79 protein-coding genes, 2 tRNA genes and 2 pseudogenes (1 of these 83 running past the window's edge) are annotated in these 98,236 nt (G+C 65.8%); 47 read left to right on the forward strand and 36 right to left on the reverse strand.

Annotated features, from left to right (window positions below; all coding sequences use genetic code 11):
- From AB4Z32_RS06180 to uvsE, 3 genes are all read right to left on the reverse strand, one after another.
- On the reverse strand, positions 1-485 hold the 5' end (the start) of the coding sequence (locus tag AB4Z32_RS06180) for an acetyl-CoA hydrolase/transferase family protein (protein ID WP_441935043.1). 1,021 nt of this gene lie to the left of the window's left edge; 485 of the gene's 1,506 nt are visible here — the first part of the coding sequence; the start codon lies at positions 483-485; its stop codon lies beyond the left edge, outside the window.
- 4 nt (positions 486-489) lie between these two features.
- Complete coding sequence (locus AB4Z32_RS06185; protein WP_441935044.1) at positions 490-1,416, reverse strand: bestrophin family protein; 927 nt, start codon at positions 1,414-1,416, stop codon at positions 490-492.
- Between the two features lie 227 nt (positions 1,417-1,643).
- A complete protein-coding gene (uvsE, locus tag AB4Z32_RS06190) occupies positions 1,644-2,543 on the reverse strand; it encodes a UV DNA damage repair endonuclease UvsE (protein WP_441935045.1) in 900 nt (299 codons plus the stop codon).
- A 417-nt stretch (positions 2,544-2,960) separates the two neighbouring features.
- Here uvsE and AB4Z32_RS06195 point away from each other — a divergent pair, with 417 nt between their 5' ends.
- The 7 genes from AB4Z32_RS06195 to AB4Z32_RS06225 all read left to right on the forward strand — a co-directional run bounded on the left by AB4Z32_RS06195 (position 2,961) and on the right by AB4Z32_RS06225 (position 12,091).
- Positions 2,961-3,161: a DUF2905 domain-containing protein gene (locus AB4Z32_RS06195; RefSeq protein ID WP_441935046.1), complete on the forward strand. Its 201-nt coding sequence runs from the start codon at positions 2,961-2,963 to the stop codon at positions 3,159-3,161.
- 212 nt (positions 3,162-3,373) lie between these two features.
- A complete protein-coding gene (locus AB4Z32_RS06200; RefSeq protein WP_441935047.1) occupies positions 3,374-6,028 on the forward strand; it encodes a TonB-dependent receptor in 2,655 nt (884 codons plus the stop codon).
- A 4-nt stretch (positions 6,029-6,032) separates the two neighbouring features.
- Positions 6,033-8,537, forward strand: coding sequence for a family 20 glycosylhydrolase (locus AB4Z32_RS06205; protein ID WP_441935048.1), 2,505 nt, complete (start codon positions 6,033-6,035; stop codon positions 8,535-8,537).
- A 15-nt stretch (positions 8,538-8,552) separates the two neighbouring features.
- The gene (locus AB4Z32_RS06210; RefSeq protein ID WP_441935049.1) at positions 8,553-9,851 is read left to right on the forward strand and encodes an MFS transporter; all 1,299 of its coding nucleotides are present in this window, start codon (positions 8,553-8,555) and stop codon (positions 9,849-9,851) included.
- A 56-nt stretch (positions 9,852-9,907) separates the two neighbouring features.
- A complete protein-coding gene (locus AB4Z32_RS06215; RefSeq protein ID WP_441935050.1) occupies positions 9,908-10,324 on the forward strand; it encodes a CopG family transcriptional regulator in 417 nt (138 codons plus the stop codon).
- Positions 10,325-10,333: 9 nt separating this feature from the next.
- Complete coding sequence (locus AB4Z32_RS06220; protein ID WP_441935051.1) at positions 10,334-11,506, forward strand: extracellular catalytic domain type 1 short-chain-length polyhydroxyalkanoate depolymerase; 1,173 nt, start codon at positions 10,334-10,336, stop codon at positions 11,504-11,506.
- 45 nt (positions 11,507-11,551) lie between these two features.
- A complete protein-coding gene (locus AB4Z32_RS06225; protein ID WP_441935052.1) occupies positions 11,552-12,091 on the forward strand; it encodes a DUF2058 domain-containing protein in 540 nt (179 codons plus the stop codon).
- A gap of 15 nt (positions 12,092-12,106) precedes the next feature.
- On the opposite strand, the gene AB4Z32_RS06230 is transcribed toward AB4Z32_RS06225, so the two are convergent.
- The 7 genes from AB4Z32_RS06230 to AB4Z32_RS06260 all read right to left on the reverse strand — a co-directional run bounded on the left by AB4Z32_RS06230 (position 12,107) and on the right by AB4Z32_RS06260 (position 23,123).
- Positions 12,107-12,994, reverse strand: coding sequence for a helix-turn-helix domain-containing protein (locus AB4Z32_RS06230; RefSeq protein ID WP_441935053.1), 888 nt, complete (start codon positions 12,992-12,994; stop codon positions 12,107-12,109).
- Between the two features lie 102 nt (positions 12,995-13,096).
- Positions 13,097-13,669 (reverse strand): lipocalin family protein, encoded by a 573-nt coding sequence (locus AB4Z32_RS06235; RefSeq protein WP_441935054.1) that lies wholly within the window; start codon positions 13,667-13,669, stop codon positions 13,097-13,099.
- A gap of 77 nt (positions 13,670-13,746) precedes the next feature.
- Positions 13,747-14,343 (reverse strand): hypothetical protein, encoded by a 597-nt coding sequence (locus AB4Z32_RS06240; protein WP_441935055.1) that lies wholly within the window; start codon positions 14,341-14,343, stop codon positions 13,747-13,749.
- Complete coding sequence (locus AB4Z32_RS06245) at positions 14,340-18,188, reverse strand: AMP-binding protein (protein ID WP_441935056.1); 3,849 nt, start codon at positions 18,186-18,188, stop codon at positions 14,340-14,342. Before AB4Z32_RS06245 ends, AB4Z32_RS06240 begins: the two co-directional genes overlap by 4 nt.
- Positions 18,189-18,209: 21 nt before the next feature.
- Positions 18,210-19,610, reverse strand: coding sequence for an aminotransferase class I/II-fold pyridoxal phosphate-dependent enzyme (locus AB4Z32_RS06250; protein WP_441935057.1), 1,401 nt, complete (start codon positions 19,608-19,610; stop codon positions 18,210-18,212).
- Positions 19,611-19,622: 12 nt separating this feature from the next.
- Positions 19,623-22,151 carry a diguanylate cyclase gene (locus AB4Z32_RS06255; protein ID WP_441935058.1) on the reverse strand — a complete coding sequence of 843 codons (2,529 nt, stop codon included), beginning with the start codon at positions 22,149-22,151 and terminating at the stop codon, positions 19,623-19,625.
- Between the two features lie 450 nt (positions 22,152-22,601).
- Positions 22,602-23,123, reverse strand: a complete 522-nt coding sequence (locus AB4Z32_RS06260; RefSeq protein ID WP_441935059.1) for a host attachment protein — start codon at positions 23,121-23,123, stop codon at positions 22,602-22,604.
- 195 nt (positions 23,124-23,318) lie between these two features.
- Here AB4Z32_RS06260 and AB4Z32_RS06265 point away from each other — a divergent pair, with 195 nt between their 5' ends.
- From AB4Z32_RS06265 to proX, 15 genes are all read left to right on the forward strand, one after another.
- Entirely contained in the window at positions 23,319-23,528 is a 210-nt protein-coding gene (locus AB4Z32_RS06265) for a DUF2945 domain-containing protein (RefSeq protein ID WP_441935060.1), read from the forward strand.
- A 349-nt stretch (positions 23,529-23,877) separates the two neighbouring features.
- Positions 23,878-26,988 carry a TonB-dependent receptor gene (locus tag AB4Z32_RS06270; protein WP_441935061.1) on the forward strand — a complete coding sequence of 1,037 codons (3,111 nt, stop codon included), beginning with the start codon at positions 23,878-23,880 and terminating at the stop codon, positions 26,986-26,988.
- A gap of 56 nt (positions 26,989-27,044) precedes the next feature.
- Positions 27,045-28,565 (forward strand): tryptophan halogenase family protein, encoded by a 1,521-nt coding sequence (locus tag AB4Z32_RS06275; RefSeq protein ID WP_441935062.1) that lies wholly within the window; start codon positions 27,045-27,047, stop codon positions 28,563-28,565.
- Entirely contained in the window at positions 28,529-31,240 is a 2,712-nt protein-coding gene (locus AB4Z32_RS06280) for a beta-mannosidase (protein WP_441935063.1), read from the forward strand. The genes AB4Z32_RS06275 and AB4Z32_RS06280 overlap by 37 nt, the downstream gene beginning before the upstream one ends.
- A gap of 163 nt (positions 31,241-31,403) precedes the next feature.
- Positions 31,404-32,390 (forward strand): LacI family DNA-binding transcriptional regulator, encoded by a 987-nt coding sequence (locus tag AB4Z32_RS06285; RefSeq protein ID WP_441935064.1) that lies wholly within the window; start codon positions 31,404-31,406, stop codon positions 32,388-32,390.
- 22 nt (positions 32,391-32,412) lie between these two features.
- Positions 32,413-33,630, forward strand: a complete 1,218-nt coding sequence (locus tag AB4Z32_RS06290) for an AGE family epimerase/isomerase (protein ID WP_441935065.1) — start codon at positions 32,413-32,415, stop codon at positions 33,628-33,630.
- Complete coding sequence (locus tag AB4Z32_RS06295; RefSeq protein ID WP_441935066.1) at positions 33,623-34,558, forward strand: carbohydrate kinase family protein; 936 nt, start codon at positions 33,623-33,625, stop codon at positions 34,556-34,558. Before AB4Z32_RS06290 ends, AB4Z32_RS06295 begins: the two co-directional genes overlap by 8 nt.
- Entirely contained in the window at positions 34,558-37,005 is a 2,448-nt protein-coding gene (locus AB4Z32_RS06300; protein ID WP_441935123.1) for a GH92 family glycosyl hydrolase, read from the forward strand. The genes AB4Z32_RS06295 and AB4Z32_RS06300 overlap by 1 nt, the downstream gene beginning before the upstream one ends.
- Positions 37,006-37,035: 30 nt before the next feature.
- Positions 37,036-38,286, forward strand: coding sequence for a sugar MFS transporter (locus tag AB4Z32_RS06305; RefSeq protein WP_441935067.1), 1,251 nt, complete (start codon positions 37,036-37,038; stop codon positions 38,284-38,286).
- A complete protein-coding gene (locus AB4Z32_RS06310) occupies positions 38,283-40,760 on the forward strand; it encodes a glycoside hydrolase family 31 protein (protein WP_441935068.1) in 2,478 nt (825 codons plus the stop codon). The genes AB4Z32_RS06305 and AB4Z32_RS06310 overlap by 4 nt, the downstream gene beginning before the upstream one ends.
- Before the next feature lie 65 nt (positions 40,761-40,825).
- A complete protein-coding gene (locus tag AB4Z32_RS06315) occupies positions 40,826-42,193 on the forward strand; it encodes a 2-hydroxycarboxylate transporter family protein (RefSeq protein ID WP_441935069.1) in 1,368 nt (455 codons plus the stop codon).
- A 121-nt stretch (positions 42,194-42,314) separates the two neighbouring features.
- Positions 42,315-43,223 carry a hypothetical protein gene (locus AB4Z32_RS06320; RefSeq protein ID WP_441935070.1) on the forward strand — a complete coding sequence of 303 codons (909 nt, stop codon included), beginning with the start codon at positions 42,315-42,317 and terminating at the stop codon, positions 43,221-43,223.
- 416 nt (positions 43,224-43,639) lie between these two features.
- Positions 43,640-44,875 carry a glycine betaine/L-proline ABC transporter ATP-binding protein ProV gene (gene proV, locus AB4Z32_RS06325; RefSeq protein ID WP_441935071.1) on the forward strand — a complete coding sequence of 412 codons (1,236 nt, stop codon included), beginning with the start codon at positions 43,640-43,642 and terminating at the stop codon, positions 44,873-44,875.
- Positions 44,872-45,951, forward strand: a complete 1,080-nt coding sequence (proW, locus tag AB4Z32_RS06330; protein WP_441935072.1) for a glycine betaine/L-proline ABC transporter permease ProW — start codon at positions 44,872-44,874, stop codon at positions 45,949-45,951. Before proV ends, proW begins: the two co-directional genes overlap by 4 nt.
- Before the next feature lie 14 nt (positions 45,952-45,965).
- Positions 45,966-47,015 carry a glycine betaine/L-proline ABC transporter substrate-binding protein ProX gene (gene proX / locus AB4Z32_RS06335; protein ID WP_441935073.1) on the forward strand — a complete coding sequence of 350 codons (1,050 nt, stop codon included), beginning with the start codon at positions 45,966-45,968 and terminating at the stop codon, positions 47,013-47,015.
- Between the two features lie 70 nt (positions 47,016-47,085).
- On the opposite strand, the gene AB4Z32_RS06340 is transcribed toward proX, so the two are convergent.
- The 3 genes and pseudogenes from AB4Z32_RS06340 to AB4Z32_RS06350 all read right to left on the reverse strand — a co-directional run.
- The gene (locus AB4Z32_RS06340; protein ID WP_441935074.1) at positions 47,086-47,514 is read right to left on the reverse strand and encodes a hypothetical protein; all 429 of its coding nucleotides are present in this window, start codon (positions 47,512-47,514) and stop codon (positions 47,086-47,088) included.
- Between the two features lie 99 nt (positions 47,515-47,613).
- On the reverse strand, positions 47,614-48,855 hold the full coding sequence (locus AB4Z32_RS06345; RefSeq protein WP_441935075.1) for a hypothetical protein: 1,242 nt from the start codon (positions 48,853-48,855) through the stop codon (positions 47,614-47,616).
- 436 nt (positions 48,856-49,291) lie between these two features.
- Positions 49,292-49,607: pseudogene (locus AB4Z32_RS06350) on the reverse strand (transposase); the annotation flags it as partial.
- Between the two features lie 332 nt (positions 49,608-49,939).
- On the opposite strand from AB4Z32_RS06350, the gene AB4Z32_RS06355 reads away from it, so the two are divergent.
- Positions 49,940-52,027 carry a putative bifunctional diguanylate cyclase/phosphodiesterase gene (locus AB4Z32_RS06355; protein WP_441935076.1) on the forward strand — a complete coding sequence of 696 codons (2,088 nt, stop codon included), beginning with the start codon at positions 49,940-49,942 and terminating at the stop codon, positions 52,025-52,027.
- Between the two features lie 386 nt (positions 52,028-52,413).
- On the opposite strand, the gene AB4Z32_RS06360 is transcribed toward AB4Z32_RS06355, so the two are convergent.
- Positions 52,414-53,013 carry a TetR/AcrR family transcriptional regulator gene (locus AB4Z32_RS06360; RefSeq protein ID WP_441935077.1) on the reverse strand — a complete coding sequence of 200 codons (600 nt, stop codon included), beginning with the start codon at positions 53,011-53,013 and terminating at the stop codon, positions 52,414-52,416.
- Positions 53,014-53,108: 95 nt separating this feature from the next.
- On the opposite strand from AB4Z32_RS06360, the gene AB4Z32_RS06365 reads away from it, so the two are divergent.
- Together AB4Z32_RS06365 and AB4Z32_RS06370 are read left to right on the forward strand one after the other, a co-directional pair.
- A complete protein-coding gene (locus AB4Z32_RS06365) occupies positions 53,109-53,720 on the forward strand; it encodes a LysE family translocator (protein WP_441935078.1) in 612 nt (203 codons plus the stop codon).
- 55 nt (positions 53,721-53,775) lie between these two features.
- A pseudogene (locus AB4Z32_RS06370) lies at positions 53,776-54,090 on the forward strand (Gfo/Idh/MocA family protein); the annotation flags it as partial.
- A gap of 696 nt (positions 54,091-54,786) precedes the next feature.
- Here the strand turns inward: AB4Z32_RS06370 and AB4Z32_RS06375 are convergent.
- From AB4Z32_RS06375 to AB4Z32_RS06395, 5 genes are all read right to left on the reverse strand, one after another.
- Positions 54,787-54,862 (reverse strand) — tRNA-Phe (locus AB4Z32_RS06375).
- A gap of 81 nt (positions 54,863-54,943) precedes the next feature.
- Positions 54,944-56,422 (reverse strand): PA domain-containing protein, encoded by a 1,479-nt coding sequence (locus AB4Z32_RS06380; protein ID WP_441935079.1) that lies wholly within the window; start codon positions 56,420-56,422, stop codon positions 54,944-54,946.
- A 3-nt stretch (positions 56,423-56,425) separates the two neighbouring features.
- Positions 56,426-56,845 carry a post-PEP-CTERM-1 domain-containing protein gene (locus AB4Z32_RS06385; protein WP_441935080.1) on the reverse strand — a complete coding sequence of 140 codons (420 nt, stop codon included), beginning with the start codon at positions 56,843-56,845 and terminating at the stop codon, positions 56,426-56,428.
- Positions 56,846-56,875: 30 nt separating this feature from the next.
- Positions 56,876-57,466: a choice-of-anchor J domain-containing protein gene (locus AB4Z32_RS06390; protein ID WP_441935081.1), complete on the reverse strand. Its 591-nt coding sequence runs from the start codon at positions 57,464-57,466 to the stop codon at positions 56,876-56,878.
- A gap of 499 nt (positions 57,467-57,965) precedes the next feature.
- Positions 57,966-58,451 (reverse strand): acyl-CoA thioesterase, encoded by a 486-nt coding sequence (locus tag AB4Z32_RS06395; RefSeq protein ID WP_441935082.1) that lies wholly within the window; start codon positions 58,449-58,451, stop codon positions 57,966-57,968.
- A 126-nt stretch (positions 58,452-58,577) separates the two neighbouring features.
- Here AB4Z32_RS06395 and AB4Z32_RS06400 point away from each other — a divergent pair, with 126 nt between their 5' ends.
- A complete protein-coding gene (locus AB4Z32_RS06400) occupies positions 58,578-59,270 on the forward strand; it encodes an alpha/beta fold hydrolase (protein WP_441935083.1) in 693 nt (230 codons plus the stop codon).
- A 13-nt stretch (positions 59,271-59,283) separates the two neighbouring features.
- Here the strand turns inward: AB4Z32_RS06400 and AB4Z32_RS06405 are convergent, their stop codons facing one another.
- Positions 59,284-60,735 (reverse strand): catalase, encoded by a 1,452-nt coding sequence (locus AB4Z32_RS06405; protein ID WP_441935084.1) that lies wholly within the window; start codon positions 60,733-60,735, stop codon positions 59,284-59,286.
- A 192-nt stretch (positions 60,736-60,927) separates the two neighbouring features.
- Here AB4Z32_RS06405 and AB4Z32_RS06410 point away from each other — a divergent pair, with 192 nt between their 5' ends.
- Complete coding sequence (locus AB4Z32_RS06410) at positions 60,928-62,292, forward strand: HD-GYP domain-containing protein (RefSeq protein WP_441935085.1); 1,365 nt, start codon at positions 60,928-60,930, stop codon at positions 62,290-62,292.
- A 9-nt stretch (positions 62,293-62,301) separates the two neighbouring features.
- Here AB4Z32_RS06410 and AB4Z32_RS06415 read toward each other — a convergent pair whose 3' ends face one another.
- Positions 62,302-62,730: an organic hydroperoxide resistance protein gene (locus AB4Z32_RS06415; protein WP_441935086.1), complete on the reverse strand. Its 429-nt coding sequence runs from the start codon at positions 62,728-62,730 to the stop codon at positions 62,302-62,304.
- Positions 62,731-62,837: 107 nt separating this feature from the next.
- Positions 62,838-63,737 (reverse strand): CAP domain-containing protein, encoded by a 900-nt coding sequence (locus tag AB4Z32_RS06420; protein WP_441935087.1) that lies wholly within the window; start codon positions 63,735-63,737, stop codon positions 62,838-62,840.
- Positions 63,738-63,892: 155 nt separating this feature from the next.
- Here AB4Z32_RS06420 and AB4Z32_RS06425 point away from each other — a divergent pair, with 155 nt between their 5' ends.
- From AB4Z32_RS06425 to AB4Z32_RS06435, 3 genes are all read left to right on the forward strand, one after another.
- On the forward strand, positions 63,893-65,965 hold the full coding sequence (locus tag AB4Z32_RS06425; RefSeq protein ID WP_441935088.1) for a M13 family metallopeptidase: 2,073 nt from the start codon (positions 63,893-63,895) through the stop codon (positions 65,963-65,965).
- A 344-nt stretch (positions 65,966-66,309) separates the two neighbouring features.
- Positions 66,310-66,654, forward strand: coding sequence for a CzcE family metal-binding protein (locus AB4Z32_RS06430; protein ID WP_441935089.1), 345 nt, complete (start codon positions 66,310-66,312; stop codon positions 66,652-66,654).
- A gap of 49 nt (positions 66,655-66,703) precedes the next feature.
- Entirely contained in the window at positions 66,704-67,645 is a 942-nt protein-coding gene (locus AB4Z32_RS06435) for a LysR family transcriptional regulator (RefSeq protein WP_441935090.1), read from the forward strand.
- Here the strand turns inward: AB4Z32_RS06435 and AB4Z32_RS06440 are convergent.
- The gene (locus AB4Z32_RS06440; RefSeq protein WP_441935091.1) at positions 67,598-68,509 is read right to left on the reverse strand and encodes a DUF4886 domain-containing protein; all 912 of its coding nucleotides are present in this window, start codon (positions 68,507-68,509) and stop codon (positions 67,598-67,600) included. The two genes, AB4Z32_RS06435 and AB4Z32_RS06440, sit on opposite strands and share 48 nt — an antisense overlap.
- A gap of 68 nt (positions 68,510-68,577) precedes the next feature.
- Between AB4Z32_RS06440 and AB4Z32_RS06445 the strand changes: the two genes are divergently transcribed.
- The 4 genes from AB4Z32_RS06445 (at position 68,578) to AB4Z32_RS06460 (ending at position 72,131) form a co-directional block, all read left to right on the forward strand.
- Entirely contained in the window at positions 68,578-69,720 is a 1,143-nt protein-coding gene (locus tag AB4Z32_RS06445) for a branched-chain amino acid ABC transporter substrate-binding protein (protein ID WP_441935092.1), read from the forward strand.
- Between the two features lie 27 nt (positions 69,721-69,747).
- On the forward strand, positions 69,748-70,437 hold the full coding sequence (locus AB4Z32_RS06450; protein WP_441935093.1) for a hypothetical protein: 690 nt from the start codon (positions 69,748-69,750) through the stop codon (positions 70,435-70,437).
- Between the two features lie 109 nt (positions 70,438-70,546).
- Positions 70,547-71,695: an MGDG synthase family glycosyltransferase gene (locus AB4Z32_RS06455; RefSeq protein ID WP_441935124.1), complete on the forward strand. Its 1,149-nt coding sequence runs from the start codon at positions 70,547-70,549 to the stop codon at positions 71,693-71,695.
- Positions 71,682-72,131, forward strand: coding sequence for a hypothetical protein (locus AB4Z32_RS06460; RefSeq protein ID WP_441935094.1), 450 nt, complete (start codon positions 71,682-71,684; stop codon positions 72,129-72,131). Before AB4Z32_RS06455 ends, AB4Z32_RS06460 begins: the two co-directional genes overlap by 14 nt.
- Here the strand turns inward: AB4Z32_RS06460 and AB4Z32_RS06465 are convergent.
- Positions 72,125-72,823 carry an HAD family hydrolase gene (locus AB4Z32_RS06465; protein ID WP_441935095.1) on the reverse strand — a complete coding sequence of 233 codons (699 nt, stop codon included), beginning with the start codon at positions 72,821-72,823 and terminating at the stop codon, positions 72,125-72,127. The two genes, AB4Z32_RS06460 and AB4Z32_RS06465, sit on opposite strands and share 7 nt — an antisense overlap.
- Positions 72,824-72,912: 89 nt before the next feature.
- The gene (locus AB4Z32_RS06470; protein ID WP_441935096.1) at positions 72,913-73,290 is read right to left on the reverse strand and encodes a COG4315 family predicted lipoprotein; all 378 of its coding nucleotides are present in this window, start codon (positions 73,288-73,290) and stop codon (positions 72,913-72,915) included.
- Between the two features lie 687 nt (positions 73,291-73,977).
- Between AB4Z32_RS06470 and AB4Z32_RS06475 the strand changes: the two genes are divergently transcribed.
- The gene (locus tag AB4Z32_RS06475) at positions 73,978-75,762 is read left to right on the forward strand and encodes a PKD domain-containing protein (protein WP_441935097.1); all 1,785 of its coding nucleotides are present in this window, start codon (positions 73,978-73,980) and stop codon (positions 75,760-75,762) included.
- A 17-nt stretch (positions 75,763-75,779) separates the two neighbouring features.
- Here the strand turns inward: AB4Z32_RS06475 and AB4Z32_RS06480 are convergent, their stop codons facing one another.
- Both AB4Z32_RS06480 and AB4Z32_RS06485 read right to left on the reverse strand, forming a co-directional pair.
- Complete coding sequence (locus tag AB4Z32_RS06480) at positions 75,780-76,124, reverse strand: zinc ribbon domain-containing protein YjdM (RefSeq protein WP_441935098.1); 345 nt, start codon at positions 76,122-76,124, stop codon at positions 75,780-75,782.
- A gap of 68 nt (positions 76,125-76,192) precedes the next feature.
- Positions 76,193-76,268 (reverse strand) — tRNA-Phe (locus tag AB4Z32_RS06485).
- Between the two features lie 131 nt (positions 76,269-76,399).
- Here AB4Z32_RS06485 and AB4Z32_RS06490 point away from each other — a divergent pair.
- The 9 genes from AB4Z32_RS06490 (at position 76,400) to AB4Z32_RS06530 (ending at position 86,481) form a co-directional block, all read left to right on the forward strand.
- A complete protein-coding gene (locus tag AB4Z32_RS06490; RefSeq protein ID WP_441935099.1) occupies positions 76,400-77,665 on the forward strand; it encodes an FAD-dependent monooxygenase in 1,266 nt (421 codons plus the stop codon).
- A 30-nt stretch (positions 77,666-77,695) separates the two neighbouring features.
- Entirely contained in the window at positions 77,696-78,418 is a 723-nt protein-coding gene (locus AB4Z32_RS06495; RefSeq protein ID WP_441935100.1) for a DsbC family protein, read from the forward strand.
- A gap of 107 nt (positions 78,419-78,525) precedes the next feature.
- Positions 78,526-78,990 carry a (2Fe-2S)-binding protein gene (locus AB4Z32_RS06500; RefSeq protein WP_441935101.1) on the forward strand — a complete coding sequence of 155 codons (465 nt, stop codon included), beginning with the start codon at positions 78,526-78,528 and terminating at the stop codon, positions 78,988-78,990.
- A 9-nt stretch (positions 78,991-78,999) separates the two neighbouring features.
- Positions 79,000-81,240 (forward strand): molybdopterin cofactor-binding domain-containing protein, encoded by a 2,241-nt coding sequence (locus AB4Z32_RS06505; protein ID WP_441935102.1) that lies wholly within the window; start codon positions 79,000-79,002, stop codon positions 81,238-81,240.
- 7 nt (positions 81,241-81,247) lie between these two features.
- Entirely contained in the window at positions 81,248-81,835 is a 588-nt protein-coding gene (locus AB4Z32_RS06510) for a nucleotidyltransferase family protein (protein ID WP_441935103.1), read from the forward strand.
- Positions 81,836-81,913: 78 nt separating this feature from the next.
- Positions 81,914-83,740 carry a M61 family metallopeptidase gene (locus AB4Z32_RS06515; RefSeq protein WP_441935104.1) on the forward strand — a complete coding sequence of 609 codons (1,827 nt, stop codon included), beginning with the start codon at positions 81,914-81,916 and terminating at the stop codon, positions 83,738-83,740.
- An 11-nt stretch (positions 83,741-83,751) separates the two neighbouring features.
- Entirely contained in the window at positions 83,752-84,753 is a 1,002-nt protein-coding gene (locus AB4Z32_RS06520) for a GlxA family transcriptional regulator (protein ID WP_441935125.1), read from the forward strand.
- 76 nt (positions 84,754-84,829) lie between these two features.
- Complete coding sequence (locus tag AB4Z32_RS06525; protein WP_441935105.1) at positions 84,830-86,206, forward strand: serine hydrolase domain-containing protein; 1,377 nt, start codon at positions 84,830-84,832, stop codon at positions 86,204-86,206.
- Between the two features lie 26 nt (positions 86,207-86,232).
- A complete protein-coding gene (locus AB4Z32_RS06530) occupies positions 86,233-86,481 on the forward strand; it encodes a DUF1272 domain-containing protein (protein ID WP_441935106.1) in 249 nt (82 codons plus the stop codon).
- A 10-nt stretch (positions 86,482-86,491) separates the two neighbouring features.
- Here AB4Z32_RS06530 and AB4Z32_RS06535 read toward each other — a convergent pair whose 3' ends face one another.
- The 7 genes from AB4Z32_RS06535 to rpe all read right to left on the reverse strand — a co-directional run bounded on the left by AB4Z32_RS06535 (position 86,492) and on the right by rpe (position 92,543).
- The gene (locus AB4Z32_RS06535; RefSeq protein ID WP_441935107.1) at positions 86,492-86,998 is read right to left on the reverse strand and encodes a TonB C-terminal domain-containing protein; all 507 of its coding nucleotides are present in this window, start codon (positions 86,996-86,998) and stop codon (positions 86,492-86,494) included.
- Positions 86,999-87,052: 54 nt separating this feature from the next.
- Entirely contained in the window at positions 87,053-87,853 is an 801-nt protein-coding gene (trpC, locus tag AB4Z32_RS06540) for an indole-3-glycerol phosphate synthase TrpC (RefSeq protein WP_441935108.1), read from the reverse strand.
- A 13-nt stretch (positions 87,854-87,866) separates the two neighbouring features.
- The gene (trpD, locus tag AB4Z32_RS06545) at positions 87,867-88,901 is read right to left on the reverse strand and encodes an anthranilate phosphoribosyltransferase (protein ID WP_441935109.1); all 1,035 of its coding nucleotides are present in this window, start codon (positions 88,899-88,901) and stop codon (positions 87,867-87,869) included.
- Position 88,902: 1 nt separating this feature from the next.
- Positions 88,903-89,466: an anthranilate synthase component II gene (locus AB4Z32_RS06550; protein WP_441935110.1), complete on the reverse strand. Its 564-nt coding sequence runs from the start codon at positions 89,464-89,466 to the stop codon at positions 88,903-88,905.
- 1 nt (position 89,467) lies between these two features.
- Positions 89,468-90,964, reverse strand: coding sequence for an anthranilate synthase component I (gene trpE, locus AB4Z32_RS06555; RefSeq protein WP_441935111.1), 1,497 nt, complete (start codon positions 90,962-90,964; stop codon positions 89,468-89,470).
- A gap of 206 nt (positions 90,965-91,170) precedes the next feature.
- Positions 91,171-91,869, reverse strand: coding sequence for a phosphoglycolate phosphatase (locus tag AB4Z32_RS06560; protein ID WP_441935112.1), 699 nt, complete (start codon positions 91,867-91,869; stop codon positions 91,171-91,173).
- The gene (rpe, locus tag AB4Z32_RS06565; protein WP_441935113.1) at positions 91,869-92,543 is read right to left on the reverse strand and encodes a ribulose-phosphate 3-epimerase; all 675 of its coding nucleotides are present in this window, start codon (positions 92,541-92,543) and stop codon (positions 91,869-91,871) included. Before rpe ends, AB4Z32_RS06560 begins: the two co-directional genes overlap by 1 nt.
- A 97-nt stretch (positions 92,544-92,640) precedes the next feature.
- Between rpe and apaG the strand changes: the two genes are divergently transcribed.
- Entirely contained in the window at positions 92,641-93,015 is a 375-nt protein-coding gene (gene apaG / locus AB4Z32_RS06570) for a Co2+/Mg2+ efflux protein ApaG (RefSeq protein WP_441935114.1), read from the forward strand.
- A 116-nt stretch (positions 93,016-93,131) separates the two neighbouring features.
- Positions 93,132-94,400 (forward strand): murein transglycosylase A, encoded by a 1,269-nt coding sequence (gene mltA / locus AB4Z32_RS06575; RefSeq protein WP_441935115.1) that lies wholly within the window; start codon positions 93,132-93,134, stop codon positions 94,398-94,400.
- Between the two features lie 32 nt (positions 94,401-94,432).
- Here the strand turns inward: mltA and AB4Z32_RS06580 are convergent, their stop codons facing one another.
- Complete coding sequence (locus AB4Z32_RS06580) at positions 94,433-95,695, reverse strand: MFS transporter (RefSeq protein WP_441935116.1); 1,263 nt, start codon at positions 95,693-95,695, stop codon at positions 94,433-94,435.
- Positions 95,696-95,778: 83 nt separating this feature from the next.
- On the opposite strand from AB4Z32_RS06580, the gene AB4Z32_RS06585 reads away from it, so the two are divergent.
- Positions 95,779-96,555: an enoyl-CoA hydratase gene (locus AB4Z32_RS06585; RefSeq protein WP_441935117.1), complete on the forward strand. Its 777-nt coding sequence runs from the start codon at positions 95,779-95,781 to the stop codon at positions 96,553-96,555.
- Between the two features lie 22 nt (positions 96,556-96,577).
- Here AB4Z32_RS06585 and AB4Z32_RS06590 read toward each other — a convergent pair whose 3' ends face one another.
- Positions 96,578-97,750: a trypsin-like serine peptidase gene (locus AB4Z32_RS06590; RefSeq protein WP_441935118.1), complete on the reverse strand. Its 1,173-nt coding sequence runs from the start codon at positions 97,748-97,750 to the stop codon at positions 96,578-96,580.
- Positions 97,751-98,236 lie beyond the last annotated feature (486 nt).

Consider the following 98,236-nt stretch of genomic DNA (forward strand, 5'->3'; position numbering starts at 1 on the left):
TTGTCGGCCAGGATCGCGAAGCTGGCGCTGTTGCCGACCGAGGTGGTGGGGACGATCGCGCCCGTCTCCGTGATCGCCACCGCCTCGACCACCGCGATGTCGACCGGCTTGATGTGGCGGCTGCGCAGCTGTTCGACGGTTTCGGACAGGTGCTGGTCGATGTACATCACCTCGCCGCGGTTGATGGCGGCGCGCAGCACCGGATCGACCTGGAAGGGCATGCGGCGCGAGAGGGCGCCGGCTTCGGTGAGCAGTTTATCCGTATCGTTGCCGAGCGAGGCGCCGGTCAGCAGGGTGATCTTCAGCGGCTCGTGGCGGGCGCGTTCGGCCAGCGCGGCAGGGACCAGCTTGACGTCGCCGGCGCGGGTGAAGCCGCTCATGCCGACGGTCATGCCGTCCTTGATCCAGCTTGCTGCTTCGGCAGCGCCGGTGACGCGATTGCGCAGCTTGGCGCAGCGGATACGATCCAGGTATTCAGTCTTCATGTTTCTAGCTGAGCCGGTAGTCGACCGGCAGTAGGGGTGGGGGAAGCGTGGTGTCGCCCAGCGCGCTGCGCAGGTCGATCTCGATGGTGCGGCAGATGGCGTCGAGCGGCAGGTCGTGGTCGGAGGTGCCGAAGGGTTCCTCGATCTCGTCGCCGAGGGCATCCAGCCCGAAGAAGGTGTAGGCGACCAGCAGCGTCACCAGCGGGGTCAGGTCGCCGATCGCGTCGACCAGGCCGAAGGGCAGCAGGACGCAGTAGAGGTAGGCGGTGCGGTGCAGCAGCAGGCTGTAGGAAAACGGAATCGGCGTACCGTGGATGCGTTCGCAGGCGGCGGCCACGCCGGTCATCGCCGACAGGGTGGCGTCGATGCCCGGCGCCAGGCAGGGATCGAGGCGGCGCTCGCGCAAACATTGTCCGAGGTCGGCGCCCATCTCCAGCATCAGCGCGTGCGGCAGGTTGGGCAGGTCGCGCACGCGTTCCCATTCCTGGGGCGCGATCCACGGCTCGATATCGGCTGCGGGGTCGCTGCGCCGCAGGCGGTGGCGCAGCGCATGCGCGAAGGCGATCGCACGCCGGATCATGCGTTCCCGCGAGGCGGCGTCAGGCGTGTCGCCCGGCGCGATCAGCGACAGGCACTGGCGCGCCAGGCTGCGGCTGCGCAGGACCAGTTCGCCCCATTGCTTGCGGCCTTCCCAGTAGCGGTCATAGGCGGCGTTGTTGCGGAAACCGAGGAAGATCGCGAGAGGCAGGCCCATCAGCGTGAAGGGGATCGCACCGATGGCGATCTTGTGGCCCCACAGCGTGCCATGGGTCCAGGTGACGGCGATTGCCAGCAGGGCGGTGACGAGCAGGCTTTTCCAGATGTTCGGCATCACCGAACCGCGCATCACCAGGAACAGGCGCAGGGCGGAAGGGCGGTCGCGGACGATCATGCCTGCCCCGTTCCGCGCTGCGGCTGCGGGGTGAAGGTGGGATCGGTCTGCTGCATCGTCGGATGTGAAACTGCTTGAGTTGCCTTCATTGTGCAACGGACGCGAAAACGCATGCGTCCGGTTGAAATGGCCTTGCACCATTCTGATACTGCCGCGCGGAAATGACTAATTACGATTCTTGATGCCTGCCATGCAGTTGATGAATGGTGCGGCGCAGCGTAGCGGGCTCAGCCAATGCGTGCGGACTGGCTCGCCTGCCACCTGCGCAGTCCGGAGATCGCTTCTTCCTTGCTCTTGGCTTCGATCTCGATCCACGGCGCGCGCGCATAGGCCGCCGGCATCGTCGAGATCAGGTCCGCATGCTGGCGGTCGTTGAAGCTTTCGCGTCCGTTCGAGATGTGGACCATCTGGTGCTCAGGATCCGGCCAGGTGGCGCGCGCCTTTTCCAGCATCGCGGCCACGCTCGGATCGTCGTAGCTGGACAGCTTTTCGCTGACGATGTGGTGGTGGGCATCGAACACCATCGGCACGCCGCTGCGCACGCAGACCTCGTGGATCTGCTCAGCGCTGTAGGCGTATTCGTCGTTCTCCAGGCACAGGCGCGAGCGGATCGCATCGGGCAGGCCGGCGATGCGTTCGACCAGGGCGTCGCTGCGATTGCCCTTGCCGCCGTGGATCTCGAGCACGGCCCAGGGCGAGCGCGGCTGCTCCAGCAGGTCCATGATGTCGGCGTGCATCTGCAGGATCTTGACGCTGTTGGCCACCACCTCGGGCGAATCGGAGCTCAGCACCACGAACTGGTCCGGATGCATCACCAGGCGCAGCCCCATCTCGGTGGCGCGGCGGCCGGTACGGGACAGGCTGGGCGCCAGCTCGCGCATCACTTCGCGGCCGACGTCTTCGTCGAAGAAGGGGAAGATCGAGGACGGCAGGCGGTACAGCCGGATGCCTTCGCGCTTGCAGTACTGCAGGGCGCCATCGAGGGTCCGGATGTTGTCGCGGTAGATCCCGTCGAGCAGCTTGCGCTGGCCGGCATCGGACTGCTCCAGCAGGCGCTTGCGCGTTACGGTGCGGTAGCGGATGTCCTTCGATACGGTAATGCAGACCAAACCAAGCTCAGAAACCATGACGCGCCGGTATCGTTGATGGGCAGACCATGTTCCAAGGATTCGCCAGCACCGTCAAATCCGTTCCGTGCCGCAACCCCAAATTCGGGGTCAGAGCACATTTCCCCCAAAATTCGGGGTCAGAGCACATTTTTTGGGCAATTGCTGTTCGGTATGGCCGCGCCAACACAAAGGGGCCCGGCGAAGGAGGCCCAGGCGCAACCATCGCCAGTCTTTCACTGCAGCCATTTCTACAAAAAGTGCTCTGACCCCGAATTGGGGTGGAAATGTGCTCTGACCCCGAATTTAGAATTAGAGGAGGGGTAGGGTCGCGCTTCGGCTGCCTGATCCTTACATCGGAAGCAAGCCGGTATGATTCATGTACCGACCTTGGACACTCAATATGGGTCCCTGCTTTCGCGGGGACGACGGACGAACATGCAAAAATTCCTCATCCTTTCAGGCCTCATCCTCCTGGCCGCCGGCCTCGCCTGGCCCTGGCTGCGCCGCCTGCCGTTCGGCCGCCTCCCCGGCGACATCCACATCGTCCGCGAAGGCTTCAGCTTCAGCTTCCCCATCGTCACCTGCCTCATCGTCTCGGTCGTCGTCTCGCTGCTGCTGTGGTTCTTCCGCCGCTGAGCGGCGCTTCTTTTCCCTCCCTGGCCGCCTTCCTTGCCGGCGCGTGCGCGTGTCGAAAAATCAACACGCGTATTCGCGATAGCAAGATTTGACAAACATGGCCAAGAAATCAACGACACAATGCGCCCCATACGAAGACGAGAGACGCTGCAGCGTCCGCCGAATTCGACACTGGCAGCTTCACGTTGAGACATAGTTTTGGAGACGAAGACATGAACGAGTCGAAGGCAGGGAAGGCGATCGCACGCACCGCGATCGCGAGCGCGGTATCGGTGCTGGTGATGGGGATGGCGGCGCAGGCGCAGGCCCAGGAGCAGGACGCTAGTGTCGGCGAGGCGCAGACGGTGATCGTGACCGGCGTGCGCGCCGCGCTCGAGCAGTCGCTGCGCCAGAAGCGCAACGCCGATTCGGTGGTCGAGGTGGTGACGGCCGAGGACATCGGCAAGATGCCCGACAAGAACGTGGCCGATGCGATCCAGCGCCTGCCCGGCGTGAATACCCAGTCCTCGGCCGGCGGCGAGGGCGGCTTCGGCGAGAACGACCGCGTCAGCCTGCGCGGCACCAGCCCCAGCCTGCAGCAGACCCTGTTCAACGGCCATGCGATCAGCACCGGCGACTGGTTCGTGCTGAACCAGATCGGCGGCAACGTCGGCCGCTCCAGCAGCTTCTCGCTGCTGCCCTCGGAACTGGTCGGCTCCATCGTCGTGCAGAAGAGCGCGACCGCCGACCTGGTCGAAGGCGGCGTCTCCGGCGCCATCAACGTGATCACCCGCCGTCCGCTCGACTTCCGCCAGCCGCTGACCGTCGAAGCGTCGATCCAGGCCAACTACAACGACCTGTCGAAGAAGACCGAGCCACAGGTGTCGGCCCTGGTGAGCTGGAAGAATCCGGCGAATAACTTCGGCGTGCTGCTGCAGGGCTTTTCGGAGAAGCAGAGCGTGCGCCGCGACGGCCAGGAAGTGCTGGGTTACACCCCGATCAGCGCGACCAGCGCCGCCGCCGTCGCCAATCCGGCGCTGGCCGGCATAGCGGTGCCGACCTTCATCGGCGCCGCCCTGTTCGAACAGAAGAAGAAGCGCGAAGGCGGCGCCTTCGACATCGAGGCCAAGCCCTCGCGCGACTTCGGCATCGACCTGAACGGCTTCTATTCGAAGCTGCAGGCGCCGCACCAGAACACCAACTGGCTGGCCGCGCCGGCGAACTCGATCAACAGCAGCGGCTTGATTCCGCAGAACCCGGTGATCCGCAATAACACCCTGGTCGGCGCCGCTTTTGTGAGCAATTCGGGCGAGGTCGACAACATCTACCGCCCGAACGCCGGCGGCGAATCCTGGTACCTCGACCTGAACGGCCGCTGGCGCCCGACCGACGCCCTGAGCTTTACCGGCCGCATCGGCAAGACCCACGGCATCGGCTACGACCGCGACGACGTCTACTACCAGAACAACGTCGACGGCGGCATGGTCTATGCGCTCAACGGCCTGACCCCGGCCACCGTCAGCTACCCGGGCGGGAATACCGCGAAGCCCGGCTCGACCGCCTGGGCCGGCGGCGGCGAGGCGCAGTCGGTGGACCAGGAAAAGTATGCGCAGATCGACGGCGAACTGCGCGTGCGCGACAATGCGTGGGTGAACGGTGTGCGCTTCGGCGCCCGCTTCACGGACCACAACCGCACCGCCGAGCACCCGCTCGAGACCCGTCCGGGGCCGAACGGCTTCAGCAATCCGGGTCCGGTCTGGAACGGCAGCATGTACCCGTCCGACTTCGGCAAGGACCTGGGCGGCACGGTCTTCAACGGCTACTTCAAGTACGACGGTCCGGCCCTCGGCGCTTGGGGTGCGGTGCCGGGCAACCGCCTGCTGGACTACACCCTGCGCCACAACTGGCTGGACGAATTCCGCGTCGCCGAGAAGACCGCGGCCCTGTACGGCATGGCCGAATTCGGCGGCGACGGCTGGAGCGGCAATGCCGGCCTGCGCGCGGTCGAGACCCGCCAGACCACGGTCGTGAACCTGCCGGGCGGCACGGCGCCGATCACCGGCTCGGCCTTCGGTCCCTATACCCCGACCACCTTCAAGCGCACCTACCGCGACTACCTGCCGAGCGTGAACCTGAAGTTCGACGTGCGCCCCGACCTGGTGGTGCGCGGCGCGATCGCCAAGACCGTGGCCCGGCCGGACTACAGCGCGCTGGGCGGCTCGGTGTCGCTGAACGACGATGCCCTGTCCGGCAGCGGCGGCAACGTCAACCTCGACCCGGTGCGTTCGACCAACTTCGACCTCTCGGCCGAATGGTATTTCGCACCGAAGGCGATGCTGTCGGCCGGCCTGTTCTACATGGACTTCGGCTCCATCGTGGCCCAGGGCGCCAGCACCGGCAGCTATTACAACAACAAGCGCGGCGTGTTCACCGATTACCAGATCACCTCGCCGTACAACACCGGTGCCAAGAACAAGGGCGTGGAGCTGAGCTGGCAGCAGCCGCTGATGAACAACTTCGGCTTCCTGGCCAACTACACGTACGCGGACGGCGAACTGGATGACGGCGGCGAGATGCTGAACTCCTCGAAGAACACCTGGAACCTGACCGGTTTCTACGAGAACGAGCGTTTCAGCGCGCGCCTGGCCTACAGCTACCGCTCGGCGTACAAGGCGGGCGTGGACCGCGGCGCCAGCCAGCACGTCGACAGCATGCCCTCGCTGGCGGGATCCGTGAACGTCAAGCTGACCGAGCACCTGACCTTGACCTTCGACGCGCTGAACCTCACCAACGAGACCATCAAGATGTATGCGGAGAACAAGGACCGCCCGCGCGCCTTCTACTCGAATGGCCGCACCTTCTATCTCGGCCTGCGCGGCAAGCTGTAATCACATGGCAGTCGTGGGTATCAGCTGGGAATGCCTGTCCAACCTGGTGGGAGATGAAGCCTTCTCCGCCAGGCTGGTACTGCGCAACACATCGCATGCGCCGATCGCGGCGGGATGGTCGGTGTACTTCAACACCTGCCGCCGCGTGCTGGCGAACACGGTCGATGCGGGCTACCGCATCGACCACCTGAACGGCGACCTGTTCCGCCTGCGCTCGAGCAGTGAAGCCGACTGCGGCGAGGCGGACTGGCTGCCCGGCCAGGCGCTGGAAATCGGCTACGTGGCCCAGTTCTGGGCCATCAGCGTGACCGACGCGCCGCTCGGCTTTTACCTGATCGAGGCCGACGGCCGTGTCAGCGACCTGGGCGATCCCGAGATCCTGCCCTTTGCGCGGTCCGAGCAGCTGCACCGCAACGCGCGCGACCTGCTGCCGCCCGCCGACGCGGCCTGGCGCTACCGCGACAACGCCGACCTCTACCTGCTGCCGCGCGAGGCGGTCGGCCGCATCACGCCGAAGCCGCTGCACGCGCGCTTCAATGGCGGATGCTGCACGCTCGCCGCCGGGTCCGCGCTCGCCGCGGCCGAAGGCCTGGCCGGCGAGGAAGCCTTCCTGCGCGGGCTGCTGGCCGGCCTGCCGCCGGGCGCGGGCGGGCGCATCGAGCTGGCCGTCGCCGAGGTCGATGCGCCGGGGCCGGAAGCCTATCTGGTCGAAATCGGCGCCGGCTCCGTGCTGGTGCGCGGGGCCAGCGCCCACGGCGTGTTCAACGGCATCCAGACCCTGGCCCAGCTGCTCGAAGCCGACGGCACGCTGCCCTGCGGACGGGTGCTGGACGCGCCGCGCTTCGGCTACCGCGGCATGATGCTGGACGTGGCGCGCCACTTCTCGTCCAGGGAAACGGTGCTGCGCCTGCTCGACTGCATGGCCTGCTACAAGCTGAACAAGCTGCACCTGCACCTGACCGACGACGAAGGCTGGCGCCTGCAGATCGATGCGCTGCCCGAGCTGACCGCGCTCGGCTCGAAGCGCGGCGTCGCCGCAGACGGGCAGAGTCTCCCACCGTCCTTCGGTTCCGGCGCCGACGTCGGCACCTCGGCCGGCACCGGCTATTACGATGCCGCCGACTTCATCGCCATCCTGCGTTATGCGCAGGCGCGCCACATCGAGGTGATCCCGGAGTTCAATATGCCGGGCCATGCGCGCGCCGCCGTGCTGGCGATGCGCGCGCGCCACGACCGCCTGCGCGCGGCCGGCGATATCGAGGGCGCCGAGCGCTATCTGCTGAGCGATCCGGATGACGCCTCGCGCTACGAATCGGTGCAGATGTGGCGCGACAACGTGATCTGCATCGCGCGGCCTTCCGTGGACCGTTTCATCGATACCGTGGTCGCCCATGTGGCGGCGCTGTACCGCCGGGCCGGGGTGCCGCTGCGCGCCGTGCACACGGGCGGCGACGAAGTGCCGCTGGGCGCCTGGCTCGGCTCGCCCGTCTGCCAGGCCCTGATGCGCGAGCGCGGCTGGAACGATGTCGGCCAGCTGCATGCGGACTTCGTCGAACGCTGCCGCGCGATCCTGGCCAGGCACGGCCTGGCCTTCGCCGGCTGGGAGGAGACGGCGCTGAAGCACGGCGCGGCCACGGCCGGGGGCTGCGCGCCGGCCCAGCACGAGAATACCCAGGCGGTGGAGGGCGCCCCGCTGCCGCTGCCCAAGCCCGGCTTCGACGGGCCGGGCTTCCAGGTCTATGCCTGGAACAATGCCTGGGGCTCGGGCAAGGAAGACGTGGCCTACCGCCTGGCCAACGCCGGCTACGACGTGGTGCTGGCGAATGCCGCCAACCTCTACTTCGACCTGGCCTATGCGAAGGACCCGCAGGAACCGGGCTATTACTGGGCCGGCTTCGTCGAGACCCGCCATGCCTTCGTATTCTGCCCGCTGGAGATGATCGCCAGCGCCGCCAGCGATCCGATGGGGCGCGTGCTGCCGCCCGAGCGGCTGGCCGCGATGGCGCGCTTATCAAGCGAAGGGCGCTCCCGCATCATCGGGCTGCAGGGCCAGCTGTGGGGCGAGAACGCGCGTTCGCGCGCCCGCATCGAGTATTTGGCGGCGCCGCGCATGGTGGCGCTGGCGGAGCGGGCCTGGGCGCCCGATCCCGGCTGGGGCGGGATCGGTAATCCGCAGGCGCGCGCCGCCGCCATCGAATCGGACTGGAACGAGTTCGCCAACCGCCTCGGCCAGCGCGAACTGCCGCGCCTGGACCGTGCTCCTCTGGCCTACGGCTACCGCCTGCCGCCGCCGGGCGTGCTGTACGACGGCCGGACCATCCGCGCGAATGTCGCCCTGCCGGGCCTGGCCCTGCATTACACTCTGGACGGCAGCGAGCCGGACGCGGCCAGCCCGCGCTACACGGGCCCGGTGCAGCCCGGCCAACAGGACCGGGTGTTCAAGGTGAGGACCTTCGACACCCGCGGACGCGGCAGCCGCACCGTCACCATCGAACTGGAACCGGGTTAAATAATAAGGTCAAGCATGGACAAGGCAGAGCCGCATCACCTGGCGCCCGGCAAGCTGCGCCACCCGCTGGCCTGGGTACCCAGCCTTTACCTGGCCCAGGGCCTGCCTTTCTACAGCGTGGCGCTGGTGGCGGGCCTGATGTTCAAGAGCATGGGCGTGCCCAACGAGCAGATCGCGCGCTGGACCGGCGTCCTGGGCCTGGCCTGGGTATTCAAGGCCTTGTGGAGCCCCTTCCTGGAACTCTTCCGCAGCAAGAAGCGCATCGTGGTGACCCTGCAGCTCACGGGCGGGGTCGCGCTGGCGGCGCTGGCCCTGGCCCTGCAATTGCCGGCCTGGTTCGCGCTGGCGATCGCCTTGCTGGGCGTGGTGTCGCTGGCCTCCAGCACCCACGACATCGCCGCCGACGGCCTGTATATCGCCAGCCTGTCGGCAAAACAGCAGGCGGCCTACGCCGGCTGGCAGGGCGCCTTCTTCAACGGCGCCAAGTTCCTGTCGCTGGGCGGACTCGTGATCCTGGCCGGCCACCTCGAGCAGTCGGTCGGCCCGCAGGCCGCCTGGGCCACCGTGTTCGGCCTGCTGGGCGCGTTGATGGCGGGGCTCGGCCTGTATCATGCCTGGGCGCTGCCGGGGCCATCTGCGAGTACAGGCCCCGCATCGGCACAGGCGGCCAGCGTGCGCGGCACCGTCGCCGTGCTGGTCGACGTGATCCGCGCCTTCTTCGCCAAGCCCGGCATCTGGCTGGGCATCCTGTTCATCCTGCTGTTCCGCACCGCCGAAGGCCAGGTCCAGACCATCGGCCCGCTGTTCCTGCGCGACGCCCGCGACATCGGCGGCATGGGCCTGTCGACCCAGGAAGTGGGCGCGATCTACGGCACCGCCGGCACCGCCGCCTTCCTGGTCGGCAGCATCCTGGGAGGCTATTTCACCTCCTGGATCGGCCTGAAGCGCGCGATGCCCTGGCTGATCCTGGCGATGAACGTGCCCAACCTGGTGTTCTATTACCTGAGCATGACCCAGCCCGAATCGCTGGGCGTCGTCACCGCCTCGCTGGCGGCAGAGATGTTCGGCTACGGCTTCGGCTTCGTCGGCATGATCCTGTTCATCATGCAGGTGATCGCGTCCGGGCCTTACCAGACTGCCCACTATGCGCTGGGCTCGGGCTTCATGCAGCTGGGTTTCGTGCTGTCGAAGGTGGTCAGCGGCGACATCCAGCAGGCGCTGGGCTACCGGCACTTCTTCCTGTGGGTGGTGCTGTCGGCGCTGCCGGTGCTGGTGCTGACGCGTTTCGTTCGCCTGGAACCGGAAAATCCATGATCGGCCCTTGAAATACTCTCCTTATACTCCACATGGAGTATAAGGAGAGTATATTCATGAAACTTGTCGAATCAAAAATCAAATTTCCAGACACCGAGAAGGTGACGATCAACCTCGGCCTGGTCGACCTGGCACAGATGGACCTGCTGGTCGAAGAGGGCTTCTATACCAACCGCACCGATTTCGTGCGCATGGCGATCCGCAAGCAGCTCGAGCTGCATGGCGAGGCGATCCGCCAGACCGTCACGCGAAAGCGCTATGTGATGGGCATGCAGCGTTATTCGAAGGCCGAGCTGGAAAAGACCTTGGCCAGCGGCGAACGGCTCGAGATCCACGTGCTCGGCCTCGCTTCCATCGACGACGACGTCACCCCCGAGCTCGCACGCGAAGCCATCGCTTCCATCCATGTGCTGGGCGCCTTTCTCGCCTCGAGCGCCGTCAAGGCGGCGCTGGCGGACCGCATCGAATCCTGAGGAATCACCATGAAACCCTATGAAAAATTTGTCGACAATATCCTGGGCGCGATGCGTTCCAGCCAGGGCAAGGACCCTGCCGCCGCCACCGCGATCATCCAGGAGGCGCTCAAGGCGGCCGGCCTGATGGGCGCGGTGCCGTCGGCCGCACAGGCGCCGCAGCAGGGCGCGCCCTTCGTCGACCTGAACCCGCCGCCGGCGTGGGCGCCACATGCGCGCCAGGGCAAGGCGGCGCCGGATGCCCGGGTTGGCCCCGGCGCCGGGGCGATGCCGGACTGGGTCGCGCGCTTCACCTCGAACCTGCCCGGACAGGGCGTTGCCGGCCGCGGCAAGGTTCTCGGTCCGGAAACGCTCGGCCCCGGCCAGTTCCTGGAAGGCAGCTTCGGCAACGAGGCCGGCACGCGCAATTACCGGCTGTACGTGCCGGCACGGCCGGTATCCGGTCCGCGTCCGCTGGTCGTGATGCTGCACGGCTGCAAGCAGAATCCGCAAGACTTTGCCGCCGGCACCACCATGAACCTGCTGGCCGAAGAATACGGCTGCCTGGTGCTGTATCCGGAACAGGCGGCCGGCGCGAATCACTCGCAGTGCTGGAACTGGTTCGAAGGCGCCCACCAGGGCCGCGATGGCGGAGAGCCTTCGCTCATCGCCGGCATGACGCGGCAGGTGATGCGCGAGCACGATGCCGATGCCGGCCGGGTCTACGTGGCGGGCCTGTCGGCCGGCGGCGCGATGGCGGCGGTGATGGCGGCCGGCTATCCCGAGCTGTACGCCGCGGTCGGCGTGCATTCCGGCCTGCCGGTCGGCAGCGCGCATGACCTGATGTCGGCGCTGAACGCGATGAAGGGCGCGGGCAAGAAGAAGCGCAAGGCCGCGGCCGGCGCCAGGACGGTGCCGGCGATCGTCTTCCACGGCGACCGCGATGCCGTCGTCCATCCGTCGAATGGCGAGGCGGTCTACCGGCAGTTCACGCACGGCGCCGGCGTCGCGGAAACCGAGGAGCGCGGCCAGGACTACACCAGGGCTGTGGCGCGCGATACCGCCGGCCGGCCGGTGGCGGAGCACTGGACCTTGCACGGCGCCGCCCACGCCTGGTCCGGCGGCAGCACGGCCGGTTCTTACGCCGTCGACTCCGGTCCGAATGCCTCTGCCGAAATGCTGCGGTTTTTTCTTGCGCAGTGATTTGCTATGCTTGCGTCTTCACACATACTTTGAAGGCAGCACATCATGGTTTCCCTGCAAGAGCAGCTGCTCAAGGCCGGCCTGGTCGACAAGAAGAAGGTCAAGCTGGCCAACCAGGAAAAGAGCAAGCAGCACAAGATCGAACTGCGCACCGGCGACAAGCAGCAGAACGAGTCGCGCGAGGCCGCGCTCGAAGCCCAGCGCAAGCAGGCCGAGCGAGCGCGCGAGCTGAACGCCCAGCGTGACGCAGCCGCCGCGCAGAAGGCGGTCGAAGCCCAGATCGCGCAGATGGTGAAGACCAACCGCCAGCCAAAGGGCAATGGCGACATCGCCTATAACTTCACGATCGGGACGAAGATCGAGCGCATCCACGTCTCGGAAAAGGTGCGCGACCACCTGGTGGCGGGCCGCCTGGCCATCGTCGGTCATGGCGGCGGCTTCGAGCTGGTGCCGCGCGTGATCGCCGACAAGATCGCCGAGCGCGCGCCCGAGATCGTGGTGCGGGTTGCCAAGGCCGCGCCGCAGGCGGTCGAGGAAGACGATCCGTATGCGGACTTCAAGATCCCGGACGACTTCACCTGGTAAGGCGGGGGCGGACGGCTAGCGCTTCTTGACCGGCAGCGCCAGCCAGCCGCGCCAGCGCCCCTCGGCGTCGCGTTCCACCATCTGGATGTGGGGCCGGGTGCTGTCCAGCCGCCACAGCGACTGTTTATCGAGCCAGTCTTCGTACATGAAGCGGAAGCGCGGCCACTCGTCGTGGAAGTCGAGGCAGGCGTAGCTGCCGGCCGGCAGGATGCGCATGCCCATGGCCGGGTCGAGGCCGGCGTCGTCGGCGCAGCCGAAGTCGTAGCAGTATTCGCTTTCTCCGGTGAAGCCGGGATCCTCGTCGAACACCCCGTACCAGGGCCGTCCCGCGCCCTGGCAGGACGCGATCACGGCATTGCAGGCGATCGACAGGGCGGCGCCGGACTGGCCGAAGAAGCGCTGGTAGCGCAAGGTCACCGCCGGCAGCATGCGCACGGCGATGCGCGCGGCGATGGTGCCCGGCGTCGGCGGGCAGTAGGGCGCCAGCAGTACTTCCAGCTTGTCCGGTTCGGCCACGAAGAAACTGACGTCGCTCTCGCGCCCGACCTGCTGGTCCATGTACGCGCGCCAGCCGCCTTCGCGCCAGGCCTTGGCCGACATCGAGAACTGCTGCCTGAAGGCCTTGGCGAAGGCCGCGTTGGACGGAAAGCCGCAATCCTGGGCGATGCGCACGATCGCCACGTCCGGCTCGTGGCGCAGCAGGTGGGCGGCGCGGCGCAGGCGGCGCTTCCTCTGGTATTCGCAGGCCGAGAAGCCGGTCAGCTCGCGGAAGATGCGGTCGAAGTGGAAGGACGAATAGCTTGCCGAGGCCGCCAGGCTTTTCAGCGCGAGCGGGTCCCCGACCGAATCCAGCATCAGGTCCATCACTTCATACAGGCGCGACACGCGCGAGGGCGGCTTCATGCGAAGGTTGTTTACGAAATAATTACAAATATGAAATAAGACTATTCCGTAAATAACCCCTGTTTGGCAAGCATTTGCGTGGTATGCATGCCCCAAGTGTTGTCAACGTGTCTGCCTGGTCTCCTCCAGCTTGTTCACATCGAAGCCCTGGCGCTCGAGCCGGTCCAGCAGGGCGGCCATGGCCTGGCGCGGCACCGTGGGCGTGCGCGACAGGATCCACAGGTATTCGCGTTTCGGTTCGCTGACCGCCGCCAGCTGGTAATCGGGATCGAGGTCGATCACCCAGTAATCGCCCCAGACCATCGGCAGGAAGGACAGCCAGCCCGGCGCGAAGCGCACCTGCAGCTTCGGCGAATCGGCGGGACCGACCTGGCGCGCGCTGCCGACCGCCTCCTCGAAGCGGCCGTCGGCGCGGCGGCAGCGGTTGATCACCTGGATGCCGCCGTCGCGCTCCAGGCTGTAGTGGGCGGTGGTGAAGCCCTCGCACTGCTTCTGGAAGCGGTTCGGGTATTTGGCGATCTCGTACCAGGCGCCGAGGTAGCGCGGCACATCCAGCGAAGGGATGGGTTCGAGGTTGGCCCCTTCATGGCGCTCGCGCGCGGCTGCCAGCACGGTCATGGTGGCGCCGAGCAGGCCGAGGGCGATCAGGGCGAGGCGGGAAACGGGTAAGGGCATGGCATGCGTCCGTGGTCGGTAACGCCGCCAGCTTAGCAGTTGCGGGCCGATGCCGTCGCCAGCCGCGGCCCGGGGGCTTACTTGTGGCGACGTTCGACCGCGGCGGCACCGGTGGCCAGCGCCAGGATCAGCACCACTAGGGCCATCAGGCCGATCACGCTGGCCAGGTGCAGCACGGTGGCGGCCGGGCCGGTGGGCGGCGCGCCAATCGCGCCGGAGCGGTCGAGCATGAACAGGCCGACCAGGACCACGCTTACCAACGCGCTCCACAGCAGCGCCGGACGCAGGCCGCCGAGCAGCATCGCCACCGCCGGGCACAGCACGAACCAGGGCGTGGTCGGGGCGGCCAGGCCGCCCAGGTAGACCGCCATCCAGACCTTCAGCAGGAACAGGGCGCCTACGAACAGGTCGCGCGCGGCGGCGATCGGCAGGCCGGCGGCCAGCGTGAAGGGCGTCACCATCATGACCACGCCGGCGGTCAGCACCACCATGCCGACGGCGTCGAAGCCGAGCAGGTGGTACATGGTCGTCAGCAGCGGAACGCTGACCGCGGTGACGGCCGCCAGCACCGTCAGGTTGCGCGCGGCCTGCCACTGACTGGTGTCGGCGCGCAGGGACGCCGGGAGGATGTTGTCCAACAGCTTGATCATGTTATGGGGAGGGTGGGTGATCATTCTGTTCTCCGTTGGCGTTCCAGGAAGCCTGCGAGTTCGTTGACGCTCTGGTAGTCGAACAGCAATTCGGGCACGATGGGCATGCCGAGGCGCTGCTCGAGTTCGACCGCGATCGAGGCGGTGGCCAGAGAATCCATGCCCAGTGCCGCGAACGGGGTGTCGAGGTCGATGCGGTCGAGAGTCTGGCGGCTCTCGGTGCGCAGCCAGGCCAGCACGCAATCGTGGACCACGGCGTGGATGCCGCTGCCGCCTGCTTCAGCGGCGGGCGCCTGCGCTTCGGCGGGCGCCTGTACCGGCGCGGCCTGCGGCATCGACGCTGGTCTCGCGCCGGCGCGCAGCAGCAGGGCGTCTGGCTGCTGGTCTTCGCCGGCCAGCTGCTGGTCGACGTCGCCGATATCCTGGGCGTAGCCGGCCACCAGGGCCAGCAGGTCGCCGGAAGAACTGTAGGGGCGCTGGCCGGCCAGTTCCGCCAGCAGCGCCTGTAACTGATGATTGAAGCGGCGCCGCGCCCACACCACGGCATTGCTGGCCGCCTGCGCGTCGCCGCTCTGCGACTGCTGGCGGCGCTCGGCCGCGCCCAGCAGGAAGGCACTGGCCGACAGTTCGCCGAGCTTGTAGTCGGTCCACTGGCGCGCCGCGATCTTCGAACCGAACAGGCGCTGCGCGCCCTCGGCCAGCGTGGCTACGCGGGCCATGGCGGCATCCAGTTCGGTGCACAAGGCGGATCTGCCGAGGGCGTCGGCCAGGAAGGCGCGCCAAGCGCCGCCCGGCTTGGCTAGCGCCACGCCGAGGTGGGCGTACAGGGTTTCGGTCGGGCCTTCAAGGATGCGCAGCACGCGCGCGTCGCGGAGGATCTGCGGGGCGCCGTTGGATTCGATGTAGCCGCGCCCGCCCAACATCTGGACCAGCAGGTCGGCCGCTTCGCCCAGCGCTTCGGTGGCGGCGGCTTTACAGGCGATATAGGCTTCGGCGCCGGGCGCGCGGCCGGCGTCGACCTCTCCCGCGATCGCATACGCCAGCGCTTCGCTGGCCTGGATCGCGGCGGTCAGTTCCTGCAGGCGCACCACGCTGACGGCATTCTCGGCCAACGGGCCGGTGGCGACCGTGCGGCGCGAGGCATAGCGCGCGATCAGCTGGGCGCAGCGCTTCATGGCGCCGACGCAGATCGCGCCGATGCCCAGCCGCGAGAACAGCATCGCGTCGTGGGCCGCGTCCATGCCTTCGCCCGGCGCCAGCAGCACCGCGTCGTCGGGCACGAAGGCATTGTCGAGGAAGAGGGTGTTCTGGACCATGCCGCGCATGCCCATGGTCAGCGATTCGGGGCCTTGCACCAGGCCGTCGTTGTCGGCATCCACCAGCAGCGAGATCATGCCCAGCGGCGTGCCGTCGGCGCTGCTGGCCTTGGCGAACACGGTGGTCAGGCCGGCCCAAGAGGCCAGGCCGATCCATTGTTTTTCCGCGTTGACGCGCCAGCCGCCCGGCACCTTGACGGCGCTGGCGCGCAGGGCCATCGGGTTCGAGCCGGCCGCCGGCTCCGTCAGCGCAAAGGCCGCCAGCTGGCGCCCGGTGGCGAGCTGCGGCAGCAGGCGTTCGCGCTGAGCTTCGCTGCCGAAGCGCAGCAGCGGGCGCAGGCCGAGGCCGTTGTGCACGCCGACCATGGTGGCGACCGTCATGTCGACCGCCGCCAGCTGCTCCAGCACGCGCATCAGGTCGACGGTGGCCAGGTCCTTGCCGCCGGCGCTGCGCGGCGCCTGCAGGCCGAAGAAGCCGGCATTGCCGAGGTCCAGTACGACATAGGGCGGAATGGTGCGGCGTTCGTCGATCACGCGCGAATTCAGGCGTCGCTGCGCATAGCGGCGCAGCCAGCCTATCATCTGGTCGGCGGTGCTGCGCGACAGGGAGCGCGCGGCGTCGGCGCCGGCCGGCGCCGGCGCTTGCACCGTCGCCGTCATGGCTGCCACGGCGGCCTGCGGCGCGGCCGGCGCCGGCGCAGGCATGGCACCGCGAGGCGTACGCCGGTCGAAGATACTGCCCGGCATGACGTAGACCAGCTCGAGCTGGCCGTGCAGAGCCAGTTCCTTGCAGCGCGAACGCTGCACCTTGCCGCTGGTGGTGCGAGGGAAGGTGCCCGGCTTGACGAACACGATCGAGGACACCGACACGTCGAACTGCTGGGCGATGACCTTGACGATGTTCTGCGCCATCGCTTCGATGCGCGCCAGGTAGTCGTCCTTGGCCTTCTGCTGCTCGCCGCTCTGGGCCAGTTCTTTCTCCAACTGCTGCGCCGCGCGCACCAGGCCGCGGTTGGCTTCGGCGACGATCGCCAGCCTTTCCTGGCCGCCGATCTCCACCGAGAAGGCCGCGCACATGTTCGGCTCGATAAAGTCGATCGTGTGTTCGATCACTTCCTCGATATCCTGCGGGTAGACGTTGCGGCCGTTGATGATGATGAGATCTTTCAGGCGGCCGGTGATGAACAGCTCGCCGTCGCGCATGAAGGCCAGGTCGCCTGTGCGCAGGAAAGGACCCTCGCCGGTCTTCGACAGGCGCGCGCCGAAGGTGGCTTCGCTCTCCGCCGGGCGGTTCCAGTAGCCGTGCGCCACGCTGGGGCCGCTGACCCAGACCTCGCCTACGCGATGGCTCGACACCGGCAGGCAGGTCTCGGGATCGACCACCAGCACCTTGCTGCCGGTGCCGACGCGGCCGGAGCTGACGATCTCGCGCGCGTCCGGATCGCCGGGCGCCGCATCGCGGATCTGGTTCCCTTCCAGCAGGGACTTGCTGACGGTGCGTACCAGCGGGCCGCGGCCGCGCGGGCCGCCGGTCACGAACAGCGTGGTCTCGGCCATGCCGTAGCAGGGGAACAGCGCGCTTTCACGCATGCCGGCGCTGGCGAAGGCCTCGGTAAAGGCGCGCAGCGTGCTCGCGCGCACCGGCTCCGAGCCGTTGTAGGCGACTTCGAGGCTGGACAGGTCCAGCTGCGCCTTCTGCTGGTCCTTGACCTTGCTGGCGCAATAGTCCCAGCCGAAATTGGGCGCGCCGGCGCAGGTGCCGCGGTAGCGCGTGATCGCGTCCAGCCAGATCATCGGGTTCTTCAGGAAGGCGGCCGGCGCCATCAGCACGCAATGGAAGCCCACGTACATCGGCGAGACCACGCTGCCGATCAGGCCCATGTCGTGGAACAGCGGCAGCCAGCTCACCATCACGGTGTCGGGGTGGAAGCCGAAGCCTTCGCGGATCGACTCGACGTTGGCGGCGATGTTGCCGTGGGTGATGCGCACGCCCTTGGGCAGCGAGGTCGAACCCGAGGTGTACTGCAGGAAGGCGACCATGTCCGCCGAAACGGCCGGCAGCGCGGAAGGGCCTCCGCCAACGCGGACCTCGCTCTCCTGCAGCAGGTCGGTGCACATGCATTCGCGGTTCGAGGCATCGACCAGCGACAGGCTGGCCTTGATCGCCGGTTCGACGTCGCTGCGGGTCAGGATCAGGGCCGGGTCGGCGTCGTCCAGCAGGGCCTTCAGGCGGCGCGAGGCGCGGCTCTTGTGCGGGATGGTGGCCGGCACCGCGATGATCCCGGCCAGCAGGCAGGCAAAGTAGACGGTGATGAATTCGAGGCCGGCGGGGTAGAGCAGCAGCGCGCGGGCGCCCGGCGCCGCATGCTTCGCCAGCGCGGCAGCCAGCGCGGTGGCGCGGCGTTCGAGCTGGCCATAGGTCAGCTCGTCGATCTTGCCGTCGTCACGCAGGAAGGTGTAGGCCAGGCGGTCGGGCGTCTGCCGGGCGTGCTGGCGCAGCCGCTCGTGCAGCAGGACGCATTCATTGTTGATCGTGTCGATATCTTCCCGCATTTGTCCCAAGCTGGCTCCTGATTACTGCCGGCGGCGTGCTTCTCCGGCCGCGATGGCGTCGCGCGCCCGGGCCACTGTTTGGCCGATGATCGGTGCAGCGCGTTTGATTTGCTGCATATTATGGTTGGACATCAGCTGCAGGCGCAAGCGCGAAGCGCCGACCGGCACCCCGGGGAACTCGACCTGGTTCACGAACACCGACTGTTCAAACAAGAGTTTGCCGGTCAGGCGCGAGACTTTTTCGCTGCCGATCAGCACCGGCACGATGGCAGAGGGGATGCCCATGCAGTGCAGGCCTTCGCCCGCCAGCTGGGCGCGCAGGCCGTCCACGTTGCGCATCAGGTCCGCGCGCAGCGAGTCGCCTTCGTCCGAACGGATGATCTGGATGCACTCCAGGATGACGGCCGACTGCATCGGCGACAGTGCGTTCGAGAACATGTGCGGCCCGGCGTACAGCTGCAGGTGGCGCTTGACGGAACGGGACGCGGTGGCGACGAAGCCGCCGTTCGAGGCGAAGGATTTCGAGAATGCGCCCATCACCAGGTCGATCCGCCCCAGCATGCCCTGCTGGGCGATGCAGCCGCCGCCGCCCGGACCCATGGCGCCGAGGTCGTGGGCCACGTCCACCAGCAGGGTGGCGCCGAATTCGTGGCACAGCGCTTGCAGCGCGGCCAGGTCGGGCGTGTCCGAGTCCATGCTGAACAGGCCTTCGGTGACGACTAGGATGCCGTGCGCGGAGTCGCGCGCGCGGATCGCGCCCAGCAGTTCGCGTACATGGCCGACGTCGAGGTGGCGGTTGATGCTGACGTTCGGTGTGGCCGCGCTGGCGCCCTGGCGCAGCGAGGCGTGGGCGAACTGGTCGATGACGATGTGGTCCTGGGCTTGCACCAGCGCGGTGATGGCGCCGAAGGCCGCGCCCCAGCCGGTCGGGAACAGGGCCACGTGCTCGGTCGCGACCAGGCCGGCGATGGCTTCCTCGAGCGCCAGCGAGGTGCGGGTATTGCCGAGCAAGACAGCCGAGCCGGCGCTGTGCGGGCCGGCATCGCGCAGCGCGCGCGCGGCGGCGTCGGCTACCTGCGGGTGCGAGGCCAGCGACAGATAGTCCTGGGACGCGAAATTGATGCCGCGTGCGCCATTGCCGCTCTCGTCGCGGATGCTGGCGATCGGGTGCGGGGCACCGTCGAGCGAACGGGCGTACTGCCACAGGCCGTCGGCGCTGCGGGCATTGTGCCAGGCCTCGACCGGCTCGGTGCGGCGCAGCAGGTCGGCGCCGCGCGGCTGCGCGAACTGGGCCGCGGTACCGCCGAGCGAGCCGTTTTCCAGCATGGCGTCGACCTGGCGCGCGAGTTCGCGCTCGGCCGCCAGTTGCGGATCGTCGCCCGTGTCAATCGCTTCGTGGTGCTGCATCGATGGAGTAGACATGCATATTTCCTGTTAGGCGACCTGCAGGGCGGAGCCCTGTTCGGTCGCGGCTTGCTGGCGCAGCAGTTCGGCCACTTTGTCGGCCGCCAGCGGACGGTGGTAGTAATAGCCCTGGGCGAAGTCGCAGCCCATGGCCGCCAGGTCGGCCAGCTGCTCTTCGGTTTCGACCGCTTCCGCGATCACCGCCAGCTGCAGGCGGTGCGCCATGTGGATGATGGACTCGGCCAGCGCATAGCCGCGCGCACCGGCTTCTCCCTGGCCGAGGCGGGTGACGAAACTGCGGTCCATCTTCAGGATATCAGCCGGGAGTTCGGTCAGGTAGCCCAGGCTCGAATAGCCGGTGCCGAAATCGTCGATCGATACCTGGACCCCGGCCTGGCGCAGGGTCTGCAGGCCTTGGCGGTTCATCTCCATATTATCGATCAGGATGCCCTCGGTGATTTCGAGATCCAGGCAGGCCGGCGCGATGCCGGTCTCGGCGATGATCTCGAGCACGCGGCCAACCAGTTCCGGATGCTTGAGCTGGCGCGCCGACAGGTTGACCGCCGTCTTCAACGCCGGCAGGCCGGCGTCGCGCCAGGCGCGGTTCTGGGCGCAGGCGCTGCGCAGCACCCATTCGCCGATCGGGACGATCAGGCCGGTCTCTTCGGCCAGGGTGATGAAACGGCCCGGCTCGATGCGACCGTACTGCGGATGGTTCCATCGGATCAGCGCCTCGACGCCGACGATGCGGCGGCTGGCGATGTCGACCTGGGGCTGGTATTCCAGCAGCAGCTGGTCCTGGGCCAGTGCCTCGCGCAGGTGGTTCTTGAGGATCAGGCGCTCGCTCGGCGGCAGCGGCGCGTCCGAGGAGTAGACCTGCACGCTGTTCTCGCCCCACATCTTGGCGCGGGTCATCGCGGTGTCGGCGCGCTTGAGCAGGGTGTCGATGTCGCAGCCCGGCGCCGGGAAGGTGGCGATGCCGACGCTCAGGCTGACGAAGGATTCGCGCTCGCCGGCGCGCAGCGGCAGGGCGAAGCGGTCGAGGATTTTTTCCGCCACCTGCTGGGCATCGCCGAGCTGGGCCAGGTCTTCCAGGATCACGATGAATTCGTCGCCGCCCCAACGCACCACGGTGTCGGAATCGCGCAGGCAGTCGCGCACATTGGCCGCGATCTGGGCCAGGATGGCGTCGCCCGCTTCGTAGCCGAGGGCTTCATTGATGTCCTTGAACTTGTTCACGTTCAGCAGCATCAGGCCGACCAGGCGCTCGTTGCGGATCGAGCGCGACATCGCATGGTTCAGGCGGTCGCGCAGCACGCGCCGGCCGAGCAGGCCGGTGAGCGGATCGCACTGGCTGGTGTCGGTCAGTTCCAGCGGCAGCATCGCCGGCGCGGCATCGGCCAGGGCTTCGGCCTGTTCGCGCGACAGTTCGACGGTCTGGCCGTAATTAATGACCCGGTTGCGGCCGCTCGACTTGGCGGTGTACAGGGCCTCGTCCGCGCGGGTGACGGTCTGGCCGATCGTCTCGCCCAGGCGGAACTGGGCCACGCCGATCGACACCGAGACCTTCAGGTCGCTGGAGATGTCGCGGAACACCAGGCGCTCGATGCCCATGCGGACGCGCTCGGCAAACTGCATGGCGTCTTCCAGCGTGGTCTCGGGCAGCATCAAGAGAAATTCCTCGCCGCCGTAGCGGCCGAAGGCGTCGCTTTCGCGGATCTGCTTCTGCACCGTGACGGCAAAGCTGCGCAGCACCGCGTCGCCGGCGGCATGACCGTAGGTATCGTTGATGCGCTTGAAGAAGTCGATGTCGAGCAGGCAGACGCAGAAGGCCCGGGCGCCTTTCACCACGCGCTCGCGCTCCTGCTCGATCAGCCCGATCAGGTGGCGGCGGTTATGGCTGCCGGTCAGTTCGTCGCGGATTGCCAGCTCGTTGATGACGTTCAGCGCGTGCTCCAGCTTGATGAAGCCCTGGGTCTTGGTCAGTTCGAACAGCAGCACGAACACGACGATGACGAGGTAGAGGCCGAGGTCGCACAGCAGGTAGAGCAGGTCCATGTCCTTGACCGGATGGGGCGGCAGCACAAGTCCCATCTGCGGCAGGATATAAATGGCGGCCACTGCGGCGCAGCTCATGCCAAGCCAGAACACTGCTGTGGCGACCCCGCCCAGGAACATCGCCACCACCGGCGCCGTGATCAGCCAGCCGGCAGTGGGCGCGTTGACGCCGCCGAGGTTGAAGGTCAGCCAGGTGAAGTTGAAGAACACCGCGCACAGGAAGACCTCGCGCGCGACCGCGATGCTGCGGGTCGCGCGCAGCAGGAAGGGCGCGATGAACATGAAGGCGCAGCAGGCCAGGATTTCCTGGGCAGCGGTCGAGAAGCCGAGCAGGTAGTAGGCCAGCGAATAGAAGGGGCCCGAGAGCGCGGCCAGGACTACGGCGTTGACGACGTTCTGCGCCCGCGTGAGCTGGGCAGCGTTCAACTGGGCCTCGGCGGGAATAAACCAGTGGATCGCCGTCATGTAACGGTCTATCAACCGGGAACCGATATTTTTCATGGAATCTCTCGGCTTTATTGCCGGTTGAGTATTGTTATACGCAGCAAAGAATCGGCTTCGAAAAATGTTTCCCGAGGGAATTTGCCGATGGTAGCATGTTCGCGAACTTGCGCTATATCAATTTGATGACTATGCGTATCGACAACGGCTCAGCTGTTGTTTGGACGCCAGAAGGAAGACGATAGCCCCAATTCTGCACCGTAATGGTGCAAAAAGTCGGCGGTACTATTGAATTTGAGTCCGAGCGGCTAAGGCGGCGCGCAGGCGCTGCTTGGCCGCCATCAGGCCGGCGTCGTCACCGGTTCCAGATCGCCAGGCCGGTGGATGGGAAGGAAATCGCGATCGCGATCACGATCGCAAAGGCCAGTCCGAGTTGATGGCGCAGGCTGGCGCCACATGAAAAAACGCCAACCTTGCCGGCTGGCGTTGTCGTGGATAGTCAGTGAAGGTTTACTGCAGCCTGCTGGCGCGCTGGGCCTGCAGTTGCTCGCGGATCTGCTCGCGCAATTGCTGCGCGTTCGAATGGGTGTAGTCCTTGTTGACCTCGAGCTTGATCAGCGGCTTGATCTGCGGGTGCAGGTAGCTGCGCAGGGCGCCGAGGAATTGCGGCGAGGCGGAAATGACCAGCTGCTGGAAACGGCCTTCCTGGTGGGCGTCCATCAGGTATTTCGAGATGTCCTTCGCGAACAGCTCGGCTTCGTGCTCCTGCGGCGTCTGGGCCGGCTGGTAAGTCTTGTTGGGTGCGCCGCTCTTGGTACTGTGGGCGAAGCCCGCCGCCTCGTTGCCGCCGATGTTGTGGCTGCTGCTGCCGGCGGCCGTGCGCCCGGCCTCGTCGGTGTTGATGTCCGAGGTGCGCAGGCGCGCGGCGGAATTGACCATGTCTTCGATTTCTTCCAGCGGTTCCGACGGATCGGCTTCCGAAAAAATCCTCGCTCGGCCCGCGTTGGCCGACACAATCCAGGTCGTCTGCATATACCCCCCTGTCAGTCTATGAAGCGTGAAGGTGAATCGGCGTTTGCATCCGGGAAAGCCCGACTTGCACGCCGATCATGGCTTGAATTCAGTATAGCCAAGGTTGCAAATGGCTGGCGTCACGTATCCGGGCGGTAAGGTACGCGGCGCGGGAGGTTGCCATGTTCAAATGGCTGTCCAGGACAAGGAGGCATCATGAGCCAGACGTTCAAGGCGGGCGACAAGGTGGAATGGCATTCATCGCAGGGCACGGTGCGCGGCACGGTCAGGAAGAAGCTGACCGCGCCGACCGAGATCAAGGGCCACCACGTGGCCGCCTCGGAAGAGAATCCGGAATACCTGGTCGTCAGCGACGAAACCGGGGCCGAGGCTGCGCACAAGCCATCGGCACTCAAGAAAATCTGACCGCTCCCCCGATTCGACGCCATGGCGCAGTACGCGCCAGGCTCCCCCGCGCCGGTCCGCAATGGACCGTTCCCCGCCGTTTATGAAACAAGGGTAGGCCCGCCCGGCGGGCGCCCGTGCGGATGGCGTGCGCGATGCGGGCGATGTTTACGAAAACACGGCTAAACTGCGTGCCTTTTTTTGAATCTTGTTGAGCTCCCTCCGGCAACTTTTGTATAAACGCTACAGGGCGAATTGCGATGCCCGAAGGCGTAGGGGGCTGCCAGGACCGTTTAGTAAATGTTCCCTGAGCCTGTCACCGGGTTGCAGAAAAGAAGCCCATTCATAGGGCACGATAAGGAGACTTCACATGATGTTCAGGAACGTTCTTGCATCGCGACAGGGCATGCGCCTGTGCGCGACCCCCATTGCCACGGCAGTCGCCATGGCGCTGTTGAGCATTGCCACCGCCCAGGCGCAAACCGCGCAGGCCGACACCGCGGCCGATACCCAGGCGGATTCCAAGACGCCGGAAAAAGTGGTGGTGACCGGCTACCGCTATTCGATCCAGAAGAGCCTCGACCAGAAGCGCGAAGCGAATGCGATCGTCGACGTGGTGACCGCCGAGGATATCGGTAAATTCCCCGACAAAAACGTGGCCGACGCGCTGCAGCGCGTGCCGGGCGTGATCATCGACCGCAGCGGCGGCGAGGGCAAGAACGTCAGCGTTCGCGGCCTGTCGTCGGAGCTGACCCTGACCGAACTGAACGGCAACTACGTCGCCACCGCCGAATCGAACGGCGATCCGACCCGTTCGTTCAACTACACCCTGATGCCGTCGAACATGCTGTCCAGCGCCGAGCTGTTCAAGACGCCGGAAGCGCGCATCGACGAAGGCGGCATCGGCGGCACCGTGATCCTGCACACCCGCCGTCCGCTGGACGTGAAGTCGGGCAGCGGCTTCGTCAACGCCGAAGGCACCTGGGCCGACACGACCAAGAAGGGCGACGGCCAGTTCTCCGGCCAGTACGCCTGGCACGACGAGAGCAACCGCTTCGGCATCCTGGTCGGCTACACCCAGCAGAAGCGCACCACCCGCACCATGAGCGCCAGCACCGAGAACTGGCAGTGGTATGGCGACGACTACGATGCGCATCCGGCCACCGACGTCAACGGCAAGCCTTCGAAGCTGAGCTCCTACTGGTGGGGCCAGTCGGGCTTCCACGACCAGAACGGCAAGTACTACACCAACTTCATGATGCCGACCTCGGTCAACGAGAGCATCAAGACCGAAGACCGCGAGCGCAAGGGCGGCCAGTTGACCTTGCAGTTCAAGCCGATGCGCAACCTGAACCTGACGGCCAACTACTTCCGCTTCGACCTGTCGCAGAACTCGCAGACCAATACGCTGAAGGTTCCGGAATGGAACCTGGCCCGTTATGACGGCGACGGCAACTGGCCGGGCGGCCGCATGCTCGATGGCTTGACCTTCGACAAGAGCGGTACCATCGTCACCGGCGCGAACTACAGCGCCCATCCGGGCAAGACCTATTACTGCAGCGAAGACCAGGCCAAGGCCGCCGGCCAGAAACCGGGCGGCTGGGGTCCGGACGACTGCACCATCCCGACCCCGCAGATTACCGGCAGCTACAACCGCGAAAAAGCGCGCTCGCAGGTCTTCGACATCGGCGCCGAATGGCGCGGCGAGTCGCTGGACGCCGACTTCAAGGCCGGCCGTACCTGGGCCGGCGGCGGTCCGTCGCTGCAGTTCAGCATGCCGATCAAGCCGCGCGTGCAGAATGCGGACGGCAGCTGGACCCTCGGTAACTACGCCAGCGCCTGGAGCACGGCCGGCACGCCGACCATGACCTTCTCGCCCGAGCTGATGGCCAACCTGGCGAAGGGCATCGGCGAGATCGACCTCGGTTCGACTTCGTCCTCGTGGACCCGCAACAGCAACCAGCAGAAATACGCCCAGGCCGACTTCACCTGGCATACGGACGTCAGATTCCTGGATTCGCTGCAGTTCGGCGCCAAGTACCGTGACGGCGGCATCCACCGCAACACCGGCAACAACTACTGGGTGTGCCCGGGCAAGGATCCGGCCAACTACGACAACCGCTACCAGGCCGGTTGCGACCCGACCGCCAACAAGTTCCAGCCGTCCTTCCTGTACGGCCAGTCCCTGGGCAATATCGCCGGCGGCATCAAGGCCAGCGCTTTCCCGGCGATCGACTACGCGAGCTACGTCAATTACCTGAACAAGACCTACGGTCAGATGCAGACGCGTAACGAAGACAACTTCGTCTACAACGTCGACGAGAAGATCTCCTCGGCCTACCTGCAGGCCAACATCAAGGCCGACCGCCTGCGCGGCAACGTGGGCGTGCGCTTCGTACGGACCAAGCAGCATGCCGACTCGACCGACCAGGTCGAGAACTACAAGGACTACTTCTTTAACGGCGCCAACGGCACGCCGGCGCCTTGCCTGGCAGGCGGCGCCCCGGCTGCCGGCGCACCGGCCGGTTCGGGCTGCGTCAGCGGCTTCACGACCCTGCCGGACAGCATCGCACGGACCCAGTCCTTCGTCGTCAGCTCGCTCGACCGCACCTACAACGACGTGCTGCCGAGCCTGAACCTGGCCTACGACATCACCGACTCCCTGCTGCTGCGTGCGGCCGCATCGAAGGTGATTGCGCGTCCGAGCTATGGTGACATCGCTTCGCCGGGCGGCCTGCAGAACTACAGCCAGGAATACGTCAACGACCGCCGCCTGATCGGTGGCGGCGGCAACCCGGGTTGGTTCGGTTCGGGCAGCAACAAGAACCTGCAGCCGTACAAGGCCACCCAGTTCGACCTGGGCCTGGAGTGGTATTACCAGCGCGGCTCGGTGCTCGGTATCGACCTGTTCCGCAAGAACGTCAGCAACTTCTCGGTACCGGTGGTGATGGACGTGAACCTGAACGTCGGCGGCCAGAACGTGACGGTGCAGAACTACTCGACCAGCGCCGGCGGCCGCAATGGCGTGTCGCAGGGCGCCGAGCTGTACGCCCAGCACACGCTGGCGTCCGGCCTGGGCTTCCAGTTCAACTACACGTACAACAAGACTAACCAGGCCGCCATCACGCTGGAAGACGGTACCGAAGTCGGCCAGTCGCCGCTGGTCGGCAGCGCGAAGAACCAGCTCAACCTGACGGTGTTCTACGAAACCGACAAGCTGCTGCTGCGCGCTTCGTACAACCGCCGCGGCGAAGTGGTGGACGGTCTGCAGAACGGCCTGAACGTGTATGAGGATCCGTACAGCCAGATCGACCTGAACGCGGCCTACAACATCACCAAGCAATTGAGCCTGACCGCTTCGGTGCTGAACCTGACCAGGCAGGAGACCCGTGCTCACCTGGGCAACGACACCAAGGACCGCTTCTACTCGAGCGGCTACGCCGGCCGTATTGCGTATGTGGGCCTGAACTACAAGTTCTGAGTCCACCCCTTCCTCCCCGGCTTCGTCAGGCCGGGGAGTTTTTTTTGGAGGACGCAATGAGCACGCAGAACCGTATCACCAGCATCACCATCGTCGGTGGCGGCAGCGCGGGATGGATGGCCGCCGCGGCCCTCGCCACCTACCTCGGCAAGGGCGCCTCGATCCGCCTGATCGAGTCCGAAGAGATCGGCATCGTCGGCGTCGGCGAGGCCAGTGTTCCCCACATCCGGCTGTTCAACGGCCAATGGCTCGGCATCGACGAAGCCGAGTTCGTCAAACGCACCCAGGCCACCGTCAAGCTGGGCATTCAATTCAAGGACTGGACCCGCATCGGCGACAGCTATATCCACGGCTTCGGCGCCATCGGCCGTTCGCTGGGGCCGCTGCCCTTCCACCAGTTCTGGCTGAAGCTGCGCCAGGCCGGACGCGCCGGCCCGATCGGCGACTATTCGCCGCAGACCGTGATGGCGCCGCGCGGCAAGTTCGCGCCGGGCGACCATAAGGCGCCGCCGAATTCGCCGCTGGCCGACATCGCCTACGCCTACCATTTCGACGCCACCCTGTACGCGCGCTTCCTGCGCGAACTGGCGGAGCAGCGCGGCGCCCGGCGCATCGAAGGCAAGATCGTCAAGGTGAACCGGCGCGCCGACGACGGCTTCGTCGAATCGGTGACGCTGGAAAGCGGGCAGGTGGTGGACGGCGAACTGTTCATCGACTGCTCGGGTTTCCGCGGCCTGCTGATCGAGCAGAGCCTCGAGAGCGGCTGGCAAGACTGGTCGCATTGGCTGCCCTGCGACCGCGCGCTGGCGGTACCCAGCGCCAGCACCGCCCCGATCACGCCCTACACCCGCTCGACCGCGCGCGCGGCCGGCTGGCAGTGGCGCATTCCGCTGCAGCACCGCACCGGCAACGGTCATGTCTATTCGAGCCGCCACATCAGCGACGACGAAGCTTGCGCGACCCTGCTGGCCAACCTGGACGGCGAGGCGCTGGCCGAGCCGCGTCCCTTGCGCTTCACGGCCGGCATCCGCAAGAAAATCTGGAACAAGAACGTGGTGGCGGTGGGCCTGGCCAGCGGCTTCCTGGAACCCCTGGAATCGACCAGCATCTATTCTGCGCAGTCGGGTATCACCCGCCTGCTGAGCTACTTCCCCACGCGCGACTTCGATCCGCAGCTGATCGAACGCTACAACCGCGAAGCCACCTTCGAATATGAGCGGATCCGCGACTTCATCATCCTGCACTACCACGCCACCGAACGCAACGACACCCCGTTCTGGGATCGCTGCCGCACGATGGAGGTGCCGGAAACCCTGCGCGAGACGATCGAACTGTTCCGTACCGACGGGCGCTACTTCCGCAACGGCGAGGATTTCTTCGCCCTGCCGAGCTGGGTCCAGGTGATGCTGGGGCAGGGCATCGAGCCGCACGGCTACCACCCGATGGTGGACGAGATGCCGGAAGACCGGCTGGTCGAACTCGTCGAAGGCATGCGCGGCTCGCTGGCGCGCGCGGTGGACTCGATGCCGACCCACGAGGAATGGATCGAGCGCTACTGGAAGGCGCCCGCGCGATGAGCGGCCGCCCATTCCTGCGTTCGGGCGCGCGCCTGCTGCTGGGGTTTTGCCTCGCGGTGGCGGCCGCCTCCGCGATGGCCGTCGCGCCGGAGGGCGTGCGCATCGACAAGGGCTGGAGCTTCCGTCTCCTGCCCGGCAACGCCCAGGGCGCCGCCCATGCCGAAGCCGCGCCCTGGCGCGCGGCGACGGTGCCGGGCACCGTGCATACCGACCTGCTCTCGAACAGGCTGATTGCCGACCCTTACGTGGGCGCGCCCGAGGCGAAGCTGCAGTGGATCGGCCTGGCCGACTGGGAATACCGCACCCGCTTCGACGCGCCGCGCACGGCACTGGCGTCGGCGCGCAACGACCTGGTCTTCGAAGGTCTCGATACCTACGCCGAGGTCTGGCTGAACGGCGCCAGGGTGCTCGATGCCGACAACGCCTTCCGCACCTGGCGCGTGCCGGTGCAGGGCAAGCTGCGCGCGAAGGGCAATGAACTGCGCATCGTGTTCCGCTCGCCGATCGCGAAGCTGCTGCCGGGCGTGCAGGCGATGCCGCACAAGCTCCTCGGTAACTATCCTTCGCCCTACGGCGACGAGCCGAAGGACGCGATGACCGCCAACTTCGTGCGCAAGCCCGGTTACCACTATGGCTGGGACTGGGGCCCGCGCTACGTCACCGCCGGCATCTCGAAACCGATTGTCCTGCAGAGCTGGGACACGGTGCGCATCGACGACCTGCAGCTGCGCCAGGACCGTGTCGACGAAGCGCGCGCCGACCTCGCCGCGGTCGCCTCGCTCGACGTGGTGCGCGAGGGCGCCTTCATTCTCCGCCTGTGGCAGACCACGCCGGACGGCAGGCGCTCGCTGGCGGCCGAACGCCGCGCCGAACTGCATGCGGGCGCCAACCGCATCGAACTGCCGGTGCAGGTCGACCGCCCGCAGCGCTGGTTCCCGAACGGCTATGGTGCGCAGCCGCTGTACCGCTACGAACTCGAGGTGGGCAGTAGCAACGGTGACGGCAAGGGCACTATTGCCAGGGCCGGCGCGCGCACCGGCCTGCGCAGCATCGAACTGCGCCGCGACCCCGACGACAAGGGCCGCAGCTTTTACTTCGCCGTCAACGGCATCCCCGTGTTCGCCAAGGGGGCGAACACCATCCCCTTCGACATGTTCCAGCCGCGCGTGAACAAGGCCCAGCTGCGCCGGGTGCTGCAGTCGGCGGTTGATGCCAACATGAACTTCCTGCGCAGCTGGGGCGGCGGCTATTACGAAAGCGAGGATTTCTTCGACCTCGCCGACGAACTGGGCCTGCTGGTGTGGCAGGACTTCATGTTCGGCGGCGGCATGCCGCCGGCCTATGACGACGCCTTCCGCGCCAACGTGGTGCTGGAAGCGCGCGACCAGGTGCGGCGCCTGCGCAACCACCCGAGTCTCGCGCTCTGGTGCGGCAACAATGAGGAAGAAATCGCCTGGAAATACTGGGGAGCGGGCAAGGAGCTGAAGGCCGCCGATCCGGCTTTCGCCGACAAGGTCTGGAAGGGCTATGTGCAGCTGTTCGGCACCGACCTGCGCAAGGTCGTGGCGGAAGAAGGCGGCGGCATCGCCTACTGGGCCAGCTCGCCCGGCGACGACCTGCTTGACGTCGCCAACACGCCCGCGAGCGGCGACATGCATTATTGGGAAGTCTGGGGCAACCCGGCGTACCCGCCGTCGAAGTACCTGGAGATCACGCCGCGCTTCATGTCCGAATACGGCCTGCAGGCCTGGCCGGTGCAGCGCACCATCGACGCCTTCGCCAGGCGCGAGGAGCAGGGCGTCGCCACGCCGGTGATCGAGGCCCACCAGAAGTTCCTGGCCGGGAAGGGCAACGAAAGGCTGATGAAGTATGTGGACTACGAATTCGGCGAGACCAGGGATTTCGCGGCTTTCGTCTACCTGAGCCAGGCGGCGCAGGCCGAGGGCATCGAGCTGGCCGCGCTGCACCACCGCGCCAGCCGCCCCTTCACCATGGGTTCCCTGTACTGGCAGCTCAACGACGTCTGGCCGGGTGCGTCCTGGTCCAGCGTGGACTGGTTCGGGCGCTGGAAGGCACTGCAATTCCATGCGCGCCGCTTCTATGCGCCGGTGGCGGTGGCCGCACTGCGTTCGCCCGGCGGCAAGACCACGGTCAGCCTGCTCAACGACCGCACGCATGCCGTGAAGGGCGAGCTGCGCCTGCGCCTGAGCACCCTCGACGGCAAGCTGCTGCGCGACGAGCGCAGGCCGGTCGAGCTGGCGCCGCTGTCGGCGGCGAAAGCCGTCGACTATACCGATGCCGAGCTGCTCGGCGGCGCCGATCCGGCATCCACCGTCGCGGTGTTCGACCTGCGCGTCGACGGCGAAGCGGCGTCGCGCGGCGCCGTGTATTTCAGGGCCGCGAAGGACATGCAGTGGCCCGATCCGGGCTTGCAGGCGCAATGGCGCCGCGACGGCGACGGCTATGCCCTCGAACTGCATGCGGCGAAGTTCGCGCGCGCCGTCTGGCTCGATACCGGCGAGCTCGATGCCGAGCTGTCCGACAATGCGCTGACCCTGCTGCCGGGCGAAAGCGTGGTGCTCCATGTTGCGTCGAAAGCCGGCCTCGAATCGCTGCGCACATCCCTGCGTTTACGTTCGCTGGCCGGCATGCAGATGTTTACTAAAACGCGCTAAAAACCGCTCCGATGCGGCCGCCGTCATTGACGCGGGCGGCGGCTGCGATAAAACTAACCGAGCAGTAAGCAAGCATCGAACACGCCCGAAAAACGCACACATAAGCGTTTAATAAACAAAGACATTGGAGACTCTTCATGCACTTGATTTCCAAGGTGCGGCCATGAGCCAGGCCACCCTCCGCGACATCGCGGAGGTCACCGGCCTGTCGATCGGCACCGTGTCGCGGGCGCTGAAGAACCAGGCCGGCATGACCGAGACGACCCGCAGCAAGGTACGCGAGGCCGCCATGCGCCTGGACTACGACTTCGGCCAGCTGAAGAAAGGACGCATCCGCCGCATCGCCTTCCTGCTGCACAGCCAGCACAACACGCTGGCGTCCAGCCCCTTCTTCTCGCCGGTGCTGCAGGGCGCCGAAGAAGCCTGCCGGCGCGAGGGTGTCGCCCTGTCCTTCATCGCGGTCGACCCGGCCGAGCCGGTGCTGGCCCAGATCCGCGTGCACCAGCCGGATGCCATCGTCTGCGCCGGCTTCTTCGAGCCGGAAGTGCTGGCCGCGCTGCAGCAGGTCGGCAAGCCTATCGTGCTGGTGGACATGCACAGTCGCGGCGTAACCTCGGTCAACCCGGACAATCTGCGCGGCGGCTACCTGGCCACCCAGCACCTGCTGCGCTGCGGCCGCAAGCGCATCGCCATGCTGTCCGGTTCGCTGGCCCACTACAGCATCCAGCAGCGCAATCGCGGCTTCCGCCAGGCGCTGTTCGACGCCAGGGTCCATGCCGACCCGAGCCTCGAAGTGAGCATGCCCTTCATCGACGAAGGCGAGGAGGCGGTGGCGGAAGCCATGCGCAGCCTGCTCGCGCTGCCGAAGCCGGCCGATGCGGTCTTCTGCTACAACGACAGCACGGCGCTGGCCGCCATGAAGTTCTGCCTGAACGAGGGGATGAAGATCCCCCACGATATCGCGATCGTCGGCTTCGACGACATCGCCGCCGCCGCCGCCGCCATTCCTCCGCTCAGCACCGTCCGCGTGGACAAGGAAGCGCTGGGGCGGGCCGGCATCGATTTACTGCTTCACCAACCAGACGACCACCCATCCCAGATAACCGTGCCCGTCGAGATGATCGTACGCGAGAGCAGTTGCGACGACTGATGCACATCCAACCATGCCTACCATGACTACTCTCCCGAATTTCCGCGACCCCGCCGTCCTGCTCGAGCATGCGCAGCACACCATGCGCTTCTACCATCCGCGCGCGATCGATCCCGCCGGCGGCATGTTCCAGTATTTCAAGGACGACGGCGAGATCTACGACCCGCGCCACCGCCACCTGGTCAGCAGCACGCGTTTCGTGTTCACCTATGCGATGGCCTACCGCCACTTCCACGATCCGGCCTACCTGGAGGGCGTGCGCCACGCCGTGCGCTTCCTGCGCGAGGCCCACCGCGCGCCGGACGGCAGCGGCTACGCCTGGATGCTGGACGGCCGCGACGTCGAGGACGGCACCCAGCACGCCTACGGCGAAGCCTTCGTGCTGCTGGCCTACGCGCATGCGGCGATGGCCGGCGTGGACGAGGCGCGCGCCTGGATCGGCGAGACCTTCGAGCTGATGGAGAAGCGCTTCTGGAACGAGGCGGACGGCCTGTACGCCGACGAAGCCAGCCAGGACTGGAGCACGCTCTCCAGCTACCGCGGCCAGAACGCCAACATGCACGCTTGCGAGGCGCTGCAGGCCGCCTGGCAGGCCACCGGCGAACAGCGCTACCTGGAACGCGCCTATACCGTCGCCTACAACATCACCCAGCGCCAGGCGCAGCGCTGCGGAGGCCTGATCTGGGAGCACTACGACGCCCAGTGGCAGCCGGACTGGAAGTTCAACATCGACGACCCGGAAAACCTGTTCCGCCCCTGGGGCTACCAGCCCGGCCACTTCACGGAGTGGGCCAAGCTGCTGGTGCAGCTGGAGGCGCGCGGCAAGGGCGTGCTGGACCAGGACGTCGACTGGATGCTGCCGACCGCCGAAAAACTGTTCACGGTGGCGGTGGAGAAGGGCTGGGACCCCGAGCACGGCGGCCTGTGCTACTCGCTGGCGCCGGACCTGACGATCTGCGACTGGCACAAGTATTTCTGGGTGCAGGCCGAGAGCGCCGCGGCGGCCGCCATGCTGGCCAAGCGCACCGGCAACGCCAGGTACTGGGACTGGTACGATCGCCTGTGGGCCTACAGCTGGACCCACATGGTCGACCATGAATACGGCGCCTGGTACCGCATCCTTGACCGCGAGAACCGCAAGCTGAGCGACGAGAAGAGCCCGGCCGGCAAGGTCGACTACCACACCATGGGCGCCTGCTACGACATCGTGGCCGTGCTGCAGGAGGCCGGCGATGCCTGATCCGACGAACACTGCGCCAATCATGCTGTGCGCCGGCGAGGCGCTGACCGACATGATCCACCAGGGCGGCGAACAGTGGGTGAGCCGCGTCGGCGGCTCCGTGTGGAACGTGGCGCGCGCGCTGGCGGTGCTGGGTGAGCCCACCGCCTTTGCCGGCGCCGTCAGCTGCGACCGTTTCGGCGACGCCCTGTGGAACGCCAGCGAGGAAGTCGGCCTGAACCTGGGCTTGATGCAGCGCGTGGAGCGCTCGCCGCTGCTGGCCGTGGTGGAGAGAAGCGAGCCGCCGCGCTACTTCTTCATCGGCGACGACAGCGCCGACCTGCACTTCGATCCCGAGGCGCTGCCCGCGGAATGGCTGGATTCGCTGCGCTGGGCCCACTTCGGCGGCATCAGCCTGGCGCGCGAGCCGCTGGCCTCGAAGCTGGTCGCGCTGGCGAAAAAGCTGAAGTTCCATGGCGTCAGGATCAGCTACGACCCGAATTACCGCAACGTGATGGGCAGGGAGTATGCGTGGACCCTGCAGAGCATGGCGACCCTGGCCGACGTGATCAAGGTGTCGGACGACGACCTGCGCGGCCTGCTTCCGCACTACGAACTGGACGAGGCGCTGCAGCATCTGCGCGGCTTCAATCCGGACGCGATCTGCCTGCTGACGCGCGGCGGCGAGGGCGCCAGCCTGTACCGCGGCGCGGCGCGCTGCGATGCGCGCGCGCCCAAGGTGGCGGTGGTGGACACGGTCGGTGCCGGCGACGCCAGCGTGGCCGGCCTGCTGCACAGCCTGGCCGGTCATCCCGATCGTCCGCTGCGGGCCCACCTGCATGCGGCGCTGGCGGCCGGTTCCGCCGCCTGCCTGCAGTCCGGCGCCACCCCACCGCCGCCGGCGGCCATGCAACAACTGTTCGAACAGCTCGAAGGAGAAGCCCCGTGATGAGCCCTACCCGTTTTGCCCTGTTCCAGCCGGCGCTGTGCGTCGCGCTGCTGGCCGCCTTCGCGCTGCCCATGGCCGCACAGAGCGCGTCCGCGCCGGCTGCCATCCCGGCCGCTCGGTCAGCTGGTCCTATGCCGGTCAACACCTTCATCGGCACCCAGGACGAAGGCAATACCTTCCCCGGCGCCTCGGCGCCGTTCGGCATGATCCAGGTCGGCCCGACCGCCGACCACTACGCCGGCTACCGCTACAGCGACAAGCGGATCCGCGGCTTCGGCCATTCCTACGTGTCCGGCGCCGGCTGCTGGGAGCAGGGCGGGCAGCTGCCGGTGCTGCCGGTGACCGGCACCATCGGCCCCGGCGGCGATTTCGACACCAGCAAGCCGGGCAGCTTCGACTACAAGAAGTACGGCGCCGAATACACCCACGAGGGCGAGGTCGGCCAGGCGGGCTACTACAAGGTCCAGCTCACCAGCTACGGCGGCATCACGGCCGAGGCAACCGCGCTGACCCGCGCCGCCGCCGAGCGCTACACCTTCGCGCCCGGCGCCGCCACCGGCCACGTGCTGCTCAACCTGGGCCAGGCCAACGAACGCCACAACGTGGTCGGCAGCGAAGTGAAGGTGGTGGACGACCGCAGCGTCGAGGGCAAGATCGTCACCAACAGCTTCTGCGGCGGCGCCAAGTACACCACCTGGTTCCGCATCGTGTTCGACCGCCCGGTGATCGCCCACGGCATCTGGGACGACCGCGGCGGCTGGCCGAACGCGAACGGCCCCAGCCAGGCGGGCGAAGCCAAGCCGCATGGCGTCTGGCTGAGCTTCGACCTGAAGAACGGCCGCGCGGTCACCGCGGTCAGCGCGATCTCCCACGTCGACGCCGAGGGTGCGCGCAGCAACCTGCGGGCCGAGGGTATGGCCGCCGGCAAGCCGATGAGCTTCGATGCGATGAAGGACAAGGCCCAGGCGGCCTGGCAGCGCGAGCTGGCCAGCGTGCGCATCGAGGGCGGCAGCAACGACGACCGCACCGTGTTCTACACCGCGCTCTACCACGCGCTGCTGCAGCCGATGACCGGCAACGATGCCGACGGCCGCTACCGCGGCTACGACAACAACATCCACACGGCCAGGGACTGGACCTATTACGAGTACTTCTCGCTGTGGGATACCTACCGCGCCCAGAACCAGCTGCTGGCCATGCTGCGCCCGCAGCGCGCGCGCGACATCGCGAATTCCGTGCTGAAGATCCGCGAGCAGGGCGGCTGGCTGCCGCGCTGGGGCTATGCCAACTTCGAGACCAATGTGATGACCGGCGACCCGGTCACGCCCTTCCTGGTCGACCTGTGGCGCTACGGCGCGCTGAAGGGACGCGAGCGCGAAGCCTATGAGGCGCTGCGCCAGAATGCCTTCGGCGTACCGCCGTTCAATATCCGCCCGCAGGGCCGCTCGGGCAACCCCAGCTACCTGCGCCAGGGCTTCGTGCAGTACGACCGCACCTTCATGGCCAAGGGCATGGACACCGACCCCCACCACGGCGCCTCGGCGACCCTCGAGTATGCGCTGGCCGACAGCGCGCTGGCGAAGATGGCCTGGGCCATCGGCGAGGAAGACGATTCGCTGACCCTGTCGCAGCGCGCCCTCAACTGGAAGAAGATCTGGGATGCGTCGGTGGTCGATGCCCCGACCGGCCAGCGCGGCTTCCCGCGTCCGCGCCTGAACGACGGCAGCTGGTTCGCCGACGTCGGCAGCGGCTTCGACCCGCGCGGCGACCACGGCTTCCACGAAGGCACGGCCTGGCAGTACCAGTGGCTGGTGCGCCAGGACATCCCGGGCCTGGCCGCGGCGATGGGCGGCAAGGCCGAAGCCCTGCGCCGCCTCGACCTGTTCTTCGACTACGACGCCGTGCTGGCCGACCCGAACGCCGTGCGCAAGTCCTGGGTCGTGGGACCGTACAGCTACTACAGCCAGTTCCGCTACAACCCGAACAACGAGCCCGACCTGCACGCCCCCTGGGTCTACACCCTGATGGGCCAGCCCTGGAAGACCACCACCGTCCTGCGCGCGGCCGAAACCCTGTTCGGCAACGGCCCCAGCGGCGTGACCGGCAACGACGACCTCGGCACCATGTCGGCCTGGTACCTGTTCAGCGCGCTGGGCATGTATCCGGACACGCCGGGCAGCGGCCGCTTCATCCTGCATGCGCCGCGCTTCGCCCGCGCCGAAGTCGACATGGGCAACGGCCATACCCTGCGCATCGAGGCGCCGGAAGCCAGGGCCGGCGAGCGCCGCTTCGTGCAGTCGGTGAACTGGGCCGGCAAGCCGCTGTCGCGGGTGTGGCTGGACTGGGAGCAGCTGCAGGCCGGCGGCACCCTCGGCTACCGCCTCGCGCCGCAGCCGGACACCGCGGGCTGGGGCACGCAGGCGGACGACCTGCCGTCAGCACTATAAGCACGATAAAAAATCGATAGGAGACACCGTATGGAACATATTTCGCAGCCGGCGCTGCGGCCGCAATCGGAGGCTCGCACGGGCAATACCGGGCCGCTGGTCATCATCACCATCCTGTTCTTCATGTGGGGCCTGCTGACAGCGCTGAACGACGTGCTGATCCCGCACCTGAAGGCGCTCTACACGCTGAACTACGTGCAGGCGATGCTGGTGCAGTTCTGCTTCTTCGGCGCCTACGCCATCGTCTCGTTGCCGGCCGGCATGCTGATCAAGAAGATCGGCTACCAGAACGGCGCCGTGACCGGGCTGGTGATCGCCGCCTGCGGCTGCGCGCTGTTCTATCCGGCCTCGATGAGCGGCTATGCGCTGTTCCTGCTCGGCTTCTTCGTGCTGGCGGCCGGCATCACCATCCTGCAGGTGGCGGCCAACCCCTATGTGACGGTGCTGGGCGACCCGCGCACGGCCTCGAGCCGCCTGTCGCTGACCCAGGCCTTCAACTCGCTGGGCACCACCATCGCGCCCATCCTCGGCGGCATCCTGATCCTGGCCGAAGGCGCCCAGGTCAGCGAGGCGGCCAGCGTCCAGAAGCCCTACCTGACCCTGGCCGGCGCCTTGTTGCTGCTGGCGGTGCTGTTCGCTTTTGCCCGCCTGCCGAAGATCGAACACGCGGACGACGGCGTGGTGCAGCTCGACAGCACCACCAAGGCCTCGGTGCTGGCCCATCCCCACCTGCTGATGGGGGCGATCGGCATCTTCCTCTACGTCGGCGGTGAAGTCAGCATCGGCAGCTTCCTGATCAACTTCATCGGCGAGCCGCACATCGCCGCCCTCGGCCCGGCGGACGCGGCCCACTACGTCAGCTACTACTGGGGCGGCGCCATGGTCGGCCGCTTCGTCGGCTTCGCGGTGATGCGCTATGTCAGCCCGGGCAAGACCCTGGCCTTCAACGCTGCCGTCTCGATCGCGCTGATCCTGGTCGCCATCTTCGGCCACGGCCAGGCCGCGATGTGGGCCATCCTCGCCGTCGGCCTGTGCAATTCGATCATGTTCCCGACCATCTTCAGCATGGCCCTGTACCGCCTCGGCAAATTCACCGRCCAGGCATCGGGCATCCTGTGCATGGCCATCGTCGGCGGCGCCGTGGTGCCCTTCGTGCAGGGCCTGCTGGCCGACTCGATCGGCCTGCAATGGTCCTTCGTGGTGCCGGCGGCCTGCTACGCCTTCATCCTGTACTTCGGCCTGAGGTTCGCCGGCCTGTACCGCGCCGGCGCGCAGCAATGAACAGAAGACGGCGCCTGCCGGCGCTGGCGGGAGCCAGCCTCCTGGCATTGGCCGCCCTGCCTGCCGGCGCGGCCCTGCGTCCCGCCGGCAAGGTCGTGCAGGCCCTGCCGTCCGCCGACGGCGTGGACCTGCGCCTGTCCAGCGGCGCCCGGGTCCACATCGGCTTCGCCACGCCCGACGTGGTGCGGGTGCGGATGACGCCTTCCGGCAGCTTCGCGCCGGACGTCTCCTATGCGATCGAGGGCGCGCCGCCCACCTCCAGGGCGACGCTGACGAAGCAGGGCGCGGTGACCGAATTGCGCTCCACGAGCGGCACGCGGGTGGTGATCCGCAACGCGCCCGAGCTGGCGATTTCGGTGTACGACGGCGCCGGCCGGCTGGTGCTCGCCAACGACCCGGCGCGTCCGATGACCTTCGACAGGGAGGAGGGCGCCGTCGAAACGGCGATGCGCCGCGACGACTACGAGCTGTACTACGGCTTCGGCGAAAAGACGCTGCCGCTGTCGCGGCACCAGCAAGCCACGGTGATGTGGAATTCGGATGTCGCTCCCTATGCGGTGGGCCACGATCCCTCCTACCAGGCGATTCCCTTCTTCATCGCGCTGCACGAAGGCAGGAGCTACGGCCTGTTCTTCAATAACACCTGGCGCAGCTGGTTCGACATGGGCAAGCGCGAGCCCCATCGCTACAGCTTCGGCGCGAACGGTGGCGAACTCGATTACTACGTCTTCACCGGCGGCGAAGAGCGCAGCCCGGCCGGCGTCCTGCGCGACTACACGGCCCTGACCGGACGCGGCGCCCTGCCGCCGCTGTGGGCGCTGGGCTACCAGCAATCGCGCTGGTCCTACATGAGCCAGGAAAAGGTGCTCGACATCGCGCAGGAGTTCCGCAAGCGCCGGATCCCGGCCGACGTGCTCTACCTCGACATCGACCACATGGACGGCTTCCGCGTCTTTACATGGAATCCGAAGACCTTCCCCGATCCGAAGAAGATGCTGGACCGGCTGCACGGCGAAGGCTTCCACGCCGTGACCATCGTCGACCCGGGCATCAAGCTCGATGAGAATTATCCGATCTACCGCAGCGGCAGGGAGCAGGGCGTCTACGTCCGCAAGCTTGATGGCAGCGAACTGCATGCCAAGGTCTGGCCGGGCATCTGCGCCTTTCCGGATTTCACCATGCCGGCGGCACGCGCCTGGTTCGGCAGCCTGTACGCGTCGGCGCTGGACCTCGGCGTGGACGGCTTCTGGAACGACATGAACGAGCCGGGCGTGTTCCCGGCCGACGGTTTCGACAAGCCCGAGATTTCGCTGGGGCCGCAGCGTAGCTTCCCGGTCGATGCCCGCCATGCCGGCGACGGCCGGCCCGGCAGCCATGCGCAATATCACAACGTCTACGGCATGCAGATGGCGCGCGCCAGCTTCGAGGGACTGCGCAAGCTGCGGCCGGAGCGGCGCCCGCTGGTGCTCACGCGCGCCGGTTTCGCCGGCGTGCAGCGCTACGCCGCGGTCTGGACCGGCGACAATTCGCCGACCTGGTCCCACCTGGCGCTGACGATTCCGATGCTGACCAATCTGTCGGTGTCGGGCGTGCCTTTCGTCGGCGCCGACGTCGGCGGCTTCATGGGCAGTCCGAGCGCCGAGCTGCATACCCGCTGGCTGCAGGCGGCGGCGCTGACGCCATACTTCCGCACCCATTCCAACGACGTCTCCGCCGCGCGCGAGCCCTGGGCCTTCGGCGCCGAGCTCGAAGGCATCAACCGCGCCACCATCGGGCTGCGCTACCGCCTGCTGCCCTATCTGTACACCCTGTTCGCCGATAACGAACGGACCGGCATGCCGCCGATGCGTCCGCTGTGGTTCATGTACCCCGGCGATACGCGCGCCAGCCTGGTCGACGACCAGTTCCTGCTCGGCGGCGACCTGCTGGTGGCGCCGGTGCTGCAGGAAGGGAAGACCAGCCGCGAGGTCTATTTTCCGCAGGGCGATGCCTGGATAGCCTGGTGGGACGGCAGCCGCCATGCGGGCGGCACGGTGGCGCAGGTCGCCGCGCCACTGGACCGGCTGCCGCTGTTCGTCCGCGCCGGCGCCGGCATTCCGACGGCGCCGGTGGTGCAGCACACGGGCGAGCTGAAGACGGTGCCGCTGACCCTGCTCGTCGCCGCCGGCGCCACCGGCGACAGCCACGTGTTCCAGGATGCCGGCGACGGCTACGGCTACCGCCAGGGAGGATCGCGCACCATCGGAATGCGGCAGGAGGAGGGCCAGGGCAAGCGCGGCCTGTGGCTGGACATCCCGCCCAATGCGGGCTACCAGCGCGTGGGTGCCGTCGAGTTCATCGGCATCGACGAGCCGCCGGCCGCCATCCGCATCGACGGCAAACCTGTGCGCGATGCGCAGTTCGACCCGGCGGCGCGGCGCCTGCGCATCCCGCTGCCGGACGAAAACGTGCAGCGGATCGAGCTCGAACACTGAAAGCTAATTGAAGGGGAAGCACGGTTAGAGTGGCGCCATATTCACCAGACCTATCGTTGGTATTCATGAAAAACGCTAACCGACTTCCGCTGCAAAACCCACCGGCCCAAGCCCAGACCGAGGTACAAGCGTCCGCTCCATCCAGGCCCCATCCGTTCTGGAAACTGATGGACATGCGTCTCGGCATCGTCCCGCTGCCCGTCTATCTCCTGCTGGTGGCGCTGATCGGCGGCTTCGTCGCGACCGGCAAGGTGCCGAACGATATCTGCGTCTCGATCGCCATCCTGACCGTCGGCGGCTTCTCGTGCGCGGAACTGGGCAAGCGCCTGCCGTTCTTCCGCAACATCGGCGCCGCCGCGATATTCGCCACCTTCATCCCGTCCTACCTGGCCTTCAGCCACCTGATCCCGGCGCCGGTGCTGAAGAACGTGGTCGACTTCACCAAGTCCACCAACTTCCTCTACCTGTTCATCTCGTCCATCATCGTGGGCAGCATCCTGAGCATGGACAGGTCGGTGCTCATCAAGGGCTTCATCAAGATCTTCGTCCCGCTGGCCATCGGCTCGGTGGCGGCCGGCATCGTCGGTACCGCCGTCGGCGTGGCGCTGGGCAAGGGCGCCTTCCACACCTTCTTCTACCTGGTCGCGCCGATCATGGCCGGCGGCGTCGGCGAAGGCGCGATCCCGCTGTCGATCGGCTATGCCGGCATCCTGCACGAAGCCCAGGGCGAGATCTTCGCCCAGGTGCTGCCGCCGGTGATGCTGGGCAGCCTGACGGCGATCCTGCTGGCCGGCATGCTGAATGCGATCGGCAAGAAGCGCCCGCACCTGACCGGCGAAGGCCGCCTGCAGCCGGGCGAGCAGGACGATGCGAAGCCGCTGGCCGAAGTCATTCCCCTGCATATGGACATCGGCCATATCGCGGCCGCCGGCATCACCTCGATCTCGCTCTACATGGTGGGCATGCTGGCCTTCCGCCTGTTCGAGTTCCCGGCGCCGGTGGTGATGCTGTTCGTCGCCGTCATGTTCAAGCTGTCGCGCGGCGTCTCGCCCCAGCTCCAGCAGAGCTCCTACGTCGTCTATAAATTCTTCTCGACGGCGGTCACCTATCCGCTGCTGTTCGCCATCGGCGCCTCGATGACGCCCTGGGACAAGCTGGTCGCCGCCTTCAACGTGACGAACCTGGTCATCATCGTGTCGACGGTCGTGACTCTGATGGCCACCGGCTTCGTGGTGGGCCGCAAGATGAACATGTATCCGATCGAGGCGGCGATCGTCAACGCCTGCCACAGCGGCCAGGGCGGCACCGGCGACGTCGCCATCCTGACCGCCGCCAACCGCATGCAGCTGATGCCCTTCGCGCAGATCGCCACCCGGATCGGCGGCGCGATCACCGTCACGCTGACGCTGATTGCGCTGGCCAGGCTGCACTAATCCTCCGCGTGTTTAGGAAACAGCACTAAATTGCAGCCCGATGTGAAGGGATTTGCTGAACGGCCGACGCTTCCTTTGTAATATCCGGAACGATCGCCTATCCTTCATATCGGAGTCATGCATGTTCGCTCGTCTTCGGCTGTCGCTGCTGGCCGGCGCCCTGGCCGCGTCCACAAGCTTCGCCGCCACCCCGGCACCGGGTAATCCCAACCATTCCGCGGTCTTCGGCGGCGGCCCCTTCTACAGCGGCGGCCAGGCGGTGATGGACGATCTGCGCGCATCCGGCTTCGACACGGTGATCCTGTGGAGCATCCACGTCGACGCCAAAAGCGGAAACCTCATCCTCAACGACAAGCTGCTCGTGGCCGACGGCCGCTATGTGGGCGATCCGGACTGGCCGTCCCGGCTTGCCACGCTCAAGCGGCAGCCCACCGGGGTCAGGCGCATCGAGGTGTCGATCGGTTCGGGCGGCACCAATGATTTCGCGGCCATTCGCGACCTGATCGCCGCGCAAGGCAGCGGCCCAAGCAGCATCCTGTACCGGAATTTCCAGGCTTTGAGAGCCGCGACCGGCGCCGATGCCGCCAACTTCGACGACGAAAGCAGCTACGACCTGGATTCGTCGGCCCGCTTCGGCAATATGCTGTCGGCCCTGGGCTACAAGCTCGCGCTGGTGCCTTATACGAAGCAGGCCTATTGGCGCAGCCTGAAGGATGCGCTCGGCGGCAAGGTCGACACCATCTACCTGCAGGTCTACGACGGCGGCGCGCGCAATAATCCCGCAGCCTGGTCGTCCGCGATGGGCATGAGCGTGAACCCGGGCCTTTGGTCGCTGCACGGCAAGGCTTGCCTGCAGGGCGATTCGCCGGCCGTCGTGCGGACCAGGATGAGCACGTGGAAGGCGACGGCCGGCATTACCGGCGGTTTCATGTGGCTGTACGACGATATGCAGGCCTGCGGTGCCAGGGCCGGCGCGGCGCAGTATGCGCAGGCGATCGAAGCGGCCGTTGGCACGGCAAACAGCCCATAAGCAGCCCATAAGCAGCCCATAAGCAGCCGGGTTTCCGCCTTGGCAGAACATCGCTAGCACATTCCAATTTGGAAGGCTACTGGACTTTTGCGTCTGTTTGCGCTATCATTAGTGCAATATATTTGTTCAAAAGTATCCCCGCAGCACCGTATTTCCTCTCAACGAGCGGGAAATAATTCTTGGGCCCAGCGCCCGTATCCGTAATCGTTTGACGCATTGTTCGTCAAATACCTGCGTCGTCAAAAGTCCTGAAACCCAGCCTCTTTTGACACGCCTATGACACCTTGGCACCGGCACGAACGCACGCCGGAAAAGCGTGCCTCGTCCTATTCGTCGCTTGCGCACGCCAATGTGCCGTTGCATCGCCAACGGCCCAGGGTTTCATTGCCTTTGCAAAATCGAAGGAGAACCACCACGTGGCAAAACAAATCATCATCGACCATGTCTTCAAGGTCTACGGCGACCAGCCGGAACAGGCATTGGAACTGGTCCGCCAGGGAGCCAGCAAGCAGGAAATCCTGGCCAGGACCGAATGCACGATCGGCGTGTTCGACGCCAGTTTCACCATCGAGGCGGGAGAGATCTTCGTCATCATGGGCCTGTCCGGTTCGGGCAAGTCGACCCTGGTGCGCATGCTGAACCGCCTGGTCGAGCCGACCGCCGGCCGCATCCTGATCGACGGCGAAGACATCAATACGCTGCCGGAGGCGCAGCTGCGCGCCTTGCGCCGCAAGGACATCAGCATGGTGTTCCAGTCCTTCGCGCTGCTGCCGCATGTGTCCGTGCTGGACAACACGGCCTTCGGCATGGAACTGGCCGGCATTCCCAAGGCCGAGCGCCATGCGCTGGCCCGGCAGGCGCTGGAGCAGGTGGGCCTCGCGGCCTATGACGCCAGCTATCCCGACGAATTGTCCGGCGGTATGCAGCAACGCGTGGGACTGGCGCGCGCCCTGGCTTGCGATCCCTCGATCCTGCTGATGGACGAGGCATTTTCCGCGCTCGATCCCATCATGCGCACGGAAATGCAATCGGAGCTGCTGCGCTTGCAGCAGATCAAGCGCCGCACCATCGTCTTCATTTCGCACGACCTCGATGAAGCCATGCGTATCGGCGACCGGGTCGCCATCATGAAGGACGGGCATGTGGTGCAAGTGGGCACGCCCGAGGAAATCCTGCGCAAGCCCGCCAACGATTACGTGCGCAACTTCGTGCGCGGCGTCGATGCGGCGGCCGTCTTCAAGGCCGGCGACATCGCCCGCAAGAGCCAGATCGTGGTGTCGGAATCGCCGAGCCGCGGTTCGCGTGCGGCGTTGACCATGCTGGAAGAGCAGGACCGGGCCTACGCCTATGTCGTCAATCCGCGGCGCCAGTTCCTCGGGGTGGTGTCGGCCGATTCGCTGCGCAGCGCGCTCGAAGGCCATACCGGTCCGCTGGGCCTGTCGCACGCCTACCTGCCGGAGGTGCAGACCATTAATGCGGACGAGCCCGTTGCCGGCCTGTTCGGGCAAGTGGCGCAACTGCCGTATGCGGTGCCGGTGGTGGCCAGCGACGGCGGCTTCCGCGGCGCCATCAGCAAGACCACCCTGCTGAAATTCCTCGACCGCGATACGCCCGCCATTGCCGAGCCACAAACACAGAAAGGACAAGCATGAATCCCAGTACCGCCACTGCCCAGACCAACCCTTGGCTGCCGACGCCGCCGACCGATACTTCCTGGCTCGACGCGGCGCCGGCCGTCACGCCCGACCACGCCGGCGGCTTTCAGCTGACGCAACTCTTCGATGGTTCGCTGCCGCTGGAATCCTGGATCAACCAGGGCCTGGGCTGGGTGGTCGCGCATTGCCGGCCGTTTTTCCAGGCGGTGCGCGCGCCGATCGACGCGACACTGGGCGGCATGGGCGAGCTGCTGCTGGCCGCGCCGTCGATGGTGGTGATCGCCATCATCGGCCTGCTGGCCTGGCAATTCACCAGCCGCGCGCTGGCCGCCGGCACCGTGCTGGCGCTGCTGGTCCTGTCGATGCTGGGCGTCTGGCCGGAAGCGATGATCACCCTGTCGCTGGTGCTGACCTCGCTGGCTTTCTGCCTGGCGATCGGTTTGCCCCTGGGGATATTCCTGGCCAGCAGCGAACGCGCGCAGAATGTCCTGCGCCCGCTGCTGGACGCCATGCAGACCACGCCCGCCTTCGTGTACCTGGTGCCGGTGGTCATGCTGTTTGGTATCGGCAATGCGCCCGGCGTGATCGTGACCATCATCTTCGCCCTGCCGCCGCTGGTGCGCCTGACGAACCTGGGCATTCGCCAGGTCCGTCCCGACCTGGTCGAAGCGGCGCGCGCCTATGGCGCTTCGCCCTGGCAGCTGCTGACCCGCGTGCAGTTCCCGCTGGCCATGCCGTCGATCATGGCCGGCATCAACCAGTCGCTGATGCTGTCGCTGTCGATGGTGGTGATCGCCTCGATGATCGCGGTCGGCGGCCTGGGCCAGATGGTGCTGCGCGGGATTGGCCGCCTGGACATGGGCCTGGCCACCGTGGGGGGCCTTGGCATCGTGCTGCTGGCCATCACCCTGGACCGCCTGACGCAGGCGATGGGGAAACCGCGCCGCGGCGTGCGTCACTGGTACCAGACGGGCCCGGCCGGTTTCATCCTCCGCCTGGTGCGCGGCGGACCGGCGCGCGGCGAAGCGGCCGCGCCCGCCAGGTCTCCTAATCGCACGATAAGCGCACAATAACAAGAAAGGACATCATGCAACGAATCGAACACTTCAAGGCCACATATAAAGCGCAGCGCAGGTTCCAGTGGTTCTCGGCCCTGGCGCTTGCCGCGCTTGCCCTGACCACCTCCCTGGCGATGGCGCAAACGCCCGATGCCGGGCTGCCCGGCAAGGGCATCAAGGTGCAGGCGCTGCAAAGCCCGATCGCCGAGGAAACCTTCCAGACCATGCTGGTCGAACGTGCCCTGGAAAAGCTGGGCTACGAGACGCAGGCGATCAAGGAAGTCGACTATCCGACCGCGCATATCGCGATTGCCAACGGCGACGCGACCTTCCTCGCCGTGCATTGGGATCCTCTGCACCAGGACTACTACAACAATGCCGGCGGCGACGCCAGGCTGCTGCGCGTTGGCCAATACGCCGGTCCGGCCGCGCAAGGCTACCTGATCGACAAGGCGACGGCCGACAAGTACCACATCACGAATATCGGCCAGCTGCGCGACCCGGCGCTGGCGAAACTATTCGACCATGACGGCGACGGCAAGGCCGACCTGACCGGCTGCAATCCGGGCTGGGGCTGCGAGGCGATGATCGAAAACCACATGGACGCCTACAAGCTGCGCGCCACGGTCAAGCACGTGCAGGGCAGCTATTCGGCCCTGATCGCCGATACCATCGGCCGCTACCAGCGTGGCGAACCCATTCTGTACTACACCTGGACACCCTACTGGGTGAGCGGGGTGCTGGTGCCGGGCAAGGACGTGGTCTGGCTGCAGGTGCCGTTCTCGTCGAATCCGCAGAACGCGAATACCCGTCTCGACGACGGCAGCGACTATGGATTTGCCGTGAACACGACGCGGATCGTCGTGAACCGCGCCTGGGCCGACAGGAACCCGGCGGCCGTGAAGCTGTTCGACGTCATGCGCCTGCCGATCGCCGACATCAATGCGCAAAACGAGCGCATGCGGACCGGCGAAAACACCCAGGCCGACATCGCGCGCCATACGGCAGGCTGGATCAAATACCACCAGCAGCTGTTCGATGGCTGGATCGCGCAGGCGCTGGCGGCGGCGAAGCCCTGAGTCGAGCGCCGTTTGCGGCTTCCCTCGTGGTGCGGGATGTCAATCTGACCGCGTCACGGCAAGGCGCTCGTCAACGCGATGGCCTCTTATGCACGCGGAAGCTTCGTTTGGCGGGCGGCTTCGGCACCGCGCCGACAGAGGCATGCGCGACCTGCTTATGCCGGTCTTCGATATAGACGGGGTTGGAGCGCTCCATGATGCCAATGGCCCGTACGGAATCGAGTTCGAGCGCTCCGGTAAGGGTGATGACGTGGCGTCCGGGCAGGAAGGCCGATTCGTCCATTCTCTCAGGTGCGTGGTGCCAGGGCCCGAATAGCCGCATGAGTATTTGCTTGAGTGTCCCCCGGGGGCCCGCGTCGGATAGGCGCTTGGCGTCGTCAGGCTCGGGCGGGCTGACGAGTGAGGTTCCGGAGCGCGGAAACCCCGAGCGGAGCAATTCGTCCAGTACATGCTGGGCGTCGACCGGGTTGTTGAAGACTGCTGTGAGATCGTGGCGCATGACCTGCCTCTTTTCGCTTGCTCGTTCAATCAGGCGGCAGCCTTGTTCCAGACGACTTCTGGAGCGACAGGTGCCGATGCGCTTGGTGTCAGCGGCCCATCAAGACCTTACGCGCTCCCAGCCATGGCGTACCGCCGCCTTCACTTTGTTCCAGGCCGGCGCAGCGCTGCCGGCATGTTCGGTTTCCCCAGGCACTTCCGGCGCGGCCATGCGCGTCGTTTCAGTGTCGGGCCTTGTTTCGTATGAATGGCCGGCAGGCTCCTTTGTATCCGTGTCCAGCCGGATCCTGTTCCAGCCATGGGTCACGGCATTCTTGAAATTTCCCCATGACGATAGTTGCCCCGCGTGGCGCGCGTTCCAGGCGTCCTCGACATCGGATGGGGAGCTCCGCCAATCGCGGCTGCGATAGTTCTCGCTGCGCTCTGCTTCGCTGCCTGACAGGGAGGCCGGGGCGTCGTTCTTCTCCTCGCTATCGCCGGCATCGTGCGCGTATATTGCGTTCCAGTGGGTACGGTAATAACTGTCGTCGTCGATGTCGGGTGACGCGCTGTTCCAGCCGCGGCGTATGGCGTGCCTGCTCTCGTCCCAGGCAGCAGCGCCGCTCGCGCCCGCTTCCCAGGCGCTCTTCAGGGCGGGCTCGACCTCGTCCCAGGAACGGTTGCGGTACTTGTCGCTGATACGCATCTCCTTGCCATAGCGGTAGGCCGCCATGTCATCGTCGTGTACGGTGCCGTGCGAATCCGCGAAGGTGGCCGGGGTGCGGACATGCAGTCTGTCTTCGTCAGGATGGACCCATTGGGAGTCCGCGCCCATCGTTTCCTGGAAGGTGTTGCCGGTCGGCGGTGAATCGGCACGCTGGATGCCGAAGTAGCGACTGTCTTCATGGGCGCGGCCCTGCAGGGCGCCCGGCTCGGTACCGGGCGGGTAGGCGCGAGCCATCCGGCCGGCATCTTGCCCGGCGCCGTCGCTGCCATGGTCCCACACCGCATCGTGCGTTTCGATGCCGAGCGGACCGAAGCGCTCGATGATGGCGGCGGCGCGCGCGATATCCGGCTCGGAATCGGCCGTGAGCGTCACGATGTGGCGTCCGCGCAGGAATGCATCGGCATATGCTGCGCTATGCTCGCGCTGTCCGGTGTGGAACAGCCTCGCGGCGAGTCGTTTGACCGGGCCGTTGGCTTTTGCGTCCTCGCCGTCCAATCCGACGTCGTCGTCTTGCGTAGTTGGGAGCTCGTTCGACAGGGCCGTATCGGCGGGCGAATATCCAGAGGCCAGCAATTCGTCCAGGACGTGCTGGGCATCGCTTCGGTGAGCGAAGACGGCTTTCAATGTGTGACGCATGACGTACTCCCGATGTGACCGTTGCAATCAGGGGGGCGGGCAGGTAGAGACCTCGCATGCTCCCCCGTACTACTTGCGTCGTGCCGGGAGTGGCCGTCACTAACGGCCGTGTTCCGTGCATTGCCGTTGAATTACCGCGACCAAGCAGTGTGGGTCACTTCATGCAGTACGGCGCTTGAATGATAAAAGCATACGCCTAATCGGCGTCCCGTGTGCTCTATTTCGCCTAGATGCTCAACATGGGTCCGCAATGCGTCGCACATAAGCTTTCATCAAGGGGCGCATCGACATACCATTGCACCAGGATGAATGTCGTGACAGTCACTAACACGAAGCTCACCATCTCTCGGCCGAGACTGCCGGATACCCCGTGATGCACGGCGAACATCAGGTAGTACACCGATCCGATGCCACGGATGCCCAATCAGTGCACCTACCGCCGCACCGGGAATTGGTCCTGTAATTCAACAATGAAGGTGTACCTTACCCGGACGTCTTGGCAAACTACACCGCGACCAGTTCAAGATGCTGCGCTCATCCGTGACGCGCTTCAACTCGGCCTCCAGCCGCCGCATTTCATCGGCCTGCGAATCCACAGCCTTGCGCTCCTCTTCAGGCACACCGTAGCGCTTCGTCCAGTTGTACAGGCTGTGGATACTCCCCCAGGCGCGCGGCTACGTCGCTTGCCGGTGGCCACGCTCGGCCACCTGCTTGACCGCCGCGATCTTGAATTCCTCCGTACCGCTTTCCACTCATACTTTTCCCTTGGGCTCAGAATGATGGCTCAGAAGTGTCTGCAATCGTCGTAGCGATTCATACAGGCATCATCGCTCGCCTGCATCACAGGTTCCCGCAACTCAACAAGTTGACGCTGTCACGAAACAGCCTATACTCGTTTAGTCTCTGCGCTAAAAGCCTGCGCGAAGCTAGCATCTGGGATTTGGTGCGCAGGCTTCCTTAGCTCCTCATAAATCGTGCAGGTGCCAGCGACGTCTGCCGAAATGCATCCGTTGGCGGCGTGGTCATGCGGCGCCAGCACGCTAAGCCGAGCCACGTCATTAGAATCGGTGACAACGGAGAAAACGTGGCAAATCGAGTCCTCATCATTTCCCCCATCGCGGACGACATCCGCGCCCTGAAGAATGCCTTAGGTGAGGCCTTCGATGGTCCCTTCGATGTGGAATGCGCGGCTACTTTGGCAGAAGGCATAGAGCGCATTCGCAAGGAAGGGATCGATGTAATCCTGGCGGATTTGATGCTGCCAGACGGCACGGGCTTGGCTTGCTTCGATCAACTATACGAAGTGGCGCGCCACATACCGATCCTGACGCTGTGCGACCTCGACAATGAAGACGATGCCAAGGAGGCCGTCCAGCGCGGCGCCCAAGGCTGGCTATCAAAGGGGTACTTCGACAACAGCCTAGTGCCGCAGTCCTTGCGTAACATTATCGAACGCATGAAGGTGGAGCAACGTCTGTATGTCGCCACGGCGCGTGCAGAAATTACGCTTAACTCGATCGGCGATGCCGTCATCTCTACCGACACGGCCGGCCGCGTTGATTATTTGAATACCGCGGCCGAACTGATCACCGGGTGGCTGCGGGAGGACGCGAGTGGGATGCCTGTAGCGCAAGTGCTTAACCTTATCGACGCCGTGACGGGGCGCCCGATCATCAATCCGGTTGAATACGTCCTGCAAAGCGATTACTCCTCGGGTTTGACCGGCGAAGTCGTCCTTGTCGACCGTCATGGCAAGCTTATTCCGATCGAAGATTCTGCCGCGCCAATTCACGATTGGAATGGACAGCTCGTGGGTGCCGTGATGGTGTTCCGGGACATCTCTAGCACCGTCGCACTGACATCGAAAATGCGACACCTCGCGCAGCATGATTTCCTTACCAACCTGCCCAACCGAGTCCTTTTGAATGACCGCATTACTCAGGCTATTGCTTCGGCCAAGCGCAGCAATACAAACCCGGTATTATTGTTCCTTGATCTGGACAAGTTCAAGCATATCAACGACTCGTTGGGGCACGCTGTCGGCGATCAGTTGTTGCAAGCCGTCTCGGAACGCCTGGTGCACTGCGTGCGCACTTCCGACACGGTCAGCCGCCACGGTGGCGATGAATTCGTGATCCTGCTCGCAGACGAACGGCGGCCGCACGATGCGGCGCTGGCGGCTGAAAAAATACTGCTCGCGCTGTCGACGCCTTTCCTCATCGATGGGCAGCAGTTGCATACGTCAACCAGTATTGGCATCAGCGTTTTCCCGCTCGACGGTACGGATGCCGTCGCCTTGATCAAGAATGCGGACACCGCGATGTATCATGCCAAGGAGCGCGGGCGCAACAACTATCAGTTCTTCCGCCATGACATGAATACGCGGGCCGTGGAGCGGCAGCTGATCGAAAGTAATCTACGCCAGGCGCTCGAACGCAAGGAATTCACGCTGCATTACCAGCCCAAGGTTGACCTGAAAACGAATTGCATCACCGGGGTCGAAGCCCTGCTGCGCTGGGAGCATCCAGAATGGGGACTGGTGTTGCCGGAGCGTTTCATCGTGATTGCCGAGGAATGCGGCCTCATCATTCCAATCGGGCGGTGGGTATTGAATGAAGCCTGCGAGCAGGCGGTGCGTTGGCGTAACCAAGGCATTTCCCCGGGGTCAATCGCGATCAACGTGTCGGCTCTGGAATTTCGTCATCGGGATTTTTTCGATCACGCGCTTACCGTCCTGGAGACCACTGGCGTGGACCCTGCCTGCCTGCAGCTCGAACTGACCGAGAGCGTGCTGATGCGCGATGTGGCGACCAGTGCCTGCTTACTGGCCAAATTCAAGACAATGGGCGTACAGATCGCCGTGGACGACTTTGGCACCGGTTATTCCAGCCTGAGCTACTTGAACCAATTTCCGATCGATGTGCTCAAGATCGACCAGTCGTTTGTAAAGGCAATCAATGCCGGACTTGAAAGCAATGGGGTCATCGTCAGCGCGGTCATCGGCATGGGCAAGAATCTGCACCAGCGTGTCATCGCCGAAGGCGTCGAAGATGAGGGGCAGTTTGCGTTTCTCAACGCGCACGGATGCAATGAAGGCCAGGGCTACTTCTTCAGCAAGCCGGTCGACGCGGTTCAAATGCAGGCAATGCTGAGCACGGGCATATGTGTCTGACGTGTCATGGCAAGGCATTCGTTAACGCGACGGCCCGGAGTAGCCCGGGGTCCTCTTATGCACCCGGAAGGTTTGATTGGCGGGCGGTCTTGGCGCCGCGCCAACGAGGGCGCGCTCGGCTTGCTTGTGACGATCTTCGATATAGACCGGGTTGGCGTGCTCCACGATGCCAATGGCCCGAACGGAATCCAGTTGGGCCACGCCGGTAAGTGCAATGACGTGGCGTCCGGGCAGGAAGGCCGATTCGTCCACTCTCTCAGTGGCGTGAGGCAGTGCGAGTGCTGGTAAGGCCACGTCAGCCCAGAGGCCTTCGAGCGCGCCTCAATGTGAGGTCAGGATTTGTCTAGGGAACTGGAGCGAGTCCAGGTTCAAGGACAGTGTTGTAGCTAGACATTGCGGCAAATCCCTGGGGCGCTCGGCGCGTACATGGCCGTGAGTTGCGCGAGCCGCGACGCGAACCGTGCATCGTCGCGCCGCGCCAACCATTGCGCGCACAGCATGAACCACAGATAAGCATAGCCGTCGGCAAGGAACTCAACGTCGGCCTGCGGCGGCAGGTCGCCGCTCTCCCGCGCGCGCGTAAATAGCGAACGAAGTGACTTGCGCAGGGAAGGGCCATCGTCCCGCACCTCGCCGGAATCGGCGGTCTGCTGGACGTGGCTGAAGAATAGTTCCGCCTGCGCGGCATGGGCCTGTAGCCAGGTTTGGGTCTGCTGTGCGAAATGGTCGAGGGCAGCGTGCAGCTGGCCTGGTTCCGCCTGTAGGGGCGCAACATTGATCAGCCCCGTCAGATAACTACGCGCACTGGCGGCGACCAGCGCAGCCTTGCTGCCGAAATGACTGTACACCGTGGCACGCACCACGCCGGAATCGCGCACGATGTCGTCCATGCTGACCCCTGCTACTCCGTGCTCCTCAAACAAGCGGGACGCCGCGTCGAGGATCTGTTGACGAATCTTGGCGTTTTTGCCGGGAGGCCGGGCCATTGGTATGCCTCTTTGCGACGTTGAGAAAGGGCTTGCATTGTACAATTTAATTAATTAGACTCAAGTCTAGTTAATTTCGTTTGAGGTTAAACATCATGGACATCGCGCTAGCAATTTCTTTCTGGAGCATGAACTTTCTGTTGAGTATTACGCCCGGTCCAGCAGTCGCGAATGTGATGGGCGCAGCGTTGACATCAGGTTGGAGGCCAGCGCAGGCCAGCATCGGCGGGATTCTTCTGGGTAACTGCATTTATATCTTGATGGCCTTGCTGGGCTTGGGTGCCGTTTTTGCCGCGGCTCCAGGCAGCCTGACCGTTCTGCGCTGGGTGGGAGCCGCCTACATCGGCTGGCTTGGCATTCAGTCGCTTCGTTCGTGGCGCCATGCCGAACGCGAAGGAAATCTCGAGCCGGCGCCCCCGGCCTCTGCTGCACGGCTGTTCACCGACGCGCTGACGCTGCAGTTGGCGAACCCGAAGGCGGTGCTGTTTTTTGGCGCGATGCTGCCTCAGTTTGTGCATGAGGGCGGCTGGCCACCGATGGTGCAAATGACGCTACTGGGAGCGATTGCGGTACTGCTCGAATACCCGGTGCTTTGTGCCTACGCTTGGCTTGCGCGCCGCAACCTCGAACCCGGGAGGCGCGGTGTCCTGCAGTTGGCAGCGGGATCTCTGTTATTGCTGTGTGCTCTGCGCATTGTGCTGGCCTGATCGTTTCTTGCGGTGCTGCCGTCGCTGGCGCCGTTCCATCACCAGGAGGATCCAAATGGAAGGTATCCGGATTGGCGTCATTGGCGCCGGCATCATGGGTTTGCGCGTGCTGCAGGCACTGAGAGCGCACCCGGCATTTTCAGTGGTCGGTGTATACGATCCAGACGCAGGCGCTCAGGCACGAGTGCGCGCGTTGGACCCGGCGTTGCCGATTTTTGCCAGCGCTGCCAAGTTAAGCGTCCAGCCTGGGTTGGATGCTTTGTATGTCGCCTCGCCACCGGCTTGGCATTTGGAGCACCTGCGACTGGCGCAGGATGCCAGGGTGGCTGTGCTGTGTGAAAAGCCGCTGGCTGCGAATCTTGGCGATGTGGCGGCAATCGATCGGCTCGTCCTGCCCCGGTGCGCTGTAAATTTCCCATTCGCATGTGTACCAGCCGTGCGCCAGTTGCAGGCAATGGTGAGCAGCGGCGCCATGGGTGAGTTCTCTGGGGCAGACGTCACTTTGCGGTTCGCACACTGGCCACGCGCCTGGCAACGTGGCGCCGCCGACTGGCTGGGCATGCCGGACCAAGGAGGTTTCACTCGGGAGGTGTTATCGCATTTCCTGTTCTTGGCATTACGCTTGTTTGGTCCTCTGGAATTGTCCAATTACCGGCTCGACCGTGAGCACGGAAAAACTGAAACCGCATTGAAGGTGCAACTGCGGCATGGCTGTGGGATAGTGGGCATTGACGCCGCAGTCGACGGCACGATAGAGGACAGCAATTGTTTCGAGTGGCGTGGAACCCGTGGCAAGGCGAGACTGCATGACTGGTATCGACTGGAAGCGACCGGAGTGCCGCCAACAGCCTCCGTCGACCCTACTCCTTACACATTGGACGCATTTGCCAGAGCGTTCAGGGAGCAAGTCGATACGGGGTTGGCCACGGTGTCGGAAGCCCGGCAAGTTGCCGAACTCGTCGAGACCTTGCTTGCCTGAGCTTGCCCTACCGAAAATGGACCGGAGGCTAGCACTTCTAACGGAGTAAACGAAAACGCCACCCGAAGGTGGCGTTTTCTGAATTCTTGGTGGCCCGGGGCGGAATCGAACCACCGACACAAGGATTTTCAATCCTCTGCTCTACCAACTGAGCTACCAGGCCAAGGCGGCGCATTGTAGCACGAAGTTACGATAAATCCATAATTTCGTGCACAAGGCGCCACGTTCCGCGAACCTCAGCCGATTACCAGCCCAGATCCTTCAGCAGCGGCAGCGTCAGGTCGTACGGCGGCACCACGACGGTAGTCAGGTCGGGGTTGATGTTCGGCTCCATCAGCAGGTTCGGGAAGGCGGTCACGTCCCAGTGCGATACCGACGAGCCCGACACCAGCGGGTTCGGCGTGTACAGCAGCGGGTTGCCGTTGGCGTCCGCACCGGCGATGCGCACCGGATCGGCGGTCAGGGCGGCGGTGACGGTGCCCGGCTTGCTGCGGCTGCCGTAGGCGAGGGCGGTGTTGACGGCGGCCTTCAGCGCATCGCCGTCGGCCTGGGTGACGCCGACCGCCGGAATGACGATGCTGCCGTCGCTGCCGCCCGGGATCAGGGCGCCGGCTGCGTTGTTCGCCAGGATCACGGCGACCGCGCCGGCGTTTTGCGCGTTCCTGACCTTGTCGACGAAGGGGCAGCTGCCGCGGCTGATGATCGCCACCTTGCCCTTCACCGCAGCCGTGTTGGCGGCGTCGAAGGGGCTGCAGCCCGGACCCGCTTCGCCGGCCTGGGCAGCGATGTTGGCCAGGGTGCCCAGGTTGCCGCTGCTTGGGGGCAGCGGGCCGAAGCTGGCCGTGTTGAAGTCGATGTTCATGCTGCCGCCCGGCGCCGGCGAAGCGGTCTGGATGATCGGGATGCGCTTGAGCATGCCTGCGCCTGCCTTCACGTTCGGGCCGATCCAGGCCAGTTGCAGCGGGTTGATGGCCGAGGCCTTGCGCTCCGCGGACGTCATGTTCAGCCAGGTCTTCTTGGCCGTGTTGTCATACATGTACTGTTCCCAGATGCTGGGCAGGCCGCCGGTCGAGACATAGGCGGAGCCCGAGGCGTTCAGGCGGTTGCCGGTGCCGGTCGACACGGTCAGCACCGAGAAGCCCAGGCCGTGGCCCAGTTCGTGCAGCAGGGTCTCGACGAAGTTGACCTTGGAGCCGGCATTGCCGTCCAGGCCGAGATAGAACGGCGAACCATCCAGGCAGCCCGGGTTGCCGAGGTTGATGTTGAACTGGGTCTTGATGTCGACGTTGCCGTAGCCGCTGCCGTCGTCCGGCTGGCCGGCGCTCAGGTCGACCCCGGCCAGCTTGTTGGCCAGGGCTTGCGGATACCAGGTGCCGGCCTTGGCGTTCGGGAAGTCGCGCCAGATGTTCCACGCGCCGGCGCTGCCGAGGGTGGCCGATGTGGCGGTGCAGGTCAGGGCTTCCCAGCCCGCGCTGACGTTGATGGTGACGTTGCTCTGCAGGTTCTTTTCCCAGATGCCGGCCACGTAGCGGTAGACGTTCCAGCGCTGCTCGCCCAGGGTGGTGCCCGTGTTGCCGCCCACCGGTGCCACCGGGGTCGGGTCGTTGAAGCCCTTGCCGGCCGGGTCGCGGCTGGTGATGTTGATCGTGGCGGCCTGGGTGGCCAGGCAGGTCAGGGCGCAGGCGGCGGCGATCAGCGAACGCGAAATGACGGGGGTGAGCATGGATTACTCCGTAACTGGGGTGTTGGCGGCGGAATGGACATGGGCAGCGGCCGGTTGGCTGCCATGCGCGTCGGTGCAGACCATGTCGAGCTTGCCGTCCGCGGTGCGCACGACCGTCGAAGCGGTCAGGAACTCGTCGGTCAGGCGTACGCCGGTGGCGCCGTTGCGGTGGAATTTCTGCAGGGTCGGCTTGGGCGCTTCGCGCGCCAGATTGGCCTTGAGCGATTGCAGGGTGGCCTGCTCGGCGGCGGTGGCCGGACGCAGCTTGCCGGTGTCGGCGTCACGGGTGACGGTTTGCGAATCGGTGGATTGCACGGCTTCCTGCTGCGCCTGTTGGGCGCCGGCGGGCAGGGCGAAGGCGCACAGGGCCAGTCCGGCGACGCCGGTGCCCAGCAGGCGCTGGATGGAATTCAGTTTCGACATGAGAGTCTCCAGAAATCTTGACGGGAATGATCAGGCGCGCGAACGGCGGCGTGCCGCGCCCAGGCCCAGCAGGCCGCCGACGATCAGCGCCATGCTGGCCGGTTCCGGCAGGTCGACGAGCAGGCTGTCCACGCCGGCATAGTTGGCGTTGTCGGCGGCGCCGGTGTACTGGAAGGCGAAGCGGACGGAGCCCAGCGTGCTGGTGCCGACCGAAGCGGTGTACTTGACCCAGTCGCTGTCCGGGACCGGGCTGACCGAGGTCAGGCCCAGGCCGGTCAGGGTGCCGTTGGCATTCACGAAGCCGAAGTTGATCTGGTCGAAATACCCGTCGAGGTGGTCGGCACGCAGGTAGAAGGAGACGGTGGCGCCATGGCTGGCGTCGAAGACCGGGGTCAGCATCCAGGCATTGAGAGTGCCGCCGGCGGGCGCGCCGTTGTAATTCGCTGCCGCGTACGAGTAGGGGCTGCCCGCCTGGGCGCCGAAGATGTTCTGGTCGCCCTGGAACCAGCCCGGAGTGAGGCCGCCCGGGGTACTGTTGTTGGTGAATACCCATCCCTTGGCGGCCAGGCCTGCCACGTTCTCGAATCCCTCGCTGAGTACGACACCGGCCTGTGCCGACATCGCCGTTCCTGCAAGTGCCATTGCGGCTAACGCTTTCTTGATCATTTGTATTGCGCTCCTGTGTATGAACGATGGGTGGGCCTTGCTGCGCGCCCCCGGATTGGCGGTAGCCAACGGCGTATGTATTGCACGTTACATGCCAGGACTGTAAGCAATTGATTTCGTATAGGAAAATTTAAAAATGAGCAAAAATGTCATCAAAATGTAAGATTTTTCGACGGAAAAGTACTTTTTTGCAAGAAATCATTGTTGTTATATTGAATTAAATGAAATTGTATGCTCATAAATAACGCAAGGAAATTTCACGCAAAATTAACAATTCGCCTGTGAAGGTCGATGTCAGTACGGATGACGAGGCGGGACTTGGAAGACGCCGGAGAAAGGTTGAATCGCGTCAAAACAGGTGTAAAGATTACCGACAACGGTCGCGCCGGCGCAGCGGCGGTAAACGCAAACAGGCGCCGGGCGGCGCCTGTTTGCGGTCAGGAGGAGGGGATGCTCAGGCGCGCGCTTTGGCGCGTTCGGCGTGCTGGCGGTCGAGCGCCAGGCGTAATTCCTTGCGGCCTTTCGCTTCTTCGAAACGGCGGGCTTCGTCCGGCGTGGACGGCGCTAGCTGTGGCACCGTCACCGGTTTCTTGTCGTCGCCGACGGCCACCATGGTGAAGAAACAGCTGTTCACGTGGCGTACTTCCTGGGTGCGGATGCTCTCGGCCAGCACCTTGATGCCGATTTCCATCGAGCTGCGGCCGGTATAGTTGACGGCCGCCAGGAAGGTCACCAGCTCGCCCACGTGGATGGGCTGGCGGAAGGTGACCTGGTCGACGCTCATCGTCACCACATAGGCGCCGGCATAGCGGCTGGCGCAGGCGTAGGCCACCTGGTCGAGCAGCTTGAGGATATGGCCGCCGTGGACGTTGCCGGAAAAATTGGCGGTATCCGGGGTCATCAGCACCGTCATGCTCAGCTGATGGTTGGGAAGACTCATTCTTGCTCCTTGCGTATTTCCTGGTACTTGATACCTGACACCGCATGCTGACATGGAAACCCCGGTGAGGCAACCGCAGGCTTAGAACCCCTAAAATTTGCTACCTTACCCAAAAAGGATCATCCGATGGCTCTTCTGCTCGTCCCCGGCTTCATGGCCGACGACACCCTGTGGCGCGACCTCGAGGCACCGCTGGCGCGCTTCGCGCCGATCCACTACGCCGACCTGCGCCACGACGGCTCGATCGAGGTGATGGCGCGCCGGGCGCTCGAGACGGCGCCACCGTCCTTCCTGCTGGTCGGCTTTTCGATGGGCGGCTACGTCGCGCGCGACATCGCCCGCCTGGCGCCGGAGCGCGTGCAGGCGCTGGTGCTGATCGCCACCTCGACCCGTCCCGACAGCCCGGCCCTGAGGCAGCGCAAGGGCGCGATCGGCAAGGCGGCGCCGTCGCTTGCCTTCAGTGGCCTGAGCCGCATCGCGGTGGCGTCGTCGCTGCATCCGAAGGAGCGCGACAACGAGGCGCTGATCGAGCGGGTGAGGGCGATGGGAGTACGGCTGGGAGGCGAGGTGTTCCGGCGCCAGTCGATGCTGGAGCGCCCCGGCGACCTCGATCGCCTGCATGAGATCCGCTGCCCGACCCTGGTGGTGGCGGCCTCCCAGGACCAGCTGCGCAGCCTGGAGGAGGCGCGCGAGCTGCAGGCCGGGATCCCGGGCGCCACGCTCGAGGTGATCGAGGATAGCGGGCACATGATCCCGATCGAGGCGCCGGAGCGCCTCGCCGCGGTCATCGTGCCCTGGCTGGAGCGCCACGGCGGCTGACCGCAGTCCGTGCTCAGGCCTTGTTCGCGCGCGCCCGGATCGCCTCCGCCACGCCCTGGCCATAGGCCGGATCGGCTTTCAGGAAATGCCCGATCTGGCGGTCCTGGATCGCGGCATCGGCCTGGGCGAGGGAGCCGGCGATGTTTTCGATCAGCTTGCGCTTTTCTTCCTCGCTCAGCAGGCGGAACAGATTGCCGGCCTGGGTGAAGTGATCATCAAGGGCGCGGGTGTCGTAGCGGCCTGCCGTCCCCTCGAGCTGCCAGCCGGCGTCGCCGTGGCCGAAGCCGCCGGCCGCCGGCGTGCCGGCCACCGGATCGTAGTTGGCGCTTGCTCCGCCGTTGGCGATCCCCATCGCGCCGTCGCGCTGCTGGTTGTGGACGGGGCAGCGCGGGCGGTTCACCGGCAGGTGCTGGTGGTTGGTGCCGACGCGGTAGAGCTGGGCGTCGTGGTAGGCGAACAGGCGCGCCTGCAGCATCTTGTCCGGGCTGTAGCCCAGGCCCGGCACGATGTTCGACGGCGACAGCGCGGCCTGCTCGACGTCGGCGTGATAGTTGTCCGGATTGCGGTTCAGTTCAAGGATGCCGACCGGGATGCGCGGGAAGTCGCCCTGCGGCCACACTTTCGTCAAGTCGAACGCATCCCAGCCGGTTTTCGCTTCCCAGGCGGCGCGCTGTTCATCGTCCATCACCTGGATCTCGACGCTCCAGCGCGGATAGTCGCCTTTCGCAATCGCGTTGAACAGGTCGCGCTGGGCGTAGTCCGGGTCAAGGCCGGCCAGGCGCACCGCCTCGGCTGCCGACAGGTTCTTGATGCCCTGCAGGGTCTTGAAGTGCCACTTGACCCACACGCGCCGGCCTTCCTCGTTGATCAGGCTGTAGGTGTGGCTGCCGAAGCCGTCCATGTGGCGGTAGCCGTCCGGGGTGCCGCGGCTTGAAAACAGGATCGTCACCTGGTGCAGGCTTTCCGGCGCGCGGCTCCAGAAGTCCCAGACATGCTGGGCCGATTTCAGGTTGGTCTGCGGATCGCGCTTCTGGGTGTGGATGAAGTCCGGGAACTTGATGCCGTCCTTCAGGAAGAAGGTCGGGGTGTTGTTGCCGACCAGGTCCCAGTTGCCTTCCTCGGTATAGAAACGCAGGGCGAAACCGCGCGGATCGCGTTCGGTGTCGGCCGAGCCTTTTTCGCCGCCGACCGTCGAGAAACGCAGGAAGGTCTCGGTCTGTTTGCCGATCTCGCCGAACAGCTTCGCTTTCGTGTACTTGCTGACGTCATGGGTGACGGTGAACGTGCCGTAGGCGCCCGAGCCTTTGGCGTGGACCACGCGCTCGGGAATGCGCTCGCGGTTGAAATGCTGGAGCTTTTCGATCAGGTGGAAATCCTGCAGCAGGACCGGACCGCGCGGCCCGGCGGTGATCGAGTTCTGGTTGTCGGTGACGGGAATGCCGGAGGCGGTGGTGAGATCGGTCATGTCAGCTCGCTGTTAGGGTTAATGGCTATCGATGTATTTAATTCGATAGATATCGTTTATTAATGTTCATGGTAGAGCGCGAGCCTTATACGTGCAAACTATCTATTTCTATGTGGTCTATAGTAAAAATTAATGCTATGAGACGCGTACATTAGCAGTACCCTATTGCTCTGAATCATCAAATATTTCCACATGCTTATGTCCTCCGGCGAACTCAAATTATCGGAATTGATTGCATCGCTGAGCTATGCGCTCGACATCACCGAAGGCCAGCCGCCCGGGCATTGCGTGCGCGCCTGCTGGATTGGCATGCACATCGGCCGCCAGGCCGGCATGCCCGCCAGCCAGTTGTGGGAGCTCTACTACACGCTCCTGCTGAAGGACCTGGGCTGCAGCAGCAATGCCGCGCGCATCTGCGAGCTCTACCTGACGGACGACCTGAATTTCAAGCGCGACTACAAGACGGTCGGCGACAGCCTGCCGCAGGTGCTGGGCTTCGTGCTCAAGCACACGGGACTGAAGGCCGGGTTGGCCGAGCGCTTCCGCAGCGTGATGACGATCCTGCGCGACGGTCCGGAGATCGCGCGCGAGCTGGTTGCCACCCGCTGCCAGCGCGGCGCCGACATCGCGCGCCTGCTGCGCTTTCCGGAAGGCGTGGCCCAGGGCATCTATTCGCTGGACGAGCATTTCAACGGCAACGGCAAGCCGGCGCGGCTGGCGGGCGAGGCGATCCCCTTGTATTCGCGCCTTGCCTTGCTGGCGCAGGTGATCGACGTGTTTCACACCGAAAGCGGGCGCGAGGGCGCGCTGAAGGAAGCACGCGCGCGCGCGGGACAGTGGTTCGACCCGGGACTGGTACAGGCTTTCGAACAGGTCGCGCAGTCGGACGCCTTCTGGGCGACGCTGGCCTCGGAAACGATTGACGGCGCGGTCGCTGCCCTGCAGCCGGCCGGGGCAGGACACCAGCATGCGCTGGACGACGACTACCTGGACGACATCGCCAGCGCCTTCGGCCAGGTGGTCGATGCCAAGAGCCCATACACCAGCGGCCACAGCGCGCGCGTGGCGCTGTACACGGACATGATCGGAGAGGCGCTGGGACTGTCGATGGAACGCCGGCGTTGGCTCAAGCGCGGCGCGCTGCTGCACGACGTCGGCAAGCTCGGTGTCAGCAACAGCGTGCTGGACAAGGCGGGTGCGCTCGACCGCGTCGAGTGGGACGCCGTCAAGCTGCATGCCGAGTTCACGGAGACGATCCTGAGGAGGATAGATGCCTTCCGCGAACTGGCGGCCATCGCCGGCGCCCATCACGAGCGCCTGGACGGCAGCGGCTATCCGCGCGGACTGGCGGCGGAGGAGATCCGCATCGAGACGCGCATCATCACCACCGCCGACATCTTCGACGCGATCACGGCCTCGCGGCCTTACCGAGGCGCGATCCCGATACCGCAGGCGCTGGAGATGATGCAGAAGACCGTGGGAACGGCGCTCGATCCGGCCTGCTACGACGCCCTGGTGCGGGCGGTGGAGCGGGTGCCGTTCCCGGAAGCGGCCTGAAGCCGGACCTTATACGACGGTCAGGGTCACGTCGATATTGCCGCGGGTCGCGTTCGAGTACGGGCAGACGCCGTGGGCGGCTTCGACCAGTTCCTGTGCTTGTGCGCGGTCCATGCCCGGCAGGCTCACCGCCAGTTCCACGGCCAGGCCGAAACCGGCCGGGATCGGGCCGATCGAGACGCTGGCGTCGATGGCCGCATCGGCCGGTACCGCGATCTTCTTCTGGCCGGCGACGAATTTCATTGCGCCCATGAAGCAGGCCGAGTAGCCGGCGGCGAACAGCTGTTCCGGATTGGTGGCGTCACCCTTGCCGCCCATTTCCGTCGGCGGCGCCAGGCGCACGTCGAGCAGATTGTCGCTGGAGACGGAACGGCCTTCGCGGCCGCCGGTGGTGTGTGCTTTTGCGGTGTACAGGACTTTGTCGAGCTTGGTGGTCATCGCTTTACCCTTTCGTGGTTGAGTGGGATGAATCATAGCGCGAAATTAAATAGCGCGCTATTTAATTGTCGCTATCGAAACGATAGCCGAGAAACATGGCAGGTCTCTTACCGGCCTGCTGGTTTGCCGAACATCTGCGTCCAGTAGGTAGTGTGGTTCTCGCTGGCCGGATTGACCGCATAGGCCGCGCCCATCTCCGTCATCGCCGGATTCATGATGTTGGCGCAGTGGCCGGGGCTGTCCAGCCAGGCCGCCACCGCTTCCTCCACCGTGCGCTGGCCGGAGGCGATGTTCTCGCTGATCCTGGTCCAGCGGTAGCCGGCCCGCGTGGCGCGCGTGGCCGGGTCGCTGCCGCCCGGCTCCTTGTGGTTGAAATAGTGTTTCTCGGCCATGTCCTTGCTGTGGCCGAGGGCGGCGGTGGCCAGGGTGTCGCTCCAGGCCAGGGGCGGGGCCGCGCCGAAGCCCTGCGCGCCGCAGCTGCGCGGCCGGGCGCGCGCCTGGTTCACCAGGCTCAGCAGCTCCTGACTCAACCGGGCCGCATCGGGCAGGGCGGGGAAGACCAGGGGCCGCGCCAGCACCACCTGCCACTCCTTGCCGTGGCGCGCCGTGCCGATGGCCGAGAACTCGCCGCTCAGCAGCTTGCCGCAGTAGCGCTCGCGCAACACCGTCATGGCCGCCTCGGCGTCTTCCGGCCCCGTCACCGAGATCGCCTCGGCCTGGGCGGCGGCATAGCCCGCCTTCCTGAGCGCGGATTCGAGAAAGGTGCCGACGCCGATGCGCAACGAGGACAGCGCCGCCTCGGGCGTCAAGGGCGCGGCGGCTGCGGCGGGGCGGCCCGCGCAGGTAGCGGGTGCGGCGCGGTAGGCGTTGATCAGGCCCGCGAGTTCCTCGCCCTCGCGCGCGCCGGCGCGGGGCGTGGACAGGAGCGCCGCGCATGAGAGAAGGGCGACGGACAGGCGCGCAGCGGGCGCGGCCCTGGTGCTGGACAGGCTGGGCAATGCAGGCATGGAAAGCGATGGGAAGAAGTTCCGAGATGGGGCCGGCGGCCGCCAAATCAAGCGGAGCCGGCCACTGTATGGGCTGACATATGCATCCAATGAACCTTGGCACGAGGCAAAGTTTAAATTACGATCAAACACTTGATTCTTATGGAGACATCACAATGAAGCGTACCCTGTGCAGCGCCCTGATCGCGGGTCTGTTCGCCAGCCTTGCCCACGCCGGCACACCCGCCAAGGTCGCGGCGGCTGAACCATCGGCAGCCTCGAGCGCGGCAGCCGGCTCCCGTTCCGGTGTCGACGCCGGCGCGCTGGACGCCGCGGTACGCCCGCAGGACGATTTCTTCCGCTACTCGCAAGGCAAGTGGCTGAAGGACGTCGACATCCCCAACGACCGTTCCAGCTGGGGCGCCTTCAACATCGCCGCCGACAAGGTCGAGCAGCAGATCCGCACCCTGATCGAGCAGGCCGCCCAGGACAAGAACGCGAAAGCCGGTTCCGACACCCAGAAGATGGGCGACTTCTACACCAGCTACGTGAACCAGCAGCGCCGCAACGAACTCGGCCTGGCCCCGCTGAAGGGCGAGCTGGCGCGCGTCGCCGCGCTGAAGGACAAGAAGGCGCTGGCCGGACTGGCCGCCCACTTCGAGCGCATCGGCGCCGGTTCGCCGGTGAACATGGGCGTGCGCCAGGACAGCCGCGATTCGACCCGCTACATCGTCGGCATCTCGCAGTCGGGCCTGGGCATGCCGAACCGCGATTTCTATCTGCAGGACGAAGCCCGCCTGCTTGATACCCGCGCCAAGTACCTGGCCCACGTCGAGAAGATGCTGAGCCTGGCCGGCCACAAGGATGCCGCCGCCGAGGCGAAGGCCATCGTGGCGCTGGAAACCGAGATCGCCAAGGTGCAGTGGAGCGCCGTCGAGAACCGCGATCCGGTCAAGCGCTACAACAAGATGAAGGTCGCCGAACTGAAGACCCTGGCGCCGGGCTTCGACTGGGCCACCTACCTGAAGGATACCGGCGTCGGCAAGGCGACCGAAGTCGTGGTCAGCCAGCCGTCCTACCTGCAGGGCCTGGATAAAATCATCGCCGCGACCCCGGTCGAGACCTGGCAGTCCTACTTCAGCTTCCGCCTGATCAGCGCCTACGCGAACTACCTGTCGCAGGACTTCGAAGACGAGAGCTTCGCCTTCCGCGGCGCGGTGCTGAGCGGCACCAAGGTCAACCGTCCGCTGGAGAAGCGCGCGATCGCCCAGGTCAACCGCGACCTCGGCGAAGTGGTCGGCAAGGTCTATGTCGAGCACTACTTCCCGGCCGAGCGCAAGAAGCAGGTCGAAGAGATGGTCCACAACTTCATGCTGGCCTACAAGGAACGCATCGAGACCCTGGACTGGATGAGCGACGAGACCAAGAAGGCCGCCCAGGCCAAGCTGGCGAAGATCTCGGTGAAGGTCGGCTACCCGGACAAGTGGCGCGATTACTCCTCGCTCACCATCAAGCGTGACGACCTGGTCGGCAACGTGATGCGCACCCGCGAGTTCGAGCACAAGCGCAACGTCAGCAAGCTGGGCAAGCCGGTCGACCGCAGCGAATGGGGCATGACGCCGCAGACCGTCAACGCCTACTACAGCCCGACCATGAACGAGATCGTGTTCCCGGCGGCGCGCCTGCAGGCCCCGCTGTACGACGCGGACGCCGAGCCGGCCATCAACTACGGCGCGGTCGGCATCTCGATCGGCCACGAGATGAGCCACGCCTTCGACGACTCGGGTTCGCAGTACGACGGCGACGGCAACCTGCGCAACTGGTGGACCAAGGAAGACGGCGAGAAATTCCGCGCCAAGGCCAAGGTGCTGGTGAACCAGTACGCCGGCTATAGCCCGGTCGACGGCTACCACCTGAACGGCGAGCTGACCCTGGGCGAGAACATCGCCGACAACGCCGGCGCCATCATGGCCAGCCGCGCCTACCGGATCTCGCTGAAGGGCAAGCCGGCGCCGGTGATCGACGGCTACACCGCCGAGCAGCGCATCTTCATGGGCATGGCCCAGGCCCGCCGCGGCAAGGCACGCGACCAGGCCCTGATCGCCCAGGTCAAGTCGGACCCGCACTCGCCGGCGGAATTCCGCGTCAACGGCAGCCTGCGCAACCACCCGGGCTTCTACGAGACCTTCGACGTCAAGCCGGGCGACAAGATGTATTTGGCGCCGGAAGATCGCGTCATTTTCTGGTAATCACTGCAGTTTGATCCGTCGTCCCCGCGCAGGCGGGGATCCAAGTTTGTTAGCGTTTCGTTAGCGCAAGCAGAACTTGGGGGGAATAGTGCTGGGGCACTATTCCCGCCTTCGCGGGGACGACGTTTTTGGTAGCGAGCACGCCGTCTTTTCGGCTCGATTGTTACGTCATACGTAACGAACAATCCCCTCCATCGCTATTTTTCGCTTCGTTCCCGGCCAGTACCATTTGCCTGTCAGAAAAACGCTACAACAAGCGACTGACGTGCCACCGACGCCAGGTGGCACACCAGAACAACGCGCGGCGCCGTGGCGGCGCTGCGCACTTAGAAACGGAAACGAACATGAAAACCAAGCTGATCCTCCCCGTCCTCACCGCCATGACCCTGGCCGCCGCCAGCACCGCCGCCTTCGCCGGTGTCCAACAGGCCGACCTCCGCGGCAATGCCGCGCCGGCCCAGGCCGCGGTCGACCAGGTCATCGTCGTCACCGACGCCACCCGCCACGTCAACGTCACCGGCGGCTCGACCGTGCGCTTCGTCGTCGGCGACCGTTCCTTCAGCTGGACCTTCCAGAACGGCAGCGCCCACGTGCTGCCCTTCGACCTGGCGCTGATCGCGCCGCAGGGTCTGCTGAACCACCGTGTCATGGCCTATGTGTCGGACAACCCGCTGTACCAGGGCAACTAAGTAGACGGGTGCCGGTGCCGGAGGCCGCGCGCTGGTAAGATGGCGGGCTATGCGCAAGGATCTCGATTACGGACTGCTGCACGCGATGAACGCCTTCGTGCATGTCATGGACGGCGGCAGCTTCACCGCCGCCGCCGAACACCTGGGCATGTCCAAGGCGCAGGTCTCGCGCCTCGTGAGCCTGCTGGAAAACCGCCTGCAGACCAAGCTGCTGCACCGTAGCACGCGGCGCATCTCCGCCACCGGCGCCGGCGAGCGCTATGCCGAGCACTGCAAGGCCATCCTCGACATGGTCGCCCAGGCCGAAGGCGAGGTCGGCGGCGGCGCCCACCAGTCATCCGGCCGCCTGCGCGTGATGAGCATGACGGCCTTCGGCAACCGCTATGTGACGCCGCTGGTGTCCACCTACTGCGCGGCGAACCCGCGCGTGACCCTCGAGTACAGCTCTTCGCAGAGCCCGCCCGACCTGCTGGCCGAAGGCATCGACGTCAGCATCTACCTGGCGCAATACCTGCCCGATTCCGCCCTGGTGGCGATGAAACTGGGCCGCATGTTCTCGGTGCTGTGCGCGGCGCCGGACTACCTCAAGCAGCGCGGCACGCCCCAGCATCCCCAGGACCTGGCCCGGCACACCTGCCTGCGGCTGGTGACCTCCTCGTTCAGCTCCTGCTGGCAGCTCGACCGCGGCGACGAGCACGTGACCCTGGATCCCCAAGGCCCCCTGATCGGCAATATCGCCGAAGTGCTGCTCGACGGCGCGCTGCGCGGCCTGGGCATCGCCCTGCTGCCGGCCTACAGTGTGGTCGACGACCTGCGCAGCGGCCGGCTGGCGCAGGTCCTGCCCGGCTGGCGCTCGCCCGAGATCGCAATCTTCGCGCTGCTGCCCTCCGGTCGTTTCGTGGATGCCAAGACGCGCGCCTGGATCGACCTGCTCAAGCGGGAACTACCGCCGGCCATCGAGCGGGACATGGCCTATTTCGGCGACCTGTGACTCCGCCGCCACCTTCTGCAGCGCGGCCGCGGTGTCGGCGCCGATACCGAGTTCCTTCGCCACGTATTCGTTGGCGCCCAGCGAGCGCGGATCGCGGCCGGTGACGTTGCCGAAGATGGTCAGCGCCTCCAGGTAGTAGCCGTAGACGCTGGCGTGGTAGTCGTCCGGCGCCCACAGATTGATTCCCGTGTCCTTGCCGTCGTAGGGATTCGGGTCCGCCAGTCCGCTGGCGATCGCGCGGTTCCAGGCCTGGCCGACCGGGATCACGCCGCCGATCAGCTTCGACGCCCGGGCCGCCTTGTCGTAGCCGGCGCGCACGTCGAGCGCCATCTGGTACACCGGCTGGCCGTACCAGGCGCCGCCCGGCTTGTAGGTCTGGTCGGCGCGCGACCAGGTCGCGGCCAGGCGCACGTCGACATTCGGATTCTGCTCATGGAAGGCCTGGGCCAGCAGGCCGGAATACTTGACCAGGGTAGCCGGATCGCCCGGCCTGGCGGCATCCAGGGTGCTGTAGCTCTGCAGTACGACCTTGTCGAAGGGCCTGGCGATGGTGGCGAGCTTGTGCTCGTAATGCCAGTCGACGCCCTTGCCGGGCGAGGTTTCCAGGCTCACTTCGTAGTCCAGGCCGGCCTGCACGGTGAAGGCCTTGAACAGGGCGGGGACGCCGCCGATGTGGGTGCCGTTCAGGTCGGTGACGCTGTCCGGCCGGTAGCCCTGCACCAGCGGGGCCGCACCGGCCGGCGCGCCGAAGGTGAAGCTGTTGCCGACGAAGAGGATGGTGGTGGCTGGCGCGGCCGCGGCCTGCAGGGATGCGGTGGTCAGGAGGGCAAGGACGGCGCAGGGCAGGGCGTGGCGGATGGGCATGTCGTCTCCGGGATCTGGTTATTCGCCCGACGATTGTACAATCGGACATCCCATCGAAAGGAAAGCCCATGCGTCCAGCCGTCATCCTGCCCGTCCTGCTGCTTCTTTCCGCATCGTCTGCCCGGGCCCAGGCCCCGCTCGACGTCAGGATCGGCAGCGCGTCGCCGCTGTCCGGCACCGGCGCCCACCAGGGCAAGGACATCGAGAACGGCGCGCGCATGGCGATCGACGACTTGAACGCGAAAGCCCCGGTCATCGGCGGCAGGAAGGTCCGCTTCGTGCTGCAGGCCGAGGACGACGGCGCCGATCCGAAGATGGGCACGGCGGCGGCGCAGAAGCTGGTCGACAACGGCGTGGTGGCGGTGGTCGGCCACCTGAATTCGGGCACCACGGTGCCGGCCTCGAAGATCTACAACAGCGCCGGCATCCCGCAGATTTCTCCGGCGGCGACCACGCCGCTCTATACCCGGCAAGGCTACAAGACCGCCTTCCGCGTGGTGGCCAGCGACAGCCTGGTGGGCCACACGCTGGCGGCGTATTCGATCAAGACCCTGAAGGCGAAAAAGATCGCGGTGATCGACGACCGCACCGCCTTCGGCCAGGGCCTGGCCGACGAATTCACGAAAGGCGTGAAGGCGGTGGGCGGCGCCCAGCTGGTCAGCCGCCAGTTCACCAACGACAAGGCGACCGATTTCAACGCCATCCTGACCCAGATCCGCGCGCACAAGCCGGACGTGATCTTCTACGGCGGCATGGATGCGGTGGCCGGTCCCATGCTCAAGCAGATGAAGGCGCTCGGCATCGGCGCGACCCTCGTCTCCGGCGACGGCGTGTGCTCGGAAAAGCTGCCGCAGCTGGCCGGCGACGCCCTCGGCAACGGCAAGGTGATCTGCGTGGTGGCCGGCGGCGTCGGCAGCGCCGAAGAGGAACAGGCCGCCGCCGCCTTCGCCGAACGCTACCGCCAGCGCTACAAGATCCCGCTGCAGACCTATGCGCCTTACGCCTATGACGCCACCATGGTGTTCGCCCAGGCGATGCAGCAGGCCGGTTCGACCGACCCGGCGAAGTTCCTGCCGGCGCTGGCGAAGATCAGATACCACGGCGTCACCGGCGACATCGCCTTCGACCCCAACGGCGACCTGCACAATGCCGCGCTGACGCTCTACACCTACCGCGACGGCAAGCAGGTAAAGCTGCAGGTGGTGCGTTAATCGCTGCGCGGGGGGCCTGTGCGCTATATGGATCTCAGCTCCTGGCAGGGCGTGTTCACCACGCTGATGAGCCTTGCCATCGTCACCCTGATCGGCGTCGGCATCCGGGTGCTGATGATGCAGACCATCCAGCAGCGCCGCGAGCGCATGAACCGCCAGATCAACGAGCGCCTGCGGACCCTGATCGCGGCCTACCGGACGCTGGGCGGCTCCTTCACCGGCGAGCTGACCGTCGATCCCACCCACCTGCGCGAGCTGCGCGCGGCGCCGCCATCGGCCGATGGCGCCGCGCCGTCGGCGGCGGAGGCGGCGCGCGTGAATTCCGAGCGCGCGCGGCGCATCCGCGATGCCGTCGAGGCGGCGCTGGCCGACATCCTGCTGCTCGGTACCGAGCAGCACTGCCGGCTGGCCGGCCAGGCCGCCAGCGACATGGCGGCCGGACGTCCGATCCACACGGCGGAGCTGGTGGTCTCGCTGCGCGACTTCATCCGCGAGGCGCTGGACCTGGGACCGATGCCGGAGGACGTCGTGATCCCGCTGCAGGGACCGACCCGCACCCAGGGCAGCGGCGGCGCGCGCGGCAAGGGAGAAGGCGGCGCCGGTGGCGGTGCTAAAGGTGGCGGAGGCGGTGGAGAAGGCGGCGGCGGTGGCGGCATGGGAATGGGCATGGGCCTCGGTCTCGGCCACGCCTCCGGCGACCACGAACACAACAGCTAGCGCGTCACGTTCCTGTCACGATCCCGGTCTAGAGTAGGCGGCAACCATCTTTCGGGGGCCGCATGCCAGGGGAATGCACATCGTGAGGGATACCGGCTTCGACGCGCCCATGGCCGGCAAGAAGATCCTGCTGCTCAGCGTTCCCGCCGGCGCCGGGCACACGCGGGTAGCCGAGGCCATCCACGCCTGGGCCGGCGCGTCCGGCATGCAGGCCGACGTCAGCCACCTGGACGCGACCGCCTTCGCCACGCGGCGCCTGCGCCGGGTCTACACCGACCTCTATCTGTTCCTGGTGAGGCGCATGCCGGGGCTGTGGAGCGCCATCTACCGCTGGACCAACCGCGAGCGTGCGGACGGCTGGATCGACCGCCTGCGCCGCCGCATCGAAGCGCGCGACAGCCGACCCCTGGTCGAGGAAGTCGCCAGGCGCGATCCGGACATCGTCGTCTGCACCCACTTCCTGCCGGCCGAGATCCTGGCGCGCGAAGCCGGCAGCGGCCGCCTGCGCTGCCGGGTGTGGGTACAGGTCACGGACTTCGACCTGCACCGCATGTGGGTCCATCCCCACGTCGCCGGCTACTTTGCCGCCAGCGAGGAAGTGGCGTTCCAGCTGCGCCGCCACGGCGTGCCCGAACAGGCGATCCACGTCACCGGGATTCCCGTCATGCCAGGCTTTGCGGACCGTCCCGGCCGCATCGAATGCGCGCATGCGCTCGGCCTCGACCCCTGGGTGAGCACGGTGCTGCTGATGGGCGGCGGGGCCGGTCTCGGGGATTTGAGCGGCGTGGCCCGGCGCCTGCTGGAGGCGGACAGCGGCCTGCAGATGATCGTCCTGGCGGGGAGGAATGCGGCGCAGCTGGTCGCGCTGCGGCAACTGGCGGCCGACTTTCCCGGCCGGCTGGCGCCGCGGGGCTATACCGGCAAGGTCGAGCGCCTGATGGCCTGCGCCGACCTGGCGATCACCAAGCCGGGCGGCTCGACCACGGCCGAGTGCCTGGCGATGGGCCTGCCCATGATCGTCAATTCCGCGATCCCGGGGCAGGAGGAATGCAACGCCAACTTCCTGCTCGAGCACGGTGTGGCGCTCAAGGCCGCCGACCTGCCGGCCCTGGAATACCGCGTCCGTTCGCTGCTGGCCAGTCCGATCCGGCTGAAGGCGATGCGCGCCCGCGCCAGGGAACTGGGGCGTCCGCGCGCCGCCATGCAGGTGCTGGCGGCGGTCCTGCAGCAAGTCGAAAGCCACGATGCACACCATTGAGTTCACGCTGGCCGGCGTCCTGGTCGCCGCCTATTTCCTCGCGCGCGTCGAAGTCGAGATCGAAGGAGAAGGCGGCTGGGCCGCCAACCTGCCCACCTGGCGGATCGAGAACCATCGCCTGCTCGACCTGTTCTGGGGCGGCCGCCCGATGACGGGCTACCACGCCTGGATGTTTTCCTTCATCGGCATCATCTTCCACTTCCCGCTGTGCTTCATGGGCGAGTGGTCGCTGCGGCTGGAAGGCCGGGTGCTGGCCTGCGTGATGCTGTTCTGGGTGGCCGAGGATTTCCTCTGGTTCGTCGTCAACCCCGCCTTCGGCTGGCGCCGTTTCCGGCGCGAGCACGTGCCCTGGCACAAGCACTGGCTCTGGGGCGCGCCGGTCGACTACTGGATCTTCGGCGCCGCCTGCATCCTGCTGTTCGCGGTCAGCTATTGAGCGGACCCGGGGCCGAGGCCGAGGGCGTGCCGCACCCGCAGGCACAGCTCGGCCGAGGTGCGCGAGATCAGCTCGTGCGGAATGTCGAATTTTTCCGTCAGCCGGCCGTAGTCTTCGAAGCCGTAGGAGACCATGAAGGGATGCATGCCGCTGCCGATCGCGGCCGCGAAATCCTTGTGCTCGTCCCCGCACACATAGGCGCGCGCCGGGTTGATGCCGAACTGCTCGCGGATCGCGCGGAACTGGCTGGTCTTCTTTTCGCCGAGCGGGATGTGGACGAAGAAATCGAGCTCGCTGATGTCGATCTCGTAGCGTGCGAACAGCTGGCGCAGCGTCTCCAGCGGTTCGTTGGTGATATTGCGCGTGACCATGCCGACGGCGATGTCGGGCGCCGCGATCAGGGTCCGGACCAGTTCGGGGATGCCCTCGTAGAGCCTGGCTTCCTGCCGGTAGACCTCGGTGAGGCTGTCGACCAGCCGCGCGCGGCTGCCCTTGCGCAGATTGTTCTTGATGATCGAAGGGAACTCCTTCAATCCTCCCAGGTATTTCAGCAGGTGGCGGCGCTTGCGGAAACTGGTCTCGTCGCCGATCGCCAGTCCATGCCGCGCAAACGCCGCTTCGATGGCGGAAAACGCGTCGATGGTCGTGCCGTCCGCGTCGAGGATCAACAGCCGTTTGTCGCTTTTGTACATGAGTGCCTGGCGCCCGGTTTCCCTTGCTGCAGTTCGTTCATCATACAAGCGTGATCGTTACCGGCGTATGACGCCGCCACCCGCTTTGCTCAATCGGTGACGGTATGCCACATGTCCTTCATCTTGTCGCCGGCCTTGTCGCCCGGCTTCTTGTCCTTGACGAAGGTGTACAGCGGCTTGCCGTGATAGGCGAGCTGTTTGCTGCCGTCGTCGCGCATGACGGTGGAGTAGGGCGAGGAAAGCGTGGCGTCGCCCGCCATCACCGGCATCCAGTTTTGCGCGCAGGCGCCGGTGCAGGTGCTCTTGCCGCTGCCGGCGCTGTCCTTGTCGAAGGTGTAGACGGTCATGCCCTTCGAATCGACCAGCATGCCGTTGACCTTCTTGACCGGCAGGTCGGCCGCGTGCGCGGACAGGGAGAATACGGTAAGCAGGATTGCAGAACCAAGGCTGACTGATTTCATGTTCATGGAAGTCTCCTGTGAATGCTTCGGATCGCGAATCGGTTGTGAACTGCCGGGCCATTGTAGTCCTGTGCGGAAGCCTGCCGCGCACTTTGTGTATTAGCGTACGGACAATGGCATCCTCTCAAGGCACCATGGATCCGTACTCATCGCAAATGTAAAGGAGCACGATCATGGGCAAATATTTCCTGGCGTGGATTCTGGGCGTGCCGGCCATCGTTCTTGTGCTGATCTATCTGTTCTTCCATTAATCAGCGTGAAAAAAACGCCAACCCAACGAGGTTGGCGTTTTCCTGCCCAGCGAGGGAACTTGCTTGGCAGATCAGCCTTTCCGGCCGCGATGATCGCGGAACGGTCGCTGGACCAGTCAGAACTTTCCAGGCATTTATTCTTAATTTCCCGTTAGCTTAAGTAAGCGTGTCACGGCGCTGCCCGCATGTGGCGCTTTCGCATCGTTCCTTTGCGTTGACAGGCCTCATGGGCGAAAGTCTCGGGCAAAACTCGTACTATATTTACAGCTCAAAGTGCCAGCTCACTTTTTAACTGGGGATAAAAATGCGATCCATACGTGGAACAGGTGGACCGGGAAGCGCCTCCCGCTGGTTGTTGCCGTGCCTGCTCGCCGGCCTGGCGACGGCACAGGGTGCCGGGCCGGCCGAACCGCAGGCCGCGGCCGCGCCTACCGGCTATCGCGTGATCAACCTGGGCACCGGAGACCTCAGCGAACTACCGGTCGTCAACAGCAAAGGCCAGGTGTCGTTCTCGATGCAGTCGGGGGCCGGCTCCCGCGGATACTTCTATGACGGAACGGTAACGACCGATATCGGCACCCTGGGCGGCCCGGGCACCAATGCGGTCGACGTGAACGACGCGGGACAGGTGACCGGCCGTTCCACGCTTCCGTCCGGCCTCGAGCACGCCTTCGTGTGGCGCAGCGGCAGAGGCATGATCGATCTTGGCGTCCTCCCGGGCGCGGCGAATTCGGCGGCGTCGGCGATCAACAACCGCGGTGTCGTGGTGGGCACTTCCGAAGGTGTGCCGTCGACGCCGCCGCATGCGTTCCGCTGGAGCGCCACCGACGGAATGCAGGACCTGGGCGCGTTCACGACCGGGAACACCAGCTTTTCCAGCGCGACGTTGATCAACGATGCCGGGCTGATTGCAGGGAATTCGGATACGGCCGCCATGAGCCGCGATGGATTCGTGTGGACGCGTAAAAGCGGCATGATCGATATCTCGGCCCCTGGCAGCGGCGACGCCTATCCCTACGCGATCGGCCCCAAGGACCAGGTCGCCGGCGCTTTCATCGGACCCGCCAACGCTTATCTTTACCACGCCTTCTTCTGGACCCGCGCCAGCGGCATGCTCGATCTCGGTACGGCCGGGGGCACCGAATCGTTTGTGCTGGCAATGAACCCCAAGTTGCATGCGGCCGGCGTCATCGATTTCGGCACCGACAGGCAGCACGCGATGTCGTGGACGCGTGCCGGTGGCATGGTCGATCTCGGCACGCTCGGCGGGCTGCAATCGCGCGCCATCGGCATCAACGGCAAGGGACAGATCGTCGGTTCGGCAGACAACGCGGGCGGCGATTCACGGGCCTTCCTGTGGGCCGCGAACCAGGGCATGATCGACCTGAACATGCGTCTGCGCGATGCCCCCGCCGGTCTCAAGCTGGACGACGCCTTGGCGATCAACGACAGCGGAATGATCGTGGCGAGTTCGAACGCCGGGCTGGTGCTGCTGAAGCCGGACGATGGCAAACCGGTGGCTTGCGCGCTCGGCCCGCTCGAGGCGGCAGATGTGGTGAAGCGGGGCGCTCCGCTGGAGGCATCGGTCGGCTTCAGGGGAGAGAGCCTGGCCGGGATGCGCAGCCTCACCTGGTCATGGGGTGACGGCAGTGCAGGCCAGGCCGGCAAGTGGAGCGTGAGCGGCGCCGCCGGCAGCGCCAGCGCCAGCCACAGTTACGCCGCGCCGGGCATCTATTCGGTGCGGGCCACGATCGTCGACGCTGCCGGCCGTAGCGCCGCGGTCAGCCGCAAGCTCATCGTCTACGAGCCGTCCGGCGGCGTGGTGGCGGGCAGCGGCAGCTTCGTGTCGCCGCAAGGTGCGCTCAGGAAGGCGCCGGGCCGTTCCGCCAGGGCGTCCTTCAGCTTCCTGGCCGGCGCCGGGGCCCAACTGCAGGTCGACCTTCCCGGCATGAGCTTCCGCAGCGCCAGCCTGCGGCCGGTGGCGGTGAAGGGAGCGGGGGCGCAGTTCGAAGGCAGCGGTACGATCGATGGCTCAGGCGGTTATAAATTTATCCTGAGCACGATGACGGGCGCGGCCGCAAGCCCGGGCGAGCGGGGCCGTTTCAGCCTGAAGGTCTGGCATCTCGATCCCGTGACGCACAAGGAGGTGGTGGATTACGACAGCCAGGGCACGCGCCCCGGTGTTGCCGGCGGGGCGCTGGTAGCGGGGAGGATACTGCAGCAATAGCCGGGGCCGGCCGTGCTTCAGTTCTTGCGGACGAACTCCGACTTCAGGCTCATCGCGCCAAAACCGTCGATCTTGCAATCGATGTCGTGGTCGCCCTCGACCAGGCGGATGCTCTTGACCTTGGTGCCCTGCTTGATGACGCCGCCACCGCCCTTGAGCTTGAGGTCCTTGATGACGGTGACGGAGTCGCCATCCTGCAATACATTGCCGGCCGCGTCGCGCCATACGCGCGCCGCTTCTTCCGGGGCGGCTTCGGCCGCGATCGGCCATTCATGCGCGCATTCGGGGCAGACGTAGTTGCCGGAGCCGTCTTCATAGGTGAGCACGGAGCTGCAGGCGGGGCAGGGAGGTAAGGTCGTCATGGGCATTATCGGTGCTTGGCAAGGCGGAAAAGAAAACGCCACCCGGAGGTGGCGTTTTCTTTGAATCTTGGTGGCCCGGGGCGGAATCGAACCACCGACACAAGGATTTTCAATCCTCTGCTCTACCAACTGAGCTACCAGGCCAAGAGAGGCATGATTATAGCCAGTGACTTCCAAGGTCGCAAGTCCTGAGCGGCAATTTTTTCACGGGCCCGCGGAAGCGCCCCGCGGCAGGCGGGCGAAGCCGCCTCAGGGCAAAGGGCTATAATGCCTGCATGACTACACAGACCTCTTCCTCCGCACAATATCGTGCCGACGGCCGCCGCCAGAGCGACGTCTGCATCGTCGGCAACGGCGCGATCGCCAAGACCGCCGCCCTGGGCTTTTCCCAGGCCGGGCACAGCGTCACCCTGCTGGTGCCGCCCGCGCGTCCGGGCGCGGAAGAGACGGCCGGCGCCTCCGCGGGCGGCGAGAAGCCCTGGGACGTGCGCGTCTACGCGCTCAACCATACGGCGCAGAAGCTGCTGTCTTCGCTGAAGGTCTGGGGTGCTCTCGACATGACGCGCGTTGCGCCGGTCGACGCCATGGACATCAAGGGCGACGGCGAGCAGGGCGGCCACCTGGGCTTCGACGCCTTCGGCGCCCACACCGGCACCCTGGCCTGGATCGTCGAGGACAGCAACCTGAACACCGCGCTGGACGCCGCCCTGCGCTTCGCCCAGAACGTCGACATCGTCACCGGCCGCGCCTGCCGGCTGAGCTGCAGCCCGCTCGGCGCCAAGGTCGAACTGGAAGATGGCGCACCGATCGAAGCCCAGCTGCTGCTGGGTGCCGACGGCCGCGAATCCTGGGTGCGCGGCCAGTGCGACATCGGCATCGATTACCGCTCCTACCACCAGCACGCCATCGTCGCCAATTTTTCCTGCGAAAAGCCGCACCACAACGTCGCCCACCAGTGGTTTACTTGCAAGGACGGCATCATCGCCTTGCTGCCGCTGCCGGGCAACAAGGTCTCGCTGGTGTGGTCGGCGCCGGAAACCCTGGCCGACACCATCATGAACGAGTCGCTGGGCGAGCTGGCGATCCGCCTCGGCGAATACTCGGAAACGCAGCTCGGCCTGCTCAAGCCCCTGCAGCCGCACGAGCTCCCGCTCGCGCCAGTCAAGGCGATCCCGCTGGCCCTGGTGCGCCCGCATGCGATCACGGCGCCGCACGTGGCCCTGATCGGCGACGCCGCCCACGCCGTGCATCCGCTGGCCGGCCATGGCATGAACCTCGGCTTCGGCGACATCGTCGACCTGCTGCGCATCGTGAATGCGCGCGAAACCCATCACGGCATCGGCGACGAACGCGTGCTGGCGCGCTATGCCCGTGCACGCAAGGAAGACGTCCTCCTCATGCAGCTGGCAACCGATGGGCTCGAACGCTTGTTCGGCGCCAATCTCGAGCCAGTGCGCGTGGTGCGCAATTTGGGATTAAACTTGCTGGATAAGTTGCCCTTGGTAAAGCGCAGGCTGATCTCCCACGCCCTTGGTAAGTAAGTGGGTAAATAATCTTTAAGGAATAAGTTCATGGGTAAGACCAAACTCGCCGTCCTGCTGGCGGCCGGCCTCGTCACATCCTGCGTCGGCGCGCAGAACTCGGTCGAGGCGACCATCAAGAAGAATATCGAGCCGCGCCTGGGCGGGGCAAAAATCGAATCGATCAAGGAAACGCCCTACAGCGGCCTGTACGAACTGCGCGTCGCCGGCGACATCCTGTACACCGACAAGAAAGGTGAATACCTGATCATCGGCCACGTCTACGATGCCAAGACCACGCGCGACCTGACCCGCGAGCGCATCGACGACATCAACAAGATCAAGTTCTCGGACCTGCCGTTCAACGACGCCATCAAGCAGGTCCATGGCGACGGCAAGCGCGTGATCGCCGTGTTCGAAGACCCGAACTGCGGCTACTGCAAGCGCCTGCGCCAGACCACGCTGAAGGACCTGAACAACGTCACCATCTACACCTTCATGTACAACATCCTGTCCGACGACTCCTTCGTGAAGTCGAAGAACATCTGGTGCGCGCCGGACCGCGGCAAGGCCTGGGATGACTGGATGATCGGCGGCAAGGCGGCCGCGGCGGCCCCGGCCAGCTGCGAGACCCCGAACGACAAGATCCTGGCGCTGGGCCAGAAGCTGAAGATCCAGGGCACGCCGGCGATCTTCTTCACCGACGGCTCGCGCATTCCGGGCGCGGTCGACCTGCCGACACTCGAGAAAAAACTGGAATCGATCAAGCAGTAAGGGGATGGGGCCTCGGCCACACCTGCAGCCGCTCGCTACGGTTTTCCGGGGCCCCTGTGACGTTCGTAGATAAAAACAGCAACACCGTCCAAAACGAGGAGTAGAACTTGGTCACTCTGAACATCAACGGGCGCGACCAGCAGGTCGACGCCGATCCCTCCACGCCCATCCTCTGGGCGCTGCGCGACAACCTCAACATGACCGGCACCAAGTTCGGCTGCGGCGCTGCCCTGTGCGGCGCCTGCACCGTGCACCTGAACGGCGAGGCGATCCGCTCCTGCGTCACGCCGATCTCCGCCGCCGCCGGCCAGAAGATCACCACCATCGAAGCGATGGAGACGGACAAGGTCGGCAAGGCCGTGCAGGACGCCTGGGTCAGGCACGACGTGCCGCAGTGCGGCTACTGCCAGAGCGGCCAGGTGATGAGCGCCACCGCGCTGCTGCGCGTGAACAAGGCGCCGAGCGATGCCGACATCGACAACGCCATGAGCGGCAATATCTGCCGCTGCGGTACCTATCAACGGATCCGCGCGGCCATCAAGGATGCCGCTAAAACCATCGCCATCGCGTAAGGAGCCGACATGCGACCACAATGGTTCAACAACGCGGGCCTGCCGGGCGCCGCGCAGGGCAGCGCATTCGCCAAAACCTCGCGCCGCGGTTTCCTGAAGGCCGGAACCGTCGCTACCGGCGGACTGGTGCTGGGCTTCATGCTGCCGTCCGGCGGACGGCTGGCGCGCGCCGCCGATGCGAAACCCGTCGTCTATGCGCCGAACGCCTTCCTGCGCGTGGCGCCGGACAATACCGTTACCGTGATCGTCAACCGCCTCGAATTCGGCCAGGGCGTGCACACCTCGCTGCCGATGGTGATCGCCGACGAACTCGATGCCGACTGGGCGCAGGTGCGGGCCGAGCTGGCGCCGGCCGCCGACGTGTACAAGGACCCGGCCTTCGGCATGCAGATCACCGGCGGCTCGGGCACCATCGCCCACTCCTTCACCCAGTACCGCGAAGTCGGCGCCCGCGCCCGCGCGATGCTGATGGCGGCCGCCGCCGAGCAGTGGAAAGTCCAGCCGGCCCAGTGCCGCACCGCCAAGGGCGTGGTCTACGGCCCGGCGGGCCAGAAGGCCACCTACGGCTCCCTGGCGGACGCCGCGATGAAGCAGCCGGTGCCGGACGCCGTCACCCTCAAGCAAGCGAAGCAGTTCCGCTACATCGGCAAGCCGACCAAGCGCCTGGACGCGCGCGCCAAATCCAGCGGCCACCAGCAGTTCGGCCTCGACTTCAAGCCGGAAGGCGGCAAGCTGGCCGTCGCCGTGGTCGCCCATCCGCCGGTCTTCGGCGCCAGGGTGGCGAAGTTCGACGCTGCGAAAGCCAGGGCGATCCGCGGCGTGCTCGAAGTGGTGGAGATCCCGGTCGACCGTGGCGGACGCGGCGTCGCCGTGATCGCCGAAGGCTACTGGCCGGCCAAGCAGGGCCGCGACGCCCTCGAGATCGAATGGGATACCGGCGCCGTCGGCAAGCTCGATTCCGCCGCCCAGCTGGCCGAGTTCACCGAGCTGTCCAAGACCCAGGGCGCGGTCGCCCGCAAGGCCGATACCGCGGCCGGCAACGCCGCCAGGACCATCTCGGCGGTGTATGAATTCCCCTATCTGGCGCACGCGCCGATGGAACCGCTCAACTGCACGGTCGACCTGAAGATTGATAGCTGCACCCTGTGGGTCGGCTCGCAATTCCAGACCGGCGACCAGGCCGCGGCGGCGAAAGCCGCCGGCCTGAAACCGGAGCAGGTGACCCTGCACACGATGATGGCGGGCGGCGGCTTCGGCCGGCGCGCGGTGCCGACCTCGGACTTCGTGGTCGAGGCGGTCAACATCGCCAAGGCCTACAAGGCGGCCGGCCGCAGCGGCCCGGTGAAGATGATCTGGAGCCGCGAGGACGACATCCGCGGCGGCTACTACCGTCCGTCGCACGTGCACCGCGCCGAACTCAAGCTGGACGCCCAGGGCAGGATCGTCGCCTGGGACCACGTCATCGTCGGCCAGTCGATCGCCGCCGGCACCCCGTTCGAGAACTTCATGATCAAGAATGGCGTGGACAGCACCATGGTCGAGGGCATGGGCGAACCCTATGACGTGCCGATGAACCTGTCGGCCCACATTGCCAAAGCCAACGTGCCGGTGCTGTGGTGGCGTTCGGTGGGCTCGACCCACACCGCCTTCGTGATGGAAACCCTGATCGACGAGGCAGCCCACGCCGCCAAGGAAGATCCGGTCGCCTACCGCAAGAAGCTGATCGACAAGAAGCACGCGCGCCACCATGCGGCGCTGGACCTGGCGGTGGCCAAGTCCGGCTATGGCAGGAAGACCCTGCCGAAAGGCCATGCCTGGGGCGTGGCGGTGCACGAATCCTTCAACACCGTGGTCGCCTACGTGGTCGAAGCGTCGATCGGCAAGGACGGCACGCCGAAGCTGCACAAGGCGGTCGCCGGCGTGCACTGCAACCTGGCGGTGAATCCGCTGTCGATCGCGGCCCAGGTCGAGGGCGCCGCCCTGATGGCGCTGGGCACCACGCTGCCGGGCGCCCGCATCACGCTGAAGGATGGCGTGGTCGAGCAGCAGAACTTCGGCGACTACACGGTGGCGCGCATGAACGACATGCCGCAAGTCGACGTGCACATCGTGCCGTCCGAGGATCCGCCGACCGGCCTGGGCGAACCGGGCCTGCCGCCGCTGGCGCCGGCCTTCGCCAACGCCCTGTTCAGGCTGACCGGCAAGCGGCTGCGCAAGCTGCCGTTCGACCTCGCATCGAGCCGAGGCTGAACCGGCCATGAGCGCGCTCCCGGTCGTCGGCATTTTGCTGGCCGCGGGCAGGGGGCGCCGCTTCGATCCGCTGGGGCAGCGTAACAAGCTGCTCCAGATCCTGCCCGGCCCCGGCGGCGAGCCGGTGGTCGTCGCCAGCGCGCGCAAGTTGCTGGCCGTCGTCTCCAGCGTGATTGCCGTGGTGCCGCCCGGCGATGGCGGCGTGGGCGCGCACCTGTCCTCGATCGGCTGCGACGTCACCGTCTGCCCCGAGGCCGATACCGGCATGGGCGCCTCGCTGGTGCACGCGATTCGTGCTTCCTTGCCAAGAGAACCCGCATCCTGGCTGGTGGCGCTGGGCGACATGCCGCATGTGGCGCCGGCCACGCTGCGCCTGCTGTCCGATGCGCTGGCTGCCGGGGCGCCGATCGCCGCCCCCGTGCTGGATGGCCGGCGCGGCAATCCGGTCGGCTTTGGCCGCCTCCACCTCGACGCATTGCTGGCGCTGCGGGGCGACCAGGGCGCGCGCCGCCTGCTGCAATCTTTTCCCGTCACCGAGATCGCGGTCGCGGATCCCGGCATCTTCCGCGATATTGACACTCCCGCCGACATCTAGATACTGTACGGTTTGAACTCCCTTCGGCCGAAGAATCCGATTACACTACGGCGGATAAGAGAGAGATTGTTCAATACCATGAAAAAAACGAGTCAGAAGAAGACGGCCGGGGTGCAGTACACCATCGTGCCGAAGGACCTCGCGGGCCACCTGTTCAACGTCACCGTCACCGTCGCCGCGCCCGACCCGCAAGGGCAGGTGTTCGTGCTCCCGGCCTGGATCCCGGGCAGCTACATGATCCGCGAATTCGCGCGCAATATCGTGCGCATCCGCGCCGAATCGGGGGGGCAGCCGGTCGACCTGGTCAAGCTCGACAAGCACACCTGGCGCGCGGCGCCGGTGGCCGGTCCGCTGACCCTGCACTACGAAGTCTATGCCTGGGACCTGTCGGTGCGCGCCGCCCACCTGGACCAGACCCACGGTTTCTTCAACGGCACCAGCGTGTTCCTGCGCGTGCAGGGGCAGGAAGCGGCGCCGCACCAGGTCGACATCCAGCGCCCAAGCGACCCGGCCGCCGCCGACTGGCGCGTGGCGACCTCGCTGCCCGAGCTGGGCGCCAGGCGCTACGGCTTCGGCACCTATATCGCCGCCGACTACGACGACCTGATCGACCATCCGGTGGAGATGGGCGATTTCGCGCTCGCCTCCTTCAAGGCCCACGGCATCCCGCACGACATCGTGGTCACCGGCCGCGTGCCCAACCTGGACATGGAGCGCCTGCAGCAGGACCTGAAAGCCATCTGCGAAACCCAGATCGCCTTCTTCGAGCCGAAGACCAGGAAGGCGCCGATGGACCGCTACGTCTTCCTGACCATGGCGGTCGGCGACGGCTACGGCGGCCTGGAACACCGCGCCTCGACGGCCCTGATCTGCTCGCGCGCCGACCTGCCGACCACCGCCGCGCCGAAGACCGCCGAGCGCAGCGAGGGCTACGTGACCTTCCTCGGCCTGTGCAGCCATGAGTACTTCCACACCTGGAACGTCAAGCGCATCAAGCCGGCCGTGTTCGCGCCCTACGACCTGCAGGTCGAGAACTACACGCCGCTGCTGTGGCTGTTCGAAGGCTTCACCAGCTATTACGACGACCTGATGCTGGTCCGCAGCGGCATCATCAGCGAGGCGACTTATTTCAAGTTGCTCGGCAAGACCGTCAGCAACGTCTGGCGCGGCAGCGGCCGCACCAAGCAGAGCATCGCGGAATCCAGCTTCGACGCCTGGACCAAGTACTACCGCCAGGACGAGAACGCGCCGAACGCCATCATCAGCTACTACACCAAGGGCTCGCTGGTCGGCCTGGCCTTCGACCTGAGCATCCGCGCCAAGACCGGCGGCGCGAAATCGCTGGACGACCTGATGCGCGCGCTGTGGGAACGCTATGGCTGCGACTTCTACGCCGGCGCACCAGGTGCCGGCCGTGGCGTCACGGAGAAGGAGGTCGAAGCGCTGTTCGACGAAGTCAGCGGCCTGCGCCTGAAATCCCTCTTCGACCGCCATGTGCGCGGCACCGAGGACATCCCGCTGACCAAGCTGTATGCGCCCTTCGGCATCAAGGTGACGGATGAGCGCAAGAGCAGCAAGCCTTCGCTGAACATCGGCGCCGGCCGCGACCCGCTGGGCACCAAGCTGAGCCAGGTACACGAAGGCGGCGCGGCCCACCAGGCCGGACTGTCGGCAGGCGACATCGTGATCGCCGTCGATGGCCTGCGCGTGAACGGCAATCCGTCGAACCTGGACCAGCTGCTGTCCCGCTACCGCGTCGGCGATACCGTCACCGTGCACGCCTTCCGCCGCGACGAGCTGATGAGCTTCGACGTGGTGCTGCAGGGCTGCGTGGCGCCGGCCATCACCATCGGGGTGGCGCCGGGTACGCGCCGGGCGACGATCGCGCGGCCCAGCGCCAGCTGAGCGGCTTGCCCTTGCCGGCGGCCGGCCCTCATCGCATCCTGATCGTCGGCCTGCCGCCGGCCCAGATGCTCGACATCACCGGCCCGCTGGATGTGTTCACGGCTGCGAATGAGCTGAGCATGGCGGCGGGCCGCCCGGCTCCCTACGAGGTCGGCCTGGCCGGCCCGGACGCCGGCATGCTCGCCACCACTTCCGGCATCGCCTTGCAGGCGGAACACAGCATCTTCGATGCGGCGCTGGCCGCCGGCACCGTGCTCGTCGCCGGCGGCCGCGGCGCCCGCGTGGCTGCCGAGGATGCGCGCGTGGTCGCGGCGCTGGCCGGGCTGTGCGAGCGCGCGCAGCGGGTCGCTTCCATCTGCACCGGCGCATTTCCGCTGGCGGCGACCGGCGTGCTGGACGGCCGCCGGGCCACCACGCACTGGGCGCATTTCGACGAGTTTTCCGCACGCTTCCCGGCGGTGGACATCGACCGCGACGCCCTGTTCGTCGGCGCAGGAAAATTCCATACCTCGGCCGGCATCACGGCCGGCATCGATTTTTCCCTGTCGCTCGTCGAGCACGACCTCGGCAGCGAGCTGGCACGCGCGGTGGCGCGCGAGCTGGTGGTCTTCATGAAGCGTCCGGGCGGGCAATCGCAGTTCAGCACCCGCCTGATGCACGCCGCGACGGGCGACCAGCGCGAACGTTTCGACGCGCTGGCGCACTGGATGGCCGAGCACGTGAGCGAGGACCTGTCGATCGAGGCCCTGGCCGCGCGCCTTGCCATGAGCCCGCGGAACTTCGTGCGCCGCTTTACCGCCGCCATGCGGGTCACGCCCGGCAAGTACGTGCAGATGCTGCGCATCGACGAGGCGCGCCGCCTGCTGACGGAAGGCGACCTGCCGGTGGCGCAGGTTGCGGCGCGCTGCGGCTTTCATTCGGCCGAGGCGATGCGTATCGGCTTCCAGCGCTACCTGCATACCTCACCGAGCGAATTCCGCGACCGCTTCCGGAGCGCCGGCAGTTTGGCATAAATCTTGGGGTGAATGTCATTGTTGCCAAACTTGCTTTCCCTTACGCTGTGGTTTGTTTGCATAGGGGAAGGAAGCAATGAACTGGACCTTGAAAGGATGGGTGGCGCACGCCGCCCTGTTGCTGGCCGGCCTGTCATTCCCGTTTGCCGGCGCGGGCGCGGCCACGGACATGCCTCGAACGGGCTATGCCGCCCAGGCGGACGCCCTGGTACAGGATTACGTGCGCAATGAGTTGTTCAGCGGCGCCGTGCTGGTCGCCAGGGACGGCAAGCCGCTGTTTCGAAAGGGCTTCGGCGCCGCCAACCGCGAATGGGGGATTGCGAACACGCCGGACACCCGGTTCCGGATCGGATCGGTGAGCAAGCAATTCACGGCCGCCGCGATCATGCGCCTCGTGGATGAGCACAAGCTGCTGCTTGACGATGCGGTCGGCAAGCATGTCCGCGATCTGCCGCCAGCCTGGCAGAAGGTGAGCATACGCCAGTTGCTCCAGCATACCTCGGGCATTCCCCGCTACACGATGCTCGACGGCTTCGACGATAGGCTCGTCCGCATCAGGCACACGCCACGCCAGCTCATCGATCTGGTGAAAGACCTGCCGCTCGAATTCGAGCCGGGAACGAAGTTCGAGTACGACAATACCGGCTACATCCTGCTGGGGTGCGTCATCGAGGCGGTCAGCGGCATGCCTTACCGGGACTACCTCGAACAGAAACTGCTGGGGCCGCTGGGCTTGAGGCATTCCGGCTATGACGACGGGCGCAGGATACTCGAGAGGATCGCCCAGCCCTATACCGATGGCCCCGACGGCATCAGTCGGGCCGGACCGGCCGACATCAGCAATGCCTACGCTGCCGGCGCCATGGTCAGCAATGTCGACGACCTGCTGGCCTGGCAGCAGATGCTGGTGAACGGCAAGGTCCTCGGTCCGGACAGTAGCGCCGCGGTGTTCACCGATGGCGGACACCATTACGGCCTGGGCTGGTACATCGAGAACCGGCTTTCGCGCACGGTCCATGAGCATGGCGGCTCCTGGAACGGCTACGAATCCCTGCTCGCGTATTATCCCTTTGAACAGCTGACCGTGATCGTGCTGGGCAATCACGGCGAGCAGGCGACGGTCGGACGGATCGCCGACGAGCTCGCGCGCCTGGCGCTGGGGCTGCCGCCGGCGCATCGCGAGGCCAGGGTCGATCCCGCTGTCTTTTCCCGCCTCGTCGGCCGCTACCGGCTGGCGCCGGACATGATGTTCAGCGTGACCAGCAAGGATGGGCAGCTGTTCGCCCAACTGTCCGGACAAAGGCAGCTGCAAATCTACCCGGAAGCTGCGAACCGCTATTTTTTCAAGGCCGTCGATGCGCAGCTGGTGTTCGACGAGCGTGACCCGGACCGTGCCGGCTATCTGGTCCTGCACCAGAACGGCGAGCAGATCAAGGCGCCGCGGATCGATTGAGTGCGTCTACAAAACAGGAGAAACCTATGCTTCAGATGCGTCCCAACTGCGAATGCTGCGACAAGGACCTGCCACCGGAATCGGCCGAGGCAAGGATCTGTTCCTTCGAGTGCACCTTCTGTACGGATTGCGCCACGAAGGTCCTGAAAAACAGCTGCCCGAACTGCGGGGGCGAGATGGTCGCACGCCCCAGAAGGCCGCTGGAAAAGCTCGCGAACAATCCTGCATCTACCGAGCGGGTAGTGAAGCAGGGCGGCTGCCCGCAGGCGGCATAAGGCCGGCCATTCAGGGCGTCTGCAGCCCGGCCAGGCTGCGCAACTGGTAGCGGTTTGCGTCCGCGAACAGGAAGGTTTCCGAGAAGGTCAGCTTGCCGCTCGCCTGCGCCAGGTGCTGCGGAGGCGGCAGCGGGGTACTGCGGCGCATCGAGTCGAGCGCGATTTGCGAGGCGTCCGGATCGCGCGAGCGCTGCACCACGATGTCGGCCAGGCGGCCGTCGCGGTCGACCGTGATTTCCAGCACCACGATGGCCGGCAGCATGGGCGGCAGCTTGCCGTTGAAGCTGCGCTCGGGATTGTGCCGCAGGACGTGCTGGGCGACCTGGGTCTTGTAGTCGTCCAGTCCCGCCGGAGAGGGTTTCGAGGGCGGGGACGAGGTAAAGGGGCGGATGACCGCGCTGGCGACATGTCCGACTGAGGAGGCGACGGCCGTCGTGGCCGTGATCACGGTCGAGCATCCGCTCAAGCCTGCGATCAAAAACATGAGTACCAGGCAAGTACGGACGATCGTCTTCATGACCGGAACCTCCCAAAACCTGCTGCCGCTCGCAACGTCCCTTCAATATTACTGCTAGTCGAATAAACGTTGCAACTCCGTGCCGGGATCGGGCGCGCGCATGAAGGCCTCGCCCACCAGGAAGGCATGCACGCTGGCGTCGCGCATGCGCTTGACGTCGGCCGGCGCCAGGATCCCGGACTCGGTCACCACCAGGCGCTCCGCCGGGATATTCGGCAGCAGGCCGATGGTGGTGTCGAGCGTGACCTCGAAGGTGCGCAGGTTGCGGTTGTTGATGCCCAGCAGCCTCGTCTTGAGGCGCAGCGCAGCGTTCAACTCGTCGCCGTCATGCACTTCGACCAGCACATCCATGCCGAGTTCCTGGGCACAGGCTTCCAGTTCCGCCATCAGGCCATGATCCAGGGCAGCCACGATCAAGAGGATAGCATCGGCGCCCATCGCGCGCGCTTCGTAGACCTGGTACAGGTCGACCATGAAATCCTTGCGGATCACCGGCAGTTCGCAGGCGGCGCGCGCCTGTTTCAGGTACTCGCTCGACCCCTGGAAGAACTGGGCGTCGGTCAGCACCGACAGGCAGGCGGCGCCGCCCCTGGCATAACTCTCGGCGATGGCGGCCGGCTGGAAGTCGGCGCGCAGCACGCCCTTCGACGGCGAGGCCTTTTTGACTTCGGCGATCACGCCGGCGCGTCCGCCTGCGATGTTGCGGCGCAGGCTGGCCTCGAAGCCGCGCAGATTGCCGCGCAGTTCGCCGTCGCCCTCGACTTCGGCGCGCAGGCTGTACAGGTCGCGGTATTTTTTGGCGGCGGCGACTTCGTCGGCTTTCACCGCCAGGATCTTGTTCAGGATGTCGGACATGATTTCTTTCTGCTCAGTTCGCGGCGCCGAGCTGGCGCGTCACGCTGACGAACTGGTCGAGCTTGGCCAGCGCGGCGCCCGAGGCGATGGCCGCGCGCGCCTTCTGCAGGCCCTCTTCGATCGAGGCGGCGACGCCGGCCGCGTACAGCGCGGTGCCGGCATTTAGCGCCACGATGTCGTGCGCCGGACCCGGTTCGCCGCGCAGGGCTTCCAGCACGCGCGTCTGCGATTCGGCGGCGTTCGCGACCTTCAGGTTGCGGCTGGAGATCATGGCCAGGCCAAAGTCTTCCGGGTGGATCTCGTATTCGCGGATTTCGCCGTTGATGAGCTCACCGACCATGGTGCCGGCGCCCAGCGAGACTTCGTCCATATTGTCGCGGCCCCACACCACCACCGCGTGTTCGGCGCCGAGGCGCTGCAGCACGCGCACCTGGATGCCGACCAGGTCGGGGTGGAACACGCCCATCAGGATGTTCGGTGCGCCGGCCGGATTGGTCAACGGCCCCAGGATGTTGAAGATGCTGCGCACGCCGAGTTCGCGGCGTACCGGCGCCACATTCTTCATCGCCGCATGGTGGTTGGGCGCGAACATGAAGCCGATGCCGGTCTGGGCGATCGATTGCGCGATCTGCTCGGGCTTGAGGTCGATCTCGGCGCCCAGGGCTTCGATCAGGTCGGCGCTGCCGCTGGACGAAGACACGCTGCGCCCGCCATGCTTGGCCACGCGCGCGCCGGCGGCTGCCGCCACGAACATCGAGGCGGTCGAGATATTGAAGGTGTGGGCGCCGTCGCCGCCGGTGCCGACGATGTCGAGCAGCCTGGTGGTGTCGGCCATCGGCACTTTGGTCGAGAACTCGCGCATGACCTGGGCCGCGGCGGTGATCTCGCCGATGGTTTCCTTCTTCACGCGCAGGCCCATGGTGATGGCCGCGACCATGGTCGGCGACATCTGGCCCGACATGATCTGCCGGAACAGGTGCAGCATCTCGTCGTGGAAGATTTCGCGGTGTTCGATGCAGCGCAGGAGCGCTTCTTGCGGGGTGATCATGTCAGCGCTCCAGGAAGTTCTTCAACATGGTGTGTCCGTGCTCGGACAGGATGGATTCGGGATGGAACTGCACGCCCTCGATGTCGAATTCCTTGTGGCGCACGCCCATGATTTCGCCGTCGTCGGTCCATGCCGTCACTTCCAGGCAGGCCGGCAGCGAGGCGCGCTCGATCGCCAGCGAGTGGTAGCGGATCACGGTGAAGGGGCTCGGCAGGCCCTTGAACACGCCGAGTCCCGTGTGGGCGATCTTCGAGGTCTTGCCGTGCATGACCTGTTTGGCGCGGATGATCTTGCCCCCAAAAGCTTCGCCGATCGCCTGGTGGCCGAGGCACACGCCCAGGATCGGCTTCCTGCCCTTGAATTCCTTCAGCACGTCGACCGAGACGCCGGCATCCTTCGGGCTCTTCGGGCCCGGCGAGATGCAGATGCGGTCCGGGTTCATGTCCGCGATCTGTTCGAGCGTGATCTCGTCGTTGCGCACCGTGCGCACATCCTCGCCCAGCTCACCGAAGTACTGCACGATGTTGTAGGTGAACGAGTCGTAGTTGTCGATCATGAGCAGCATGTCAGATCTCCCCATCCAGTCCGTCTTGCACTTGCTCGGCCGCGCGCAGCACGGCGCGTGCCTTGTTTTCCGTTTCCAGCCATTCCATCTCGGGGATGGAATCGGCCACGATGCCCGCAGCCGCCTGCACGTACAGGTTGCCGTCCTTGATCACGCCGGTGCGGATCGCGATCGCCACGTCCATCTCGCCGCCGAAGGAGAGATAACCGCAGGCGCCGCCGTAGATGCCGCGCTTGACCGGCTCGAGCTCGTCGATCACTTCCATCGCCCGTACTTTCGGCGCGCCGGTCAGGGTGCCGGCCGGGAAGGTGGCGCGCAGCACGTCCAGGTTGGACATGCCGTCCTTGAGTTCGCCTTCCACGTTGGAGACGATGTGCTGCACGTGCGAGTATTTTTCGATGACCATCTGGTCCGTCACCTTCACCGTGCCGGTCTTGGCGATGCGGCCGATGTCGTTGCGCGCCAGGTCGATCAGCATCACGTGCTCGGCGACCTCCTTCGGATCGTTCAGCAGCTCGTGGGCCAGCTCGGTGTCGCGTTCCGGCGTCGAGCCGCGCGGGCGGGTGCCGGCGATCGGACGCAGGGTCACCTTGCGGCCGCCCTCCGGCTGCTGCTCGTTGCGGACCAGGATCTCCGGCGAGGAGCCGACGATCTGCATGTCGCCGAAGTTGTAGTAGTACATGTAGGGCGAGGGGTTCAGCGAACGCAGCGCGCGGTACAGCGACAGCGGCGAGTCGACGTAAGGCTTGCGGATGCGCTGGCCGATCTGCACCTGCATCAGGTCGCCGGCCATCACGTATTCCTTGGCCACCGCCACCGCCTTCAGGTAATCCGCCTTGCTGAAGTCGCGCACCGCTTCGGTACGTACCGAGCTCGAAGTGACAGGCGCATCGACGCTACGGCGCAGCATCACGCGCAAGTCCTTCAGGCGCTGGCGCGCCCGCGCATAGGCTTCCGGCTGGGCGGGATCGGCGTAGACGATCAGGTAGAGCTTGCCCGACAGGTTGTCGATCACGGCCAGCTCTTCGGTCTGCATCAGCTGGATGTCCGGCAGTCCCAGCTCGTCCTGCGGCGCCTTGCCCGCCAGCTTCTTCTCGATGTGGCGTACGGTGTCGTAGCCGAAGTAGCCGGCCAGGCCGCCGCAGAAGCGCGGCAGTCCCGGACGCAGGGCGACCTTGAAGCGCTGCTGGTAGGCCTCGATGAAGTCGAGCGGATTGCCTTCGTGCGTTTCGATGACTTCGCCGTTCCGTTCGACCGTGGTCATGTCACCGCTGGTGCGCAGGAGGGTCTTCGCCGGCAGGCCGATGAAGGAGTAGCGCCCGAAGCGCTCGCCGCCGACCACGGACTCGAGCAGGAAGGTGTTCTTGCCGGCGTCCTGGCTCTGGGCCAGCTTCAGGTAGAGCGTGAGCGGGGTTTCGAGATCGGCGAAGGCTTCCGCGATCAGGGGGATACGGTTATAGCCTTGCGTGGCGAGCGATTTGAATTCGAGTTCGGTCATGCTTTTCTCCGGACCGGCCGCGAGGAGGGAGAGCGGCCGGCGTTTTCTTCAAAAAACCTGCCGGTTGGTTTTACACGCAGGGCGTGCACCGGCAGCAATCAACGGGGTTTAGTTAGCCCAGGATTGCCAGCGTCGCCACAGCCAGGCCTCGAGGGCGCCGGTTTGGTTGACGGTGTGTTTTTTGGTGAAAAACATGTATAGATAAGTTAGTTTGACGTACTGTTGTGAGCAGATATCAGCTTCGCTGCATCGAGCAGCGAATCAACTATACCATCGGAATTAATAGTTTGCACAGGCATTCCGTGGTTATAACCATATGGCACAGTGAGCACAAAGCAACCGGCGGCCCGCGCCGCCTCGGCGTCGTTGCTCGAATCGCCGATCGCCACCACGGCTGAAGGCAGGAGGCCGAAGTCGCGGCAGACCTGCTGCAAGGGCAGGGGATCGGGCTTCTTTTTCGGCAGCGAGTCGCCGCCGTAGACCAGCTCGAACCAGGGCGCCAGGCCTTTCCGCTCCAGCAGGGGTAAAGTGAAAGCGACAGGCTTGTTGGTCACGCAGGCCAGGCGCAGGCCTTGCGCCTTCAGGGCCTTCAGTCCCTCGATCACGTCCGGGAACAGGGTGGCGCGTTCGCCGTTGATCGCCAGGTAGTGCCGCTGGTAGGCGGCCATGGCGTCATCGAATACGGCGTCGATGCGGGCGCTGTCGTAGTCCAGGGCCAGCACGTCGCGGATCAGCTTTTCCGAGCCCTTGCCGACCATCGGTTCGATGGTGGCCTGGTCGATCGGCGCAAGGCCGAACTCCGCGCGCATGCCGTTCAGCGCCAGTTCGAAATCCGGCACCGTGTGCAGCATGGTGCCGTCGAGGTCGATGATGGCGGCCTGGATTGCCGCAGCGCCGGCCCTCATTACTTCGCCTTTACCGAAGCCAGTTCGGCGCGCATGGCGTCGATCACGGCCTTGTAGTCGGGCTTGCCGAAGATGGCGGAACCGGCCACGAAGGTGTCGGCGCCGGCGGCAGCCACGGCGGCGATGTTGTCGGCCTTGATGCCGCCGTCGACCTCCAGCATGATGTCGCGGCCGGATTCGTCGATCAGGCGGCGCGCCTGGGCGACCTTTTTCAGCGCTTCCGGAATGAAGGACTGGCCGCCGAAGCCGGGGTTCACCGACATGATCAGGATGATGTCGATCTTGTCCATCACGTGGTCGAGGTGATGCAGCGGGGTGCCCGGATTGAACACCAGGCCGGCCTTGCAGCCGTTATCGCGGATCAGCTGCAGCGTGCGGTCGACGTGCTCGGAGGCTTCCGGGTGGAAGGTGATGATGTCGGCGCCGGCTTTCGCGAAGTCGGGGATGATGCGGTCGACCGGCTTGACCATCAGGTGGACGTCGATCGGCACCTGCACGTGCGGACGGATGGCCTGGCACACCATCGGGCCGATGGTCAGGTTCGGGACATAGTGGTTGTCCATCACGTCGAAGTGGATGATGTCGGCGCCGGCGGCAACGACATTCCTGACTTCCTCGCCCAGGCGGGCAAAGTCGGCGGACAGGATGCTGGGAGCGATGCGGTAGGTGGTCATGGCGGTCTGGAAGTCTGCAATTCAGAAAGACCGCTATTGTACGACGCCGCGCTTTCCGCCACCGTTGTATGATGACGCCTTAGAAAAAAGGAAAGCCATGGCCGTCTACGATTTCGCGATCAATGTCAGGACCCAGTACCTGCCGGAACAATCCAAACCGGACCGGACACTGCATGTGTTCACCTACACGATCACGATCAAGAATACCGGCGATGTGCCGGCCCAGCTGATCTCGCGCCACTGGGTGATCACCGATGCCAGCGGCAAGACCCAGGAAGTGCGCGGCCTGGGCGTGGTCGGCCACCAGCCGCTGCTCAAGCCGGGCGAAGAATTCGAATACACCAGCGGCACCCAGCTGGAAACGGCCCAGGGCTCGATGACCGGCGAATACTTCTTCGTGGCCGAAGACGGCCACCGTTTCGAAGTCACGATCCCGGAATTCGTGCTGTCGCTGCCGCGCGCCCTGCACTGAGCCTGCGCGCCCCGGGCCTTACTTGCGCCCGGAGAACATCGTCCACCAGACGATGAAGATCAGCAGGCACAGGGCCGCTCCCGCTTCCAATACCAGTATCCACATAACGGTTCCTTATGTTTTCGACACGCCGAAGTGTACCCGCCCGCGGCCTCGCCGGGTTGGTTTCCATTGCCGCCTTGCTGGCCGCCTGTACCACGGCGCCACCGAAACCCCGGCCTGTGCCTTCGCCCCAGCCGAAGCCTCAGCCCCAGCCCCAGCCACCCATCAAGATCCCGCCGCCGGTGGCGCCGGTGCCGAACGGACCGGGACAGCAGCCGCCCGCCGCTCCCTTGTTGACCCCGGTCGGCTTCGAGGCGCTGCCGGGCTGGCAGGAGGACGACCTGCGCCAGGCCTGGCCGGCCTACCTGTCGTCCTGCCGCGCGCTGGGGAACAAGCCGGACTGGAAGACGCCCTGCGCGGCCGCCAAGCTGGTCGATACCGGCGACGGCGTGGCGATCCGCCAGTATTTCGAAACGTATTTCGTGCCCAACCTGGTGCGCGCCGCGGATGGCGCGGACACCGGCCTGATTACCGGCTACTACGAACCGATGCTGCACGGTTCGCGCAAGCGCGGCGGCGCCTACCAGACGCCGCTCTACAAGGTGCCGGACGACCTCGTCACCGTCGACCTGGCCAGCGTCTATCCGAGCCTGAAGGGCATGCGCCTTCGCGGCCGCCTGGTCGGCAAGACCGTGGTGCCCTACGGCACCCGCGCCGAGATCGAGCGCGCGCGGCTGCCGGGCAAGGAACTGGTCTGGGTCGACGATCCGGTTGAAGCTTTCTTCCTCGAAGTCCAGGGTTCGGGACGGGTGGAGCTCGACGATTCCGGCGAGACTGTGCGCATCGCCTATGCCGACCAGAACGGCCATCCCTACAAGGCGATCGGGCGCTGGCTGGTCGAACAGGGCGAACTGACGGCCGGCCAGGCCTCGGCCCAGGGCATCAAGGCCTGGATCGCCGCCCATCCGGAGCGCCGCCAGGAACTCCTCAACGTCAATCCGAGCTATATCTTCTTCCGCGAGGAGCGCCTGCCCGATCCCGGCGTCGGCCCGAAAGGCGCGCTGGGCGTGCCCTTGAGCCCGAGCCGCTCGGTGGCGATCGACCCGTCCTTCCTGCCGCTGGGCGCGCCGATCTTCCTGTCGACCACCGAACCGGCCAGCGAGGTGCCGGTGCAGCGCCTGGTGATGGGCCAGGATACCGGCGGCGCCATCCGCGGCGCCGTGCGCGCCGACTTCTTCTTCGGCTTCGGCGACCAGGCGGCCGACAATGCCGGGCGCATGAAGCAGCGCGGCCAGCTGTGGGTGCTGCTGCCCCGGCCGGCGACCGTGCAGGCTTCACGCTGACGCTACTTGCCCGGCCGTTCAGGCAGGCGCTTTCAGGCGCGAATCTTGTGCAGCCGGGTGCCGAACAGGGTGCCCAGGGTCAGCAGCAGGGCGCCGGCCGCCACCACGCCCAGGCCGGCGCGCACGCCGATCCGTTCCGCCAGCAGCCCGGCGCCGGCCGCGCCCACCGGCGCCATCGCCACCGTCATGAAGCGCATGGTCGAGGTCATCCGGCCCAGGAAGGCGTCCGGCGTCACGCGCTGGCGCAGGGCCAGGTAGGGCAGGAAGAACAGGGTGGCGCCGCAATCCAGCCAGAACACCACCAGCGCATAGGCGGCCGCGCTGGCCGTACTGCTGCCGAACAGGTCGCGTGGAATGACCGGCATCAGCACGAAGCCGATGCTTGATGCACACAGCCCGATCGCGACCGTGCCGCCGGCGCCGAAGCGCGCCGTCAGGGGCTTCAGCAGCACCGAACTGGCCAGCACGCCGACTCCGCCCAGCATCTGGGCCGAGCCCATCATCCCCGGCGACATCCCGAGCTCGCGAGTGGCGAACAGCACGTAGAGCGCCATGTAGCCGTAGAACAGCAGGTGCCAGCAGGCCGAGGTCCAGGCCAGCAGGCGCAGCACCGGCTGGCGCCAGACGAAGGCGAGGCCGTCCAGTATGTCGCGCAGAACATGCGATTCCGGCGGCACCGGCTGCGGCTCGCGCGCCTTGACGCGCCGCAGGTTCCAGATCGAGACCGTGAAGCCCGCCACATTGAAGAGGATGGCGAAGGGCGCGCCCAGCGCCTGCACCAGCACGCCGGCCAGGCCGGGACCCAGCAGGCGCGAGGCCGATTCGGTGGCAGCGAACTTCGATTGCGCATCGATCAGGCCGTCGCGCCCGACCAGGAAGGTCATGAAGATCTGCTCGGCGCCGCCGCCCACCACCAGGCCGGTCCCGAGGACGAACTCGACCGCGTACATCCAGTGGATGCTGAGCCAGCCCTGCCACCAGGCGAAGGGCACGCTGGCCAGGCTCAGCGCCACCATCGCGTCGCTGCACAGCATGACGGGCAGGCGCCGGCTGCGGTCGAGCAGGACCCCGACGGGCAGGCCGAAGACCAGGAAGGGCAGGGAGCCGAGCGCCGCCAGGGTGCCCATCTGGGCCGGGGTGGCGTGCAGCAGCAGGGCCGCGCAGATGGGCAGGGCCAGCAGCGTGATCTGGGCGCCGAAATTGCTGAGGATGCTGCTGAACCAGAAGCGGCGGAAATCGGGATTGCGCAGCTGCGGATCGCCGTTCAGTTTGCGGAGGAAAGTAATTGGAGACACCACGCAATGATAACAAAGCGCCCTTGCCATTTATGCCACCCAAGGCGCTACAATCGAAGGGTTATCTTATTAAAGGATGTCCCATGGAATATTCTGACCTGCTGATCGAGAATCACGGCAAGGTTGTCGTGATCCGCCTGAACCGTCCGAAGGCGATGAATGCGCTGAACGACAATATGATGAACGAGCTGGGCGACGCGCTGACCAAGTTCGACGCCGACCCGGCAATCAACGTCATCGTCCTGACCGGCAGCGAGAAGGTCTTCGCGGCGGGCGCCGACATCGCCGCCATGGCCGACTACACCTATGCCGACACCTATCCCGGCAACTACATCGGCCGCAACTGGGAGCACATCCTGAACGTGCGCAAGCCGGTGATCGGCGTCGTCTCCGGCTATGCGCTGGGCGGCGGCTGCGAGCTGGCGATGATGTGCGACTTCCTGATCGCCGGCGACAGCGCCAAGTTCGGCCAGCCGGAAATCAAGGTCGGCGTGACTCCGGGCGCCGGCGGCACCCAGCGCCTGCCGCGCGCCATCGGCAAGTCGAAAGCCATGGACATGCTCCTGACCTGCCGCATGATCGACGCCGCCGAAGCCGAGCGCACCGGCCTGGTGTCGCGCGTGTTCCCGGCCGATACCGTGATGGAAGAAGCGCTGGCGGTGGCGAACACCATCGCCGCGATGCCGGTGTCGGTCGCCATGCAGATCAAGGACTCGGTCAACCGCGCCTTCGAGACCACCTTGACCGAAGGCGTGCGCTACGAGCGCCGCTACTTCCACGCCGGCTTCGGTACGCCGGCGCAGAAGGAGGGCATGAAGGCCTTCCTGGAGAAACGCAAGCCGAACTTCGAAGGCCTGTGATCCTGCCTGCCTCTGGTTTACATCAGAGGCAATTCCCCGGTGCCCAGCCGCACAGGGCGCTGAGGAGATTGATCCAGCGGCCATCGGGAATCGACGCGCCCTGGACCTTGGGGTCGCGCGGGACGTAGCCGTAGGACGTCACGCCGACCACCCGGTTCGATCCATTGTTCTTGCCGCTAGCACCGCCGTCCTGCAACTGCTGGAAGTTCTGGATCCACGGTCCGCCACTGGAGCCGCCCTCGGCGTCCGAGCCGTACTCGACATTGTTCGGCTCGACGACCTGGAAGGCCGCGCTGGTGATGATCTGCATCTTCTCGCAGCCGTCGAGATTGCAGGGATAGCCGAGCTTGGAGGTGTGGTTGTCCGCCAGGCTCAGGGTCTGCCAGCCGAGCCATCCGGTCAGGTCGCCCAGGGCACGCGTGCGGCCGCCCACCGGCTGGTCGTCGAAGACGATCATCGCGTAATCCGCGGCATTCGGCACCTCGCCGCCGCCGAAGGCCCAGTCACCGGTCACGATCACGACGCTCCAGTTCCAGGTCAGCAGGGGAGCGGTGCCGTCGCGAAATGCCGGCACGAACAGCCAGTTGCTATGGAAGCCGCTCGAGGTCCCGCTGTGCACGCAATGGCCGGCCGTGGCGACGATGCGGTGCTGGATCACCGACGCCGAGCAGAGGTAGGGCTGGCCGTCGATCGAGAAGAAGAGCGTGCCCGCCGTTATATACGGATAGGCGCGGTCCGCGGAGAAGGGGGCGGACGCACCGGTGAACATGGGGAATACGCGGCTGCTGGTGTAATGCGCGCCGAAGATGCCGACGGCTCCCGGGGACACCACGCCCGTGTTGCGCTTCTGCGTGGTGTCCGGTTTGAACAGCTGTTTTATCACGGAGGGCGGCGTCTGCATGGCCGGGGCGCGGCCGTCGGCGCCCTGGACCTGCTCATCGGTGCGCGGCTCCGCCTGCCTGCGGATGACCTTGGATGAAGCCAGCGGCAGGGGAAGAGGACGGGCCGCCTTGAGGCGCGCCGGCGTCCAGTAGGCAGCGATCGCCCTGGCGTCCGGGTTGGTCAGGCTCACCATATTGTTGGCCAGCTTGCTGCCTTGCCTGTTGTCTTGCTTGTTGTCTTGCGCCTGGCTCGGTGCTGCGCCGAACAGCAAGAGCGCAAGAACGGGCACGCAGGTATGCGCGAGGAATTTCATATTGCCTCCGAATGGGTCTCGTCGATTGGCCCGGCGGCAGGCATCGATGCCGGGATGGACGCCGTCAAAAAGTGCTGCGAACCCAGCTTAAGAGCGCAATCGGGGGGAGTTCGGCGGATCTTGCTGTCTGCTGATGAGCATCAATACAGTAGAGTGGTCCGGGGCAATGTTCTCTGCTCAAGCTTTTACTTGAGGTGTGTCGCGAACGGGCTTGCGCGCCCCGGTGCCGTTTGCTATAGTGCGCGTCCTGCTTCTGCAGCGCAGGAAAAGCTGAACGAAATCAAGTAGTTGGGCTAGGTGTTTTGATAACACCGCTGGCGCTGAAGAAAAAGATGGAGTTGACGAGTTAAGCGAAACACTGCATAATCTCATTCCTCTGCTGCTGACGAACAAAACGATTCGCCGGATGCAGCAAGGCAGTACCGAATACGATCTTTAACAATCAACAGTCGATAAGTGTGGGCGTTTGATGAAGTGCCAGCATCC

This window comes from Massilia sp. 2TAF26 (genome assembly GCF_052115005.1).
Lineage (GTDB): Bacteria > Pseudomonadota > Gammaproteobacteria > Burkholderiales > Burkholderiaceae_D > Telluria.

What these genes read in the sequence shown, in the direction of transcription:
- AB4Z32_RS06290 (WP_441935065.1), top strand. Translation starts at nt 32,413, where the DNA reads ATGACTACTCTCCCGAATTTCCGCGACCCCGCCGTCCTGCTCGAGCAT.
- AB4Z32_RS06530 (WP_441935106.1), top strand. Translation starts at nt 86,233, where the DNA reads ATGCTTCAGATGCGTCCCAACTGCGAATGCTGCGACAAGGACCTGCCA.
- AB4Z32_RS06415 (WP_441935086.1), bottom strand. Translation starts at nt 62,730, where the DNA reads ATGACCACCAAGCTCGACAAAGTCCTGTACACCGCAAAAGCACACACC.
- AB4Z32_RS06230 (WP_441935053.1), bottom strand. Translation starts at nt 12,994, where the DNA reads ATGAAGCCGCCCTCGCGCGTGTCGCGCCTGTATGAAGTGATGGACCTG.
- AB4Z32_RS06455 (WP_441935124.1), top strand. Translation starts at nt 70,547, where the DNA reads ATGGCCGGCAAGAAGATCCTGCTGCTCAGCGTTCCCGCCGGCGCCGGG.
- AB4Z32_RS06365 (WP_441935078.1), top strand. Translation starts at nt 53,109, where the DNA reads ATGGACATCGCGCTAGCAATTTCTTTCTGGAGCATGAACTTTCTGTTG.
- AB4Z32_RS06275 (WP_441935062.1), top strand. Translation starts at nt 27,045, where the DNA reads ATGAGCACGCAGAACCGTATCACCAGCATCACCATCGTCGGTGGCGGC.
- AB4Z32_RS06345 (WP_441935075.1), bottom strand. Translation starts at nt 48,855, where the DNA reads ATGCGTCACACATTGAAAGCCGTCTTCGCTCACCGAAGCGATGCCCAG.
- AB4Z32_RS06250 (WP_441935057.1), bottom strand. Translation starts at nt 19,610, where the DNA reads ATGTCTACTCCATCGATGCAGCACCACGAAGCGATTGACACGGGCGAC.
- trpC (WP_441935108.1), bottom strand. Translation starts at nt 87,853, where the DNA reads ATGTCCGACATCCTGAACAAGATCCTGGCGGTGAAAGCCGACGAAGTC.
- AB4Z32_RS06220 (WP_441935051.1), top strand. Translation starts at nt 10,334, where the DNA reads ATGAAACCCTATGAAAAATTTGTCGACAATATCCTGGGCGCGATGCGT.
- AB4Z32_RS06550 (WP_441935110.1), bottom strand. Translation starts at nt 89,466, where the DNA reads ATGCTGCTCATGATCGACAACTACGACTCGTTCACCTACAACATCGTG.
- AB4Z32_RS06260 (WP_441935059.1), bottom strand. Translation starts at nt 23,123, where the DNA reads ATGCAGACGACCTGGATTGTGTCGGCCAACGCGGGCCGAGCGAGGATT.
- AB4Z32_RS06515 (WP_441935104.1), top strand. Translation starts at nt 81,914, where the DNA reads ATGAAAAAAACGAGTCAGAAGAAGACGGCCGGGGTGCAGTACACCATC.
- uvsE (WP_441935045.1), bottom strand. Translation starts at nt 2,543, where the DNA reads ATGGTTTCTGAGCTTGGTTTGGTCTGCATTACCGTATCGAAGGACATC.
- AB4Z32_RS06295 (WP_441935066.1), top strand. Translation starts at nt 33,623, where the DNA reads ATGCCTGATCCGACGAACACTGCGCCAATCATGCTGTGCGCCGGCGAG.
- AB4Z32_RS06390 (WP_441935081.1), bottom strand. Translation starts at nt 57,466, where the DNA reads ATGTCGGCACAGGCCGGTGTCGTACTCAGCGAGGGATTCGAGAACGTG.
- proX (WP_441935073.1), top strand. Translation starts at nt 45,966, where the DNA reads ATGCAACGAATCGAACACTTCAAGGCCACATATAAAGCGCAGCGCAGG.
- AB4Z32_RS06235 (WP_441935054.1), bottom strand. Translation starts at nt 13,669, where the DNA reads ATGCCCTTACCCGTTTCCCGCCTCGCCCTGATCGCCCTCGGCCTGCTC.
- mltA (WP_441935115.1), top strand. Translation starts at nt 93,132, where the DNA reads ATGTTTTCGACACGCCGAAGTGTACCCGCCCGCGGCCTCGCCGGGTTG.
- AB4Z32_RS06400 (WP_441935083.1), top strand. Translation starts at nt 58,578, where the DNA reads ATGGCTCTTCTGCTCGTCCCCGGCTTCATGGCCGACGACACCCTGTGG.
- AB4Z32_RS06300 (WP_441935123.1), top strand. Translation starts at nt 34,558, where the DNA reads ATGAGCCCTACCCGTTTTGCCCTGTTCCAGCCGGCGCTGTGCGTCGCG.
- AB4Z32_RS06445 (WP_441935092.1), top strand. Translation starts at nt 68,578, where the DNA reads ATGCGTCCAGCCGTCATCCTGCCCGTCCTGCTGCTTCTTTCCGCATCG.
- AB4Z32_RS06270 (WP_441935061.1), top strand. Translation starts at nt 23,878, where the DNA reads ATGATGTTCAGGAACGTTCTTGCATCGCGACAGGGCATGCGCCTGTGC.
- AB4Z32_RS06265 (WP_441935060.1), top strand. Translation starts at nt 23,319, where the DNA reads ATGAGCCAGACGTTCAAGGCGGGCGACAAGGTGGAATGGCATTCATCG.
- AB4Z32_RS06320 (WP_441935070.1), top strand. Translation starts at nt 42,315, where the DNA reads ATGTTCGCTCGTCTTCGGCTGTCGCTGCTGGCCGGCGCCCTGGCCGCG.
- AB4Z32_RS06245 (WP_441935056.1), bottom strand. Translation starts at nt 18,188, where the DNA reads ATGCGGGAAGATATCGACACGATCAACAATGAATGCGTCCTGCTGCAC.
- AB4Z32_RS06385 (WP_441935080.1), bottom strand. Translation starts at nt 56,845, where the DNA reads ATGTCGAAACTGAATTCCATCCAGCGCCTGCTGGGCACCGGCGTCGCC.
- rpe (WP_441935113.1), bottom strand. Translation starts at nt 92,543, where the DNA reads ATGACCACCTACCGCATCGCTCCCAGCATCCTGTCCGCCGACTTTGCC.
- AB4Z32_RS06535 (WP_441935107.1), bottom strand. Translation starts at nt 86,998, where the DNA reads ATGAAGACGATCGTCCGTACTTGCCTGGTACTCATGTTTTTGATCGCA.
- AB4Z32_RS06280 (WP_441935063.1), top strand. Translation starts at nt 28,529, where the DNA reads ATGGATCGAGCGCTACTGGAAGGCGCCCGCGCGATGAGCGGCCGCCCA.
- AB4Z32_RS06510 (WP_441935103.1), top strand. Translation starts at nt 81,248, where the DNA reads ATGAGCGCGCTCCCGGTCGTCGGCATTTTGCTGGCCGCGGGCAGGGGG.
- AB4Z32_RS06310 (WP_441935068.1), top strand. Translation starts at nt 38,283, where the DNA reads ATGAACAGAAGACGGCGCCTGCCGGCGCTGGCGGGAGCCAGCCTCCTG.
- AB4Z32_RS06585 (WP_441935117.1), top strand. Translation starts at nt 95,779, where the DNA reads ATGGAATATTCTGACCTGCTGATCGAGAATCACGGCAAGGTTGTCGTG.
- AB4Z32_RS06210 (WP_441935049.1), top strand. Translation starts at nt 8,553, where the DNA reads ATGGACAAGGCAGAGCCGCATCACCTGGCGCCCGGCAAGCTGCGCCAC.
- AB4Z32_RS06505 (WP_441935102.1), top strand. Translation starts at nt 79,000, where the DNA reads ATGCGACCACAATGGTTCAACAACGCGGGCCTGCCGGGCGCCGCGCAG.
- AB4Z32_RS06225 (WP_441935052.1), top strand. Translation starts at nt 11,552, where the DNA reads ATGGTTTCCCTGCAAGAGCAGCTGCTCAAGGCCGGCCTGGTCGACAAG.
- AB4Z32_RS06490 (WP_441935099.1), top strand. Translation starts at nt 76,400, where the DNA reads ATGACTACACAGACCTCTTCCTCCGCACAATATCGTGCCGACGGCCGC.
- AB4Z32_RS06495 (WP_441935100.1), top strand. Translation starts at nt 77,696, where the DNA reads ATGGGTAAGACCAAACTCGCCGTCCTGCTGGCGGCCGGCCTCGTCACA.
- AB4Z32_RS06315 (WP_441935069.1), top strand. Translation starts at nt 40,826, where the DNA reads ATGAAAAACGCTAACCGACTTCCGCTGCAAAACCCACCGGCCCAAGCC.
- AB4Z32_RS06560 (WP_441935112.1), bottom strand. Translation starts at nt 91,869, where the DNA reads ATGAGGGCCGGCGCTGCGGCAATCCAGGCCGCCATCATCGACCTCGAC.
- AB4Z32_RS06410 (WP_441935085.1), top strand. Translation starts at nt 60,928, where the DNA reads ATGCTTATGTCCTCCGGCGAACTCAAATTATCGGAATTGATTGCATCG.
- AB4Z32_RS06450 (WP_441935093.1), top strand. Translation starts at nt 69,748, where the DNA reads ATGGATCTCAGCTCCTGGCAGGGCGTGTTCACCACGCTGATGAGCCTT.
- AB4Z32_RS06460 (WP_441935094.1), top strand. Translation starts at nt 71,682, where the DNA reads ATGCACACCATTGAGTTCACGCTGGCCGGCGTCCTGGTCGCCGCCTAT.
- AB4Z32_RS06195 (WP_441935046.1), top strand. Translation starts at nt 2,961, where the DNA reads ATGCAAAAATTCCTCATCCTTTCAGGCCTCATCCTCCTGGCCGCCGGC.
- AB4Z32_RS06360 (WP_441935077.1), bottom strand. Translation starts at nt 53,013, where the DNA reads ATGGCCCGGCCTCCCGGCAAAAACGCCAAGATTCGTCAACAGATCCTC.
- AB4Z32_RS06285 (WP_441935064.1), top strand. Translation starts at nt 31,404, where the DNA reads ATGAGCCAGGCCACCCTCCGCGACATCGCGGAGGTCACCGGCCTGTCG.
- trpD (WP_441935109.1), bottom strand. Translation starts at nt 88,901, where the DNA reads ATGATCACCCCGCAAGAAGCGCTCCTGCGCTGCATCGAACACCGCGAA.
- AB4Z32_RS06395 (WP_441935082.1), bottom strand. Translation starts at nt 58,451, where the DNA reads ATGAGTCTTCCCAACCATCAGCTGAGCATGACGGTGCTGATGACCCCG.
- AB4Z32_RS06420 (WP_441935087.1), bottom strand. Translation starts at nt 63,737, where the DNA reads ATGCCTGCATTGCCCAGCCTGTCCAGCACCAGGGCCGCGCCCGCTGCG.
- AB4Z32_RS06440 (WP_441935091.1), bottom strand. Translation starts at nt 68,509, where the DNA reads ATGCCCATCCGCCACGCCCTGCCCTGCGCCGTCCTTGCCCTCCTGACC.
- AB4Z32_RS06380 (WP_441935079.1), bottom strand. Translation starts at nt 56,422, where the DNA reads ATGCTCACCCCCGTCATTTCGCGTTCGCTGATCGCCGCCGCCTGCGCC.
- AB4Z32_RS06340 (WP_441935074.1), bottom strand. Translation starts at nt 47,514, where the DNA reads ATGCGCCACGATCTCACAGCAGTCTTCAACAACCCGGTCGACGCCCAG.
- AB4Z32_RS06435 (WP_441935090.1), top strand. Translation starts at nt 66,704, where the DNA reads ATGCGCAAGGATCTCGATTACGGACTGCTGCACGCGATGAACGCCTTC.
- AB4Z32_RS06465 (WP_441935095.1), bottom strand. Translation starts at nt 72,823, where the DNA reads ATGTACAAAAGCGACAAACGGCTGTTGATCCTCGACGCGGACGGCACG.
- AB4Z32_RS06480 (WP_441935098.1), bottom strand. Translation starts at nt 76,124, where the DNA reads ATGACGACCTTACCTCCCTGCCCCGCCTGCAGCTCCGTGCTCACCTAT.
- apaG (WP_441935114.1), top strand. Translation starts at nt 92,641, where the DNA reads ATGGCCGTCTACGATTTCGCGATCAATGTCAGGACCCAGTACCTGCCG.
- AB4Z32_RS06525 (WP_441935105.1), top strand. Translation starts at nt 84,830, where the DNA reads ATGAACTGGACCTTGAAAGGATGGGTGGCGCACGCCGCCCTGTTGCTG.
- AB4Z32_RS06470 (WP_441935096.1), bottom strand. Translation starts at nt 73,290, where the DNA reads ATGAACATGAAATCAGTCAGCCTTGGTTCTGCAATCCTGCTTACCGTA.
- AB4Z32_RS06425 (WP_441935088.1), top strand. Translation starts at nt 63,893, where the DNA reads ATGAAGCGTACCCTGTGCAGCGCCCTGATCGCGGGTCTGTTCGCCAGC.
- AB4Z32_RS06215 (WP_441935050.1), top strand. Translation starts at nt 9,908, where the DNA reads ATGAAACTTGTCGAATCAAAAATCAAATTTCCAGACACCGAGAAGGTG.
- proW (WP_441935072.1), top strand. Translation starts at nt 44,872, where the DNA reads ATGAATCCCAGTACCGCCACTGCCCAGACCAACCCTTGGCTGCCGACG.
- AB4Z32_RS06185 (WP_441935044.1), bottom strand. Translation starts at nt 1,416, where the DNA reads ATGATCGTCCGCGACCGCCCTTCCGCCCTGCGCCTGTTCCTGGTGATG.
- trpE (WP_441935111.1), bottom strand. Translation starts at nt 90,964, where the DNA reads ATGACCGAACTCGAATTCAAATCGCTCGCCACGCAAGGCTATAACCGT.
- AB4Z32_RS06405 (WP_441935084.1), bottom strand. Translation starts at nt 60,735, where the DNA reads ATGACCGATCTCACCACCGCCTCCGGCATTCCCGTCACCGACAACCAG.
- AB4Z32_RS06200 (WP_441935047.1), top strand. Translation starts at nt 3,374, where the DNA reads ATGAACGAGTCGAAGGCAGGGAAGGCGATCGCACGCACCGCGATCGCG.
- AB4Z32_RS06430 (WP_441935089.1), top strand. Translation starts at nt 66,310, where the DNA reads ATGAAAACCAAGCTGATCCTCCCCGTCCTCACCGCCATGACCCTGGCC.
- AB4Z32_RS06590 (WP_441935118.1), bottom strand. Translation starts at nt 97,750, where the DNA reads ATGAAATTCCTCGCGCATACCTGCGTGCCCGTTCTTGCGCTCTTGCTG.
- AB4Z32_RS06205 (WP_441935048.1), top strand. Translation starts at nt 6,033, where the DNA reads ATGGCAGTCGTGGGTATCAGCTGGGAATGCCTGTCCAACCTGGTGGGA.
- AB4Z32_RS06255 (WP_441935058.1), bottom strand. Translation starts at nt 22,151, where the DNA reads ATGAAAAATATCGGTTCCCGGTTGATAGACCGTTACATGACGGCGATC.
- AB4Z32_RS06240 (WP_441935055.1), bottom strand. Translation starts at nt 14,343, where the DNA reads ATGATCACCCACCCTCCCCATAACATGATCAAGCTGTTGGACAACATC.